Genomic DNA, 115,343 nt, shown 5'->3' on the forward strand with positions numbered 1-115,343 from the left:
TTCGCGGTACGCCCTTTTATTGAACGATACCCGATCGAAACGATGAAACGCATGATGGAATGGACGGGCAGTCCGAATGAACATATACGCAGGCTTGCCAGTGAAGGCAGCCGTCCACGTCTTCCATGGGGTTCCAAACTTCGGGGGTTCATCACCGATCCAACACCCGTACTTCCCATTCTGCATGAATTGAAGCAGGACGAATCCCTGTATGTCCGAAAAAGTGTAGCCAACCACCTGAACGACATCTCGAAAGACCACCCTGAACTGGTCCTGGATTTGGCCTCCAGCTGGTACGGACAACATGAGCATACGGACTGGATCGTTCGCCATGCAAGCCGCTCTTTGCTGAAAAAGGGACATCCGAAGGCGCTGAGCCTCTTTGGTTATGTCGAGCAGGATGCGACACATATCGAGCATCTTCAGCTTGCAAGAGATACCGTAGCCATCGGGGAAGATCTTCATTTCTCTTTTGATGTGGTAAATAAAAGTGGTCAGTCACAGATGCTGCGAATCGAATATGAAATCGGATATATGAAAGCCAATGGCAAGCAGGCACCCAAGCGGTTCAAATGCTCTGACAAAACCTTCCCTACAGGGAGAACCAAGGTTGCAACGAAGCAATCGTTCAAAGTCATTACGACGAGAAAGCATTACGCTGGTTTGCATACGCTAACGATTGTCGTTAATGGACAACCTGCCGCTACGGCCACATTTGTATTGGAGCAAGCAGAGTAAACTACCCTATGCTGTAGCCATCCAACTTATCATGAAAACGTGGCACGGTTCATTTTATGATATGCATCCCATGTTCAAATTCAGCTCATAGAATCCATTCATCGAGAAATTCCCCAAGGCGTCTTCACTACTGAAGATGCCTTTTACTATTTTCACTCTGTTCGTAGCAGCCAAATATCCTTCAAAATAAAGTTATGCACATGTTGCTTCTTCATTTATCTTATCCACATGTGGACATCTATTCCGAAAACCAATCTATATGTACTCCTATTTGCCCTCTTATACACATCGTACACAGGCTAAAGAAGCGATCTGTGCAGATCGCTAACTCTTCGCTTGCTATCCAATTGCTAGTCTTTCTTATTTAAACCAGCCCCGCTTCACAAACCAGGCCACCATGCTTCCGCCCAGAACAAACATCAGCAGCAGCACAGCTCCATACCCAAACTTCCATTGCAGCTCAGGCATATAAGCAAAGTTCATGCCATAGATCCCCGCGATCAGCGTCAGTGGCATAAAGACTGTTGTAATTACGGTGAGGGTCTTCATAATCTGGTTCATTCGATTGGAATTCAAGGAGATGTAACTGTCACGCAGGTCAGCCGTCATTTCCCGATCAGCTTCAATCATGTCTGTCAGCTTCAACAAATGATCATAGATATCGGTAAAATAAACGGTATGCTCCCCAGTTCGCTGCACATGCTGAGAATTGACTACCCGATAGAGCAGATCCCGCATGGGCACTACCGTCCGTCTAAGCTTCAGCAATCGACTGCGCAAGTCGAACACCTGATTCATCAGGTCTTCCACCGACTCCTTGCCGCCCCGGTTCTCCAGTTCAGCCAGCTCATCCTCAATGGCAAATAGAGACGGGAAATAATGATCGACCAACTTGTCCATCACCGTATACGCCGCTGCCACCGGGCCTCGGGCCCAAATGGTTCGTTCATGCGCATGATGCAGCAATCGCTCCCAAGCTTCATCGACTTCCTCCAGGGCCCCGTGATGATAGGATACCAGGAAGTTTGCACCCAGAAACAGGTCCACCTCTTCCGCTTCCAATGTGGTCGGATTCAATGCATGCAGCACGAGGAACTGCAAATTGTCATAATAATCGAGCTTGGGTCGCTGCAACACATGCATACAATCCTCAATAGCTAATGGATGAAAATGAAAATATGTATCCAGTAACTTGCTTTCCTCTTCGGAAGGCTGATTGAAATCTGCCCATACCCAGGCGTAATCCTGCAGATCCAGCTGTGTCAGCGGTACATTTACAGATACCTGATGATCCCGTGAGATGGCGAGTGTACGAATCATAAATTAGACCACGTCCTTGTCTTGTATCCTTTACGCTATTGCACAACTTTAACCATTGAACCGTCCCCTGCAACAGCCCATTATACACACGTTATCCTGCAAACGCGACAACAAAAAAAGCCAACCCTGTTGGCTTCTCTCATTTCCCTATCCACAGTCTCCTGTATCCACAGGAATATCTTCTTTTGGTTTATCATTCCACGGATGGCTATCCACATATCCAGCCTGTCCACACGTTCATGCACAGGCGTCTCTTCTTTTTGGTTGTTTAATTGTCCACATATCCCGATATTCACAACGTTATGAACAGTTTGTCTGAAATCCAGAATTTGTTCTGGAACACTTTTTCGAATTAGAAAATGATCCAGTACAACAATCCTGCCAGCGCCCCGGTAATCGGAATTGTAATGAACCACGTAATAATGATACGTCCAGCTAGTCCCCATTTCACGGCTGAGAAACGTTTCGCGGAACCAACACCCAGAATGGCAGATGTGATTGCGTGAGTTGTACTCACCGGCAGGTGGAGCAAGGTTGCTGTGAAAATAACAGATGCGGCTGACAGATCTGCTGCAAATCCGTTAATCGGTTCAATTTTAAAAATTTTGGTTCCCATCGTTTTGATGATTTTCCAACCACCGATGGAAGTACCAAGAGCCATCGCTGTTGCCGCAGAGATTTTAACCCACAACGGAACTTCCAGATGATCCTGTACGCCTGCTGCAACGAGTGCAAAGGTAATGATCCCCATTGCCTTCTGTGCATCATTGGTACCATGCGTAAACGCCTGGAGTGCTGCTGTGAAAATCTGTACCGTACGGAAACCTTTGTTCACGTTATGCGGACTGCGTTTGGCAAAAATATATTTGAGAATGGTCATGACCACATACCCGATGGCAAATGCGATCAGAGGTGATAATAACAACCCTCCGACGATGTCAATAAATCCACTCCATTTGACTTTATCAGCCCCTGCGCCAACAAGTACAGCACCAGCAAGAGCACCAATCAATGCATGCGAGGATGAAGAAGGAATTCCGAACCACCATGTAACGAGATTCCAGATAATCGCGGCGATTAAGGTGACTATGACGACCTCAATCCCGTTATCCAGCTTGGTGGGGTCTGTTACACTCCCCCCGATCGTCTTCGCTACTCCAGTAAACATCATGGCACCGACAAAGTTCATCACGGCAGCCATAAGGATTGCCCGGCGAGGAGTCAGTGCTCGTGTCGAGACCGAAGTTGCAATGGCATTCGCCGTATCGTGGAATCCGTTGATGAAGTCAAACGCCAGTGCAAGGAAGACGACTATACCCAATACCCAAATCGTTGTTTCCATTATTCTCTGGCTCCTTAAGAATTACGCATGATGATGGATTCGAGCACATTCGCTACGTGTTCACAAGCATCCGTTGTTGTCTCAAGACGTTCGTAAATTTCTTTGCGTTTGATCAGTTCAATCGGATCAGGCACAGTAGCGAAAAGGTTCTTGATACAGTTGCGCAGCACTTCGTCGCCCTGGTTTTCCAGATCGTTCAGACGAATCGTGTACTCGCGGATCGCCAGCAATTTTTTCTGAGACAGCAAATGAATGGCCTTCTGAATTTCGTAAGCCGATTGGCGCAAAATTTCAGCGAATTGAACGATATATTCGTCCGGGTCAGTCAGTTGGTACATATAGAAACGGGAAGCCGTTGCTTCGAGTCCGTCCAATACGTCATCAAGTGTCGTTGTCAGTTCCATAATATCATCGCGTTCGATCGGCGTGATAAATGTCTTGTTGAGCTCTGTAATGATGGTATGAACATAATCATCACACTGGGACTCGTACTTCTTCATTTCATTGGCAAAAAGAGTCACATCCTGAAGGTTGGAAACATGTTGGGAGAAATAATCAGCCGCTTGCACGACCGTATCTGCCATGTTCTCTAGTGTCTCAAAAAATATATCCTTCTTCTTCTTAAGCTTCATAGCTCTATCCCCTTTACGAGAAATTGCCGATAACCGATGAAACATGAAATGACAACCTTTGATATCTTATCATAAATGTTTCACGGTTTGTACATAAGGCATGATCCTTTTTTATATTCTTATCACATAAATCTGAAATGAATCTTAATTATTTGGAATGGCTGGAAAAATGATGATGAAATTTTACACTGCGTTTACATTTCTCTTCAAATTGGATTAATTTTCAATTTCGACATGTGATGCAAAGTCGGGCTGATTCGGAACGATACTGATAAAAGTCTTGCCAGGAACAAGAGCAACTTCGGTCCCATTTTGTACAAATCGAATAATATCACCCGGTTTTTTGACCCACTGTCCTCGAATCATTTTGCCTTTCTGAAACAGCATGGCTTCACCGCCCTGCTCCAGATTAACGGACAATCTGCCCACATTATCGAGCACCTTGTGATCCGCACCCGCTACAATAATGTTGGACCCTCCGATCGGATTGCCGTTATCCAGATCCTGGTCTGCCTTTCCGTTCACCAATCTCATATATCGTCCGCTAACTTCATCATAATCATACGTGACCCGGTAGCTCTCCAATAAATAATGAATATCGAACTGCTTGGCCAACTCTCCGCCAGACGTGGCGCCCTCCTCGTTATACGTATATACAGGGGATTTGAAGTCGTAACTATACCCTTTGGTGTCCGCGCCTTCTCTCAGCTTGTCCGCCGACGTGTACAGATTGTGCGGTGCTTTACGATCCGAGGAACGCCAGAAATAAGGGCCGCTATTCGATATCTCATCCATATGCTGTTTCTGCTGCTTTTGCAAAATGGAATAGGCATCCGGGCTGCCACCCGCATGAACTAATACCCCATCATAACTCTCACCAAGCTCGATCAGATACGGACGGATACTGCGCACGGGCCCAACCGTCTCTGCCCCGCCTTCGCTTTGGAAGATGGCAATAAAACGGGTGATGCCTCCCTCAGCGAGCACTTCGATCATAATATCTGCCGCACTCAGACCGGATTGGGGCCGTGCTGCAGGAGCATTGTTAATCATAACCGCCAATGGGCGGCGCGTAATGGCTTCATCAACAGGCAGACCCGTCAGAGGCGCAGTATAGAGCGACGTAGCAGGTTCTTCCGTCTCTTGTTCTTCCTGTACGGGTGTAGGAACGGACTCCGGCTTCGGAATTTGAACCATCTCCTTACTCTGGCAAGCAACCAGACTTGAGGCCAGAATAAGCAGCGATGCCGCAGAAATCATTTTGTTCCATTTCAATTGCTTCAATATATGTACCTCCTGAACGATATGGCTGAAATCTAGGCTGTAGTTGCTCTTATGTAGGTGACCATTTCACGTATTTCTTTCCATTTAATCACACACAGCACCATTTGTCTTCGATAAGGAGAGCATTTTCTACCCTGCATTTTACATTTGAAACCTGAGCCAGGATGAAAAATATGTCCTAAATGTGAACTTCTCAAACCTTACTTAAAATTTGAACTAGATTGTGATAATAATCACAAACAAGATGACTTTTGAACTATACAATAAAGACATCAAAGGTGATCACTTAGAAAAACAAAAACAACACACACTAGATTCCATGAAGGAGTGGTTTATATGTTCAGCTTCAACCAATGGCTTAGAGAAAACAAAGTGGCAATGTGGATTTTGACAGTACTTCGGGTGTATATCGGTTACGACTGGATGACACACGGCTGGGGCAAATTAACAGGTGGATTCGAAGCTGGCGGATTCCTTGCAGGCGCTGTAGAAAAAGCAACTGGTGATCACCCGGCGGTGCAAGCTTGGTGGGCAACCTTCCTTGAGAAATTCGCGGTACCAAATGCAGGACTGTTCGACTTCATCATCCCGCTGGGTGAATTCCTTGTAGGTCTGGGTCTCATTCTTGGATGCTTTACAACACTGGCAGCACTGATGGCGATGGTCATGAACTTCGCGTTCCTCTTCTCGGGAACAGTAAGCACGAATGCTCAATTAGTTCTGATGGAAATCTTCCTTGTAGTTGCAGGTGCGAACGCTGGTAAAATTGGTTTGGATCGTTGGGTAATGCCTTACCTTCGCGGATTGTTCACTCGCAATAAAGGAAGCCAGCCTAAAGAAACACCAACGATAAATCCTACGCACAAAACAGCCTAAATCGTAAGTAGACATGATCCGGTCCTGCTCCCCTCCCCCTGGAGAGCAGGACTTTTTTGTATTTTTATATATGCTTGTAGGTCATCCGACTTGCCCATCGACAGAAACACGTATTATGATGAACATATCGATCGATTATAATCAAAGGAGTACATGACATGCCAACCCAGCGCCGTCTTGAGACCGATGCCGACTTCCAGGAAGCCATGGAAATGAAGCATAAAGTCCGTGTTTTTAAAGATAATCACCAGATTGATTCCGGTGGCGTCATTATCCGTTTTGACAGCAATACCGTTGTGGTTCAGTCCAGTGTAAGTGAACTGGCATATCACTCGCGTACAGCATGTGAGCTTTTTGAGATTCGCAAGTGAATATACTCATTTGCAGAATGGTCAAGTTATAGAAAAAGGTTCCTGAGGCCCATTACGCTGGCCGCAGAAACCTTTTTGGATCAGCTCATTCATAACCTAACTCTATCTGGTCAAAGAACTACGTGTTTTTGCAAAATACAATCCGCGGACCTGTTTACATCCTCTTGTCTGTTCCAAGTTATACGCCGTCACCAAACTGCCAGCAGTTCAAACTGAGCGTACCGTAAGGATACGACTGGAATAGACGTTTTGCAGATCGTGACATATCAGCCGTACCCATGGCATAGAACAAAGGCGCAATGTGCTCCGTTCCATAGGATGGAACTGCTGTGCGGGCATGGGGCGCTTTTTTGTCATATTGAAACAGCTCTCTCGTATTCCACTGCTCCAGCCGCTCGCCAATCCAGTTATCGAATTCCACTGCCCAGTCTTGCGGCTCATCATTACTGCCAAGCATACGCAAGTTATGAACGGTTCCACCGCTGCCAATAATCAGCACATTATCATGACGCAGCTGCTCCAGCATCCGACCAATATCATACTGTTCCTGCGGGGAACGCAGCGAATCGACAGATACCGCAATTACAGGAATATTGGCTTCTGGATACATGTGTAGCAGCGGTACCCATACCCCATGATCCAATCCCCGGCCTCGAACCGGTTGATGTGGGAGATTACTACGGGTGAACAGAGCGCAGATCTCATTCGCAAGGTCTGGCTGACCAGGCGCAGGGTAATTCATTGTATACATATTAGAGGGAAATCCGTAAAAATCATGCAAGGTCTGATGTGTATCATCCATTGTCACGGACGGTTCGGGACGATCCCAATGCGCCGTAAATACAACAATGGCTTTCGGAGCCGGCAGCCTGTCTCCAAGCTGGTTCAAAAAGTGAGTGTAATCATTGCTCTCCACCGCCAGAGCGGGAGAACCATGCGCAATGAATAGTGCGGGTAATGTCATTGCTGCCAACCTCCAGACACGGATAGTATGCTTACCCTTCTATTTTACCCCGAAGAAGGCGCTTTTCCAAGCTAACATCCCAATCAGATGCAATCTGGACGCGCATGTGGCCTTATGGACCAATCCATGTTGGATATAGAATGTTCTAGCTTAAAGATAAAGATTGCTATATAACCACTCTTAGATCATCCAGTGCTGCCAATCCTGTTCGATCTTCTGACGTTCTCCCAGCCATTCTCTCGTACGCGTAATCAGCTGTTCACGCTCTTTACCGGAAGAGAAGGTATGATCGCCCTGGAAAATAATCTCCTTGTCGCAGCGGCCTTCCTGGCGCATCCAGAATACCTTTTGATACAGGAATGCGTAATCGACAGGAATGGTCTCATCCGATGTACCGTGCACCACCAGCACATCCCCGTTAAATTTAACGGCTTCCTGGAAAGGCTGATGTTCAGCCAGTGATTCAAAGAATGCTGGTGTAAACTTGTAGCCGAGATAATCAGCAGACCCCAGTTTCACCCCTTCATCGTATACATCACGTCCCGTAATTTTCACAATATCATTGAACGGGTATCCCACGGATGACCACATCACAAGATTCTTGACCCGTTTGTCACGGACAGCAGTGAGCAGCGCAACAGCTCCACCCAGACTATGTCCGATCAGCGTTACACGGCTTGGATCTACATCACTGCAGTTTACCGCATAGTCCAGCACAGAACGTGTTTGGGTAATCATGGATTCCAGTCCTTCAGCTCCGTACTCACCACTGCTCTCCCCGCAGCCGATATAATCGAAGCGCAGCACCAAATACCCATCTTCGGCCAGCTCACGGGCGGTCTTCACAAACAGACGATCTACACCGATCCGACTTCCTACGAATCCATGGCAGATGATAGCAAGAGGCACGCGCTGTTGGTGATTTCCCTCCTTGATGTCTTTGACGACAGGATAATGAATCGTGGCTGTTAATTCTTCTTGCCCATGACGAATACTGATCTGACGCTCCATGCCCATTTCCCCTTTCCATTCTTCCCTGCTCATGTTCAATTTGTTAATTATATATAAATCCGATAAGTTTAATGTGTATTAAGATGATATTAGTATATTATCATCCTGTGAACCTCAAGTCAACGCGAGGAAATGTCCATTTCCAGACGTACCTTGTCTACATTTTATCGGTAATTTCGCAAAAAAAATGAGCCAAGCTGACCACAGCTGACTCGAATTATTTCTAATACTTAAAGTCACTACTCATAACTGCGACGGAACATCTCATGAGTCTCCACTCGACCCTGCCATTCATGTTCATGAACCGAATTCGAGCTCCCCCAGAAGCTCCCTGACTGAAAGGTTCCATCTGTATACTCTTCCGCATATTCAACATCCTCCAACGTCTCCTCCATTGGCACAACCTCATCCGTTACTCCACGGGAGTTGCTATTCAGCAGCAGCTTCCTTGTTAGTTTATCCGTTTGTTGATCCATACCTGCCACACTCCAATCCCTGGTTTCTGTTGGAAATGCTACTATTGTGGTGGAATCGGCTGTACTTTATTCATTCTTCACACAATCGTTAGAACTTGACGAGCACTTACGCATATTAATGGCGAACCACGGAGAACCTAAGCAAAATATTATAGCCAACATTTGCCTCTGATTCCTTCTGGCGAAAGGGTTGAATTCATGGAACACATCTTGGAATGGATTCGTAGTCACGGAAAACTGGTGCTGTTATGCACCTGTGTCATTCTGGCCTGTGCAGGGCTATGGTCGAATCGTAAACAGTTGTTTTATAAGGAATGACTTTGCGAAACGAGAGCCCTTCCCGTATACTAAAATACCGTCAGGGTCTCCAGATCACCGGGGATCAGAACGTGTGTAGACAGGGGGAGCAATCATTGGGGATTTCCTATAAAAAGTTGAAAGAAATACAGAATCGGCAAATGACCGAAATGAGTAAGATGACACCGGAGCATGTAAAACTGTTTGATCAGATCAGCACCATTGCGCGCCAAGCACCTGCCGATGAGAGAACGCAGGAAGAATGGATTCTCTCGGCTGGAAGAGCCATCGTACAAGCTCAGCGTGACGGTAAGCCTGCTCGCGAGTTATATGGACCTAATCTGGAACAACATATCTATTCACAACTAGGAGTAGCAGATGATAATAATCCGGCTGCAACTGCTGGCGAAATTCATATGGACTCATCCAGAGCTTCAAGTAAGGCTGTACAGAGCTCCGGAAGCAAATCCAATAAAACAACCAGTACCTCAGCCAAAAAGACCGCAGCGGTTGAAGCGGAACCCGCGGAGACTCCGGATCAAGTGAAACGGACGCCTAAATGGTACTTCATGATCTCTTGGGCAGCTTTGTCTTTTGTCATGCTGATTCAAGGTGCAGTTGGATTATTTATTGGCTGGACGGGTGGAGATACGGAACCATTTAGCCATATCAGCCTGTTCTCCCTTATCGTTGCGGCGGTTGGAGGTATTGCACTGGTTGAAATGCTTCGTCGCCTTGCTGAGCGTCCAGATGATCAGGGAGCAGACAAGACGGCCAGACCACAGATCAACCTTCGTGGGATCGCCATCTATATCGTTATCGTTGTGCTTGTCTTATTTGTAGGATATCCGTTGCGTGACAGCCTTCCCGTATTTACGCTGGCTCCGTGGATAAGTCTTGTGATCGGTATTGTGGGCTTGGCTACGTTGAGACCACTATTTGGACAAAAGAAAGCATAAGGATGCTGATGCCCTTGGTGGGGCAGTAGCATTGGGTATATCGTACAGTAATGTGGTGTGCGAAGATTAAAGTACGAATGAAGTACGACATTCGGTGATGAGATAGATCAGATTATCGAGTGTCCAAAAAGGGGCCATAATGGCCCCTAGCCAGCTGTTGAGAAGTTCTCGACAGCTATTTTTATTTTTAGACCGTTCAGAAAAAGCTCATAATGCTCTTTATCTATCAGAGGTAAAGGTGATCATGTGCCACACCTTATGAGTAACCTTACATACAGTCAGTAGCTCGTATGAAGCTGATCCCGCCTCCCGAAAGGAAGGGCTTATCATACTTCATATAGATGATCCACAGAACCCGTAGAGTCTCTCTCCATTTTGAGCTGAATGCGATGTTTGATTTCCTTGCCCGGGGTCTCTCCGAATTCTCGCTTATACATGCGGATAAAGTAGTTCACTTCCATACCAACCGTCTCCGCAGCCTCTCTTACACTTGCTCGTGGGTGCTTGTCCAGCCATTCCGATGCCTTGTGCAAACGTAATCGCTGCATGTACTGATGTCCCGTCACCCCATGTCTCTGGTGAAATAATCGGTTCAGGTGCTGCACTGAATAACCAACAGCTTCAGCTACATGCTTCAGCAGCAGATCATCCTGGTAGTGTGTATGCATCAGCGACACTGCTCGAGTGAATGCTTCATTTGCCGATTCCGACTCGCGCTCAGAACGTGTTAACGACCTACGCCTTGCTTCTCGCTCTTCTGTCTCATCATGCAGCGGGAGGATGTAACGAGACATGTCCAGAATAAGCTGGTAGATGATCGTTGAGCTGTTCCACATTTCAGTCATCCCATCGTCCAGCGAGTGCCAGATCCCCGTCACTCTTGACCAGAACTGTTCAAATTCGGACAAACGCCGTGGCCCCATTGGCAGCAGTCCCGCCGACCGAAGCACCGCCCCCGCCGCCTCTCCACCAATGCCAATATATCCAAGCTCCCCGTGTGTTTTGGAATACGGAATATACTCATGTGCCACCCCCGGTTCGATCACGAACAGTTCAGCTGCCGATACTGTCCATGCTCCTTCACCTGGAACCTTAAATTCTCCCTTGCCGCTGCGTAACAAAAAAAGCTGATACACCGGAAATCCATCCGGTCTGAACTGGACCTTCTCTTCTTGTGTTCCCACACAATACAGATACAGAGGCAACCGGGAATCCGGCAGGCCGGTCAAGCGAAATGCAAGCATTCCATCATTCCTTTCGGATCATGCTCTTCTTTCTCCTATTATCCATCGGTTGACTCGTTGCAGCAACGGTCAAAGGAACCTTTTTGGTGACAGGATTTTTAAAATGGATTACATACGATTCACAAAATCTACTGCGATGACACAACAACTTTTAAGATGATAAATAAAAAAACTCCCCTTCTCATTTGGAAAGGGAGGCTGAGTGTTAACATAACTGAAAGATAAGATTGTTGGTTCTTGGAGTGGCCGTTCCGGTTACGGATCGTTCTTTCGATCGCTGTTGTCTCCAAATTTTTTTTGATTCAACCTCTATAAGGTTTAAATTCGGAGACAAAGGCGAGCGCTACCGCTTCTTCAGAATCGATTCCGTCCCCTCCACTACTTCTGGAGCTCAAAACGAACTACTTACCTTGTTTAACGTTAATCTTACTTTATTATTATGAAGATGGTGTATCTCCAGCTGGTGCTGGTGTATTGTTGCTCCCTTGGTCTGTACCCGTAGGAGCTACCGAAATTGGAAATGTAGCTACTTCTGAATTGTTTTTATACTTAGTATTATCACTAGCCACAGAAACTACCAGAACTTTGTATTCTCCCGCTTCAAAAACTGAACCGTCAGAATCATTGGAGGAAACTCCAATATTCACAGTTGCTGTTCTTGGGTTACTACCAATATTCACTCTTTCTAAAGCTTTTCCAGTATCACCTGAACCACTCTTAGCTTTAACAACGTACACATCATAACGAGAAATTCCTGTTTCATTGCCAGGCTTGGTGAAACTTACACTAATCGAAGTATCCGTTGCCGTCGCCTTCACATCTGCTACCTTCTCTACAAATGTTGGTGACTGTTTTTTAGCATTAATTATGAAAGTAGCTGAATCTATGTTTGATTCACGTTTGCTGTCGGAGGATTCTGATAAAATGTAAGCCGTGTACAACTTGCCCGATACAATAGGTTGCCCATTGATATCATTCAGTGCATTCGGAAGTATAGCATAGCCCCCTGTCGTTTCCAATGATCTGATCACGTTAGGATTGTTTTCTTTTGCAATAGCTTTCGCCAAATTAAGATTAAATGCACTTCCAGTCGGGGCAATCATTACAACATAACGACTGATTCCTACTTTAGAAGCTGGTTCCGTATATCTCAAGGTCACATCCGTTGCATCGCCAGCAGCTTGCTCTTCATTTTTAACTTCTACATCAGTGATTTTAACTGCTCCAACAGCACTTGTTACAGACAATTTAATATCAGCATACGCAGTGGACAGCACATTGGAAGAGTTGCTGGTATTGCTTACTGCAAGCACAAATATACGATAGTTCTCATCATTGCGAATATCTGTACCATCTGTTGCTTTTACATCCTTTAAAGTCAAAGTATAATTTCCGCTTCCGCTAGCTTTATTTACAACCTTATAGTTTGAGTTCCGATTTGCTTCGGCCAAATCGAACCCACCCAAATTCGCCGTTTTGACTGCGAAAACACGATAATGATAAACATTCGTCTCATTAGACGATCTATTAAATGTCACCTGCAAATCACTACCGTCTCCATTATCTCCGATGTCCGCTGCATTCACGTAGGTCGGAGCGGCCACAGTCGAGTTCTGTACTAGCGTAATTTGTGAAGAATAAGATGACAATGCATTCTGGCTGGAATTGCCGCTATTGCTTACCGACAGGACGAACACACGATAAGAAACACCATTAGAGATTCGAGATCCATTAGTATCTACCGCGCTGCTCGGAAGAGTAAATGACTGATTTCCACCCGTTTTGCTCACCTGATAATAATTGTTCGATGCATTAGCCGCGCTCAGTGTGAAGCTGCCTGCATTTCCCGAACGGACCACATATACACGATACGCAGAAACATTGGATTCATCCGAAGCTCTATTAAACGAAACCCGGAGATCGCGCCCATCGCCATAGTCACTCACATCAGCAACCCCGATATTGCTTGCAACGCCAGCATTACTATTCGTTGTCAGTCTCAACAGCGTTGACGACGAAGACAGCGCATTAGTATATCCATTCTGCTGGTTGCCTACAGCCATAACGTAGATTCGATAATCTTGCAGATTCGTTACGTTATAACCACTTGTGTCCTTCATGGAGGATGGCAGTGTTGTTGTAATGTTGTTGCCTGTTTTGTTCACGTTATAGTACAAGCTGGAAGACAGATTGCTCGCCGTAGTCAGATTAAAGCTGCTGGATACCGAGTTCCGCACTACAAAAATTCGATAATTAGCAACTCTGGACTCATCGGATGAACGGTTGAAGCTCACCTGAATGTCACGACCGTCTCCATAATCCGAATTGTCTTTTACTTGCGTGATGACTGGCGCTGTTGCTGTGTTTACGCCCAGCGTAAGTGAAGATGATACTGTGGACAGTTTATTGTCTGCTGTTGCCGCATTGGAGCTCACGGATACAATGTAAACGACATAAGATGTGCCGTTTTTGATCAATTCCCCGGATGTATCACGCGTCGAGGAACTGAGCTGGGTTTTGACCGCTGCGCTGTTACCTTTGTAAATAATGGTTGAATTCGAACTGGACACATTATTGGCCGTAGTTAGATTGAATGAAGAAGCGTCTTTCGCCTTAACTACAAAAGCACGGTAATACGTAATATTCGATGTGGTGCTCGGCTGTGTGAAGTTAATTTCCAGATCACGTCCATCTCCGTAGTCGCTGATATCTGCGATCCGCAGGCCTGTGACAGGCTGCACCGTCGTTTTCACATTGTTTAGTTTTATGGACTGGGTAGACCAGGCCAGCTGATTTTTGTAGCTGTTGTTGCTGTTCCCCACCGTAAGTACATACAATCGATAGGTTTCATTTGAATTCAACAGATCCCCGTTCACGTCACGTGTCTGAGCATTCAATGTCAATCTTGGATCGGTGCCATTTGGAGAAATGGAAGTGTAATTACTAGATGGTACTGCCGATGCCGCAGACTCAGTAAAGCTGTTCACATCACGTGTTTTTACCAGCATAATCCGATATGCCGACACAGCCTTCTCGGACGTCGGACGTGTGAAACTTACGGTCAGATCTCGACCATCCCCATTGCTTCCTGACACAGCACCGTAAATGTTCCATGCTGCATATTGCGTCTCATCCACAGGAGGAGTGGACGTTGTTTTGATATCTACTCGCTGATTGCGGGAATTCCAGAATACTTTCTCTCCAAAAGCTTCACTGACAAAACGAATTGGAACCATTGTGTTTCCCTTGATGGTATTTGCAGGTACATCTAGCGCTACCGCTTCTCCGTTGATGTAAGCCGTTTTGGAACCCAGTTTCAGCGATACTTCCTGATCTCCCCGGTTCGCCGTGATCGTTTTGGTTTTATTGGTGTACTTTACAGTGGCATCCAAGCCTTCGAAAATGGAGCGTAATGGAACCAGTACACGTCCACCTTTCATGACAGGGGCCTGTGCAGAGGATAACTCCGCGTCGTTAATATAAATGCTGATTCTTGCAGCTGCATCCATAACCGACGTTGGTAGTGCAGACATCAACATAGCCGATACGGCCAGTGCTGACATCACCTTTTTCACTTGACGTCCTCCAGCTTTTCTCATATCCAATATCCCCATTCTCTTCATTATTTAAGTTGAAATGTCATCGTTGGTGAATTTCATTTTATTCCTGTAATTTCCTGTGCACATCTAAGACGTATGAACATAAGTAAAAGTTTCCAATCCCACAAAAAATATTTTCGCAGAAATGTCCTTCCGCCATCTACCCTCCAAAGGTTAAAAATAACAGAAGAATTTGTCATTATTCCGCAACAACATCTTTCCCAATTTCGTTTAATGTATAGTGAATAACAACCTATTATCTTTATAATTACGGGAGGTTCACACAGATGACATCATCGTATTTATCTGGTCAACGCAAAAGGATGCGATTCTTCATCACAGTCGTTACCATTGCTGCAATCTTTACAGGAACCCCAGCTACATCCGGAGCTGCTACTGCCGCTCCTTCAAGCCTGGATACCAAAGTAACCACCAGCAGTTCAACCGCCATATATAAAACATTTCAGTCCATGCTCAAAAAAAAGAACGGCTTACCCGCCGCTGACACCTATCTGGAATCCAATATCAAAAAAGTAACAAAGCATCACGCCACCCTGATGGTCCTTCAATTGGAGAATGCACGTCTGAAGGCCCTAACCTCCATGACGGACCGCTTGCTCGTTCCTAACGTTCAGGACAAGATGCTCAAGGCATACCAAACGAACGACAGCTTCACCAAACTCATGGAGCGTACCCAGGATTCCGATCTGCGTGTACTTTTAAAAGAAGCCCGTGACAGCGGCTATCGCCTCGTCATGCTCGAAGGCTCCCTCTATCCCATTATGAATTATGCGGCATTCGTGAAATATACCTCTGAAATTACAGAGGATATCTCAAGCTACATCAATATCATGACGAAGGAAACGAAAAACCTGCCTGCGGATGACGGAGCTCTGGTCATTGGATATCAGGAAATTCTCCTTCGGGCACTTAGCCAGGAAAGATTCCTGGAGCTGCATCCGAAATCGAATCGGGCCAAGCAGGTACAGGATCTGTTGAACAGTTATACCCTGTATACCTTTTATGGGCTGAACAATACACCGCTGTTTGATTATGAAACGAACAAAATGGTTGCTAACGCCCAAAGAGGATACAACGGCGTCTTGCAGCGTCTTGCATCAGTCGATAGTGTGTTTCTCTCCAAGCTGGATGCCTTTATGGATGTGGTTAAGGAAGCGAAGTATGAGAAAACAGCTGCGGTGGAGAAATGGCTGGAACAGAATGTTCCGACCGGGGCGGATGCCGGCTATTAAATAATCATGATATTAATCACCTAAAGGACACATAAAGCACACAAAGAAAACCGACATAGGATTCGCTCCCATGTCGGTTTTCTTTGTGGATTCTATCGATGAATTGAATTTGAATTGAATCTCCTACACCAGGCTAATTCGTTCGGATGCATGAACTACAGAATTGGCTTGACCATATGGTTATACTCATGTCCACCAATGACAATGACTTCATCCTTGATATAGCCCTGCCGTTCGTACAGCATCAAGGCCCGGCCATTGTCCCGTTCAACAATGAGGGACACCTGGGAGTGTCCGAGTTCCCTTCCCTGCTGCTCAAAAGCAGCCATCAACGCCTTGCCGATGCCCTGCCCCTGATACGCTTCGCTTACGGATAGAGTATCCAGATAATACTCCCCGGGACGGGTTTCTTTGACCAACGTATATTTCTCATCTGTACTCCGACCAGGCCGATCCAATATTGGCTGATCCAGAAGATCTGCTTCACCGCCATCATACGCTACCAGTATTCCAGCGACCTGTTCGTTGTGCTCCATTACCGTTATGTTGCGATAACTGATCCTATTGTCTTCCTGCACGTAAAATTGCTGCAATATCTGCATCGCTTTCTCATGCTCACCTTCACCCGCCAGAGCATAGGCAATATCACCAATCGCCTGATAAAGCAAAGGAATGACTTGTGCCGCATCTTCTTTGTGAGCAGGTCTCAACAGAGGCTGCGCCTCACTACGGTCCGACTTCACATTGGAATGATTCATCAGATTAACATGTTGAACAGATTGAGATTTTTGTTCAGCTCGGTATACGCGAGGCCTTTACGATTCATACGTTCAATCAGCGGCTGGTAATCTTCCTTGTACATCAGCTCGATGCCCACCAAGGCCGGTCCATTTTCCTTATCATGCTTCTTCGTATATTCAAAACGGGCAATGTCGTCATTGGGTCCCAGTACTTCCACAAGGAATTCACGCAAAGCTCCCGCACGCTGTGGGAAATTGACCATGAAATAATATTTCAGACCTTCATAAATCAACGAACGTTCCTTGATTTCCTGCATCCGATCGATATCATTGTTGCCGCCGCTGATCACACAGACAACCGTCTTGCCCGCAATCTGTTCGCGATACTGCTCGAGTGCAGCAACCGCCAAAGAACCAGCAGGCTCCACAACAATCGCATTTTCATTATATAGCTCCAAAATGGTTGTACAGGCTTTGCCTTCAGGCACCTTCACAATATCATCCAACGTGCTGCTACAGATGTCGAAGGTTAGGTCACCAACGCGTTTCACCGCAGCACCATCCACGAATTTATCAATATTATCCAACGTGACAACCTGCTTGCGGAACATGGCCTCACTCATGGAAGCCGCGCCAAGTGGTTCTACGCCAATGATGCGGGTTTCCGGGCTAACCGTCTTCATGTAGGTTCCAACACCAGCAGCCAGACCGCCACCACCGATTGTGACGAATACATAATCCGCTTTTTCATCCAGACTCTCCATGATTTCCATCGCTACCGTACCATTACCCGCAATGATCTTCGGCTGATCGAACGGATGGATGAACGTCATGCCCTGTTCATTACACGCACGCATAGCTTCTTCATAAGCATCGTCATACGTATCACCTGTCAGCACCACTTCAACATTATCTCCACCAAATCGACGTACCTGTTTCACCTTCTGGTTAGGAGTTGTGCTCGGCATAAAAATTTTGCCGTGGATGCTAAGCGCGTTACAGGAAAAAGCAACTCCCTGCGCATGGTTACCCGCGCTCGCGCAGACAATGCCTTTCTCCAGTTCAGCAGGAGTCAGACTACGAATCATGTTGTATGCTCCACGAATTTTAAACGAACGTACCACCTGCAGGTCTTCCCGTTTAAGATACACATTACAGTTATATTTGGCCGACAATACAGCATCCCGCTGCAATGGCGTTCTTACAATGACTTCACGCAGCACATGATGTGCGCGCACGATATCTTCCATGCCAACACCGGTACGGCCGGGATTGGCAGTTCCCGTTGGTTCTTGTTCCACTGGTTTCATCTCTTATCCACACTCCGCTTATCTTTGTTGGCAATGCAAGCATTGCTTTTTCTTTTTATTGTATCACTTTTGCACTGTTCTTGCGCCTGAGCTCGCATCATTTACCATTCGCAAACAAACCGCATCTAATTGAAAATCATTATCAATTACTTGATTATAGATTATTCCATACTTTAGGACAAGGCATAGTGTCGCTCTGATTCATTAAAAAGTGGATCATTGAAATTGCACGAGTAGCATGCTGCTCGGTTCCTTAAACCGTATAAACGGCAAAAAAGGGGTATCCCCGTCATTTTCATGACCTATGGGACATCCCTTTTAAAAGAAGTATTTAAAGCAACTAGTCAAATTTTTAAGCCTGAGTCTTAAACCACGCCTCAGCAGCTTCCGCCTCGGTACGAGTCAACTGATGTCCCTGACGCTCCCAGTGCATGTGCACGGCTGCACCTGCTCCACTAAGCAGTGAAGCGAGTTCATCCGTTTCTCGTTTCGGCACAATTGGATCGTTCTCTCCTGCTCCGATGAATACAGGCAGCCCCTTCAGTTCTGGCAATTGCAGACCGCGAAGCGGTACCATTGGATGGTGCAGAATCGCTCCTTTAAAAACATCAGCCTGATGGAAAATCAGACTTGCTGCGATGTTTGCTCCGTTGGAATAGCCCAGTGCGAAGACATTGGCACGATCAAAGCCATACTCCACAGCGGCTGCATCCACAAAAGAACCCAGTTCCGCTGTCCGTGCAATGAGATCCTCTTCATCGAACACCCCTTCCGCCAAACGGCGGAAGAAACGAGGCATTCCATTTTCGGATACGTTACCACGCACCCCCAGAATACCTGCTCCTGGGGCAATCATCTCGGCCAGACCTACCAGATCGTTCTCCGTTCCACCTGTCCCGTGCAGTAACAAAAGGGTGGGAGCAGTTGGCTGAGAACCTGCTTTATAGATATGTTTCATTGTATTAGTAGTACTCATGATTTGGACTCTCCTTTCCATTCACGTACTTGAATAGGTGGCAGCAGCTGTTCAATCTGCTCACGCTGTGGTTCGTACCATTCAGGCAGCATCAGTTTTTCACCCATGCTCTCCTGTGGTTCATCCCGTGCAAATCCTGGAGGATCAGTAGCCAGTTCAAACAGTATACCTCCCGGTTCCCGGAAATACACGGCGTTAAAGTACTGGCGGTCAATGACCGGAGTTGGATGATATCCGGCTTTTTGAAGCTCCTGCTGCATTTGTTCGTGCTCGACATAATCTTTTGCGCGCCATGCAATATGGTGAACCGTGCCTGCTCCGCCAATTCCCCGTTGGATTCCAGTCGATTGAATGTCGATCAGTTGACCGATGTCACCACTCGCCTGCAGACGAATGATTCCATCCTCTTCTCCTACCTGCTCGAGACCGAGCATCGTTGTCAGTACATCCGTTGTTTTGTCAGGTACATGGCTGAATAAAACAGCTCCACCAAAACCTTTGATGGCATGTTCAGAGGGTACGCCGTTGAATGACCACTGACTTGGCTGACCTCCTTCACGCTCGACCAACTCGAGCAACAGACCGCCTTTATCGAAGAAACGAATGTATTGCTCGCCAAATCTTGTTTTATTTTCAAATGGAATATCGAAGGATGCCAGACGTTCTTTCCAGAATGGTAGACTGCCCACCGGAATCGCATATACGGTTACTCCAGTCTGTCCTGCGCCGATGACACCTCTTCTAGCATTCTGCTGCGGGAAGAAGGTGATAATAGTGCCAGGAGCGCCATCCTCATTGCCATAATACAGATGGTACACATCCGGTGCATCAAAGTTAATTGTTTTTTTCACCATTCTCAGTGCCAATACACCTGCGTAAAAATCAACGTTTTTCTGTGCATCATCTACAAAAGCCGTTACGTGATGGATTCCTGAAGTTCTGAACATAATCTCCACTCCCTTGGTTTTATTTGTATCATTGTTATATTTAGCAGTTCGTTATACATTGCTTTGCTTTTTGTTTTTTTATCTTTAAATTAAGATTCTTTAAATTTATATTAATCCATTAAGCCACGATTTGCAAGCTTTTGTTTTAAAGTTAAGATATTGCTGGACTTTAACCTGCTGAATGCCGCTTGAGTATACTCGGATGGGCAAAAAAACAGGCCCCGATCACTCGGAAACCTGTCTTCCTTGAAACTTATTCAATTGCCGCCGCACAACATCGATCCTTATAATCTCGCATTACTTTTAGGTTAATTTTAATCGCTTAGTCGGTTGAACCAGATCTTTGCCATCATACTCGTCCTTGATATCCCCGACAATTTCTTCAAGAATATCCTCCATCGTAACCAGACCAACTGTTTCCCCTTCTGCATTATGAACTGTAGCGATATGGGAACGACTTTGCTGCATCTGGACCAAGACATCCTTAATCGGCGATAACTCCGAAAATTTTAACATGTCGTGTACAAACGTATCCATATTGAATTCCCGGCCTGCTGCAACACTCGTAAGCATTTCCTTTGTATGGATAAATCCAATGAATTGATCCTGATTTCCTTTTTCGATCACCGGGAAACGTGTATATTCATGCTGCTTTAGAACCTCGATCATACGATCCAGCGGCATTTCTTTGTCCAACGTAACGATTTTTTCTTTGCGGATCATAATCTCCTGAAGCAAACGCTCATCAAAAGCAAAAATGTTTTTGAGGTAGTCCAGCTCTGTCTGATTAATTTCTCCACTCTCATAACTCTGTGCCATAATCAGCTTCAGTTCCTCCTCGGAGTGAACTGTATCGTGACCGGCAGGTTTTATACCGAAAATTCCAAGCAATAGACGAGCAGCCCCATTCAGGGCATAGATGAACGGATTCATGATCTTACCGAACCAGTACAGCGGTGGTGCAAGCAATAGTGTCATCTTCTCTGCAAACTGGATCGCCAGTGTTTTCGGTGCCAATTCACCGATAACCACATGCAGAAACGTAATGATTGCCAAGGCAATCCCGTACGAAAGTACCGTAGACAACGCCGCTGGGACTTCCAGTCGCTCAAACAACGGATGCAGCATTTTCTCAACAGTGGGTTCACCCAATGCGCCCAATACCAGCGCTGTGATCGTGATACCCAATTGACACGCAGATAGATAATAATCCAGATTGTGAGCCACTTTTTTGGCCAATACCGCTTTTTTGTTCCCTTCCAAGATCAACTGATCTATTCGGGACATCCGTACTTTCAGAATTGCAAATTCCGCTCCAACGAAAAAGGCGGTCAGACCTATAAATACGGCTACTAAAAATAAGTTTAAGGCTATTATTCCGTCCAATGATTTCCCTCAAAATGAGGGATTCACCTCCAAGTTTTATTTAAGTGATGCACGAGAGACGCTCCGGTTACGGATCATTCTTCCGATCGCCATTGTCTCCAAATTTCTCTGATTATAGTTTTCAATGGTTTAAAATTTGTTTACAAACGCGAGCGCTTCGCTTCTTCAGAATTGATTCCGCCCCCCTTCACTGTTACGCTGCCATATCGTTAAAATATAATGAGGGCAGTAGCAGTGAAGAAAGCAATTTTAGACTAATCAGATCAGGCCAGGTCACTGGAAGATTCATCGATCTGAGCACCGTTTACACGTTCAAGCAGGACTTGTTTAATGTGAAAATTTTCTGCGTCCACAACGGTCCAGACGTAATCACCGTGTTCTACCGTATCGCCTTGTTCCACACCGACACCCTTCTGGAACTGAATCCATCCGGCCACGGTATCCATCTCTTCATTGCCTTCAAAGACAAGCCCAAACTGTCGCTCCAACTCATCCAGCAGCACCCGGCCGTTAATGAGATATTGGTTCTCTCCGGTTACCTGAATGTCAGCAACTTCATCGGCATCAAACTCATCCCGAATCTCGCCGACAAGCTCCTCCAGAATATCCTCCATTGTAATGATTCCCGAAGTACCTCCGTATTCATCCACGACCACAGCCATGTGCACGCGTTCCTGCTGCATCTTGATCATGGCATCCTGGATACTTGTAACTTCAGATACGAAAGGAATCTCCCGAACAAAATCGATAAGTTGGTGCTCCCTAAGGGCAACCATGTCGGGCAAAATCTTTTTCACATTCACTACACCGACAATTCGGTCCTTGTCCCCATCCTCGATGACGGGATAACGTGAATAATTATGCTCATCCAATATCGGAATGATATCGTCGTAAGTCATATTCTGATTCAGTGTCACAAGCTCTGTCCTCGGAACCATGATGTCTTTGGCATCACGCTCATCGAACACGAATACGTTTTCCAGATACGAAAGCTTGGTCTTGTTGTTCTCGTCTCCTTCATAACTCTGGTTCATGATGATTTTGATCTCATCTTCCGAGTAGGCCTGTTCATGTCCGGCAGGCTTTACGCCAAATGCCCGAAGAATTACCCGAGACGCACCGTTCAGCGCCCAAATGAAGGGATACATAATTTTTCCGAACCAATATAGCGGCGGCGAGAGCAACAGCGTCAATTTTTCCGAAAATTGAATCGCCATCGTTTTGGGAGCCATCTCCCCAACCACAACGTGCAGGAACGTGACAAGGATAAAGGCAATCGCATAGGAAGCAACCGCCGATATGGAAGCTGATACGTCCAGATAATTAAATACGGGGTATAACAACCTTTCAACGGTTGGCTTACCGAGCGCTCCCAATCCAAGGGCAGTTACGGTAATACCAAGCTGACAGGCTGACAAATAATAATCGAGGTCCGAGACTACTTTCTTGGCCAATATGGCTTTTTTATTCCCCTCGGCAACCAGTTGATCCACTCTTGATGTACGAATCTTAACCACAGCGAACTCAGATGCAACGAAAAATGCGGTTAATGCAATCAAGATAATGAGTAATACAATATTTAATATGGTGATTATGTCCAATGATTTCCCCGCTTCTCAGGGATTCACCTCCAGAGATAGTTACAGCGTCATCGGTTAACTTGGTTAACCATTCAACAGCTGATTGACGTTCAATATGGCGTATGCCTTATATGAAATCGAAAAGATAAAGTGTGTATAGGTTATACTTTGACCTTGTAAAATTGCAAAACAGGAATTCAGGATGAAGTCAATCACTTATAGAAACTACTTCACTAAAAACAGGGTTCCCCCTCATGCTGTCATTGTTTCTCGATTTACTCCACCAAAATTCTCCATTTGGACAGTTTACAATATCGCCTTCCCAATAGATATCCACCTCCCCTCTTGTTCATTCCTGTTTCAGAAAAGTATAACATGTTCTACGCCAAACCATCCAGTTGCACGTTATGGTTTGGAATAAAGAATAGATATGAGTTCACAAAAAAATCTTTTATATACGTGGTTTTTCTCCCATTTACAGTTCATTTTATGTGATATGGTTCACATAATTAGTATAGACCAATTTATAGAAATGCTACCCTTTTACTTTGGTCGATTAAACCTGCTGGGGGCCTTTATTTATAGCCATTCTTCTTTGCCGTATCCGGACTATGACACGTCCAGCAATGACACCATAATCATGTATACGTTGAAAAGGGCCCGCAGGATGCAAACACCTTTTTTCGGTGTACATCTTTACGGGCCCTTAGGCTTCACTTTATCAAGTTACAATGAATTAGAATTAGTTATACCAACGCTTTAGCAGCAATATCAGACCTTTGATGTTTACCGTCAAAATGGATGCGTTCTGCTTGAGCGTAGGCTTTGTTTCTGGCCTCGGCAATATCAGAACCAAGACCCACAACGCCTAGAATTCGTCCACCATTGGTGACCCATTCTCCAGATTCAGTGCGTGCCGTTCCAGCGTGGAATACTACTGCTTCATCGACTTGATCCAGTCCTTCAATAACTACACCTTTTGAATACGGACCAGGATATCCTCCAGAAGCAAGCACCACACATACAGCGGATTCGTCACTCCATTCAATCTCGATATCCGCCAATTTCCCGTGCACCGTAGCCCAGAAAATGTCGAGCAGATCACTCTTCAGACGTGGCAATACAACCTGCGTCTCAGGATCACCGAAGCGAGCGTTGAACTCAATCGTTTTGGGTTTACCATCTGGTGAAATCATCAGCCCGGCAAACAATACACCTTGGAACGGACGCCCTTCGGATACCATCGCTTTGGCTGTTGGTTTAATTATCGTCTCTACCGCTTCTTCAATGATCGAGGCCTGAATATGTGGCAATGGTGAGTATGTACCCATACCTCCCGTGTTTGGCCCCTGATCATTGTCGAATACCGGTTTGTGATCTTGTGCTGCGGCCATCGGACGAACGGTCTCCCCATCGACAAACGCCAAAATCGACATTTCCTGACCTGCGAGGAATTCTTCAATGATGACTTTGGCTCCTGCTTCACCAAATACTTTGTCCACCATAATGCTGCGGAGTGCTTGATCAGCCTCATCACGTGAATAGGCTACGGTAACTCCTTTTCCAGCTGCCAGCCCATCGGCCTTGATTACTACAGGGATGGCCTGCTCATTCAGATAAGCCTGCGCTTGCTCGTAATTGTCGAATTTCTCATAGGCTGCAGTCGGAATATTGTATTTATGCAGCAAGTCTTTCATGAACGTTTTGCTGCCTTCAATCTCTGCTGCATTGCGGCGTGGTCCAAATACCGGAATGCCTGTTTTATCAAAAGCGTCTACAATGCCGTCTGCGAGCGGATCGTCTGGCCCAATAACAACCAATCCCACGTTAAGCTCCACGGCAAGTGCCGTCAGTTTATCGAATTCATTAACCGCGATCGGATGACACTCCGCAAGCTGTGCAATGCCTGCATTTCCCGGAGCACAATGAATCTTGCCTGCCTTCGGGCTTTTCGCCAGTGCCCATATGATTGCGTGTTCCCGGCCACCGCCGCCCACTACCAGAATATCCATTAGCGCTGTTCCCCCTCCATAAATTTCAGGATTTTTTTCTATTCTCTTGGCAAAAAAGCTGAAAAAGAGGATGAACAAGCCTATTCGCTTGTTCATCGTTTGGAAGCATTATAGTTGTCGTTTAGTGTTTGAAGTGACGAACGCCTGTGAACACCATGGCAATACCGTATTCATTCGCAACTTTGATGGACTCTTCGTCCTTGATCGAACCACCTGGTTGAATAACGGCTGTAACTCCAGCTTTCGCTGCAAGTTCCAGTGTATCGCCCATTGGGAAGAAAGCATCGGATGCCAGAATGGCTCCTTTGGCTAGTTCTCCAGCTTGTTCAATAGCAATCTTGGCTGCGCCCACACGGTTCATTTGCCCTGCGCCTACACCTACAGTCATGTCGTTTGCTGCAAGCACGATCGCATTGGATTTCACGTGCTTAACCACTTTCCAGCCAAACAACAGCTGTTTCAGTTCTTCTTCGGATGGTGCACGATCAGTAACTACCTTGAGCTCGCTCGCTTCAATGGAATGCACATCGCTTTGCTGCACGATCATGCCGCCGTCGATTGAAGTTACTACGAACTTACTCTCCCGATTGCGGGCAGCGTTCAGTTCACCCGTTTTGAGCAAACGAATATTTTTCTTTTTGGTCAGGATGTCGAGTGCCTCTTGTGTAAAATCAGGAGCCAGTACGATTTCCAGGAAAATCTCACTCAGTTTAGCCGCTGTATCGCTATCGATTATGCGATTGGCTGCCACGATTCCACCAAAGATAGAAGTTGGATCAGCCGCATAAGCTTTGCCATAAGCTTCGTAGATGCTTTCGCCAATACCCACGCCGCAAGGATTCATATGTTTAACCGCCACAACTGCCGGTTCTTCGAATTCTTTCACAATCTGCAATGCTGCGTTCGCATCGTTGATATTATTGTAGGACAACTCTTTGCCATGCAATTGCTCAGCTGTTGTCAACGTATCTTGGGCTGCCAGCGGTTTGCGGTAGAATGCCGCCTGCTGATGTGGATTTTCGCCATAGCGCAAATCCTGGAGTTTTTCGTAAGTAACCGTCAGACGCTCTGGCAGTGGATCACCGTTCAGGTTGGAGAGATAATCGGAAATAACTGCATCGTATGCCGCTGTATGGCGGAACACTTTTGCCGCAAGCCGTTTGCGTGTCTCGAGTGTGGTGTCCCCATTGCTGCGGACTTCTTCAAGCACCTTGCCGTAATCTGCTGTGTCTACAACAACACTAACATAAGCATGGTTTTTGGCAGCAGAACGAAGCATGGTTGGACCACCAATATCGATGTTCTCGATTGCGTCCTCATACGTTACATCCGGTTTGGCGATGGTGTCTTGGAACGGATACAGGTTTACAACAACGAGGTCGATATAGTCCAGTCCATTCTCTTCCATCTGGCGCTTGTGCTCTTCGCTGTCACGAACAGCTAATAAACCACCATGAACTCCCGGATGCAATGTTTTCACACGTCCATCCATAATCTCCGGGAATCCGGTCACATCCGAAATTCCGATGACAGGTACGCCTTCCTTCGACAACAGACTGCTTGTACCTCCTGTCGAAATAATCTCCACACCCATTTGCGACAGCTCGCGGCAAAAATCCACGATGCCTGTTTTATCCCATACGCTGACCAGCGCTCTTTTGATACTCACAATATGCTCCTCCTTTAATGTCCCATGGCTTCGCGCTTCATGGCGAAACACAACCGATTTATTTCCCGAGAAATATCACAAAATGCGTACCAATTTTCGACGATCATACTTGTTTCAAACGACAGTTCCTGCCCGAATCGGCTTCAATCCGCTTTCTTTACAGTAACTTGGCGGCCTTCGAGCTGGACCCATCCCTGAGCAAACCAGGATACAACCTGAGGGTACAGCTGCTGTTCGGCAGCATGGATGGACCGACTGACGGACTCAGCCGTGTCCTCTGGCAAAATCGGAACAGGATGCTGGGCAATAATCGGCCCTGTATCCATGCCCCCATCCACAAAGTGGACGGTAACCCCGGTAATTTTAACGCCGTATTCCAGTGCCTGTCCTATGGCATCTTTGCCTGCAAACGCTGGCAACAAGGACGGATGAATATTGATCAGCCGTCCTGCATAGCGATCCACAACAACCGAAGTCAACAATCTCATATATCCGGCAAGAACAACCAGGTCAATGTCTTTGGATTCAAGCACTTCTACGATCTCAGCCTCGTAGGCTTCGCGGGAATCATAATTTTTAGGAGTAAACAGATGGCATTCCACGCCTGCATCCTGCGCCCGCTGCACCACACGTGCAGACGGTTTGTCACATACCAGCAGATCTATGGATGCACCTACTTCTCCGCTCCGCACTGCATCCACCAATGCCTGAAAGTTCGACCCTTCACCAGAGGCAAATACAGCAATACGGTAGTTAACCATTAAACATCCGCTCCCGTGAAGGTTACTCGCGCATCTCCTTCGGTCACACGTCCAATGATGTACGCTTCTTCACCGGATGCTTTCAGTTGTTCCAATGCTTCACCTGCATCTGCTTCATTCACAACCAGCACAAGTCCGATCCCCATATTAAATGTGGTGAACATGTCGCGGTTCGAAACGGAGCCCTTTTCTTGCAACAGATTAAAGATTGGCAGAATCGGCCAAGAGCCGTAATCAATATCCACATTCACGTTGTTTGGCAACATACGTGGGATATTCTCGATGAAGCCGCCACCTGTAATGTGCGCCATGCCTTTTACTTTTACCTTTTCAAGCAGGGACAGAAGTGGTTTCACATAGATTTTCGTTGGTTCCAGAAGTGCGTCACCCAGCTTACCACCCAGTTCAGCGACTTCATCCTGCAAGCCCAATCCGGCTTGTTCCAACAAAAGTTTGCGTACCAAGGAGAATCCGTTACTATGCACTCCGCTGGATGCAAGTCCGATCACCGTGTCGCCAGAAGCGATCGTTGTACCGTTAATGATTTTCGCTTTGTCCACGATACCTACGGTAAATCCGGCAATATCGTATTCACCCTCACTGTACATGCCCGGCATTTCAGCCGTTTCGCCACCGATCAGCGCACAGCCCGACTGATGACATCCTTCTGCGATTCCCGCAACGATGGCTTCGATTTTCTCCGGGATGACTTTGTCACATGCCAGATAGTCGAGGAAGAACAGCGGCTCTGCGCCTTGTACCACAATGTCGTTCACACACATGGCTACTGCGTCGATTCCGATGGTATCATGACGGTCCATGGCAAATGCGATTTTCAGCTTGGTTCCTACACCGTCTGTACCGGATACAAGCACCGGCTCATCATATTTATCTTTGTTCAAACCGAACAGGGCGCCAAAGCCTCCCAGATCTGTCATCACTTCCGGACGGAAGGTACGCTTCACGTGTTTTTTCATCCGTTCAACCGCTTCGTTGCCTGCCGCGATATCGACGCCGGCGTTTTTGTATGCTTCGGACAAGTGGAATCAGCTCCTTATTTTTCGCCCCTCCTAAATCCTCCCGCCCGGGAGGACCCCATAGGACCTTGGCAGGCCCTCTGGACACCCGCCAAACAAGCGGTGCAGGGGTGGCTGGTATGATCTTGCTATGGTTGGTTCGTTCGTGTGCTCGCGTGGTTGTTCGCCGATCCGTTGGCCCAAGGCCACCGATCAGCGAACCCCGCTCGGCTGCGCTGCGGGGCAAGCCCGCTGGGGCAGCTGCTTTGCACTGCTGCCCGTGCCCCTGTTGCTCCGCAAGGCGGGGCTAAGGGCTCGGGCTGCGCCCGGAGGGCAGCTGCTTTGCACTGCTGCCCGTGCCCCTGTTGCTCCGCAAGGCGGGGCTAAGGGCTCGGGCTGCGCCCGGAGGGCAGCTGCTTCGCCTGGCTGCCCGTGCCCCTGTTGCTCCGCAAGGCGGGGCTAAGGGCTCGGGCTGTGCCCGGAGGGCAGCTGCTTTGCACTGCTGCCCGTGCCCCTGTTGCTCCGCAAGGCGGGGCTTAAGGGCTCGGCGCGGCGAGTTACGTTTTGTCCCGCCAGATAACAGCTAGCAGCTGCAGCCGAATTTCTCTTCGCCGCCGAAGTCGAGGCGGGTTGGGTAATCATTATCAAAGCATGCGAGGCAAAGCCCGCCTTTGTAGTCATCCTGATTATCTCCCTGAATCGATGCAATCAGTCCGTCCGGACTGAGGAACGACAGGGAGTCCGCGTTGATTTCACGGCAAATTTCTTCCACCGACAGTTGAGAGGCAATCAATTCCCGACTGTCAGGCGTATCGATGCCGTAGAAGCACGGGTTTTTGAACGGTGGTGAGGTAATACGTACATGTACTTCGGTTGCTCCTGCATCACGCAGCATGTTCACGATCCGGCGGGAAGTGGTTCCCCGTACAATGGAGTCGTCAATCATGACCACGCGTTTGCCTTCCACCACACGGCGCACGGCGCTCAGTTTCATCTTCACGCCCTGTTCCCGCAGTTCCTGGCTTGGCTGGATAAACGTACGTCCGGTGTATTTGTTTTTGATCATACCCATCTCATACGGAATCCCTGTCTGCTCGGCGTAGCCGATTGCCGCGGAAATACTGGAGTCCGGTACACCTGTCACCAGATCGGCATCGACAAATGACTCAATCGCCATCCGGCTGCCCATCCGTTTACGCGCAGCGTGCTGGTTTGCTCCATTCATATCACTATCCGGACGGGCAAAGTAGATATATTCCATTGCGCACAGTGCCTTGCGGTGTTTGTGATGATCGAAGCGGTCCTCGTGAAGACCATCCGCATCCAGCACCAACAGTTCACCGGGTTCAATGTCACGAATCAACTCTGCACCAATCGTCTCCAATGCACATGTCTCGGATGCAAACAGATACGCATCTCCCAATTTACCCATTGTGAGCGGACGCAGACCATGGGGATCAGAAGCAACCAGCAATTTGTCGTTAGTCATGATCAGAAATGCATAACCACCCACAATCCGTTGGAACGCATCCTTCGCAGCTTCTACCAATCCTTTGGAAGATCTCGCGATTAGATGGGCAATAACTTCGGTATCACTGGTCGTTTGAAAAATGGACCCACTCTGCTCCAGCTCACGCCGGATCGTTGGTGCATTTACAATATTTCCGTTGGTTGCTACTGCCAAATCGCCATCACGGTATTTAAATACCAATGGCTGTGCGTTCGTCAGTTTACTGTCACCACTTGTTGAATAACGGACATGTCCAATGGAAATATCCCCGGTCAACGTTTGCATCAGATCTTTGGTGAAGACTTCCTTCACCAGACCCATACCACGGTGGTAGTGAAACTCGTTGCCGTCACTTACACACATTCCTGCACTTTCTTCCCCCCGGTGTTGAAGGGCATGCAGGCCATAATAGGATAGTGATGCGGCGTCAGGGTGTTTGAACACCCCGAATACTCCGCATTCTTCCTTTAATTTGTCGAGTCCTTCCTTGCCGGACCCTTCGTTATAATAATCACCTGTCCACAATGGTCCTGTCATCAGTTCATGAGACATGGAATCGCATCCTCCCAGACCTGAGCTAAACCTCCTACAGGTTCATTCACGGCTGATGTTCCGTTCAATTCAATTGTCAGGTTACTTCCTTCCACACGTCCAATAACAGCTACAGGCACACCGCGTTCACGTACAAAAGCTTCCAGCTTACCTGCTTGCTCCGGCGAAGCCGACAACAGAATACGAGATTGGCTCTCACTGAACAGCGCATGGTCTGCACGCAATGCCGTTTCAACATTGACCTGCGCACCAACATTGCCGCTGATGCAAGACTCAGCCAATGCTACAGCCAGACCGCCTTCAGACAAGTCATGCGCGGAGCGAACGAGACCGGATTGGATTGCTTCCAGTACCGTATTAAGCAACGCTTTTTCCGTGTTGAGGTCCAGCTGTGGTGGACGGCCTTCCGTTTTGCCATGAACTGCATATTGCAGCTCACTGCCCCCCAGTTCAGCTTTCGTTTCACCGAGCAGGATAATGACGTCACCTTCGGCTTTGAAGCCCTGTGTTGTGATGTGATCTGTATCATGAACGAGACCAACCATACCAACCACTGGTGTTGGATAGATGGAGCCTTTGGCGTTTTCGTTGTACAGACTCACGTTACCACCGATAACTGGTGTATCCAGCACGCGGCAAGCTTCCGCCATACCGTCTACCGCTTTTTCCATTTGCCAGAAAATATCCGGCTTCTCCGGGTTACCAAAGTTCAGGTTGTCCGTAATCGCGAGTGGCTCTGCACCAGAACATACAATGTTACGGGCAGCTTCACTGACTGCGATCCGTCCGCCTACTTCTGGATCCAGATATACATAACGTCCGTTGCAGTCTGTTGTCATCGCTAGACCCTTACGTGTCCCGCGAATCGTTACAACCGCTGCATCCGAACCTGGACGAACCGCAGTGCTTGTACGCACCATGTAATCATATTGATCATAGACCCACTTCTTGCTCGCTACTGTTGGGGAAGCCAACACTTGTTTCAATGCACCGCCGAGATCCGACACTTCGTCGTAACGAAGCGTGTCGATGGAAGCACTTTGCTCGTAGTAAGCAGGTACAGAAGATGGTTTGTCATACACTGGACATTCGTCAACCAAAGCCGTTACCGGCATGTCTCCAACCACTTCGCCATGGTGGATCAATTTCAGACGTCCATCGTCCGTTACTTTTCCGACTTTTGCACAGATAACGCCCCAACGTTCAAAGATCTCCATCGCTTGTGCCTCATCCTTCGGCTCAACGACAAACAGCATCCGTTCCTGGGACTCGGACAGCATCATCTCATAAGGCGTCATACCTTCTTCACGCTGTGGCACCTGATCCAGATACAGTTCCAGACCATTGCCCGCCTTACTTGCCATCTCCGCACTGGAGCATGTCAGACCTGCTGCGCCCATATCCTGAATACCAAGAACAATACCGGTATCGATCAATTCGAGGCAAGACTCCATTACGAGTTTTTCCATGAACGGGTCGCCCACTTGAACAGCAGTCCGTTTGGATTCGGATTCTTCCGTCAGCTCCACCGAAGCAAAGGTTGCACCGTGAATTCCGTCACGACCTGTTGGCGGTCCAACATAATACACCGGGTTACCTACACCTTTAGCGACACCGCGCTGGATTTTGTCATGATCGATCAGACCTACACACATCGCGTTTACGAGCGGGTTACCATCGTAGCTTTCGTCAAACATGACTTCACCAGCCACGGTTGGAATTCCGATACAGTTACCATAGCCAGCGATACCCGATACGACATGTTCGAACAGATATTTCACTCGGTCACTTTCCAGCTTGCCAAAACGCAAGGAATTCAGCAATGCTACCGGTCTTGCACCCATGGAGAAAATATCACGGATAATGCCGCCTACACCTGTTGCTGCACCTTGGTAAGGCTCAACCGCGGAAGGATGGTTATGGCTTTCAATTTTGAATACAACGGCCTGATTGTCACCGATATCCACGATTCCGGCGCCTTCACCTGGACCCATCAGGACACGCGGTCCACTTGTAGGGAATCGACGCAGTAACGGCTTGGAGTTTTTGTATGCGCAGTGCTCCGACCACATAACACTGAAAACACCAATCTCCGTGTAGTTCGGCTTACGCCCCATGAACTCACAGATCAGCTCATACTCGCTGTCAGACACGCCCATTTGTGCGTAAAGTTTATGTTCTGCGACCTGTTCTGCCGTCGGTTCCTTAGCGGATAGCTGCTGCGTCATGCCGATCCCTCCATGCTTTCAAAATAGATGTAAACATACGTTTGCCGTCTTCCGAACCTAACAGTGAGTCCACCGCGCGCTCTGGATGCGGCATCATGCCAACCACGTTTCCACCCTCATTACAGATTCCCGCGATATCACCCAGGGAACCATTCGGGTTGCTGCCATACGTAAAGACGATCTGGTTGTTTGCCTGCAAACTCGCGAGCGTTTCCTCGTCACAGTAATAGTTTCCTTCACCGTGAGCAATCGGAATAATAATCTCTTCACCCGCTGCATAATCACGTGTAAACGGTGTATCTGCATTCACTACTTTCAGCACCGTATCGTGACAACGGAATTTAAGAGATGTATTACGAATCAATGCACCAGGTAGCAATCCTGCCTCAGTGAGGATCTGGAATCCGTTGCAAATGCCGAGAATATATTTACCTTGTTCAGCAGCCTTAGCTACCTCATTCATTACGGGTGCAAAACGGGAGATCGCTCCGCAGCGCAGATAGTCACCATAAGAGAAACCACCTGGAACAAGGATGCAATCATACGCCGAAAGATCTGTAGCCGTGTGCCATACATAATCAACCTCTTGTCCAATCGCATCTTCTACTGCTTTGTAACAGTCGATGTCGCAGTTGGAGCCAGGAAACACAAGAACTGCAAATTTCATGGGATTAACCCTCCAATTCGTAGCGGTAATCTTCAACAACGGTGTTAGCCAGCAGCTTCTCACACATTACTGTCAATCGTTTCTCCGCTTCCACACGATCTGTTGTATCCAGGTTCAATTCCATGACTTTACCGATCCGTACACTTTCCACTTCGTTGAATCCCATGGAATGCAGGGCTCCTTGAACAGCTACGCCTTGCGGGTCGAGTACGCTTTGCTTAATAGTGACATATACGGTTGCTTTGATCATGATCCTTATGTTCCTCCTCAGTAATGAACGGGATAAATGCTTTATGCTGTTAAAAAGGTGGCTTTGGAGCTTGCTCCGGGGCGGATTGTTCTTTCCGGTCGCTTGTTGTCCCCAGGTTTTTTGGATTGTTTTGGCCCGCTGTGCGGTCAAAACCCGGGGACAAAGGCGAACGCTATCGCTCCTTTAAGAACAATTCCGCCCCTCCGCTAGTCCATGCGACGTTTTTTTAAAGGCCTAAACCTTTTACGTTGCACGGTGGGTAATGGTCTAGCCTGACCATTACGTTAAAACAATAAATGGTATTCGAGTTTAATGAGTAACCTTACTGTTCTTTTATATTGATAAACTTCCAGTTTAATAGAAGTCTTGGTTTAATTGCCTCATCCCAGTTTGACACTGGCGGAGGGAAAGATTTGAGCTGGAGAAGCGGAGCGTTCGCCTTTGCAACCGGAATGTTTCCTTTTGAAAAAAGGATTCCAATCCAAACATTCCGGGGGCAACAGCGATCGAAAGCCAAACTTTCCCGTAGCCCGCTCAAACTTTAGCCTCCTCAAAACTTTCCCATAGCCTACACTCAAACGTCCCATACTCAAACTTACTTATCAGTTAAACGGTGATAAATATCGACGTATCTTGCGGTTGTGGCCTCCACTACCTCTTGTGGCAGCGGGTCAGGTTTGCTGTTCTTGTCCCAATCGCTGCCTGCCAGATAGGTGCGCACTGGTTCTTTATCCATGCTGTCGATCTCGATGTCGAGTGCGTAATTCTCTTTGGCCCAGAAGCGAGAAGCGTCTGGCGTGAAGATTTCATCGATTAGAATGACTTTGCCATCGACCATACCGAACTCGAATTTGCAGTCTGCGAGAATGATACCTCGCTGATCACAATAGTCGCGAGCGAATTCGTAGAGACGCAGGCTCTTTTCCTGAAGTTCAATCGCGAGAGCATCTCCGACAATTTCTTTCATTCGATCCATCGGGATGTCTTCGTCGTGACCCACATCGTTTTTGGCTGCCGGGGTGAAGATGGGAACGTCGAGCTTGGCGTTTTTGCGAAGTCCATCCGGCAGCTTGATGCCGTTGACCTCTCCGCTGTTCTCATATTGTCTCCATCCGCCTCCAGTAATGTATCCACGCACCACACATTCAATATCAATGCGCTCGGCTTTGCGGGTCACCATGATGCGGTCTTTAAGCAGTTCAGGATCAGTTATGATATCGCCCAATTGGTTTATATCCGTATGCACCACGTGGTTATCCATCATGTCGCTCGTCAGTTCAAACCAGAAGCTGCTCAGTTTATTAAGCACATTGCCTTTCTCGGGGACGGCTGGGTCCAGCACATAGTCAAATGCCGAAATCCGGTCCGTAACCACGATAAGAAAATGTTCACCCAGATCGTACAACTCACGTACTTTTCCCTTATATAACAAAGGAGCTTTAACGAGATCTGCCGCAGTGGACAGCGCCATGGAGGCTCACCTTCTTTCAGGAGATGTAAGGCTATAAACAGAACCGTGATGGTGCACACTCCACTCCGATGACAGAACAATCTTCCGATCGCTGTTATCCCCAGGTTTCTTTCATTATTCCGAACCGTTTCACGGTCGAAACCCGGGGATAAAGGCGAACGCATTCGCTTCTTCAGCTTATTTCTGTCCTCTGCGTTCCCTGCTGACCCATCATTCTGTTCTCTAGCCTTATGAGAGTATTATATTAGTCGTTCAAACCAAGCTTTTTGAAGATGGTGTCTACGTGCTTCAGGTGCCATGATGGGTTGAATGCATCTGCGATTTCCTCTTCGCTCAGCACTTCCGTGATTTCCGGTGTAGATTTCACGATATCCTGGAACTGGCGTTGTTCTTCCCATGCTTGCATCGCACGTGGTTGAACGGTATCGTATGCCTGCTCGCGGCTGAAACCTTTGTCGATCAGCTTCGTCATGACGCGACCGGAGAATGGAACGCCGAAGGTGCGCTCCATATTGCGTTTCATATTTTCAGGGAATACCGTCAAGTTCTTCACGATGTTACCAAAACGGTTCAGCATGTAATTCAGCAGCATCGTTGCATCCGGCAAAATGATACGTTCTACAGAAGAGTGCGAGATGTCGCGTTCATGCCAGAGCGTTACATTCTCGTATGCCGATACCATATGTCCGCGAATGACGCGGGACAGACCGGAGATATTTTCACTGCCGATGGGGTTACGTTTGTGCGGCATTGCCGAAGATCCTTTTTGACCTTTCGCGAATGCTTCTTCCACTTCACGGAACTCACTCTTTTGCAGCGCACGTACTTCTGTAGCGAACTTGTCCAGAGATGTTGCGATCAATGCCAATGTAGCCATGTATTCTGCATGACGGTCACGTTGCAGCGTTTGGGTCGAGATTGGTGCAGGCTTCGTGCCCAGCTTCTCGCAGACAAACTCTTCAACAAATGGATCGATGTTTGCGTATGTGCCAACTGCTCCAGAGATTTTACCGTATTGTACGTTGTCTGCCGCGTGGCGGAAACGCTCCAGATTCCGTTTCATTTCTTCATGCCATAGCGCCATTTTCAGTCCAAATGTTGTTGGCTCTGCATGTACCCCGTGCGTACGTCCCATCATTGGTGTGTGCTGATACGTCAGTGCTTTTTCCCGAAGAATTTCAATGAAATTCACGATATCCTTTTCCAGAATCTCATTCGCTTGACGCAGTACATATCCCAGAGCCGTATCAACGACATCCGTGGAAGTCAGTCCGTAGTGCACCCATTTCCGCTCAGCACCCAGACTTTCAGATACCGTACGTGTGAAAGCAATAACGTCATGACGTGTTTCCTGTTCAATCTCGTAAATGCGGTCGATGTCAAAAGAAGCGTTCTGACGAAGCAATGCTGCTTCTTCCTTAGGAATGACGCCAAGCTCTGCCCAAGCTTCACATGCACAAATTTCAACTTCCAGCCATGACTTGAATTTGTTCTCTTCCGTCCAGATTGCTCTCATTTCGGGTCTGCTATAACGTTCGATCATAAATTTGTATTCCTCCAAAGATTAGTTTGTTCAATCCATTGTAATCCTTCTTCGACATCCTGACAGAGCAGATTGATATGCCCCATTTTCCGTCCTGTCTTCGCTTCGGTTTTACCATATATATGAAGCTTAGGAATCACACCGAGTTCCAACGCTTCTGCGTCAGGCTGACCCGTTCTGGCAATAATACCTTCCAGATGTTCTCCAAGCACATTGACCATAACAACCGGGCTCAATAATGAAGTATCTCCAAGCGGCAATCCGCAAATCGCACGAATATGCTGTTCAAATTGTGATGTAGCACAGGCCTCCATCGTATAGTGGCCGGAATTATGCGGCCTAGGGGCCAGCTCATTCACATACAGTCTTCCATCTGCCGCAACAAACAACTCCACTGCGAGCAATCCAACAGCTTGTATGGACTGAGCCACTGCCGCCGCCAACTTTTGTGCCTCAATCTGTATTTCAGTCGCCACTCTTGCGGGTACAATCGAAGCATGCAATATGTTGTTCACATGAATGTTCTCCGCAGGTGGGAACGTCTTAATTTCTCCATTCGTGCTGCGTGCAACAACGACTGAAATCTCGCAGTCAAACTTGATAAATTGCTCCAACACTAGTTCCGCACCGGTAGCTGCGAGTTCTTCATAAGCAGCTACCGCCTGATTGGTTTCGCGAATAACCCGTTGACCCTTGCCGTCGTATCCGCCGGTCACCGTCTTCAGTACACACGGAACACCCAGTTCACTCACTGCTGCCTTCATTGTGTCCGAGCTTGTAATTTCCCGGTAAGGGGCAACACGTACACCGGCCGCCTCAATGGCTCGTTTTTCACGCAAACGATGCTGGGTTGTGTATAATAACGCACTTCCTTGCGGTACATAGGATTCCCGTTCTAGGAGAGAAGCAACATCTGCATCTACATTCTCGAACTCATAGGTGATTACATCACACTGCCGAGCCAGTTCGAGTGCAGCTTTTTCATCGTCATATCCCGCTTCAATCTGATCGGCAATTTGTCCACAAGGAGCATCTGCTGTTGGATCAAGTGTAACGAACCGATAACCCATCGCTGTTCCGGCAAGTGTCAGCATCCGTCCAAGCTGCCCGCCTCCGAGAACACCGATGGTTGTTTTTCCTGGGAGCAAGACACGTTCTGCTTGGCCTGCTGATCCGGGTTGAATTTTGGTATTCGTCATATTTCGTCACTGCTTTCGAGCACTTCTTGTTTGATTCGCTCTCTGCGGGCTTCGCTGCGACGTTGGACATCCTGGTCAAAAGCACCGATGATCTGAGCCGCAAGCAATCCCGCATTCGTTGCACCAGCCTTGCCAATCGCTACCGTTGCGACGGGAATGCCACCAGGCATCTGGACAATGGACAGTAAAGAATCGAGACCATTTAGCGCCTTGGATTGCACGGGAACTCCAATGACCGGAAGCATCGTTTTGGAAGCGACCATACCGGGAAGATGTGCTGCCCCGCCCGCACCTGCAATGATAACCTTGAATCCACGGCCAATCGCTTGCTCCGCATATTCAAACATCAAATCTGGTGTGCGATGCGCAGATACGACCTTTTTTTCATAACCAATCTCCAGCTCGTCCAGCACCTCACAAGCATACTTCATCGTTTCCCAATCCGACTTACTGCCCATAATTACAGCTACCTGTACTGACATGAATACATCCAACTCCCGTCTGAGCGTTTTGGTTTAACGCTGTTGTTCTGTTGTTTCTCGTTTAATTGTGAAATGAAAAAATCCGCTACCCGCGAAAACATCACATTTTCTCCGGACACCGGACTCCAAGAAATACGTATCCCGCATTTGGGCATGCCAAAGGCAGGCTTGCTGTCCGCATCTGATTTCATGCGTCTCTCAGCCGTATCTCCTCGTAGTCCGGAAATTTACGGTTCCCGGGTAGATACTTCCGGGCCCTATTCCCGGCGTTATACGAGCAAATATCTATTTCAACAAATTATTTCAATAATATTGAAGATTCCACATCTTTCGAACCTACTCGACCTTAATTATAACTGATCGACACATCTAACATTCTAACAATCCCCTACAGCTAATGTCAACTTAAAGACGAACATTTAACATATTGACAAATGTAATGTTCGGAAATAACCGATCATTCGGAGATGCTGCATCCCTTTTATTCCAAAAAAGAAAGCCGACCCCTCTTCAACCTATCGAAGACAGCCGGCTTTTCTCTTTCATGTGTACACACACATTCTATAATTATTTCACGATAAGTACCGGAACCTGAGCATGCTGCACTACATTGTGACTGACGCTGCCCAAAACAAATTCCCGGATTCCACCAAGGCCACGGCTACCAATAATAATAATATCCGATCCGTTCTCTTTGGCGTAATCGAGAAGGACCTCGGCAGCAGCACCTTGAATCAGATCCACGTTCGCTGTAACGCCAGCAGCCTGAATCCGCTCTTTCGCTTCATCCGTCGTTTGCACAGCCAGATTATAGTAGTCATTATTCAATGAAGGTGGCAAAGGTGCCAATCCTTCCCCGATGAATACACGCGGAAAGTCAAAGGCATGGATAACATCCAAAACAGCACCCGGAGAAACTTTGGCTAACTCAATTGCACGATCAAGTGCTTTATTTGAAGCTTTCGAACCATCATATGCTACTAATATTTTGGAGAATAACATGTAAATCCCGTCCCTTCCTTTATATGTAGAACATTCGAAGCCAGCTTCGGTCTGACATAAAATACAAGAACCATGTAACTCCTTAAACGTCCCCAGGTCAAAATGAACCATTTATAAGAAACATTTTACATAATCATTCTAGCCACTCACCTGGAGTACAGCAGATCCCAACCATTCAATCCTTACCTTATTGCAGGAAATACCCATAGATTACCGCATTTAGGAATAACAACAACGGAATGCCAATCGTAAAACTGGGATGTTTGGTCTTGTGACGTTTACGATACATTGCAATCCATACTCCCAATGCACCACCAATAAAGGCCAGCAGAAACAGCGTTCGTTCGGGTGTACGGTCTCGACGGCGCTGCGCACGTTTCTTGTCATCCGACATGACCAGGTAACCTACAACATTGATAAACAAGAACCACAGTATTAATCCGGTTTGCATATACTTTTAGCGGTCCCCCTATCCCGGGACATCTCCCTGTACCTCCATTATAGTCCTCTAGAGGAACATGATCAACGCGAGAAGGGAACCGCAAAGATATTTAGAAGCTATGAATCCCGAATACCGAACCTATGACTCCTGTTTAGGAATACCATTCAGGTTTGGTGCTCTTTTTGCTGCTTTGTCGGGACGTACAGAGATACTCTCTTCCTGAATGCTGTCTTTGTTCTGCTGATTATGAATCTTTTCTGGTTTGTTATGTGGCATCTGCGTATCACCTCCTAGGCTTACGTTGCCTGAAAAAGGAGAATCTTATACGACAGTCTTACTCTCCCTTTTTCTCCATGGCTGCCTTCAACAGTTCTCCCAGATTGGAGCCGATCGACTCCTGTTTCGCATATTGTTTGACCAACTTTTGCTGATCACGTTTGTTCACATGCTGTTTGTCTTTATCCAATGTTTCCGTTATGCCGCAAGGCAGACATTGCACGTACAAACCTGCCTTACCCTCTTTAATTTCCATCTTTTTGTGACACTGTGCACAGCGACGGTTGGATAATCGTTTTTCAGCCGAACGACGATATCCGCAATCCTCTGTTGGACATACGAGGAACTTGCCACGTTTACCCTTCTTCTCAAGCAAGCGTGCATTACAATCCGGGCAGTGACTATTCGATACATTATGCGGCTTATACTCCGCTTTGCTTCCTTTTACGGTAGATACAAGCTCTTTCGCCATTGAACGAATGCTCTCCAGGAAAGGCTCTGGCTTCCCTTGTCCACGAGCAATACGCTCCAGTTCAGCTTCCCAGCGGGCTGTTAAATCCGGTGTACGCAGCTGAGGAGCAGCCAGTTCAATTAACTGCTTTCCTTTTCCCGTTGGATGCATGCTGTTCCCTTGACGATCGATGGTGTCGGAACTTACCAGCTTCTCGATAATATCTGCGCGTGTAGCCGGAGTACCCAATCCATACTTCTCCATCTGGGAAAGCAAAGCTGCCTCGGTATACCGTTTGGGCGGCATCGTCCGTCCGCTTTTGATATGACAACGTTGAACCGTCACGGACTGACCTTGCTGCACGTCTGGCAAAAGTGCACGCTCATGTTCCGAAGAATCGTCAGCACGATCATCATCCTCATTGCTATAATCTCCGCCGTACACTTCACGCCAGCCGCTTTCTTTCACCGTTGTGCCTTTCACATAAAAGGAATCGTGGCCCACCTGAACAGTGATCGCAACAGAGTCGTACTTCGCAGCCGGATAGAACAAGCTGATAAAACGGCGTACGATCAGATCGTATAACTTACGTTCCTCTGGATTCAGCTGATTGAGGAGAACCGTCTGTTCTGTTGGAATGATCGCGTGGTGATCGGTTACCTTGCTGTCATCCACGATACGTTTGGTGATATTCAGATTTTTACGCAACAACGGACGAGCCAAAGACGCATAGGGGCCAATCGCAACACTATCCAGTCGTTCTTTCAGCGTTCCCGTCATATCCGATGTCAGGTAACGGCTGTCTGTACGTGGGTAGGTTACCAGCTTGTGCTGTTCATAAAGGCGCTGAAGCACATTCGATGTTTGCTTGGCAGAAAAACCGTATTTCCGGTTGGCATCCCGTTGTAATTCCGTCAGGTCATAAGCCAGCGGATGCGGCTCAACCTTTTCGCTTTTTTTCACTTGGGCAATTGTACCCTTACGACCCTCTATACGTTTCTTCAGTTCTTGTGTCTCTTGCGAATCGAAGATGCGTGAATCCCCACCTGCAGCTCGCCATACCGCCTGAAAACCTCCCAGATCGGCCGTTAACGTCTCATACTCCTGCGAACGGAAACCGTTGATCTCATTTTCCCTGTCCATAATCATGCCAAGTGTGGGGGTCTGTACCCGTCCAGCTGACAATTGTGCATTAAATCGAACCGTCAATGCACGCGTCACGTTAAGACCGATCATCCAATCTGCTTCTGCCCGGCAACGTGCCGATTCATAAAGACGATCAAACTGGCTGCCTGGCTTCAGTGATGCAAATCCATCCTTGATTGCCTTGTCCGTCTGGGATGATATCCACAGCCGCTTGAACGGCTTTTTCCACTGGGCCATTTGCATAATCCAACGAGCCAGTAATTCTCCCTCACGCGCTGCATCCGTTGCAATGACTAGTTCACCAACATCCTGACGTTTCATCAGCTGCTGTACCGCTTTGTATTGATGGTTTGTCTCTTTGAGTACCTTCAGCTTGGTCCGATCGGGCAGAATCGGCAGATCCTCCAGATTCCAGGTTGCATACTTTTTGTCATAGTCCTCTGGCTCAGCCAACCCAACAAGATGCCCAAGCGCCCAGGTCACGATATATTTCGGGCCTTCCATATAACTTTTATGTTTATCACGCGCCCCCATCACTCTGGCTATTTCGCGTGCCACAGATGGTTTTTCTGCGAGTACTAATGTTTTCACTCCATATCTTCCTTTCTTTGATGAAACCTATGACCCTCACTGCTTCTATTGTTTGATTAAAAGAATTCTTCTGCTTCTATCTTTCCATTATATCATTTCATGGTATCGGTTTGCTTTGGCTTCATAAAGAACGATTTTCCTCATGGTGCCTATCCCACGACTTTCATGTCAGTTTAATTAACACAATATTCTTCGACAATTTTCTTCTGTGAATGGAATTAAGAGAAAATGGTAGGTCCAATAGCGATAATATAGTATGTATACGTTTTTTTGAATATATATGAGTATTGTAAGAATACCTTACATCTATTTAGAATGTGACAAAAGCAACTATATCAGATTCGCTAACACACATCATTGATACACAGGAAGGGAGCGTGGATGCATGACTTATCATGGATCTGTATTGAAAAAAAGTGGGGCCTTGTTACTGGCCGGAGCAGTTGTTGCCACAACATGGGGAGGAACGGTTCCCTCAGCCTCAGCTGCAACAGCAGCGCCTTCGAGCAAAACTACGGTTGCAGCCGTAACTGCTGGTAAGGCTCCTGTCACTGCAGCAGCATTTGTTCAAGCTATGGAAGAAGCGGCTACACTTGCAGGTGTTCCTTTTTCCATGGACAAGCTTTCCGGCACAACAGTACAGCGTAAAGATGCTGCTTTAGCTTTGCAATCCTGGCTGAAGCTGGAGTCCACTCCAGAATCGTTCAAGGATGTCCCGGATCAGGCAAGCTTTGCCGGTGCCGTTGGTGCGCTGAACACCGCAGGGTTGATGAAAGGATATACCGACGCCCTCTTCCTTCCCAATGCAGTACTTACCCAAAATGATGTTGCTATATTGAAAGACCGCATTTATAACTACATAAAACCATTTGTTCTGGAGGAAGCCACCATTACGGATCTCCAGGCTGCCATGACGCAAGGAAAGCTGACATCCAAAGAACTTGTGCAGAAGTACCTGGATCGCATTGAAAAATACGATGATCAGGGTGTGAGCATTAATGCAGTTCTGACCTTGAACCCGGATGCTCTCAAAATCGCTGAAACGTTGGACCAGGAACGTGCAGCTCAGGGGCCTCGCGGACCTTTACATGGTATTCCGGTTTTAGTTAAAGACAACTTCGATACCAACGATATGCCTACAACCGCAGGCTGTATCTGTTTGAAAGATTCTGTACCTGCTCACGATGCTGAACAAGTGAAGAAGCTCAAAGCAGCAGGGGCCATTATTTTGGGCAAAACCAATCTGCATGAATTCGCATTCGGTATTACCACGTCCAGCTCGCTGGGTGGACAAACACTGAATCCTTATGCGCTGGACCACTATCCAGGCGGATCGAGTGGTGGTACAGGTGCCGCCATTGCCTCAAACTTCGCAGCCGCAGGCATGGGGACTGACACCGGCGGATCAATCCGTATCCCTTCCAGCTTCAACAGCCTTGTCGGTATTCGTCCAACGATTGGATTGTCCAGCCGTGAAGGGATCATCCCTCTTGCATTGACACAGGATGTCGGCGGCCCTATGGCTCGTACCGTGAGTGATGCCGCAATCATGCTGGATGCTACAGCCGGCTATGACAAAAACGATGTCGCTACAGCTTATGCTGTAGGCAAAATCCCTTCCAGCTATACAGACTTCCTGGATGTAAACGGTCTGAAAGGTGCACGGATCGGTGTGGCCACCGAACTCATTCCAAGCACCAAAACTGAGGAAAAAGCCGTCGCTGATGTAATTAACAACGCTGTAGAAGAACTCAAAACGCTCGGAGCTACAGCAGTCCCGATCAGCATTCCAAACCTGGCGGAGATCAATAAATATCCAAGCTTGAGTGGATACGAGTTCAAATTCCAACTTAATGACTATCTGGAGTCTCTTGGTGACAAAGCCCCTTACCACAGCTTGGCCGAGATTATTGCTTCCGGACAGTTTGACAAGTCACAAGAACAGTCGATGAAGACTCGTGATGCACGGGAAACGTTGGAGACTGCCGAATATAAGGACATCGTCCTGAAACGTACCCAAATCACACGTGAGTCCTTGCTGAAAGTTATGGCGGACAATAACCTGGATGCCATTATCTATCCTACGTCCACACAAGCCGCTGGTGTTATTGGCGAAGGACAAAACTCCGGTGGTAACAACCGATTGAGTCCATTCTCCGGATTCCCGGCAATTACCGTACCTGCTGGATTTACAACTGAAGGTCTGCCAGTAGGGATGGAATTCCTGGGCCGCGCCTTTGATGAAGGAACCCTGATCAAGCTGGCTTACAGCTATGAGCAAGGGACTCATCACCGCAAAGCACCTAAGCTAACGCCATAAATCGTTAATAAGGTTAATTAAATTACCATTAAAATAGCGCAAACATTTATGTTAATTGTCTGCTTCATAGGGATTGAGACGTATCAGAAACAAAGCTAATGCTATTGAGTTATACAACTTATCTTAATTATTCTGCTTCTCAAAAAAAGTACACTCTTTTCATGACTTCATGAAAAAGGGTGTACTTTTTTTGTGTGCTATCTCAATTCAATTATGACAAGAGTTATATCCATGATTTTAATTGGTATCCGGTACGCTCCATCTAAGCACAAGACCTGCGTAGGTCAGGCCGCCTCCAAAACCAAACAGGGCTATTTGATGCCCATTCTTTAATTTCCCTGCGTCTACTGCAAGCTGTAGAGCCAGAGGGATGGAAGCCGCGGAGGTATTTCCTCGGTACTCCACACTTGTTAAAGTACGTTCCAGCGGAATAGGGCCGCGTTCACACACCGCTTCAATCATTCTTAGATTCGCACTATGGGGTACAAACCAATCGATCTGCTCCGGTTTCATCTCTGCTTTGGCTATAAGTCCACCCAATTGTTCTGGAATCGTGCGCACTGCCCACTTATAGATTTCCCTGCCATTCTGGACAAGACATCCCTCACCCTGCAAAGGTACGCCATTCATCTCCGAAGATAGACCCGTCTTATAGAGATGAATACCGCCTTCTCCACTCGTACCTGAGATGGCTGCCATAAAGTCACCTTTTCCAGCAGCTCTTTCTACCAAAAAGGCTCCTGCCCCGTCCCCGAACAATACACATGTCGTACGGTCTGTATAATCGGTAATCTTGGACAATGTCTCAGCTCCAATAACCAACACTTTATGATACATGCCACTGGTTACCAGACTGTCCGCCAGCTGCAATCCATACGTAAATCCCGCACATGCCGCATTCAAATCAAGCACTCCTGTATGTGGAATCTTGAGATTCGCCTGTACTCGGGATGCTGTGCTGGGAAACGAATATTCAGGTGTGCTGGTAGCAACCAAAATCATATCCACATCTTCTACGCTAACATTATAACGACGCATCATATCTTCTACAGCCCTGGTGGCCAGGTCAGATACAAATTGATCCTCAGCTGCGATGCGCCGTTCTCTCATCCCTGTACGCTGTACAATCCATTCATCACTCGTGTCGACCAGCTTCTCCAAATCAGCATTGCTTAATATTCGATCCGGTACATACGTACCCATTGCGGTAATGGTTGACATTGATTGATTCATACCGGTAGTCACCTCGTTTGTTTTTTATATCATTATAGCACTAAGTATTAGTACTTGGTACTAATTTTAAAAAATATTTATTATAATTCATTCCTCAGTTGTTTGTTTTAAGTGATTTCTTCACCCTATTACTCAGAGTTATGAAAGCTATCGCATGCATTTTTGATGAAGAATTGTGGATGTCATCTGAGTAACATGAAGAATACCTTAATTAAATGCGTTTTCTATAGACAGTCCATTCCGTCAGGAGGAAAATAAAAATACTGTCCTACATTACTAAAGAATAGAGATGATGTATACCCATGAAAAAAGAATTAAATATCCTTGCGATTTCCGGAAGTCTGCGCAATCAGTCCTCCAATACGTTACTAATGCACGCCATGATTAAGCTGGCTCCTCCTAACCTTAAGTTTGAAGTATATACTGGGTTAAATGATCTACCGCATTTTAACCCTGACCTCGATGTCGAGGAGGGTCTAGTATCCGTGCAGAATTTGAGAGCCCAACTGAAGCATTCGGATGGAGTTCTGATCTGCACGCCGGAGTATGGAAATGGAGTTCCTGGGGTCTTAAAAAACGCATTAGATTGGATTGTATCTTCTGGAGAATGGCTTAATAAACCTACCGTTGCCATCGCTGCTTCTCCAAGTCCCATGGGCGGTGACAAAGCCCATGCCTCACTATTAATGACGTTAAACATGATTAATGCCCAAGTCTTACATGAGGCCTCTCTAACCATTCCTCATATTACATTGAAGATGAATAAACAAGGAGTCATCATTGATTCAGAAACCCAGCATGCATTGGAGAACTCGCTTCTAAACCTAGGGGATGCATGCAACCACTTGAATAAATAGACAGACAGAACCTGCTTAAATTAAACTGACTATAAAGAAATCAATAACCTAAAAAGATTTAGTACATCACATAAATTGAAATAAAAAACAGCCCAGGAATTCCTCCGGGCTGTTAAGGTTTATATTAGATACTTCATATTAAACAAATAAAAACCACCACCGAATAACATCGGCAGTGGTTCTTTGTTTGGCGGCGTCCTACTCTCCCAGGACCCTGCGGTCCAAGTACCATCGGCGCTAGAGGGCTTAACGGTCGTGTTCGGGATGGGTACGTGTGGAACCCCTCCGCCATCGCCACCAAACGCATAGCTTAGCTTACATTTCAGAGATCATTCTCTGAAAACTAGATCCGAAACGAAATTTGCAACTTACAACCTGCATATCTTGGATAAGCCCTCGACCGATTAGTACTGGTCAGCTCCATGCATTGCTGCACTTCCACCCCCAGCCTATCTACCTCGTCGTCTTCAAGGGGTCTTACATACTGGGAAATCTCATCTTGAGGGGGGCTTCACGCTTAGATGCTTTCAGCGCTTATCCCTTCCGTACATAGCTACCCAGCGGTGCTCCTGGCGGAACAACTGGTACACCAGCGGTACGTCCATCCCGGTCCTCTCGTACTAAGGACAGCTCCTCTCAAATTTCCTACGCCCACGACAGATAGGGACCGAACTGTCTCACGACGTTCTGAACCCAGCTCGCGTACCGCTTTAATGGGCGAACAGCCCAACCCTTGGGACCTACTTCAGCCCCAGGATGCGATGAGCCGACATCGAGGTGCCAAACCTCCCCGTCGATGTGGACTCTTGGGGGAGATAAGCCTGTTATCCCCAGGGTAGCTTTTATCCGTTGAGCGATGGCCCTTCCATGCGGTACCACCGGATCACTAAGCCCGACTTTCGTCCCTGCTCGACTTGTAGGTCTCGCAGTCAAGCTCCCTTATGCCTTTGCACTCTTCGAATGATTTCCAACCATTCTGAGGGAACCTTTGGGCGCCTCCGTTACTCTTTAGGAGGCGACCGCCCCAGTCAAACTGCCCACCTGACACTGTCCCCGCACCGGATTACGGTACCAGGTTAGAACCTAGATACGATCAGGGTGGTATCCCAACGGTGCCTCCACGCAAGCTGGCGCTCACGCTTCAAAGGCTCCCACCTATCCTGTACAGATCGTACCCAAATTCAATATCAAGCTGCAGTAAAGCTCCATGGGGTCTTTCCGTCTTGTCGCGGGTAACCTGCATCTTCACAGGTATTAAAATTTCACCGGATCTCTCGTTGAGACAGCGCCCAAGTCGTTACGCCATTCGTGCGGGTCAGAATTTACCTGACAAGGAATTTCGCTACCTTAGGACCGTTATAGTTACGGCCGCCGTTTACTGGGGCTTCGGTTCACAGCTTCGGATTGCTCCTAACCGCTCCCCTTAACCTTCCAGCACCGGGCAGGCGTCAGCCCGTATACTTCGCCTTACGGCTTCGCACAGACCTGTGTTTTTGCTAAACAGTCGCTTGGGCCTTTTCACTGCGGCCCCCTCGTGCTATTCACACTACCGGGGCACCCCTTCTCCCGAAGTTACGGGGTCATTTTGCCGAGTTCCTTAACGAGAGTTCTTCCGCGCGCCTTAGAATTCTCTTCTCGCCTACCTGTGTCGGTTTGCGGTACGGGCACCATCACCTGGCTAGAGGCTTTTCTTGGCAGTGTGAGATCATGACCTTCGCTACTATAATTTTCGCTCCCCATCACAGTCCAGCCTTACGATGTGCGGATTTGCCTACACATCAGCCTCACTGCTTAGACGGACATCCATCAGTCCGCGTCACTACCCTGCTGCGTCCCCCCATTGCTCATAACGGCTTACGGTGGTACAGGAATTTCGACCTGTTGTCCTTCGACTACGCCTTTCGGCCTCGCCTTAGGTCCCGACTTACCCTGAGCGGACGAGCCTTCCTCAGGAACCCTTAGGCTTTCGGCGGATCAGATTCTCACTGATCTTTTCGTTACTCATACCGGCATTCTCACTTGTATAATGTCCAGCGCTCCTTACGGTACACCTTCAACCCTTATACAACGCTCCCCTACCCCTGATGCAAGCATCAAGCCATAGCTTCGGTGGTGTGTTTAGCCCCGTTACATTTTCGGCGCAGAGTCACTCGACCAGTGAGCTATTACGCACTCTTTCAATGGTGGCTGCTTCTAAGCCAACATCCTGGTTGTCTGTGCAACTCCACATCCTTTCCCACTTAACACACACTTGGGGACCTTAGCTGATGGTCTGGGCTGTTTCCCTTTTGACAATGGATCTTAGCACTCACTGTCTGACTCCCGGAAGTAAGTCTATGGCATTCGGAGTTTGACTGAGCTTGGTAACCCTTGCGGGCCCCGCACCCAATCAGTGCTCTACCTCCACGACTCTGTTTTCCGAGGCTAGCCCTAAAGCTATTTCGGGGAGAACCAGCTATCTCCGAGTTCGATTGGAATTTCTCCGCTACCCCCACCTCATCCCCGCACTTTTCAACGTGCGTGGGTTCGGGCCTCCAGTGCGTGTTACCGCACCTTCACCCTGGACAGGGGTAGATCACCCGGTTTCGGGTCTACGTCCACGTACTACATCGCCCTATTCAGACTCGCTTTCGCTGCGGCTCCGGCTCTTCACCTTAACCTTGCACGGGAACGTAACTCGCCGGTTCATTCTACAAAAGGCACGCCATCACCCCTAAAACGGGCTCTGACTTTTTGTAAGCACACGGTTTCAGGTTCTATTTCACTCCCCTTCCGGGGTGCTTTTCACCTTTCCCTCACGGTACTGCTTCACTATCGGTCGCTAGGAAGTATTTAGCCTTGGCAGATGGTCCTGCCGGATTCATACGGGGTTTCACGTGCCCCGCACTACTCGGGATACATCTCGGAGAGAGCAGACTTTCAACTACAGGGCTTTTACCTTCTTTGGCGGGCCTTTCCAGACCTCTTCGTTTAACCGGCTCCTTTGTAACTCCATGTGAGATGTCCCACAACCCCAAAGAGCAAGCTCTCTGGTTTGGGCTTCTCCGCGTTCGCTCGCCGCTACTGACGGAATCACTATTGTTTTCTCTTCCTCAGGGTACTTAGATGTTTCAGTTCCCCTGGTATGCCTCTACACAACCTATGTATTCAGTTGTGAGTAACTGGAAATTACCCCAGCTGGGTTTCCCCATTCGGACACCCCCGGATCAAAGCTTGCTTACAGCTCCCCGAGGCAGTTTCGTTGTTCGCCACGTCCTTCATCGGCTCCTAGCGCCTAGGCATCCTCCGTGTGCTCTTAGTAGCTTAACCAGTTGCTCCGGTTTCGATGGCGCGCTCCGCTTGTTTTGGACTACGTCCAAAGCCAAAAGTCGCTTCCCATTCGATACCATCGCAATAGCAGTCTACCTTATAAACACTTCACTTGTTTACACAAGATCAGCTTAAAGGAATGTTCTAAATCGCAAAATTTCGTTTCGATATCTAGTTTTCAAAGAACAAGCTCCATGCAAAAGCAAGCTGTTTGAGAGTTTGAGCTCTCAAAACTGAGCAACGAGTGAGTAATTTTTGCAGCTAAGCTGCGTATTTGAATGTTTCCGTTACAGGAAACGATTCTCCATAGAAAGGAGGTGATCCAGCCGCACCTTCCGATACGGCTACCTTGTTACGACTTCACCCCAATCATCTATCCCACCTTCGGCGGCTGGCTCCTTGCGGTTACCCCACCGACTTCGGGTGTTATAAACTCTCGTGGTGTGACGGGCGGTGTGTACAAGACCCGGGAACGTATTCACCGCGGCATGCTGATCCGCGATTACTAGCAATTCCGACTTCATGCAGGCGAGTTGCAGCCTGCAATCCGAACTGAGACCGGCTTTTTAGGATTCGTTCCACCTCGCGGCTTCACAGCCCGTTGTACCGGCCATTGTAGTACGTGTGTAGCCCAGGTCATAAGGGGCATGATGATTTGACGTCATCCCCACCTTCCTCCGGTTTGTCACCGGCAGTCACCTTAGAGTGCCCATCCGAAATGCTGGCAACTAAGATCAAGGGTTGCGCTCGTTGCGGGACTTAACCCAACATCTCACGACACGAGCTGACGACAACCATGCACCACCTGTCTCCTCTGTCCCGAAGGAAAGATACATCTCTGTATCGGTCAGAGGGATGTCAAGACCTGGTAAGGTTCTTCGCGTTGCTTCGAATTAAACCACATACTCCACTGCTTGTGCGGGTCCCCGTCAATTCCTTTGAGTTTCAGTCTTGCGACCGTACTCCCCAGGCGGAGTGCTTAATGTGTTAACTTCGGCACCAAGGGTATCGAAACCCCTAACACCTAGCACTCATCGTTTACGGCGTGGACTACCAGGGTATCTAATCCTGTTTGCTCCCCACGCTTTCGCGCCTCAGCGTCAGTTACAGCCCAGAGAGTCGCCTTCGCCACTGGTGTTCCTCCACATATCTACGCATTTCACCGCTACACGTGGAATTCCACTCTCCTCTTCTGCACTCAAGTCACCCAGTTTCCAGTGCGATCCGGGGTTGAGCCCCGGGATTAAACACCAGACTTAAATGACCGCCTGCGCGCGCTTTACGCCCAATAATTCCGGACAACGCTTGCCCCCTACGTATTACCGCGGCTGCTGGCACGTAGTTAGCCGGGGCTTTCTTCTCAGGTACCGTCACCTTGAGAGCAGTTACTCTCCCAAGCGTTCTTCCCTGGCAACAGAGCTTTACGATCCGAAAACCTTCATCACTCACGCGGCATTGCTCCGTCAGGCTTTCGCCCATTGCGGAAGATTCCCTACTGCTGCCTCCCGTAGGAGTCTGGGCCGTGTCTCAGTCCCAGTGTGGCCGATCACCCTCTCAGGTCGGCTACGCATCGTCGCCTTGGTGAGCCGTTACCCCACCAACTAGCTAATGCGCCGCAGGCCCATCCCCAAGTGACAGATTGCTCCGTCTTTCCAGTTCTCTTCAGGAGAAGAAAACAACTATTCGGTATTAGCTACCGTTTCCGGTAGTTGTCCCAAGCTTGAGGGCAGGTTGCCTACGTGTTACTCACCCGTCCGCCGCTAACTATCTGAGAAGCAAGCTTCTCATCAAGTCCGCTCGACTTGCATGTATTAGGCATGCCGCCAGCGTTCGTCCTGAGCCAGGATCAAACTCTCCAATAAAGTATTGAAAAGAGCGATAAGCTCATTTTGAAACTGACGAGATTAAAAATCTCATTTATTTTGCTTTGAAAGCATACAGCCCGAAGGCTTGTACCGATTTCTCAGCGTCGATCTTGCAAGCAAGATCGTTACTCACTCGTTGTTCAGTTTTCAAAGATCAAACTTGTTTCATTGCCGTGTGTTGTTCACCTCAGCAACTTTTATATCTTATCACATCCGAACCAACTTTGCAAGCTCTTTTTTAAGTTTCTTTCGAAGCTTGGTGTTTCGCTTGCCGCACCGTGTTTCTCGTGTTTTCTTGGCCGGAATTAGAATATACCATGTACAGATTTCGAATGCAAGCTTTATTTTCAACTTTTCCGTGAGCGGTTCTCTTCCTCCCCCCTACTCCTATTATACTCTACACGATACTTCATCCGGCAGCACCAACTATCTTTCTAATCTCTGAGAATAGCAACTCTCTCACATTACACTAGTTTCTATTATATAGTAGAATGTCTTTCAATCGGGTTATATTCAGCTACTATGTAAACCTCATAGTGCTGTTTCCCAAGTTTGCTATTTAAGTATACACATCAGGGTCTGATGATCTCACCATCCGAGCCGCTTACATCAAAGAAACCAACGTTATGCTTCCTTGCCAACTCACGCATCATTATATAGGCGTCCTCCGCAACAGACCACGCGAATGCAGCATAAATCACTTCTTTTCCTAGCGAGTATTCTGTTAATCGATTATCTGTTCCGGCTTCTTCCATCGCTTCAAACACATCGTCGTCTACATTCATGGAAGGAAATATAAGAATGAGTTCTTCGTAAAAACGTTGAAGCTGCTCTGAGCTCACCTTAATGTCTGAATAGGAATGGTCCTCTGACCATTTTGTCTGCTCACCATACCATCTCATAAACGACGTTTTATCAACTGGAGCTTTGGCTGGATCAAAAACCATCAAATCATAACTCATGTATGTTCCCCCTTTATATATAGAAGAAAGTCAATTTCGATCTCCCATAGATCAAGAATATCCCCTACGTAGAACATTTCAAAGAGTCTCCTGTCCCTTCTTTTAGAGCTAACGCTACATATATAAGAAACAAAAAAAAGCGAAAGCCCCGTTAAAGTACAAGGCTTCCGCTTCTTTCATTTGTATAAATAAGAAATACATTATAAGTCTCTGACCCAATTCATTCAGTCAAACTTTTATTCTCCACCGATAAATACATACCGGCATATAACAATGATAGCCAATATCCACATAAGCCAGTGGATCTTCACTTTGCGCTCCGTAACCAGGTTGCTGAATACGGCCAGGATTACATAGGATACAATCCCTGCGGAAATCCCGTTTGCAATTCCTCCAGTGAAAGGCATCAATACGATTGTAAGGAATGCCGGGAAAGCTTGCAGGAAGTCATCCCACTCAATGCTGCGAACCTGATTCATCATCAAGACACCCACGATGATCAATGCCGGAGCTGTTGCAGCGGACGGAACAACCAATGCCAGTGGAGCAATAAACAAAGCCAGGATGAACAGGATACCTGTGGTTACAGAGGTCAGACCTGTACGTCCACCAGCTTCGACGCCAGAGGCACTTTCAACGAATGCGGTAATTGTACTTGTACCCAGTGCAGCCCCTGCACTTACACCCACTGCATCGACGAGCATTGCTTTACCAATTGTTTTCTCGCCTTTTTTCTTATCCTTCATAATCCCCATTCGTGTTGCTGTACCCACCATTGTTCCGAATGTGTCAAACAGCTCCACAAAGGTGAAGATGAAGATGATTTCAAACAATCCAAGGCTAATTGCACCCTTCAAATCCAATTGTCCAACTGCCAGATCACTGAAGTTAGGCAACCAGCTTGCACCGGACAAACCGCTGAGATTCGTAACGCCCATAGGGATACCAATCAACGTTGTAGCAATGATACCAATTAGCAATGCACCTTTGACGCGCATAACCATCAGTACAGCAATAATGAGCAGTCCAATCAGTGCGAGCAATGCATCATGATGTGTGATGAAGTTGCCCAAAGACAGATTAAAACTGCTGCCCGGAATCGGTTGGCTCAGATCCGCATCAGGTGCAACATTGACTGTTACAGCGACCAGATTAGCCAGTTTGAAACCTACAATGGTTATAAAGAGACCAATACCAACTGTGATTGCCATTTTTAATGAGTCTGGAACTGCAACGAGCAGCATTTGACGAATTTTGGTCACTGTCAAAATAATAAACACGATACCAGAGATAAATACCGCTCCGAGAGCTGCCTGCCAGGAAATCGCACCGTTGGAACTCAGAACCACGGTCATGAAGTAAGCATTCAAACCCATACCTGGTGCAAGGGCGATCGGAATGTTAACGAACAATCCCATAATGATGGTCATCAAACCAGCACCTACGGCTGTTGCAAAAAATACTGCATTGTCCGACATACCAGCTCCGGCCGATCCCAAGAACAACGTGTTTACGAAAAGAATGTACGCCATTGTCATAAAGGTAGTAAGACCCGCAACAATCTCCGTTCTAACGTTCGTTCCGTTTTCTTTTAATTTAAAGAAACGATCCATAATTCACCAATTCCCCCTTAGAGATGTTGAAGCCTTTTGAAAAACGACAAATACCCCTGAAGATGAATACATCACCCAGGGTTATAGCTGATGAGGAGTGGCACGGTGCCAATTACGGAGAACAAAAAAAATTCTAATGTGCGTGATGTCCTGCCCGACGCAATCATGTAGAATTCATGTGCTCAGCCTTCTCCTCTTCGTAGCCAGATCATTAGGGTGATCTCGTAGAAACTCCCAGGCCAATCCCCGGGATTATACGAAGTAATATGCGCTATTTGTGTGTTTCCAATCACTATTTTAGGAGGGTTACCTCTAGTTTGTCAATGAGAAAAACGAATGTTATTATCACTCATCATATAAATCGTTCGTATTATTTAGCAAAATGAACCAGTTCAGCGGTTTACAACCCAAATTAAACTGAGGTTTCCGGTGAGCTTTTCGAGTATATGTCGATCCTGGCAAAGGGTGTTTCCCTCTTCTGCAAAAAATAAAAAAAGCTACCGCAATCAAAGGTGGATCGCACACTTTGATTGCGGTAGCTTCATGGGTTACCGAGAAGATGTTTATGTGATGAGGCCATGTATTTGGATATTCAAAAAGATTAGGTATAGAGAGCAGGCTACCACGGTTAATAGATCATTTTTTACATGATAGGTCCTATGCGGTATATTCTAAATCTCTGTCTGAAGCACGTCCTGTGCCTGCTGTTGTTCCTGACGTGTATTACTAGTCGATCCCTCAGACAATTCCTGATTCTGGGCTTGATCGGAAGACGAATCTGCTGCCTCCAAATTTACAAATGAAGATTCCCCCGCACCAAGAGCCAAGTCCTGCATACCGGAGCCGCATCCTGCCAGCATCACCATCAGAAACGCACTTCCAATGCCCATCTTCCATTTGCTCATATTGTCGGTTTTACGCATACATTCAATTCTCCTTTCAGTTGCCATATAGCTGTATTCTGTACTTAGTGTACAAGCCGGACATGAAAACAATATGAAACGAACCTAAAAAAGGAATTAAATATTCAGAGATTCATCGTTATACCACCATCCGCTCTCATCCCACATGCCTGCTGCCATTATCGCCTGCTTCACCACTTTTTGCTGTTTGGCACTTTTCAAATGAACGATCATACTTTCCAAGGATGTATGATGAATCAGGGATTCGATTTCTTCGGCATTCATATGCTTCATTTGCAGAAGAGCGAGCTCTTTCAGACTTTTGGAAGTCTTTGCCCATTCAATATTCTCCACATTCACATTGTTCAGGGAAACACGCTGTAATTCAGTCAGATTCTCAAGAGACGGTAGACTAGATATATGTGGCTGGTCTTCTATCCCTAATAAGCGCAACCCCTTCAGATCAGGCAATACGGTAAGATCGGATAAACCTTTCACTCTTAGGAGCTTCAACATTTGCAAGGATTCCATTCCAGCAAGGCTATCCAGATTCTCTGCTCCACCAAAACTGAGATGAAGTTCGCGCAAATACGTTAAATCTTTTAAGTATCCCAATTCCTTTAATGGCATTCCCGAAACATAGAGGGACCGGAGTGAAGACAATGTACCGATCGTTTCGATGTTAGTTGTATGACCATTCACACTCAGCGTTTTAAGCTCAGTAAAGCGGTTAAGTACGGACAAATTGGTTTTCTTTGTTTTGGTTTTACCGATGCGGAGCTGCTGTAAAGTGGCAGGTACAAGTGTTAATGCATCAAGAGATTCCGCTTCAAATACGTCAAATGCAAACTCTTCTAACCTTAGCAATTCACCTAAGCCCTCAATCCCATGAATGCGTCTGTTACAATCAATCACAAGCTTTTCTACATGGTTCATATATTTTAGAACAGACAAGTCGCCAGATTGCGAATGAAAGCCATATATACGAAAAGTAACATCGGGTCTATTTGCAAACAGCTCCTCATTCAATATCTGCATCAAGTCCACACCCGGGATATTGTGCTCGCTGTATTGGACAATCTTTAGATCAGAATTAGACGTAAGTGCAGCAACATCTTCAAGAGTCCATCCAGGGTTGAGTTCAATTCTTTCCTTCATCCGCTATAGTTCCTCCTTACAGAGTGTTCTTCTTCGTAGTATCAATTGCAGATTTTATCCGATACATCCCAAGGGATACGTGCCCAGTCAGCTGTCATACCATCGATGGACGTTTTAAATTTTTCATAAAAAATGCATTTTAAGTTTCATAGCTCATCAACACGGTCAGTCTTGTTTAAGTTTCCATCCTTGTCAGATTAATTTTCTCCACGAAACGTGTATACTAATATTAGGATAGGAGGAGAAATATGAGAATTAACAATAATCTGCCAGCATTAAACGCCAAAAATAGAATTAATAATAATAGTAACGCCAAAAAAACTTCTTTTGAAAGACTTTCGTCCGGTCTACGCATTAGTCGCGCTGCTGATGACGCTGCCGGTCTAGCTATTAGCGAAAGTATGCGTGCTCAGATTAGGGCTTTAGAGCAAGGAGCAAGAAATATCCAAGATGGAATTTCATTAATTCAAACTGCGGAAGGTGCTCTCAATAGCATAACAAGCGGACTTCAAAGAATCAGAGAACTACTTGTTCAAAGGGAAAATGATACATACACCTATAGTGATAAAGAAACAATTAATCAAGAAATTACACACAACCTCCGAAATATAGAGGATATAACAAACAACACACAATTCAATGGAATCTACCTTTTGAACGGGTCACTTACTAATGCTGCTGTCCATACAGGTACTGACACAATTCCGCTAAGCATTAATGACATGCATCTGGACCTATATTATAGGGAGAATTTTAACGATCAAAATAGGTTTTCACAATGGCATCCTGCGCAAGGTGCCTGGACAGTCCAGAACGGATTATTGACACAGTCCACTGAAGGCGTTGGTGACAAAACGATTCTCTCGGAAGTAATTCAAGGTAACGATATGACCATCACGGTCAATGGAAAATTCATGACGACACATCCAGATGGAAATATTGGCATAATTATTAAAGGAGACGACTTTAACAACCAAGTTTTTGGTTGGTATAGCCAGTACGGTGGATTATATATTGGAGAACGCGTAAATGGATCATATCGATTAATTACCTCCATAGTAGTGGATCCTGCCCAATTGGATCAGAACTATGAACTTACCGGAACTGTTGTAGGCAATTATTATACATTTTCTGTTACGGGTGTAGGAAAGATCGAAGGCTATTCCGCCAATACATCCATGCTTGAAGGCTACACCGGATTGTTCACCGCATTTTCGGAAGCAAGTTTTGATGATTATGAAGTCATTCCTCATATCACAGTAACAGATATCAAAACGGCTTTAGATAAAGTCACAGGGGAGCGTGCAAAATTAGGCGCCTATCAAAATCGACTAGAGTACGCCTATAACAACACATCCAACTATTCTGAGAACCTTACAGCATCCGAGTCACGAATCAGGGACACTGACATATCCAAAGAAATGATAAAGATATCTACACTGAGTATTCTAACCGATGCCTCTCAAGCCATACTTGCTCAAGCAAACAGTCACCCCCAACGAATACTGGAGTTACTTCGGAACTAGGGTTGATTAATTCATATAACCAATATAAAAAGCTCATTCTTGATAACAATTTATCAAGAATGAGCTTTTTATTTAAAAATCCAAGGGTTCCAACCATATCAGGGCTTCTAAGCAATGAAGTCCACTAATATTTCACACCTATTCCCACTCAATCGTTGCTGGTGGTTTGGAAGTTACGTCATACACGATACGGTTTACGTTATCCACTTCGTTAACGATCCGCACGGAGATCTTCTCCAATACGTCCCAAGGGATACGTGCCCAGTCAGCTGTCATGCCGTCGATGGATGTTACAGCACGAATACCTACAGTGTAGGAATACGTACGCGCGTCACCCATAACCCCAACACTCTTCATGTTAGGCAGGGCTGTGAAGTATTGCCAAATCTCGCGATCAAGGCCAGCTTTAATAATCTCTTCACGCAGGATGTAGTCGGAATCACGAACGATTTTGAGCTTCTCTTCCGTTACTTCACCAAGGACACGGATCGCAAGACCTGGACCCGGGAAAGGCTGACGGTGTACAATTTCGTCCGGCAGGCCGCACTCTGTACCCACTTTGCGCACCTCATCCTTGAACAGAGTGTTCAGTGGTTCGATCAGTTTGAAGTTCATGTCCTCAGGCAGACCGCCTACGTTGTGGTGGGATTTGATCGTCTGTGCAGTCGCTGTACCACTTTCCACGATATCCGTGTACAGTGTACCTTGCGCCAGGAATGCAAAATCATCAAACTGCTTGGACTCTTCATCAAATACGTAAATAAACTCGTTACCGATGATTTTACGTTTTTGTTCCGGATCATCCACACCAGCCAGCTTGGACATGAAACGCTCCTGCGCATCAATTTTAACCACTTTCATATCGAATTTGCCGACGAACGTCTCCATTACGCTTTCCGCTTCGCCTTTGCGCAGTAGACCGTGGTCGATAAACATACAAGTCAGTTGATCACCAATTGCTTTGTGCAGCAACGCAGCAACAACGGAAGAATCCACGCCGCCACTGAGTGCGCACAGCACTTTGCCGTCGCCGACTTTTTCACGAATATCCTTGATCGTGTCATCGATGAATGTCTCCATCGTCCAGTTGCCTTCGCAGCCACAGATTTCGAACAGGAAGTTTTTGATCATTTCATTACCGCGAACAGAGTGGCGTACTTCTGGATGGAACTGAACAGCATACAATTTGCGCTCGTCGTCGCTCATCGCTGCGATTGGCGCACTTTCCGTGCCTGCATCCAGTTTGAAGCCCGGAGGAAGAGTAACCACGTGGTCACCATGACTCATCCATACGGTATGTTCGCCTTCAATGCCTTTTGCAAGTGTAGCGCCTGCTGCAAACTCAAGGTCTGCTTTTCCGTACTCACGCTTCTCAGAACGCTCCACTTTACCATCAAGCTGCTGCGCCATGAGCTGCATACCGTAACAAATTCCGAAGATTGGCAATCCCAGATCATAAACGGCCGGATCTACATGTGGTGCATTTTCTGCGTAAACGCTAGATGGTCCACCCGAGAACACGATTCCCTTCGGTGATAATTCTGCGATTTTCTCCGCCGGTGTGTTATACGGCAAAAGCTCACTGTATACGCCCAGATCCCGAATTCTTCTGGCGATTAACTGGTTGTATTGGCCCCCAAAGTCAAGGACAACCACGATTTCATTTTGCTTATTCATTACCGAGCCTCCCTCAATTAATGAAACTAATTATACGCAACGACAAAACATACCGTCAAGGAAAGGCGAAACTCCTTTTTTCGACATCTCAAAACTTGGCATATTCAACGCCTGAGATTACAGTAATTGGTCGAATATTCCTGCCTTCATTCTATACATTTGCCGATCGGAAATATAAGAAAAGGGTTGATGTTCTATTTTATCAATAAAAGATATCTTCCGCATGAAGTTCACGGTGTATGATCGCGGAAAGACGCCTCGTTCGCTTTATGGGCGAGAAAGGCGTCTATGTTAAGGGCTGCACTGTACTTCATGTTACAGCGCCTGCATACGCCGGGCCAGTTGAAGTGCCCGGCGCAGGAAGTCCAGACTGTCCGCACGCAGCGGACGGTCCGGCCCGTACAGCAGCCGTTCCCAGTCGGCTGCGAACCGCGCGATGTCCGCGCCGTCCGCGCCTGCGGCCACGACGGGTGACGCTGCATATTCACGCAGCGTCATTCCCGGCGGCCGCGGGCCGTAGCGGCGCGCGAGCGCGGCCCAGACCGGAGCGGCGGCGCTGAGCAGCCGCTCGCGGTCCGGAAAGCTGCTGCGCGGCCACGCCAGCAGCAGCCTTAGCCGCAGCGCGGGGCGAAGCCGCCGCAGGCGGATGGCCCCAGCGGCGCATAGCAGCGCCGCTGCCGCAAGGGCTGCCGCGAGCCATGGGTGCGCGGCAATGGCCCGTGCGCGGGCGAGCAGCCATGCGCCCGCGTGAGCCACCCCGCCGTCCGTCTGCGGCGGGGTTACGGCAATGGGCTGCTGCCCGCTGAGCGCAGCGGCATCTTGGCCTTCACCCTGCGTCATGGTGAAGCCTGGCGTAGCCTCGAACGGCATCCAGCCTGCGCCGGGGAAATACACTTCGACCCAGGAGTGTGCATCTCCCTGGGTCACAATGTATTGCCCGGAAACGTCCGCATCGGCTTCCCCGGGTCCGAACCCCTTAACCCAGCGTGCCGGAATGCCCTCTGCACGTAGCAGCACAATCATAGCTGTCGAGAAATGATTGCAATACCCCTGCCGTGTAACGAATAGAAAATCGTCCACAAAATCCGTTCCGCGTGGTGGCATACGGGTATCCAGTGTATATTCGGCGTGGTCCACAAGGTACGACTTTACGGCTTGCACGGCATCATAACGGGTCTCACTTCCCTGAATGATTTCCTTGGCAAGCGCCTGCACGCGTCCGGGAAGCGTAGTGGGTAGCTGCAGATACGTTCTGCGAATTGCCGCCGGATCTTTCATGTTGGACTTCTTCCCCAGAAGGCGTAGTTGTTCAGGTGTTGCCACGGGAATCATGACATCTGCCGTATAACCTTTGACCGTTTGATTGTCATAAGTAGCCGCGAGCCATAACGTTGCGGAATCTTCATTTGATAGCAGTAAACGTTTGTTTTTCTGATTATCACTATTCTTATCCTGAAACGACAGATTGAGTGGCATTCCACCTGTGAAGAGGGGATTGGGTCCTCTCCACTCTCGCTTCATCGTCACCGTTTGACGAATACGTTGCCAATAGGCCGGGTACTCCCAACCATCGGCACGCACCAATCCGGATGGACTTGCCGTCTCAAAGCTCTGCACAGGATCACTCCAGGTACTTCCGTTATAATATGAACGGGTCTCGCCCCGCCAATACGTAGCTTCCGGACTTTTCGCCGTAAAAAAGATCGTGTCTCCCTGCACCAAAGGTGCGCCCATTGGTGCATCCGCTGTACTATATCCTGTGACGGCGGTTGCAGCAGGAATGCTTCCTTGCTGTGTATAGCCTGCCCAGCGGGCCAGCCGTTCACCCATCTGCTCAAGGGATACACGTTCCGGTGGAGGAATGGAAGCAAGCTGCCCAGGGAGCGCTGAGAAAAGCACCATACCTGCCGACACCGCAAGCGTTACCGCACACCAACGACCGTAAGGACTCTGCTTAAAGATCGGTGTGGTGACCCCGCCATTAAGGCGAAGCAACTGTAACATGGCCTGCATGAGCAGAATCCACAACACAGAACGTATCACCGAAGCATATACATCGAGCCCGGCAAAAGATTCAAGCAGCAGCAAATAGACCAATGTTGCACTGCCAAACAGCATCACACTTCGTCGCAGCAGTACAAGGGACTGCACGGAAGCCATCAGCATGCTCCAACCGCACATCATGAGCAGACCTCTTGTCTCCACACTAATCGAGTGAAACCGCCATGTACTCATGAAACTGCCCATATCCGTAGAAATCGTGGCCGGATAGGTAGCCGCCCAACCGACAGGGTCATTACTTCCATACATGCAGCATAATGCGGTTAGAGCAATGAAGAGCCTCATCAGTATTCCCGTGATCCAGCCGGTACGAAGCAAACCCGCGAGCAGCAAGGCCCCCGTTAATCCTGCCATCACGGACAAGAATCGTTCACTGCCCTGCTGACCCGTTGACGTAACCGGATATATCCACTCCAGGGACAATATAAGCAAAATGACAGAAAGACCGATTCTGTAAAGGACAGGTTCGGAACTGTGGCCATGACTCTTCAAATCTACTCCAGATGTTCTGGTTTCCGCTTTATATATGGTATGCAAAGAATCTAATCCGAAACTGGCGGTGTGCCTCCTGTCAGCCACAGTGGAATTCGCTTGAGCGTTTCCATTATGCTCCCACATCCGTTACCTCCACCTTTCTCATTGGAGGTAAAGCGCTGTCCGTAAGCCAATGGATCTGTACTCCACTTTGACGAAGCTGTTCCAGAGTTTCATTGCCCATGTCACGAATGGTTTGATCTGTTAACTGAACCTCTACCTTGAATCCCAAACGGATTGCACATATTGCCCACTCCACCAATGCTTCATCCATTTTGCCAGTGAGAATCACAATTCGTGACCCCAGTGCCATTCTATCCAACATCTCTGTGCGAAGCGACGGAGATACAGCTTGAGGCGTAGCAATTCGTGCCTGCGCCAGCTTATCCAACGCATGGTTTTCAGGCGAGTGCAGGAGTTCCTGTTTCCATTTCTCCTGATGAGCAGATCCCGACCCACCGCCTTCCGTCCACAGATGATAAGGAATGTTATCCCGTTCAGCAGTATGAATCCAGCGGGCAGCTGCACGGACCGCACGTTCAAAAGCAGGCGTATCCCTCTTCTCTGACTGCGGTACTTCATAACCGGATGCACCTTCATACACCAGTATACCCAGGGAGACAGAATCGGAGGTTTCAGGCAAAAAAGTCTGAAGCTTACCCGTTTTGGCTGTGCTTTTCCAATGAACACGTCCCAGCGGGTCTCCTTGCTGATATTCCCGGAACTCAGGGCTGCGATTTCCCTGACTGCTTCTCCGCTCAGACAGTGTATCTTCACCCATTGCCGAGTATTCTCCGTGATCATTCTCGCCCCATTCCGCTGCCTGAGGAACAACAATGAGCGGGGTATGATTCACCGTTTCTGCGGAGACCGTATTCCACCCGAAAACATCACCCCAGTACAATCTGCCTGACTCCCATCTGTATACACCTCTGCGCAAACCCGATAATTCATATTGATACGTAAATTGGCGACGGGTTCCCGGAAATAGTAATTTACGATGTACGCCAGCAGGCGTATTCTCACACAAAATCATCCATAACAGTGGTATCGAACAGTCGAATTTCAGCTCCACTGCCACGAGCGTTCTTTCGCCTGCCACAACCCGATTCGCATGCATTTGCCGGCGAATGTTAATATTGCGCGGACCCAACACATGGATAATCAGCGCACTTGCGAGCATCAAGGCCGCCATAATGGACAGAAATAGCGCGGCTTTGCCGCCATGCCATACATACAACGAGGCAAAAGCCACAACCAGGACAGCACCCAACATCCGTTGACCGAGCGCAGTCATTGACGCCGTCCCCTTCCCTGTGCCGCCATCTGTACAGGTACAGGGACCGATGACAGAGCTTCTTGAATCACCTGCGCCTGTGCCCAGATTTCCGCTCTGTTCTGGGCTTTTAATTGAACGCGATGGGAAAGGACAGGTACAGCCATCTCTTTCACATCATCGGGAATGACATAACTGCGTCCTTGGAGGTAAGCAAACGATTGTGCAGCAGCCATCCAGGCCAATGTCCCACGCGGACTGATTCCGAGTCTTACCGCCGGGTGACTTCTGGAGGCAACGGCAACAGCAACCAGATACTGTTTGACGACAGGGTCCACATGTACATGTTTTACTTCACGCTGCATGGCTACCACTTCTTCAGCCAGCATGACAGGACGAAGTTCATCAAGCAGCTCTCTGCTTTGCATCCGGGTTAACAGTTCGACTTCCTGCTCCGGATCAGGGTACCCCAGTCCGATCTTCATGATAAAACGATCCAGCTGCGCTTCAGGCAGACGATAGGTGCCCTCAAACTGCAACGGATTCTGCGTCGCCAGCAAAAAGAATGGGCGCGGCAAAGCATAGGTTGTGCCATCCACCGTAATGCGTCGTTCCTCCATCGCTTCCAGAAGTGCCGACTGGGTACGGGGGGAAGCGCGATTGATTTCATCAGCCAGAACAATATTGGACATGACCGGTCCTGGCCGAAATGTGAATTCTCCCGTATGCGGATGATACATCGATGTGCCCGTCACATCTGCCGGCATCACGTCCGACGTGAACTGAATTCGTCCCATGGAGCAATCCAGCGCAGAAGCGACGGCGCGAACCAGCATCGTTTTGCCAGTACCCGGTACATCTTCCAGAAGTACATGACCTCCACTAAGCATGGCAGTTAACACATAACGAATCTCTTGTTTTTTGCCAATGATTACACTCTCAACTCGCTTCATAACTCTATTCAGCAATTCTACGGCATGTTCATGTTCCATTCGGATATAAGACATTTCTCCTGATCTCCTTCCATCCATCGGCATTCCTGAACCATACTAATCTATGATTCAGTGTTGCCCGGAAGTAGAGAGAATAGTCCTGCACGAACGACTTTATTCAGATCAATTTATCCAAATACATGCTGTTCGCTGCTGCCAGAGGAACGCTGGCCTTAACCATCCATTCCTTTTCATTCGCCTTTAGTGAATCAACAGTTACTCCCATATGCTCCATCAATTCTCGCAGCGGAACCCAGATCGTTCCTCCCTGGCTCTGCACGACTCCCTCCGTCGTCCTGTCCTTTATCTGGTCTGCACGCTTCGTTGTCAGTTCGCCGCTGATGCTGTCTGCATGGATGGTTCGTTCTTTCCATATGGCTGTAGCTGTTCGGGTCTCTGCATTCCAGCGAGCGCTGCCACCGAACTTTTTCATAAAGGTCCGCAAAGGCACCATGATCCGCTGATCTTCCACGCGAAATTCTCCTTGCTTCAACGTCGCTGCTGCCAAGCCAATTTCCACCTTCAGTTCCTTGCCAGCCAACCACAGGTTGCTGTTCTCCTGTACATTTTCGGCGATCCATTCCTTACCCGGGGCTTTGCGAGACTTGTATTTACCATTGGAATTGATACGGAATTGAACAGGCTCATCCGAGGCCTTCATCGTGTCAAAACGAAAACCCTGATCACGGTAATACTTGATAATGCCAGGTAGTGCTTTTACCGTCTCGGCATGAGCGCCTCCATCATGCATCAGTACAATGACCGAACTTGCCCCGACAGGTACCTTAGTCGCATTGCGTAGGATTTCTTTAGCCGGAACACCCTTCCGTTTGGAATCACCACTATCTACGTTCCAGTCCATGACGGTGTACCCGCCCAATTTCAGCAGATCAAAATAGCTCTTGTCAAAATGTCCGTAGGTACCGCCCGGTGCCCGGACCAAATTCGGGCGAAATCCGGTAATTCGCTCCACTACCGCCTCTGTCTGTTTGATCTGCTTCCAGAACACTTTGAAATCACTGTACAGCTGTTCATAATTATGATTAAACGTATGATTGCCCAAAGCATGTCCGTCTTCCACAACCGCACGGATCATCTCAGGATAACGTTCTGCCTGCTCACCAAGCACAAAAAATGTAGCCAAAACCTGCTCCTTGCGCAAAATATCCAATACTTCACGGGTATGCTTACCCGGTCCATCGTCAAAACTCAAATAGACTACCTTGTCTTGAGTATTCTCTTCTTTGAAGGCGGGTGCATCAGAGCCCGATACAGAGGAAGCGTAAGTTGTTGTGCCTGCAGATGCAGCGAATACACACAGCAGTACCACAATGCGAAGGATTAGCACAGACCATTTTCCAGATAATAATGTATGTATTGGCGTTACCATGTACGAATCGACCTCCAACGTCTCTAGTGAATTTGCTGATAGATTTCAGCAGATTTGTTAGAATTATATGGAGGATGCGCTGAAAAAAGACGCGATTTTGTTTTATAATTTTTCACAATTTGGGATGGCTCGTGATTGATTCTTCGCTTCGGATTAGGTAGCATAATGGACAGGTAGGATCGTGAACAAAACGCCTTGGAGAGTACGTATCTCCTCCCACCCTGTCTGCAGGAGAGTGAAGTCTATTGGAATTGCTTGAAAAGGTCCAGCATCTGTTTGGATCCTACGGATACAGCGTTTTATTTTTTGGCTTATTGCTGGAATTCATCGCCCTTCCCTTCCCGGGAGAAACAACTATGGCCTATGCAGGGTTTCTGTCCTACAAGGGACATCTGGACTTCGGAATTCTGGCCATCCTTGCTTTTCTGGGAACGACGATTGGCATGACGATCACTTATTTTATTGGGGCCAAAGCAGGTCTGCCGTTCATTACACGATATGGAAAATGGTTTCTGATGAAACAGGACAAGCTGGATAAAACGCAAAAGTGGTTTGCCAAGTACGGCAATGCCCTGATCTTCATCGGTTATTTCATTCCGGGAGTGAGACATTTCACCGGATATTTCGCGGGTATAGCCGCTGTTCCCTTTCGTAAATTCGCTCTCTATGCCTATTCAGGCGCCCTGTTCTGGGTGTTGTTGTTCCTGGGTATTGGCAAAATATTCGGACCCCAATGGAACGCGGTGTTCCATCTTGCCCATCAATATACAGCTTACATCGTGGCGGGAATCGGACTGCTGCTGATTGCAGCCGTACTGTACCGTTATCGAAAAGCGTGGGCAGCCCGATCGTTGCGCAAACCTGCCGCCATTCGGCAAAGACAAAAATAAACAATAATCAAATCAATAACATATCTATCGTGATATCAAAGTTTGAATTCAAACACATTTAGCGCAGAGGTTTTTCTGCCCTATTAGATGTGGGACCTCCGGGTTAACCTTTCTATTATTAATAAGGAGCTGCATATCGCGGCTCCTTTTTTCATGTTCCTTTGGTGGTACGTCTAATCCTAAAAGCCTCACGCGCCCTTAGCCACCCATAAGTTGTAAGCAAAACAGCAATACCCGCAAAACCCAAACCGCCTGCAAAACCAAGCTTCCGTGGCTCCACCACTTCTAATAACAAACCCGCACCAAACATGGATAACCCCAGCATGGTACTACTGCAAGCCGTTACCAAACCATAGATAAGCCCTCGGTATTTCTCAGGTGTCTCACGCATCAGAAGTGTATCCAGACAAGCATTGCCTACTCCCGACATAAGGGCCAGCAGAATATAGATCAGCACTGCGATCACTGGCAGAGTCGCCACACTAAGCAGCATAAGCAATCCCCCTTCCACGAGCAGACACAGGACTACTCCCGGAAGCAGCCAATGCTGAAAATAACGAGAGCACCAGTTGCTTAATACCAGCCCCGTCCCAAGCGCCGCATAGAACAGACCTACACCCCAATCCCCAAGGGCAAACACTTCAATTGCATATACACTGATCAATACATTATCGATCCCGTTAATGACTGGTACCCATAACTCAAACAGGATGATGATCTGTAATGCTACAGACGATCGAACCAGCCGCCATATCACCGAAGGAACATGAACTGCACCATTGGCACGAGTAATCACTGAAGGATTTCCAGAAGCTGCAGCGGATGTTTTCTCCACATGTTCAAGTGACATCCCATTTGATTCAGTACTCATTCCGGATGGAAACGAGACTTTACGGATCATAACAGCTGCCACCAGGAAACACAGCGCATTGGTTATAAATGCAGCCTGCGGTCCCAGCACGGATGAGGTGATCCCCCAAGAAAGGCACCCACGATCAGCACCGTACCGTTCATTACCTGTTCAAGTCCGTTAATTTTGAGCAAATGTTCCGGCTGAACCAGCAGTGGTATGCCTGATTTGCGGACCGGCGCATAGAGAGCCTCAGCACAAGCTAGTAAAGTACTCGCTGTATATAAAATCCACAGATCATCTGCACTGTTTACAAGTAAATAACTCAGAGCAAATGGCACCCTTATCAGATTGGTAAGCAGCATGATCTTTCGCCGTGAGAAGCGCATGGTTAACATACCTCCTGCCGGGGCAAGCAGCAGAAATGGAAGCACACGCAGGCCAAGGGCAAGTCCTACGGCAAGTCCAGATCCTGTTGTGCTAAAAATTAGCGAAAGCATGGCGACCTGACAGAAACGGTCGCCTATGCCGTTCACTAAGCCCGCAACAAAGAACTTGCGGTACTCCGATTCTTTTTGTAGCAGAACCAGAATGGAAGATCTAAACAACATGACAAATCCTCTTCTCTAATATTAGATATAAATCTAATTAGATATTATTCTAATTTATAAGGATTGACAATGTTCTTTTTTTATTTTGTGGGATTCAATAACACTTTTGTGATAATCCTGATTCATCCAGGTCATACTAATTTGCAAATATAGGGTGTATAAGGGGTGAAGGAATGAGTACAACATCGCAGAGCAGTCAGGATCAGAGAATATCTCCGAATCTTACGGAAAATATAGATTACTGCAACCAAGTGATGGGGAATAGCAAAGACTTGATGGTTCGTCCACTGCAAAGTCTGCACAAATGGCCTTCTGTCATGTTGTACATCGATGGAATGGTGGATGTACAGATCATCAATCATTCCATCCTTAAATCCTTGTTACAAACCCGAGAGATACCTGAATTTTCGGAAGATAATGAACACCTCATCTATCTGCAGAATGACGTGCTGGCGGCCAGCAATGTGTTATTAATCAATGAAATGAAAGACGTTCTTGATGCGCTTCTGGCGGGCTTTGCCGTAGTGCTCCTAGAAGGTTCCAATCAGGGCCTAAAAATTGCAGCAGCCGGATGGGAAGATCGTGCCGTTGGTGAACCGATCTCCCAGACGGTTGTTCGAGGACCCATGGAAGGCTTTAATGAAAATTTGCGTACGAATACCGGGTTAATCCGCAAACGAATTCGAGACCCTCATCTCTGGATTGAGGAAAGGGAGATTGGCCGAGTCACGAACACCAGGATAGCCGTTGTATATCTGGAGCATATCGTCGATCAAGAGGTTGTAAAAGAACTGCGGCGCAGACTTGATGAGATTGACATTGACGCTATTCTGGAAAGCGGATATATCGAGGAACTCGTGCAGGACAAAACAGGTACAATCTTCCCTACGGTCTATAACAGTGAGCGACCAGACGCCGTATGTGCTGCACTGCTAGAAGGCAGGGTCGCGATCATTGTGGACGGCACGCCTTTCGTACTGCTTGTCCCAGCCTTGTTTGTACATTTCTTTCAGTCTCCCGAGGATTACTATCAGCGAGCCGATATTAGCTCATTGATTCGAATGATTCGTTATCTGGCCTTCTTTATCGCGCTGCTCGCTCCATCCTTCTATATTGCCATCACTACCTTTCACCAGGAAATGCTGCCTACCAACCTGTTAATCAGTTTGGCAGCACAGCGTGAAGGTGTACCATTCCCGGCATTCATTGAAGCCATCTTAATGGAGCTGACCTATGAAATTTTGCGGGAGGCGGGTATCCGGATTCCGAAGACCGTCGGTCAGGCCGTTTCCATTGTAGGAACCCTTGTTATTGGTCAAGCCGCAGTAGATGCAGGCGTTGTATCGGCTGCCATGGTAATTATCGTATCCATTACAGCGATATCCAGTTATGTTATTCCGGAAAATGGCCTCTCCATTTCTGTACGGATTCTACGTTTTGTCCTGATGATTCTGGCTGCTGCCTTTGGTTTCTATGGCATTCTGATGGTTCTGCTGATTACGGTAACCCATCTATGCAGTTTAAGATCTTTTGGGGTGTCTTACATGTCCCCGTTCGCGCCTTACATCGGTAAAGATCTCAAAGATACCATTTTCCGCGTGCCTTGGACCCGGATGAAAACCCGTCCGATCTCTACCGGAACTCCGAACGAAACTAGACAAGCGAACAAAAAAACGAAGCGATAATCGGTAAGGAGAACGCGTATGAACAAATGGTTCCAATTAATACTATCTTTTGTCGTTCTGCTCCCTCTCCTTACCGGATGCTGGGATCGACAGGAACTCAATGAACTCGGCATTATGCTGGGACTGGGTGTGGACAAGGATGGCGATATGATCAAGGTGAGTGCCCAGGTTGTTGTTCCCAATGAAGTATCCTCCAAGTCCGGGGGAGGTAAAGGAACGCCTGTAACTCAGTATCAGGCTTCTGCGCCTACCTTATTTGAAGCTATTCAAAAGCTAACGGAGTCTAGCCCCCGTCGTATATTCATGGCACATATCCGCATAATGGTCATTGGCGAGGAGTATGCTCGCAAAGTAGGCATTTATGATATCACAGAAGCATTAATGCGTGAGCCTACGGTTCGTCCTGACTATTACGTCATGGTTGCACGAAATACAACGGCGTCCAAAGTGCTTGACGTATTAACGCCACTTGAGAACATCCCTGCGGAAAAGATGTTTAATTCACTGGATGTCTCGACCAAAACGTGGTCACCCACAACAACCGTAACCGGAGATCAATTAATGGAATATATTTTGGCTCCCGGAATACAGCCTGTAATTACCGGTGTAGAGGTTGTTGGTCAATCGGAGAAAAGTGGAAGTCAAGCTAACATCTCAACCATTAAGTCTCCTGCCAGCCTTAATTCTACCGGACTATCCGTGTTCAAAGGAGACAAACTGATAGGGTGGCTAACGGAGGATGAGTCCAAGGGATACAACTACATCAGAAACAACGTTGTATCCACCATCAGCCATCTGCCTTGTCGCAAAGGTGGAAATGTGACCTTCAAAACACTTCGTACAACGACCAAACGGAAAGCAAAAGTCGTGGCAGATCACCCTTTAATCAACATTAAAATCAAAAATGTAACTTCCATAGGTGCCGTGGAATGCGGAATCAAAATTGGTTCAATGAAAGTACTCAAGGAACTCGAACGGGACAGTGAGGAACGGCTTGTGGAATTGATGCAAAAGTCCATTAAATCGGTCCAGCGCAAGTTTCACGTTGATATTTTCGGATTCGGGCAAGAGGTTTACCATGCTGATCCAAAGTTCTTTAAAAAAGTGGAGAAAGATTGGGATAGTTATTTGGAAAATCTGGATGTCCATTACGATGTCAATGTACAAATCAAACGTGTAGGCACACTGGATGATTCGTTCAAAGATCAAATTAGGGAGTGAGACAGGGTGTTACTTACACTTAGTGTCATTGTGACCGCAGGGGTCATTGGATGGTTTGATGTGCCGGGTCTAATACGTCGCAAGGAATGGAAAGAAACAGCTGTTTACAGTGCCTTACTGCTCTTAGCTACCATTCTAAGTGTCTTTGCGGCAAACTTGTGGGAAATTCCCAGCCCACTTTATCTCATCATATGGATCTATGAACCTGTAAATCAATTTCTGGCACACTTGACTGGCACTTAGGGAAAAAAGGAGGGGACATTATGCTTGAGCAGGGTCGCATCGGAACAAGACAATTGTCCATCCTCATTTTTATGATGGTGGTGGGGGATATGATGCTCATCTATCCCTCGGTCATCACATCCTATGCCAAACAAGATGCCTGGATATGTGCTCTTATCGGGGTTCCACTGGGAATGGCCCTCATTCTCATGTTTTTAAAGCTGTGCAATCTGTATCCGGAGGAAAATCTGATTCAGATTTCACGAAGCATTCTGGGATTTTGGCCAGGCAGTCTTGTATCCGGATTTTATCTTTTCTTTTTTGTAATAGGTGCCTCCACGCACACCCGAGAGGTCGGAGATTTCCTCACCTCCCAAATCTTTCAGTACACCCCCATTCGCGTCATCATTCTGATGTTTGTCATTACAGTTGGCTGGGGATTGTACCATGGATTGGAAACGATGGGGAGAAGCAGTGAACTGCTGATGCCTATTCTGATCGTGTTTATTCTCGTCCTTGCATTCTGTCTGCTCCCTCAGGTTGATCCCAGCAATTTGAAGCCTGCAACAGATACCGGCGTCGTTCCCATCCTGCAGGGTATTCTCATCAGTATCATATATCCGGTAGGTGAGCTGGTCCCCATTATGATGATTGTTCCCTATACGATAAAACAAGCTCACCGAACTCGGGATGTTCTTGTTGCGGCAGGACTTGGCAACTTGTTGCTGGCAATATTGGTTACTATCTCTCTGCTTGTTCTAGGTGCTTTCCTTACCCAGCACAACATCTATGCTTCCTTTATTTTATCTCAGAAGATTAACATCGGTGGTTTCTTTGAGCGTATTGAAGCCATTATGGCTTCTTCCTGGCTCATCTCCACGTATGTTAAAGCGATGGTGTATATGTACGCATTTATTGTGGGATGTGCCGAACTATTTAAGCTCAAGCAGTATCGCGTACTTATTCTGCCAGCAACATTTCTGATATTCGGTCTTGCCAATCTGGTCTCGCCCAATTTGACCTTCATCGTCATTACGGTCGTTCCGTATTGGGTAGATTGGGATACCACATTGAGCATTATATTGCCGGGACTGTTACTGTTGGTGCACATGCTCAAAAAGCGCTGGAAAAACAAACCTTCGGGATAAGGTAATGCCTGGAGTTCTACTATGTCAGGAAGGAGGCTGGAGACCATGCCAAAAGAAAAAGTAACCATTCGGCAATTTGCCCTGCTTACCTTTCTTGTCATGGTTGGGGATATGATTCTGATCTATCCTTCGTTAGTCACAACCTTGGGCAAACAGGACGCATGGATATGCTCTTTCCTCAGCCAGCCCATCGGTCTGTTTATCATATGGATTTTGTACAAGCTGCACCAAACATTCCCTGAACTATCTTTAATCGAAATTTGCAAGAAATTGCTTGGTCCATGGATGGGATCAGTATTGTCTGCTGGTTACCTGTTCTATTTCGCAATAGGCGCTGCCATCTGTATCCGTGAAGTTGGAGACTTCATGACGACCCAGATCTATCTCCAAACCCCCATCCGTGTCATTTTAATTATGCTCATGTGTTCCCTAACCTGGGGCCTAATGAAAGGGTTAAATACCATGGGAGCAACCAGTGAACTATTAACCCCCATTGTTGTTTTTTTTATGGCCTTCCTGTTTATGGGGTTAATGCCCAAATTAGACGCCTCGCATTTGAAACCATTTCTGAGCATAAGTTGGGTGCATTTGATTGAAACCGTTATTCGAGGATCATTCACCTCCTTCGGAGAGCTGCTTGTGCTTACCATGATTCTTCCTTATGTAATGTCAGGGCCACACCTTAAACGAGACCTCTTGCTTGCCACTTTCTGTGGAGGTCTGCTTCTATGTGTACTGCTATTGTTTTCCATTATGGTTGTGGGACCTTTCCTAACCCAGCATAACATTTTCATTTCGTATACCCTGTCCCAAAAAATTAATATCGGCAACTTCTTTGAGCGTATTGAAGCCTTCATGGCTACTGCCTGGTTAATTGCGACCTATTTCAAAAGCCTGCTGTACATGTTCGCTTTTGTTATCGGACTAGCTCATCTATTTCGGTTGAAAACATACAAACCACTCATTCTCCCTTCATCTTTGCTTATGTTTGCACTGAGTATCCTGATTTCCCCCAATGTCATTTTTTATATCGAAACCATCATGCCTGCATGGGTGGATTGGGACATTACTTGCAGTTTTATTATTCCTCTGTTGCTGTTACTTGTTCATCGCATTCGCTTTGGCAAGAACAAAAAAAATCAGACTCATCCAGAACGCTTGCCCACATAAAAAGGCTGTGCTTCACGGTATAATCCGCGAACACAGCCTTTATTATGAAGTGAACATTTATTCGATGTATAGAGAGCAGACAAGTTTACCTTCCTAAAGTTGCTGTAAAGCCTCAAGTGCTGCCTCAATATGTCCTTTAACTCGCACCTTCAACCACGACTTCAGCAGAACACCCTCTTCATCAATGAGAAACGTGGAGCGTACCATGCCCATGTATTCCTTGCCATACATCTTTTTGAGCTGCCATACGCCGTATTGCTCGGCAACCTGATGTTCTTCGTCGGATAACAGAATGAAAGGCAATCCATATTTGGCAATAAATTTGTCGTGCTGCTTCATCGGATCAATACTAATGCCCAGAATAACTGTATTTAACCCCTTGAACTCCTCATGACGATCACGAAAATCACATGCCTGCTGTGTGCAGGAAGAAGTCATATCTTTCGGGTAAAAATATATGAGCACCCGCTGTCCGCGATAATTCGAGAGCTTCACCGTCTCTCCCGTACTGGACGGAAGCTCAAAGTCTGGTGCCAGTTTCCCTTCGGTTAATGTCATCTCATTACCTCCTGAATCTAGTCTATTACCTTTCACAAAGGTCTTCTCTTATGATCCTGCTCCGCGATACTTCTTCACACCATAATTCCATAGCAGAAGACCGATGGAGCCAAACACCAATCCCATCACAGGTGTCAGCATCGCCATACGATGCATTTCGGATCGTTCCAGAAACAGAGCTGCCGGATAAATACCCACGAAGGCAAATGGAATGACCCATGTTAACAGGACCTGAATTGCACGATTATAGATGGTTACCGGATAACGCCCATATCCCTGAATGTTGTACATTAATGGCAGGATACCTGTAGGCGCGTCCGAATAAAAGGACAGAGACGTCAAGGTGATATAAATTCCTGCATAGATTAACACTGAACTAAGAGTAAGAATAATGAGGGCCGGAATATGCCACCACTCCAGCACAAGCCCCATCTCCGCACCGCTGATGACCATAATGATCAGACCGATAAACGAACCAACAAGTGCAGGCGGGTCCACATTTTCGAGTAAAATCTGGAACAGGTTATGCGCAGGTCGTGTTAATATGCGATCCATCTCGCCTTTGACAATATACCGTTCACTGAACCCCCACAGATTGATAAAACAACTGAAGATGCCGTAAGGCACCATAAAATATCCATAAACAAAAAGGACTTCACTCTCACTCCAGCCGCCCAAATTATCCGTATGCCGGAATACCACAAAGATAAAGATCAGATTGGTTGCCTGGAACAGCAAATCCGAAAGGATCTCGACCCAAAAATCAGCGCGGTACGTGAGACGTGTTTTCATGTAATTTTTTAAATATTCCCAGATCAGACCCATATAGTACACTCTGTTATCCTCCTTGCACGAACAGACGCTTGCGCGCCTGACGCCAGATCAGCATCATCGGAATGAGCAATATGACAAACCAGAACACCTGAATGCCGAGTACGCTCCAGATGCCTGTGCCTTCCACTCTTCCGGTGAAAACCGAGCCAGGCAGATACGTAATGGCCTGAAAAGGCAATACTTTCATCACTGCAGACATCCAGCCCGGATAGAGGCTGATTGGAATGATCAGACCGGAGAACAGATCAACCACAACGCGTTTCATGCGCATCATACCTTCATTGTTTTCCACAAAAAATGCGGCCAGTCCCGTAATGACATTAATCTGGGAGTTAATGAGGAAACTGAAGAACAGCATGACCAGAAAGCCAATCCATGCGGACGGCGCTGTTGGCAGTTCAACCGGGAACAACAGAATGGCAATGAGCATTCCAGGAATCATGAGCAGCAGGAAACGGAAAATACCTTCGCCCAGCCCCTGCATCATTTTGACCATGACATAGTTGATCGGTCTTATGAATTGAATGGCAATGGAGCCATCCCGAATGTCTGCGGCTATTTCCCGGTCCAGGTTGTTAAAATAAAATGCACGCGCCATCCACGATACCGCCACATATGTCGTCATCTGAGCTGCCGTAAAACCGCCCAATTCACCACTACTGCCGTAAATGGCTTGCCACGTAAAGTAATACACGCCGATATTCAGCGTATATATCAAAATGCCGGAATAATAATTCACCCGGTATGCAAGCATCGTCAGGAACCGGATGCGCATAAAATCAAAAAATGCACTATTCATGTTAGGATACACCCACCGCTTCGTTCTTTGCGCCCACAATCTCGGGACGCTCGGCGGAACCGGATTGGTAAATACTGCGCACGATCTCATCCGTGTTAATCTCAATAATCTGAATATCGGTAATATCTGCCTGTCCAACGACACGTCCCAGCACATCAGACACGTTGAGTTCAAGTGGAATCCAGACCGATGCGGACAGCTCGTTCTCCACCGTCCAGCGAACAGGAAGCGCAGCTGTCCATTCCAGCATTTGTTCCATAGGGTGAGCCGTACCAAACTTGAACCGGATTTCCCGTTCTTTGCCCCACTGGGATTTTAGATGATCCAACCCGCCATCATAAATGATATTGCCCGCATCGAGCATAATAACTCTTGAACATAAAGCTTCGATGTCCTGCAGATCGTGGGTTGTTAGCAAAATGGTTGTTCCGTGTTCCTTATTCATGTCTTTCAGGAATTCGCGGATTTCCGACTTCACAACAATATCCAGACCAATAGTTGGCTCATCCAGAAATACAATATCCGGATTGTGCAGCAGCGCAGCGACCAGTTCACAGCGCATACGCTGTCCAAGACTGAGCTTACGTACCGGACGGTTCAGCAGATCCTGAAGCTGTAACCGCTCAACCAATTCATCCAGACGTTTGCGGAAATCGATCTCACCTACTCGATACACTTTGCGCAGCAGATGGAATGATTCAATGACACCGATATCCCACCATAGCTGGCTGCGTTGACCAAAAACGACACCAATATTCTGTACAAACTTCTCACGTTCCTGATACGGAACATATCCACCAACCGATATTTGCCCTGAAGTAGGCACCAAAATGCCGGTCAACATCTTAATCGTTGTTGATTTACCGGCACCGTTCTCCCCAATATATCCGCATATTTCGCCTTGCGGAATTTGAAATGAAATATCATTTACAGCCAAGACCTCCTGGTATTGACGTGCAAACAGATCCTGGAATGCGCCCTTAAGTCCTCCTCGACTTTTCTGGACGCTAAACGACTTGCGTAAATCTTTGACATCAATCGCCAGCATGATTATACCTCACTTGGATTTTGTTGAAATTGCTTGTAGCCCAAAAAGAAATTATAATAGTATCAGTCAAAATTCAGCAAGCTTTAAAAATAGTCTGAGGCCGCGTCCTCTGTTGCATCTCACAGATAGGTCGTGTACGGAAAGCCCCGGCTAGATCAAATTGGACTCATTTTCATTTATTTTGAATACAAAGGAGAGCTAGCATGACCAGAAAGACGAAGAGAACCATTTGGATTTCTCTTGCCGCCTTCGTGCTGATTGTTGGAGGCGCTGCGGCATTTTATTTCGGTTCTATTCTCAATCAGTTGAATGGCTTGCAAAAGGAAGGCGATGAATCGCCGTTTGCCGGTATCGAAAATGTTGAAAAAGTAAGTACACCGGATCCTCCGAAATGGGAAGGCACCGAGACGGTAAATATTCTCGTTATGGGTGTGGATGCCCGCGGGCTGGAGAAGGGGGAAGTCCCTCGTTCTGACAGCATGATGGTCGTTTCGCTTGACCCACTCACCAAAAAAATTAATCTATTCTCCATTCTGCGTGACACATACGTCAACATTGACGGATATGGCAAGGAACGCATCAATACTGCCATTACCCATGGTCCCAACGTGGCAATGAAAGCTGCCGGAGACCTGCTGGGTATCCCTGTCCAGTATTATGTGTATACCGATTTCCAAGGATTCATCAAATTGGTGGATGCCGTTGGCGGTGTGGATTTTGACGTAGAGAAGGACATGCACTATACAAGTAAAGCGGACAATAATGAATACGATATTGATCTAAAAAAAGGCTACCAGCATTTGGACGGTAATACAGCTCTCATGTACGTTCGCTTCCGTCATGATGCCATGTCGGATTATGCCCGCTCTGAGCGGCAGCGCGAGTTCCTGAAAGCTGTAGCAGCGAAAATGCAGTCAACAACAACGATTGCCAAACTACCTTCCATTCTGGAAGAAGTAAATCCTTATGTAGATACCAATCTGACCCTCTCCGATATGTGGAAACTGGGCGGACTTGGATATCAGAGCAGCATGAACGGCAGCGAGCAAATTCCGCCAATGAAAATGCTCAAGGAAGAACGTACACCTGGTGGAGCTGAGGTGCTGTCGGTAACCAACGAGGAAAAACTCAAGCAATATATTCAAGATATCATTCATCCTCCTGTTCAAGAAGAAGGCAGTACTACCGGAGCCGAAGACAAAACGGCAAGTGGTGACGAACAAGACTCCAAGCAACCTGCACAGTAATGAAGTGCACACGAAGAGGGCAGCCCATATGCTGCCCTCTCGCTGTGTTTTGTTGATCTAATATGAAAGGAAGTTATCTTATGAATCCATCACGTTCCCGTTCCGAGCTTTTATACGAAGAAGCACTTCAACATATTGTAGGAGGTGTCAACAGTCCTTCCCGCTCATTCAAAGCGGTGGGAGGCGGTGCACCTGTATTTATGAAAAAGGCACAAGGTGCACACTTCTGGGATGTCGATGACAACCGTTATATCGATTATCTCGCGGCCTACGGTCCGATTGTTACAGGACATGCTCATCCTCATATTACCCAGGCGATTACCGAGGCAGCAGCAAATGGTGTGCTGTACGGTACACCTACTGAGCTTGAGATCAAGCTCGCCAAAATGCTGAAAGAAGCCATTCCTTCCATGGACAAGGTTCGTTTTGTAAACTCCGGTACAGAAGCAGTCATGACTACCATCCGGGTTGCCCGTGCCTACACCAAACGTAATAAAATTGTGAAATTCGCCGGATGTTACCATGGTCACTCCGATCTGGTCCTTGTGGCAGCAGGTTCGGGGCCGTCCACGCTGGGTATTCCCGATAGTGCAGGCATTCCGACAAGCATTGCCCACGAAGTCATCACAGTACCGTTCAACGATCTGGACAGCCTGAAAGCGGCTCTGGAGCGTTGGGGCGATGATGTCGCCGCAGTTATGGTTGAACCGATTGTCGGCAACTTCGGTATGGTTATGCCAGAACCCGGCTTCCTGGAAGGACTCTGTGCCATGACACGGGACAATGGCTCGCTTGTCATTTACGATGAGGTCATTACAGCCTTCCGTTTCCACTATGGTTCCACACAGACGTACGCGGGACTGGACAATCATGCGGAGATCGAACCGGATCTGACTGCACTTGGCAAAATCATTGGCGGCGGTCTGCCAATCGGTGCTTACGGCGGTCGTAAACAGGTCATGGAGCAGGTTGCTCCACTCGGCCCTGCCTATCAAGCCGGAACGATGGCTGGTAACCCTGCGTCTATCTCTGCGGGTATCGCTTGTCTGGAGGTTCTGCAAGGCGAAGGTGTATATGCGGAGATGGAACGTCTAGCCATTGATCTGACAACAGGCCTTCAGGCTTCTGCGGATCGTCATGGCATTGCGTTAACCATTAACCGAATTCGTGGTGCCTTTTCCACTCACTTCTGTGACCATCCGATTACGAACTATGATCAAGCCCAGGACACCGATGGTGAACAGTTCGCTTCCTTCTTCCGTCATATGTTAAATCGTGGCATTAATCTGGCTCCTTCTAAATATGAAGCCTGGTTCCTGACCACTGCACATACGGACAAGGATGTTGCGGAAACACTCGAAGCCGCAGAAGCTTCCTTCAAAGCTATGGCTCAGGCGTAAACGGTTATCTAAACCATTCACATATCGCATCATAGCAGGCATCACTGAAATTTACCTGATGAAATAAGGCGTCCCCCAAGCGATTAATCCGCTTGTGTGGACGCCTTTTGCAGTTTCACTATTTCCTCACGGATAATCCGCAGCCCTTCCTTGATCCGCTGCTTTGGAACATTGGATATATTTAACCGCAGCATTTTATCCTGATGTATCTCCTGTGCACCTTCCGGATAATATCGTTCTGTTGTATCGGCAATGACTCCACGTTGATCCAACCGGGACAGCAAGACCCTGAGCGGCATATCCTTAGGCAGTGGCAGAACCGTATGCTCCCCTCCTGTGCGCGGTGCTTTCACAAATGGACTGAAGTCCGGGAAGGCATTAAGCTGTTCATACAATTTGTTCATCCGGGCAGCATAGCGGCTGCGGATGACTTTGCCATGGTGAGCAAACATCCCGTTACGGATGTAGACCTCAAGTGCTGCCTGAGACAATACCGCTGTGTCAATGTCGAGCATTTTTTTGTATTTACTAAATGATGCAGTAAGACTTGCAGGCAGAATAGCCACGCCAATCCGCAGGCCGGGAAACAGGATTTTGGAGTAACTTTTCAGATAAATGACTCGCCCTTCCGTATCATACGACCATAACGGGTCCTGCTTTGTGTTCTCTTCCAGATCAGCCAAGAAATCGTCCTCTACCAGATAGACATCGTAACGCTGCGCCAGGCGGATCAATTTTTTCTTCTCAGCTGCCGTCAGGGAAGTCCCAATCGGGTTGTGAAAACGCGGCATGACATAAAAAAATTTGATGTCTCCTTCGCGGAACTGTCGTTCGAGCGCCTCCCAATCCAGGCCATCCAGCGAGCGTCTCACACCAGCAATCGGTACATTCAGTCCTTGTAGAAGCGAAGGCATATTATGATAACCCGGCAGTTCCAGCATCACCTGCTTTTTCCCATTCGGAAAAGGCATTAGCGCCAGCACAGCAAGGGCCTGCTGTACCCCTGACGTAATAAAGAACTGTTCCTGTCGGGCAAACACCTGATAATCGGCGAATTGCTTCTCCAGCAATTCAATCAAGGAAGGCAAGCCTCTCTCCGTTCCGTACAAGAACAGGTCGGCCTGTTTCTTCGCCATTGCCTCATCCACACAATGGCGAAAATCGGAATACGGGAACACTCGCGGATCAGGAGCTGCGGAGGCAAAATCCAGCGGCCCCTGCCACTCTCCATCCTCCACCTCGGCTCCATTCTGAACCGCATAATACCCGGACTGGGGCACCGCGTAGACCAGATGCCGCTCCTCCAGCCACTCGTACGCGCGTATGGCTGTACTCACACTACATTGATATTGCTCAGCCAGAACACGTACAGCCGGCAGTTTGATGCCTTTATCCTGCCATTGTCCACTGTTTTGCTGCCGCAATTGGTCCTGAATCCATTCCTTCAGTGATTCGGCGATAATCTCGTATTTTCTCATTGGATTCTGCCTCTCCTCCGACTTCAGCATTGCCTTAAGTGTACCGGTACAGTAATCGTTTTTGTCTATTGTACCACTATTGGTCTGGCAGTATATTGAATAAGGTCAGATCGCACACATTGGAGGAAACCTTATGAACAATAGCCAAACTAGAACTTACGCATATGTAGCAGCTGTTTTATACGCAGCCATTATTGGCTTATCCTTTTTATTTGTCAAAATGACGGTGAGTGTCGCACATCCCATTGATGTACTTGCCCATCGTTTTGCTTTGTCATTGCTCGTAGTCAGCATCCCTGTCGTTTTTGGATGGATCAAGATCAAGCTAACCCTTCGAGATCTGTGGCGTATCATTCCGTTAGGACTGCTCTCTCCTGTTTTGTTCTTTGCCTTTCAGGCATTCGGGTTAGTCTCATCCAACTCATCGGAAGCAGGGATTATCCAGGCGATGGCCCCCGTATTCACACTTGTGTTGGCCTCTATCTTTCTAAAGGAACGCACATCCATACCGCAAAAACTGTTCCTGTTGTTGTCTGTGGCGGGTGTAATCTTTATTTTTATGATGAAAGGGAACGGGATGTCAGCAGGCAATTTTAAGGGTATTGCTTTACTGCTGCTCTCCACGGTGTGTTTTGCAGGTTATGGTGTATTGGCAAGACCCTTGGCGCAGAAATATAAACCGATGGAATTGACCTGGGTGACCCTGATGGTTGGATTTATCGTCTTCAACGCAGCTTCCCTGATTCGTCACGCATCGAGCGGAACCATGATGGATTATGTGAAGCCACTCGGAGATGCATCTTACCTGGGAGCACTGGCCTATCTGGCCGTCCTCTCCACCATGTTCTCCACGCTGCTGGCGAGTTATGCCCTGACTCATCTGGAAGCTTCCAAAATGAGTGTATTCAGTAATTTGTCCACACTCATCTCGATTGCTGGCGGAGCCTGGATATTGCATGAACCCGTTCATGGATACCACTTTGTTGGAGCGCTGCTGATCATCGCAGGTGTACTTGGCACCAATATGAGCGGAAGAAAACGTGGGCTGGTCAAACCAGATCAAGCGTGATACAATGTGAAAAATTGTAAACCGACGTTATCAACAATGATGAAGAGAAGTACACGTGATTAGATACCTCAGAGAGCCTGCGGATGGTGTGAGCAGGTGTATCGGTCATGTGGAAATGGGCTTCGGAGTTCCGAGTTGAACCCGTTCTGCCACCTAACTCAGGAGCGCGGATCGTCAGTAGGCAAGGCGGCATGTTCAGCCGTTATCCATGGACAGGATATCGATAAGTCATATGCGGAATTTCCGCATATATTCATCCGTATCCCTCAAGCGGGCCGCAACCAGCGGCCAATTAAGGTGGCACCGCGAAGTATAAGCTTCGTCCTTCTGTTCTGTTCCCGTCTGGGAAACAGGATGAAGGACGAGGCTTTTTTTGATTTAATTTCTTTATTAGTACAACTCAACATTTACACAAGAACGGAGAGGACAGAAATAACCTGAAGAAGCGGAGTGTTCGCCTTTATCCCCAGATTTTCACCTTTGTAAAAGTGTATCAAAAAATCAGGGGATAACAGCGATCGGAAGGTTGTTCTGTCATCGAAGTGACAAGTGTAAATAATCTTTAGTTCGACTGAGAAAGATGCAGGCTGAAAGGAGGTGATGGTCGTGGAAGACGGCTGGTGGCGTCAGCAATTAAGGATCGACAAATCACAACATCAAAGGAGAATGAACCATGAACAAGAACAAAGACATTATTTTAACCGGAGACCGGACAACCGGACAGCTTCATCTCGGCCATTACGTGGGCAGCCTGCGCAGTCGGGTGCAATTGCAGGATGAGTACAAAACGTATATTTTACTGGCTGATGTACAGGCGCTCACGACCCACTATGATCAACCGGGGCTGATTGCAGACAGCGTACATCAAGTGACACTTGATTATCTTGCCGTAGGTATCGATCCCAATAAAGCCACTCTGTTCATCCAGTCGATGATTCCGGAAATTGCCGAGCTGACTGTCATTTTCTCCATGTTTATCACGGTGAACAGTCTTCGGCATAATCCCACGATTAAAAACGAAGCGCTTGACCGTGGCTATAAAGACCTCTATTACGGATTTCTCGGTTATCCCGTCAGTCAGGCTGCGGATATTGCGTTCTGCAAAGCAACCCTTGTTCCGGCAGGTGAAGACCAGATCCCACATATCGAAACAGCGCGGAAACTGGTACGGCGGTTCAATGAATTATATGCGCCAGTTCTGCCTGAACCACGTATTCTGACCGGAGAACGGCTGGGCGGACTGGATGGCGTGGGCAAAATGAGCAAAAGCATGGGCAACGCCATTTCGTTGAATGCTCATCCTGATGATGTGTATGCCAAGCTGTCCAGAGCGAAAACCGATCCTGCCCGCATTCATCGTTCTGACCCGGGGCATCCGGATATTTGTCCGGTGTTTGCCTATCACCAGCTATTTCGAAAGGATGAAGCCGCTGAGATTCATGCGAGCTGCAGTGACGGCACCATTGGATGCAAGGACTGCAAGAAGATGGCGGGCAATGCAATTAACGAACTGCTCTCTCCTTTCCGTGAACGGCGAAATTACTATGAACAACGTGGGCATGAAGTGAAAGAAATCCTCGTGGAAGGCACACGTCAGGCCCGTCAGGCTGCACGTGAGACAATGCTTGAGGTTCGTGAAGCGATGGGAATACGTTATTTCGACTGACGGTATGAGAAGGCTTGTTCACGTTAACACTGCTGAGAACAGTATATTGGGAAAAGAGGTACCCTCAGCATGAAACCAACACAGCCTTCTTTTTTGCAAGCCATGATGTTAATGATGTTATCTGTCGGCCTGATCAGCCACGTCCTGATCATCCCTGCTCTTTTGTCTTCGGCCAAAAGAGATGCATGGATATCCGTTCTGTTGTCTGCAGGGCCCTATCTTATATTCACGCTGATGCTTGCGTATGTCTCTCGTTTTCTCCAGCACCAAACCCTGCATGAATGGCTGACTTCCCATCTTGGCAAGCCTCTTGGCATGCTGTTTCGGGTGGGAAACAGCCTCTTTTTTCTGTCCGTAATCTACTTCACTCTGCATGATACCACCACTTGGGCCAAAACCAATTACCTGACGGAGACACCCGTATTGGTTACAAGCATTGCCCTGATGACTCTTTGTGCCTATGCAGCCTATAAAGGTATACGTTCTCTGGCATTTACAGCAGGATTGATCCTGCCACTGGTTGTGCTGCTTGGCTTCTATGTCGCAATCGTTAATTCACAATACAAAGATTACAGTCGTCTGCTGCCTGTGCTTGAACATGGCTGGCACCCTGTGCTTCATGGTACAGTCTACAGCCTTTCAGGCATGTTTGAGCTGCTGTTCATCTGGTACTTGCAGCCCCACCTCTCCAAGCGGATACGTGTATGGCAATACCTGATGCTCGCGTTCATTATTCTTGGGCTGACCCTTGGCCCGCTCATTGGGGCGATCGTGGAATTCGATCCTTTTGAAGCTGCCAAAATGCGATATCCCGCCTTTGAAGAATGGCGAATTGCCTCCTTGGGCAAATATATTGCCCAGACCGATTTCTTTTCCATCTACCAGTGGCTGGCCGGTTCTTTTACCCGGATTAGTCTGGCCATGTATATTGTAGTAGAAATTTGGAATATTAAGAGCGCCTCCAGAAGGATCATATGTTGTGCCACTCTTGGCGTCTTATTTATTCTTTCCATGCTGTATCCTCTGGATGATATGACATTCGAAAAGCTGCTTGTCCAATACATATTCCCGTTCAATCTCATGTATCTGAGCGGACTAGCGGTGGTTGCAACAGCCGTTGCATACATCAGTTCACGCCATCAGAGGAGGAAACATCATGGAGCACCAAACGATTGACACCACGTCCCATGAAACACTGCTTGCCTCTTTCGAAGAGCAGTTCAATCCCTGCGCAGATGTTGTTATTCAGACCTTTCCTGCCAAAGATGAAACCGATATGTCGGTGATTATGATCTACTGCGACGGTTTGGTGGATGGCAAACAAATCAACCAGTTTATTATCCCACGTCTGGAACAGCATTCTCTGTTCATAGAAGAAGCACATCCCAAAGAATTGGGATTAACCTTGAATCCGGTGGATGATCTCAAAGATACAGAGAATTTAAATCTGTTGATTTTTAGCGGACAATTACTGCTCATTTTCGGAAATGGTGATCAGTCCTGCAGTCTGGATATCGCGAGTATACCAGGAAGAACTCCTGAGGAATCGGCGATCGAGTCCTCGATTAAAGGGCCTCGAGATGGGTTCACTGAAGAGCTGTCCGTGAATATCGGCCTCGTTCGCAAACGAATGAAAACCTCTTCCATGTGTTATGAGAAATATGTTAAAGGTGGCCGTACCCAGACCTCCATTGGTCTATTGTATGTCAAAGACATCATTAACCCGGATATTCTGAAAGAAGCACGCCAAAATCTCGACCAAATTGAAATCGATGGTCTTCTCGGTACCTCCATTATGGAACGTGCAATTATGGGGGGAATCCGCAGCATATTTCCGCTCACGGATAATACGGAGCGACCCGATTATGTTGTGGACTCCCTTTTAAATGGGCGATTTGCTGTTCTAATTGAAGGCTCACCGGTAGCCATTATCGCTCCAACCACTCTGTTTAATCAGCTAAAGTCGCCAGAAGACGAGAGCACCCCTTTTTTCATTGTTACTTTTGAGCGAATTTTGCGCATTTCCGGATTACTGATTGCCTGCTTCTTTCCTGCCTTTTATATCGGCCTGACCAGTTTCAATGTGGAACAGATCCCCCTGCCTCTGCTCGCAACCATTTCAGGTACCCGGGTGGGTCTACCTATGCCAGTAACGCTGGAAGCATTTCTAATGATATTTATGTTCGAGCTATTTAATGAAGCAGGCCGAAGGCTCCCACGTGCCTTGGGACAGACCGTCAGCGTGGTCGGTGGGCTTATTATCGGAGATGCAGCTATTCGAGCAGGAATTACTTCCCCCACGATCATTGTCACGGTGGCGATCTCGGTGATCTCCAGCTATATTTTGGTGAATACCGTGCTTAGTGGGGCTACGGCTCAAGTCCGGATAGGGATGCTGCTCATTTCTTCCATCCTTGGGTTATTCGGTTTCATCCTTGGACTGCTTGGTCTGCTGGTGCACCTCGTATCCTTGGAGTGTTATGGTGTCTCATACCTGTCACCCGTCTCTCCTTATATACCCGGCGACTTCACCCGAGCCGTATCCATGCCCCCATCCATGAAACGGACCAAGCGCCCAGCTGTACTCCATACCCAGGATTCCACTCGCCGGAGGAAACGCTCGTGACAAGATGGATGGCTAAAGTTAGCTTGTTAATAAGCTGCTTTATCCTGTTGACCGGGTGCTGGGATTCCAAAGAGGTTCAGAGCATTAACTTTATCACGGCTGTAGGGATAGATTATGTAGACAACCATTACGTTGCTTATGCTCAACTTATTGATTTCTCCAATATTGCCAAGCAGGAAGGACCCACTTCAAGGCAAGCAAGTGATATCTGGATCGGGCGGGGTAAGGGTTCTACGCTGAGTATGGCTATTGATGACCTGTATCAAACGTCTCAGCAACAAACGCTGTGGACCCATGTAAAAGCAATTGTTTTATCCAAAAATGTGTTGAATGGACGGCTGGAGGATGTCTTCAATACACTGTTGCATTCAGGCCAACTGAGATATACCCCATGGCTCTACGGTACAGAGCGTAACATTACAGATGTACTCGCTCCCTCTGCCCTGCTGAACCAATCTGCCCAGACCATCGAGCTGTTTGAACCGATGAAGCTGTATAAGCAACATTCCGGTTATGAACCCATCCGGCTTCATCAGCTCCTTGACGGATTCCGGGAGCCTGCTTCCGTTATTCTTTTGCCGTCCGTTACCAACCAGAACGAGACCTGGTATAACGGGGATAAAGCACCTCCGCTCATTAAAATGGATGGGTTTTACGTCATTACAAACGGTAAAAATCAAGGCAGGGTAACGGGCAAAGACGCTAATGGCACACGCTTCGTGAATTATGACCGCGTCTTTCAATATCCGTTGTACGTATACAGCAGCGGGAGCAAAACGCCGGAACTGACACTTAGGCTTAATAACCCAAAGACCAAGATTAAGGCGAGGAAAGAAGGAAACGGTGTAACATTCGACCTGGTTACGTCGGTTAAAAGCGCCATCATCGAGGATCATAACTCTCACCTTTCTCCTCAAGTTATGGAAAAAGAGGCGGAGAAACAGATTGAGTCCGAAATTCGCAATACGTTTGAGAAAACCAAATCACGCAAAATTGATTCCTACGGTTTTGTGGAATATCTCTATCGCCATGACCTCCCCCTGTGGAGACAAGAGGTATATAAACGGGCAAATCCACTTGAGCGGTTTAAACTCGGTAAGGTCGAGGTTCATGTGAAAATCCTCAATGCCAGTACGTATAAATACGATGAGTAAAGCAAAAAGACGATCAGCAGCCTGCAGTTCATGCAAGGTTACGGGTCGTCTTTTTATTTCATAATTCACATGTTATCCCAGTGGAAACGCCATAACACTCATGAGTGCCAGTTCAGGCTGCGTTGTATCCAGACGACTGTACTGGACGATAACAGGAACATTGCTGGAGACGGTAATAGCATAGGGTACTCCCGTAGGGATAAGTTGCTCACCCGATCTCAGCGACGCTGTCCGGATATGCTTTGTTCTCCGTGCAGGTACCTCGGCCAAGATATCTTCAAGCGGTTCTCTGTCTTCAAAGTAGATCGTTATTTGCAGCTCTGCATCCACTGTGCCTGTATTTAATACACAGATGCTCTCGTGACTCTCCAGCGAGCCCGAGCTGTCCGGTGGAATATAACCATCGGGGATCACCCAGTAGGTGTGACCTGTCACTTTGGGAGATGTTTTATGTGCTGAAGTGTTCGTCTGATCCTGTGCCATAACATAATTCCTCCTTTGCTAATGCAATAATTAGTTAAACGCACGGGAGTCTCGCGGGGCTGGCGCTCTGGCGGGCGGATCGGGCTGTGGGCCGCTGTTGGTTCGGGATTTCTTTTTCATTCCCCCTCAGCAGGGGAAATCCCGCTCCAAAGGCGGACGCTTCGCTCCCTCTGCTCCGATTCCGCCCTCCTTCGCTGCAACGCTCGCCATAGCTTTTTAAAGGCTTATTGCCTTCGCTATGCTCGCTGGGCAACTTAAAAAGCAACCTTGCTCGTTACTTCGTTAACTCGCTGAATAAAAGCAAGGCTAACTCGCGGGGCTGGCGCTCTGGCGGGCGGATCGGGCTGTGGGCCGCTGTTGGTTCGGGATTTCTTTTTCATTCCCCCTCAGCAGGGGAAATCCCGCTCCAAAGGCGGACGCTTCGCTCCCTCTGCTCCGATTCCGCCCTCCTCCGCTGCAACGCTCGCCTTGGCTTTTTAAAGGCTTATTGCCTTCGCTATGCTCGCTGGGCAACTTAAAAAGCAACCTTGCTCGTTACTTCGTTAACTCGCTGAATAAAAGCAAGGCTAACTCGCGAGGCAGACGCTTCGGCGGGAGAATCGGGCGGTGGGCCGCTGTTGGCTCGGGATTTCTTCTCATTTCCCCCTCAGCAGGGGAAATCCCGCTCCAAAGGCGGACGCTTCGCTCCCTCTGCTCCGATTCCGCCCTCCTCCGCTGCAACGCTCGCCTTGGCTTTTAAAGGCTTATTGCCTTCGCTATGCTCGCTGGGCAACTTTGGGGGATGCTCGTTACTTCATTGACTCGCTGAATAAAAAGGCGGATCGAGGAGCAGACGCTTCGATGGGCGGATCAGGCGGTGGGCCGCTGTTGGCTCGGGATTTCCTTTTCTTTCCCCCTCAGCAGGGGAAACCCCGCTCCAAAGGCGGACGCTTCGCTCCCTCTGCTCCGATTCCGCCCTCCTTCGCCCCTCACCTCAAGTACATTTGCAGCGGCTGCAGTCGCAGCTCGCGGATGGCTTCCGCCACCTGCATGGCGAGGCGACGGGCACCGCGCTCCTGAAAATGCGTGTTATCCTCCATGCCTGCAGGAAAGGTCACGTACTCACCCGGCAGCACCCACATAAAATCCTCCTTGCTGCCTTCAATACCCGCTTGCTCGAACAGAATGCGGCTTCGCTCAGCCAGATCGATCAGCGGCACCCCTTCCTCCTCCGCCAGCTCACGCACGGCGATGATATAATCGCCATGCGTGTCGGTTAATGTGCCTTCATCAGCGAAGTAGCGCCGGTGCACCGGCGTCACGAGCACCGGACAAGCCTTGGCTTCGCGGGCAGCATCGATATACTTTTTCAAATATTCCTTATATGTTGTGAAAGGCTCCGTTCCCCGGTCAGGGTCCGGCTTCTCATCGTTGTGTCCAAATTGAATAAACAGAAAATCTTCCGGTTTAATCGTCTCCAGAATGGCATCCAATCTGCCTTCATTGATAAAGCTCCGGGAGCTGCGCCCAGACTGGGCATGATTATCTACAGCAACATCATGTTTGAACTGTGCGGGTAACAGCTGGCCCCAGCCGCAGTATGGATATCCACTTTCCGGCTGATCCGTCACGGTAGAATCACCAGCGAGAAACACAGTCATCGTCTGATTGGCAAGTGTGATCTCCAATGCATTAATCCGTGGCGCAGGACCGGAGAAGGATAGTCGGAGCTTACCTCCACGAACCACAACCGAGAATCGAACCTCTGCACATTGCCCAGGAAGTGTACGAATGGTTGGCAGCATCAATCTGCCCTCTCCGGCTTTGACACGGGTGATCGTCTCCGCCAATTCATCCCCTGCAATTAACAAGACCTGATAGGTTCCATCGGGTACATCAACGATGAAAGATGCCTTAAGCGGAATGCAAAAGCCTGAACGTAATCGGGCAGACACATTGGCCTGCCCTTGTTTGCCGTTGTTTGCCCTACTGGAAACCGATCCTTCGTCTTCACTTATCCGTTGTTTCTCATACACAAGGGAGCCGGATTCAAAACCGTATTCTCCCTGTTCTTCATATGCAGTGCTGGCAGACACTTTCAAATAACCCTCAATCTCACCTGCACTGCCAGAGTCCGGTCCAAAATTGAACTTCCAATGGGTAACGGCCTCTTTATCGCCCTCTGCCGTTGCCTTAGAGACAACAGCCTGACTACCCTGGGCCTTATTCAATAGGAACAACCTCCTTATTCAACATGCTAATCCAGGTTTGAATCCAGTGGTTATCGTTTATCCTTTCAGTCCGCTGGTGCTCATGCCCTGTACAATTTGTTTCTGGAAAATAAAGAACACGGCTACAACCGGTACGAGACTCACAATGGACATCGCGAACATCGCTCCCCAGTTGGAGGCAGACTCACTGTCCAGGAACATTTTCAGCGCCATGGAGACCGTATATTTATCCGGCGAGTTCAGATACAGTACTGGTCCGAGCAAATCTTCCCATCTCCAGTAGAAGGAGAAGATCGCAGCCGTTGCGAGTGACGACTTGATGAGCGGCATAATAATCTGTACATACAGTCTGAACTTGTTACATCCATCAATGGTAGCCGCCTCATCCAGCTCTTTCGGAATTGTACGAATGAACTGAACCATCAGGAAGATAAAAAACGGCATCCCGAAGAACGTAGGTACAACAATCGGCAGAATGGTATTCAACCAGCCAAGCTTCGTGAAGATAATATATTGAGGTACGAGTACAACGTCATGCGGCAGCATCAGAGTCAACATCATCAGGGAGAACCAAAAGTTACGTCCTTTGAAATTGAGTCTGGCAAATCCAAAGGCGATCAGCGATGAGGATAACACGGCACCAATCGTAGAGATGACCACAATAACGAGCGAGTTGGTGATGTAATCCATAAACGGTCTTCCGCCTGCGCCTTTCCAGCCATCCGCGTAGTTACTCCAGATCCATTCCGTAGGGAACAAGGACTCGGCAGTTACGAAAATGGTACGACTTTCTTTGAATGAGCTGAAAAGCATCCATAGAACGGGATAAAGCATCAGGAGGGCCAAAGCTGCAACGAACAGGTGATAGATGGGCCATTTCACATTTCTCCAAACCATCGTTACTTCCCTCCTTCAGATTCATAAAACACCCAGAACCTGGATGTCAGGAACACCGCGACTGTGAGTATACCGATCATAATAAGCATGATCCAGGCCATGGCCGAAGCATAACCCATGTTGTTAAACATAAATGCCTGACGGAACAGATAAAGCGAGTAAAGCATCGTACCGTCCATTGGACCGCCCTCGCCTTTAGAGATGATATATGCAGGTACAAAGGTCATAAATGCACCGATCGTTTGCATAATCAGGTTGAACAGAATGATTGGACTGAGTAGCGGTAAGGTGATACCAAAAAATTTACGCACCGGGTTGGCTCCATCCACACCTGCTGCTTCGTACATCTCGGGAGAGATATTTTTCAGACCAGCGAGGAAAATAAGCATGGAAGATCCAAACTGCCAAACAGATAACGAGATCAGCATAACCAGAGACGCATTCGGGTCACCAAACCAGCTGATAGGCCCGATTCCGATTGCCGTTAATGCACTGTTGATGACACCCTCATTACTGAAAAGGTTACGCCACATTATCGATACGGCCACACTACCACCGATAATGGACGGCAGGTAGTACAAGGTACGATACGTTCCGACCATACGAGATCCCGTATTCAGAATCATGGCTACGAAAAGCGCGAAGACCAGCCTTAGAGGGACACCAATAAACACATACAAGAACGTTACTTTAACCGAATTCCAGTACTTCGGATCATCAAAGAACATTTTGGTGTAGTTGTCCAGCCCTATCCACCGTGGAGAGGTGAACAGGTTATAACTCGTAAACGACATGTATAAGGATACAAACATCGGAATCAGCGTAAAGCCCAGAAAACCGATGATGAAAGGACTAATAAAAGCATACCCGGTCAGGTTTCTGCGCAACGATGAATATTGCCTCAACGGAACGAACCTCCTTTATTGATCTGCTTGCTTCCCGCAGCCTTGCTGCGAGTTACTGACGGGGAAAGGCCCTCGCGTTATGCGAGTAGCCCTATTCCCGTCCATCCCGGTAATGGGATGAGCAAGCGATCATTCAACTGTTATTTATTGTTGGCAAGAACCGCCTCGGCATTTTTGCGGAATGTCGCTGCTGCTTGTTCCGGTGTCACCTTACCAAAGTTCAGTTCCTCCACAACGTCCGCCAGAGAAGCAATGACTTCCGGGGAACCTACCGGTGGTGGTGGACTCATTGGTGAAGCCTTAGGCTCCATGGACGCTACGAAATCAAATACCTGTTTCGTTGCATCACTCAACTCAGGAGCGATTGCTTCCTTGATTTTGCCGGAGATCGGCACACCGCGCTCGCCTTTGATCAGTTTGTTCGCTTCCACGTCATTCACCCAGAAATCGATGAATTTGGCCGCTTCTTCCTTCACTTTTGAGTTCGATGTTACAGCCCAGTACATACTTGGCTGCATATAAAGTCCTTTTTCCATGTCAGGACCAGGCATTGGTGCAAACGCTAACGGACGGTTGGCTACCTGCTGCAAGGCCACAAACTGGTTGGACCATTGCCATACGCCAATTCCTTTTTCCTTGACCAGATCGGATTCCTCGATAATACCTTTTGTCTGGTTCGCCACATCCGGTGAAGGCGCTGCGCCCTGCTCGATCATCCGGCGCATGAGTCCGAAGAACTCAACGAATAGTTTGTCGTCATCATAGCCAAGACCGGTTCCTTCAGCATTGTAGAGGGACAATCCTTTGGTACGCAGGAAATAGTGGAAAAAGATATCCGGCGCTACGCCCCCATCCAAAAAGAGTCCTTTGGCAGCCGTTTGTTTGCCAAGCTCTTCATACGATTCCCAAGTCATGTTTTCGGGAATAGCATCCACACCCGCTTTTTTGAGCAGAGCAGGATCATACTGGAAACCCAGTACGTTAACACCAGCAGGTACCCCATATTGTTTGCTGTTGATAACGCCTGTGCTGATTACGTTCTCGGATACATCGTCCACTTTAATCTGGTTTCCGAGGTACGGGGACAGATCTTCGAGCTGTCCATTCTGTGCATATTGGCTGATGTAGGAAATATCCATCTGAACAATGTCTGGCAGTTGATTCGCTGCAGCTTGTGGAGCGAGTTTTTTCCAGTAGTCATCGAACGAAGCATATTCCACGTCAATTTTGACGTTCGGGTTTTTCTCTTTGTACAAGTCAATGACCTTCTGTGTATATTCGTGACGTGCATCCGATCCCCACCATGCGATACGAAGTGTTACCGAACCATCCGCAGATGTTTCGCCCGATCCTCCGCTGCTGCTGCATGCCGTTGTTAATACCAGCAATGCCGCCATCATCAGGAATATTGCCTTTTTCACCATGCCAATCTCCCCTTTTATGTTGAAATGGTTGTGTGAACGAGTTACCTTTTATTTTCTGATAACGCTTTCACGAACTTTATATTGTCATTTTCTCAAATGTCGGACCATAGTTGAATACACAAAACCGTCTTGTTGGTTCAAAAAACAGAGGAGGACAACTGCACCTCTATCAGCGCTGTTTGTCCCCCTCATATATCAACTCCATGTTCGTCAGTCAATTGTTATAAGCCAGTTCTACGAAATTCGGTAGGTGTCATGCCGGTCCACTTTTTGAACACCTGACTGAAATATTGTGAATTCCCTCCGAAGCCAAACAATTCGGCAAGCTCAAAAACCTTCACATCCCCGCCTCTGCGAATATGGTCGCAAGCACGCTCAATGCGTAAACGATTCACATAATTGGAGAAGTTTTCTCCCGTCACTTTTTTGAAAATCTTCCCGAGATAATCCGGATTCATATATAACATCTGATGGGCAACCCCGTTAAGAGAGAGATCAGCCTCGCCATAGTGTCGATCCACAATATCCATCATCTTCTCCACGGCAGAAGACTGACGGCTAATATGGTTTTTGTAATAACCGGAGGTTAACCGGGCTGCACTGCTGGCAACAAAGGATTTTAAGCCAGACAAGGTATCGATGTGGGGCAGCTCTGCCATCCGCTGGGTGAATTCCGTCGCCTCCTCAGGAGGACAGACATGAATCATTGCGGAATACAACTGCACCACATACGAACGAGTAATCCCAATTTCCAGCTGCTGACCGGACAAAAGCTCGAACAAGCGATCCACTTCAGCTGCAGCTTCTTCGGTATTGCCTGACTTAATCAACTGGCAGAGCTGCTCTGCATCTTGTTCAACATGTACACCGTCGCATTCGCCGGCCAGCTCCAGATCACTTTTGGTAATCAGCTTGCCTTCACCGATAAAAAAGCGGTGGTTCAGACATTGCAGTGCCTCACGGAACAGACGTCGGGACTGGATCATTCGATCTGCTTCACTGAGGGCAGCCGTAACTTCCAGTTTATATAGTCTGGTGAAAGCAGCCCGCACTTCCTCGATGCTCTTCTTCAGACCGACCGAATCGGCAGAGTCCCCCAGCAGAATTAACAGTTTGCCTTCAATGGTAGTGCTTAACAGAACATGGGGCAGCAGATCACTGGCAATATTTTTGATCGCAAATAAATGACTATAATCATGTTCATCTGCGATTCGGAACAGCAGCAGCCGAACTTCGTTATCCTCCAGCTCCAGGTCAAACAGCTCCTGATAATATTCCAAATCGACCGGACCATAGGTTTGGTTCGTCATAAACTCCAGCAGGAACTGCTCCTTCACATGTGGCAGCACCCGCTGCAGCCGCTGTTTCATCTCTCCGGCCACATGTTCCTTCACCTGGGCATCCTGGTGTTCCTGAAGCAACTCGGACAAGGCATCGTGAATCTGGTTCTCGTTACACGGTTTGAGTAGATAATGCTTTACTCCATATTGCATGGCCCGGCGAGCGTATTCGAACTCTTTGTAGCCAGACAACATGATGAAGCGGAGTCCAGGGTAAGCTTCGGATGCTTTTTCAATGAGTCCAAGACCATCAAGGCCTGGCATCGAAATATCCGTAATAATAATATCCGGTCTGGATTGACCGATTTTATCCAGCGCTTCAATACCGTTTCTCGCCGTATCCACCAGTTCCGTCCCCGCCGCAGCCCAATCCACGACTTGCGAAATTCCCTCCAGAATGACACGTTCATCATCTACGAGCATCACTTTGTACATCGTCATCGTCCTCTCTGATCCAAGGTATTCTGATCGATACTACGGTCCCTGATCCGGGATTGCTGCTCATGATCATTTCGCCTTCGTCGCCGAAGGTCAACCTGATCCGTTCCTTGATGTTTGACAGCCCGATCCCCTGTCCCCTCGTCTGTATGCGTCCCTCCTGCAATTGCTCCAAAAATTCGGCAGTCATGCCCGGGCCGTCGTCCTCCACCTCAATTACAACATGGTCTCCATCCGCTCTCGCCCTAATCCGAATTCGGCAAGGTTCTATGCTTGGCTCCAATGCATAATGAATGGCGTTCTCTACCAATGGCTGCAAGGTTAACTTCGGAATGCGGGCAGTTCCCACTTCGGGCGCAATGTCCATGTCAAAATCAAGTCTTTCCTCGAACCGCGTGTGCTGAATCGTCACATAACTGCGGACGATGTCCAGTTCCCTTTCCAAAGTAATCCACTTCTCGGACATGTTCACTGAGCTTCGCAGCAGAAATCCGAGGGCCTCAACCATTTCGGAGATTTGGTGCTGCTTCTGTACTTTGGCAAGCCAGTTGATTGATTCCAGTGTGTTATATAGAAAATGTGGATTAATCTGCGCCTGAAGCGCTTTCAATTCAGTCTCTCGTATCACAAGTTGCTTCGCATAATTCTCGTCAATGAGCTCGCGTATACGCTGTAACATCATCTTGAACGTGCGGTGCAGCAATCCAACCTCATTTTGTGAAGATATCGGGACATTGCCCAGCGCTGCTTCCTCCAGCTTATCCAGATCGCCTTTTTCGATATTGCGCATTTTCTTGATCAACTGGGCGATGGGTTGTGTAATGCTGCGAGAAAACTTGGCTCCAAATATAAGCGCCGCCAGAAATATCATGATAAAAATGACAGTTACCAGCTGTTTAACAAACTGGATCTGCTTAAACATCTGGTCAAAGGGCGTCATATACAGATACACCCAATCGGTATAGGGAGAATTTGCACGGGCGACAAAATTCCTTCCCTGCTCAAACATGGCTATCCCATAGGGTTGAGTGCGCTTCAGTTCAGACTCAATTTCAGATTTACTGACAGTCGACTCTGTTGGGTAGATTACTTCCCGGCCATCTGTAATTAATAGCTGTGAATCCTCTGCCGGGTGCTGCATCTGGTCCTGCACAATCCGATCCAGTCGTACACGAATAACGAGAGTTCCCAGCTTCTCCAGCGTGAACGCTCCACCGGTAAAAGACTTCACCTGTCTAACTGACAGTAGTCTGGCTTGTTGGTCGCCGCCCGTGTACCAGGCATTGGAGCCCGAATATTGTTGTGCCAGTGCAACTAATTCACTCTGCTTCGACTCCGAGATCCCCTCCCGGTTTCCAGCTGCCATAATATTATTATCATTATCGATAAAGATCATGGAATAGACGTATTTCTCCGAACCTGCATATGCGACCAATCGGTTGGTAATTTTTTTGCGCAGGCCATTTTGCTCATATCCCGTTTCGGCTTTTTCCAACTGAAGAAGGTATTGCTGGAGCGGCTCGTCAGACATGACTTTAAAGGATAGATTAGAGATTTCACGCAGCTGGTTCTCGATGCCTACCGAAGACATATTCAGCACCTGTGAGGACTTCTCATAGATCTGTCGGTCATAAATGCCGAACACATATCCCAGGACAGACACATAGAACGTGAAGCTGATCAGCATCAGTAATCCGATGAGAAGAATGGTTTTGTGATGAATCGGCAATGTCGTGAAAGCGTTCTTAATTTTTCTCATCCAAAGCGCTCCTTTGGCTCGCGAAGGGTGCTGCCATTCGATACTGTTTTCGATCTGCTGTAAGTTATTTTCATATTTACACATCCATGGTCAGATGACAAGTCATATTTATGCAACATTTTAGGTTATTCCCGAAGGGTGGTAGGTTTTATTTTCATGGAAATTATAGTAATTTATATATTAATAATTCCAAAGGAGGAAATATGAATTCTACCCATATACTTATTCTCATTTTGCTACTTTTTCTTTTCCTATCACTAAATGAAATCATTAAGTTTATAGCTCGCAAAGATAAAGAATCGCCCCACACCAGTAAACGTAAGACTTTGGCTTATTCCTTTGTTATCTCTACTGATCATTGTTCCTGTTGCTTTTTTCACAGTACTATATAGTTTGTTTTTTTATACTTTTGGGGGTATGAGTAATTCGTTATATTTTGAACAGATTGGTGATGGGATTATATTTTCTGTATTTATTTTAATTGGATTTATATTATTTGAAACGCTTATTCATCCTATTATCATTGCTGCCTTGAACTATGGTGTAATAAGACATGTTTCAGTTTATACCAGAAATTCTGTCACAATATTAATCGACGGTATCATTATTTATTTTTTGGGCTCTACCTTTGAAGGGGTATATATCCAAGATTTCTGGTCAGCTCTATCCATTTCAGTTTTATATCATATTATAGAATGGATATTCACTTGGATTCACCATCTTTACAAAAAGAGGAAAACTAATATGACTTTATAATTTCATTCAGTCTCCCAAGTAAAAATGCTAAAGCCTTCCTAATTAGTAGGAAGGCTTTAGCATTTTTACTTAAATCCTTTTAAGTTCACAAACTTTATTTAATAAACTTTATTACATTTCATGGATTTACAAATACCGTTTTTAACTTGGCTACATACTGCACATCAAAGCCAAGACCCTCGGCGACCATGGCGAGAGGTACATACGTTTTGGATTCTGTGCCCACCTTGTTCAGGAATGCAGGTGTATCCACGGCTACGGATGCACCATTCACCTGAACAGCCGTTGCACCAATCTTCACGGCAACCTTCCGATCCCCATATGTAATCGTTGCAGTTGATGTTTTATTATCCCATACCGTGGTTGCGCCAACGGCGTTCACGATATCCTGGATCGCCACAAAGTTTTTGCCATTGCGGATGATTGGTTTGTACGGCGTATCCAGCGTTTTACCGCTGACAATAATATTCATCGGCTGGCCTGCAGCAGGAGCCGTCAGCTTGGTGTAATCGCCCCAGATTGTTTCTGCGAATACTTTGGCAATCGCTTCATATCCGAACTGGTTCGGGTGGAAGTCGCGATCCTTAATCATATGAGTCATCGTGCCTTCACCGCCAATGAACTCCTTGGCGACATGAGCCACTTTTACATCCATCCCTTTAGCGGCAAATTCAGTCGCAATTCCATCAATGGTCGCAGTAAACCCTTGGGAAGCTTCCATTAGTTTCGCGTAGAGTGCTTTGCCAGCTACTTCAGGCATGGGTTGGTACTGGTCAGCGATTACGATTTTGGCATTAGGATTAATCTCATGAATATCATTGATAACTGCGCTAACATTGGCTGTATAAGAAGATAGCAATTCCTTCACTTTGGCTTCCAGTTCCGCATCACTCAGCTTATCTGCTGAACCGAGCAATTCGGATACATCGTTACCTCCGATCGTGATGGCAATCAGATTGGCTTCTGCTACACTCTCCCGGATGGCCGCAATATTGGCTCCAACTTGTGCCGCTCTTGGGTCAGGCAGGCTTGGTTGGATGGCCTCGGAAGTGAGCGCTTTCCCTTCCTTGATCGCATCTACAAAGTTTTTCAATCCACTGCTCTTCAATCCGGCAATACCATAGTTGTCCACCTGAGTACGTCCGTGAAGCAGACCTTGTTCCTGCAACCGTTCTACATAACCATATGGCAATTCTTTGAGGTTCGGCTCATACCCTACGGTGATGGAGTCCCCCAATGTGACGAGGCGGAATTCCTTGGTTACCGCTACCGCATCTTTCTGTACAGGCAATGATGATGTTACGCTTCCTGCCGGTAACGCACTACTATCCGCAGCATGAGCAGACTGTGCGGATGATGCCAAAATCAGCATGCCTGCCAGCATACTTGCCGTTAATCCCGCGGCGGTACTTCTCCATATGCGTTTACGCTTCATTCTTAGAACACTCCTTTTTCTTGTATCTATAAAATAAAAAAATACTTACATTTACACTGTTCACTCCGATGACAGAAGTTCGTGTAACTCTATTCTAACATTATTAAAGGGGCGCTGTCGTCTTCACGAAAAAGTAGGCGCTCACCCTGTACGTGTGAAATAGGCTACCCCGTAAGTAAGTTCTCCCCTCTGATCGTCGTCGCTAATCCCCAAGCTAACGAACAAAAGAAGCTTCCCGCCATATTCATGACTACTGGAAGCCCCTTCGATTAACACCAATAAAAATGCTATCCTGTCAAGACCTCGGTTTCTCCGATTCTCCAGAATCTGAATCAATCGGATCGGTATCCGGTTTGTTCCCGGTAGGCCGCTCAAGGTAGCGATCGTAGCGATCATCCACCTCACGTGCCATGTCCCGGTACTTCAACGTTTCTTCGACAATCGGGTCCCGTTCTGTCTGAATGCGAACCTCGTACTTGGGAGGAATCAGCTGACGTTCACGTTTGTCAGCATCGCCGGACTCCTCCATGTCCCCTTCAGTCAGCATATCACTCAAACGTCGTTCCAGTTCTTTGGATTCATCCATTGTTGTTCGCTCCTTTAGTAAATTTTCACTCCAAACCTGTTGCGTTGGCTTCCTTCAGCACATCCGTCAGTGCATCATGAATCTTGCCATTGCTGGCAACCACATGACTTACGGACAGTTGGTAAGGCGTCCCGACGGTATCGGTAACCTTGCCACCGGATTCCTCAACCAGCAGTGCACCTGCCGCGATATCCCAAGGCTTCAGACCAACTTCGGTATAAGCGCTGAGGCGCCCCGCTGCAACATATGCCAAGTGCAGGGCGGCAGAACCACCTGCACGCAGGCTGCGTACTTGCGGTGCCAGTGCCTGAACAGCGGCCATATTGATTGGCAGCGCGTAGGTTGTATCCGCCGGGAAGCCAACCGCGATCAGGCTCTGAGCCAGTTCCTGTTCACCCGATACAAGCATCCGGTTTCCGTGCACGTAAGCGCCTTTTCCTTTTTCCGCAACAAACATCTCGTCACGGGAAGGATCGTAGATTACTCCAACAATCACCTCACCGTTATGAGCCAAAGCGATGGATACCGAATAGAACGGAAAACCGTGCACAAAGTTCGTCGTTCCGTCCACCGGGTCCACAATCCAGAGAAACTCTTCTTCCTCAGCTTCTTTCAGTGCCTTCGCTGATGCTTCCGGTCCTGGTTCCACGCCTTCTTCACCCAGAATGGCATGATGGGGAAAATGCGTCAGAATCAGGCGGCGGATCATCTGCTCTGCACCTTTATCCACTTCAGTAACGAGATCCTGCGGCGAATACTTGGTTCCAGGCTCCCCCACCGTTCCGAGACGGCTCTTGATCCACTCTCCAGCTTTGGAAGCTGCATTAATGGCGACGGCAGTATAGCTTTTGCTTGTCACGACATAAGGTGTTTTTTCCTTCTCATTCAAAGCGTTCACTCTACTTTCTATATCAATCTACGAAAAATTAAAATACTTGTTAAAAGTATACGCCCCAAGGGTCGTAAAGTTTCTCGTTGCCCAGGCCCCTTTTGGCGCTACGGATGAATGATAACCGTCGATTCGTCCACCCACTCCACACCCTCTTCGTGATAGAATGCTAGTTTCTGCATTAACTGCACCAGAGCTTCATCCTTGCGCTTGGCCTCAATCATCACATCAAGGGCGGGTGTATCGGCTGCAATATGACGTAAAAAAGCGAGCATCGGCTCCACCTCAACACCGTCAGCATGACCACGCAGGTCCTTCTCACTCTTTGGACTGGAGACGTGAATTTTGGGAGGCAACGGCTTGTCTGCCGGTGAATCCGCTTGAGCCAGCGGAGACTCCCACGTCTTCAATATATCCGGCCAAAGATCCCACGGCTGTTCGCCTTCATTGTTCACCCATTGATGGTGGATATCCAGCACCATAGGCAGCCCCACACGTTGACAGACCGCAAGTGTCTCGGGTGCATTGAACGTTTTGTCATCATTTTCAAGCGTCATCCGTTCCTGAATATCCCGATCCAGCTTCAGAAAATTTTCTTCAAAACGCAGCGCTGCACTAGGCTTGTCCCCGTATGCACCACCAATATGTATATTGTTCTTGGCAGTAGCATTCAGACCCATGGCATCCAGCATGCGTACATGATGACGAAGGTCGCGCATGGAGTTGCGCAGCACTTCCTCCCGCGGCGTGCTGAGTACCGTAAAATGATCCGGGTGGAAAGATACACGCATCTCGTTCTCCTTCACAAAATCGCCAATCGCGGCAAAATCCTGCTTGAGCGCGGGAAACGGGTCCCAATCACTGAGATCCTCATGCGTTGCCAGCGGGATTAATTTGGAGGAGAAACGATATACATGAATATGGCTTCCTTTGTTGTGTCTGAGCAAACGTAATGTATTATGCAAATTCTCGGCTGCAATCCGTTCAAGCTTGCGAATTGCCGCTTCCCTATCATCAATTTTCTTAAAGCTGGACATGGTCATCGTCCGGGAAGGAGAAGCATTCTCCACAAGCACGGACATCGCCACATAGCCAAAACGTACGAGCATGAATTTCTTCCTCTCTATTAGGGCGGGATTCCTTCCCGACATATGAAGCCGGCAGTCTTCCCTTCACTTTATATAACCAAGTTTTACCCTAAAAGAGTGACCATAATCGTGATTTGGGCAAATCCGTCCATTCGTCCCGATCCACATGTAACAAACTAGCCCTGTGCCTGTTCACCAAAGAACATCTCGTCCGCGAGAGCCGTCTGAATGCGTGATTCTTCCTCGTTCAGTTTACGGATCAATTGCATCTCCACTTCGGTCACTTCTTGACCCTGGAAGTTAATCTCCGCAATGGAGACTACGATTTTTACGATGGCTACGGCCACGTTATCCGGTGTGTAAGCAATGACTTTCTGTCCGGTAGGAAATACACGAAAGCCTTGTTTGACCATTTTGCCACGGCCGTATTCAAGCAATTCAAACAGCTCTTGTTCATTCTTGAACTTGCACACGGAATTGAATTCGGTCTGAAATCCCATTCATACCCCTCCTTATAATGTCGTCCCCAGGCTACGCCTGTACGCCGTTCTCGTAGTTCAACGCCTGCTTGCGATTGTAGCGCTCCAAAGCCAGCTCAATCATGCGATCCAGCAGTTCGGCATACGATACGCCAGTCTCACGCCACAAGAGCGGATACATGCTGTATGGTGTGAAACCAGGCATGGTGTTTACTTCATTAATAAGTAATGCCCCATCCGATTTGCGAATGAAGAAGTCTGCACGGGAAATGCCATTGCCTTCAATCGCACGGAATGCCTGCAAGGCGGCCTCACGGATGCGATCTGCTGCTTCCGGGTCGAGCGGAGCAGGGATCAGCATCTGAGACTGTCCATCGATGTATTTGGCTGCATAGTCATAATATTCACCGGAAGATACGATTTCTCCTGGTACGGAAGCCATCGGCTCGTCATTACCGAGCACACTGACTTCAACTTCACGCGCCTCTACAAACTCCTCAATGACAACCTTCGTATCGTAACGGAGAGCGAACTCCACGGCTTTCTTCAGTTCATCCCGGTTACGCGCCTTCGAGATTCCTACACTGGAACCGAGATTGGCTGGTTTAATGAAACACGGATAGCCCAGTTGATCCTCCACCTGCAAGATCATTTCATACTCAGTCTGCTTCCATTGAGTAGCGTTAAAATACGTAAAGGCACATTGATCGATTCCGGCCTGCGCAAACAGCTTCTTCATGACCACTTTGTCCATACCGCCTGCCGAAGCCAGTACACCTGCGCCAACATAAGGCATATCCGCCATCTCGAACATCCCTTGAATCGTGCCATCCTCACCGAACGTACCGTGCAGCAGCGGGAACATGACGTCCAGCGCCTCTTCTCCGCCATATAAACGGCCGAACAGCGCGTTCAGCGCTTCCTGGGTTCCGCCCGCCGCCTGCTCCAGCTTCAATTCTTCAATCTGCGCGAATGGCGCGTGCATGACAGATCCTTTTTTCCACGTACCCTGCTTGGAGATATAAAAAGGAACCAGTTCATACTTCTCATAATCAAATGCGTTCGTTACAGCAAACGCCGTTTGCAGCGACACCTCATGCTCGCCTGACTTCCCGCCGTAAACGACGCCTACTGTTAATTTATCCATACTCATGCGTAACCTCCGATTATCTGTGCAATGATGCTGCCTGCCATGTCTGCATGTTCAGCACCACTTTTTATTCTGTTATCTAGACTTATTTTACACGGAACCAGACGTCCACGTCACCGAATCCCGTAAAATCGTTGACCCTCAAAACTCATCTGCAATATGAAAAAGCCGGTACACCGTCCGCTCATTCCAAGCGTAAGAATCCCGGTAATCCCAAAAACGGTGGCGGCTGCTGACCGTATGTGCGTTCACAAGCGGCATACCTCCCGCATCAAAAGCGGTCACAACGGTGCTGTGCTGAAACCTGCCGTCCCCGTCCCAATCGTAAAGAATTACATCTCCGAGCATTAACTGCTCTGGACGATCCACTTCGGTTGCTGACAATCCCCAGCTGCTGCCGGATAAATAACGCTCCAGACTGTTGGACACAGCCCAGCTGTAACTCCACATTTCAGAGCCATTGACATAGCCTTTGTACCACCATCCTGCTTCTCTTTTACCAGTATAGTGGATGGGTGCTCCCCCTGCAAAGAGACATTGGGACACATAATTGGTGCAATCGACATCGAATTCCTCAAATGCCGGGTTTCCCGCATTCCACCACCGGTCCGCATAGGCGACAGCCAGATCCCTGCGATACAGCTGCTGCCTCGATCTCCTGCCCTGTCCCAGCACTTCTCGATTAAGCAGCGGCCGATTTATCGCCTGTACAAAATCAGCTTGTTGAAAAGGGCGGCCCTCTCCTACCGGGCGACGCTCCGGCACTTCACGTTCCACACGCGCAATGGTCCAAACTCCACCTTGCCTAAGAAAAGTCAGGCGTTCCCGCTCAATCCGGTCTTCCCGATGGGTCAAACCGTTCTTCTCATAGAACAGCCTGCTGTACAATTGCACATCCACTACTGATTCATCGGCCCCATCCATAAGTGTCCGCACAAGCTTGGCGCTGGTCTCACTGCGAAGAGGCACGGCCCGCCGCTTGCGGTACCATTGATCCAGTCTGGCCATCCGCTCTCCCCGTTCCAGCACAAATTCCGGATCGGTGACAATCCGTTCGCTTGTCTGTGGACGATAATCGATCTCACAGCGATTATACTGGTTCACGTAGGTATATAAGGCACTCTTCCATTCGCGTTCCAAGCCTGTATCCCCCTTTGGCATGAGTTCTGTCCGGAATGATCCATTGCATGAAAATCTCCTTTATATTTATATGAGAGAATTTCGGTTGTATGTGTCTGGTTCTGTTTTGAAACCTTATTATCAGGGATAATACGCACGGAAGAGATCGCGTCCATTCCCTTTACTTGAGAACGCATTCAATCTCAATAATAGCTTGGCTGGACAGGCAAAAAGCCCTTTACGTACGGAGCTGAAAACGTTATACTTAAAACTAAAGTTACGATTATGAAATTACGTTTCACCTAATGAAACTAACGAACAAGGACACGGAACGATGAAGGCCTGTTCTTCACCTAAATGAACGTTTTCTTCATCTCACCGACACATTTTAAGGAGGTACATGTATGTCAGCCAAGAATCATTTCTCCGCGGCCCGCAGTCTTGAGGTCGGAGGCAAGTCTTATCGCTACTACAGTTTAGATGCTCTTCAGGAAGGCGGCTACGGCGACCTTTCCAAGCTTCCTTTCTCCATTAAAGTGCTGCTCGAAGCAGCTATTCGTCAATTCGACGGACGTGCTATTACCGAAGAACATGTAAAACAACTGACTGGCTGGGCAGAAGGCCGTGACAATAACAAAGAAATTCCATTTATCCCTGCACGTATCGTTCTGCAGGATTTCACCGGTGTACCCGTGGTCGTTGACCTTGCAGCAATGCGCGATACCGTGAAAAAAGCAGGCGGCGATCCAAAACAGATCAACCCACTCGTACCTGTCGATCTCGTTATCGACCACTCCGTAATGGTTGATGCGTTCGGAACGAACGATGCACTTGACTACAACATCAAGGTTGAATTCGAGCGTAACGAAGAGCGTTACCGCTTCTTGCGCTGGGCGCAAACGGCATTCAACAACTTCCGTGCAGTACCACCATCCACAGGGATTGTTCACCAAGTTAACCTGGAGTACCTGGCTTCAGTGGCTGCAACCAAAACCATTGACGGCGAAACTGTTGTATTCCCGGATTCCCTCGTAGGAACGGACTCCCACACCACCATGATCAACGGACTCGGCGTTGTTGGTTGGGGTGTTGGCGGGATCGAGGCTGAAGCAGGTATGCTGGGCCAACCGCTTTATTTTGTTACACCGGACGTTATCGGTTTCAAATTGACAGGCAGCCTGAGCGAAGGCGCAACCGCAACGGATCTGGCACTGACAGTTACCCAAATGCTGCGTAAAAAAGGCGTTGTCGGTAAATTTGTCGAGTTCTACGGACCGGGTCTTGGCAACATCAGCCTGGCTGACCGTGCAACAGTAGCCAACATGGCTCCAGAGTACGGCGCAACAATTGGTTTCTTCCCTGTTGACAGCGAAACACTGAACTATATGCGTAATACCGGTCGTACCGACGAACAGGTAAATCTGGTTGAAGCTTATTACAAAGCTCAAAACATGTTCCGTACTGCGGATACAGTTGATCCTGAGTTTACAGACGTGATCGAACTGGATCTGGCATCCGTTGTTCCAAGTCTTGCCGGACCAAAACGTCCACAGGATCGCATCGAGCTGACTCAAATGAAAGAAGGCTTCAACAGCATTATCCGTACGCCGATCGACAAAGGCGGCTATGGTCTGAGCGACGAGAAAATCGCTGAGAAAGTGCCTGTGAAACACCCTGACGGTTCCACTAGCGAACTGAGTGCTGGTGCTGTCGTTATCGCGGCAATCACTAGCTGCACCAACACATCCAACCCTAGCGTTATGGTCGGAGCGGGTCTGCTTGCGAAAAAAGCTGTTGAACGTGGCCTGACTAAACCTGGCTATGTGAAAAGCAGCTTGACTCCAGGTTCCCTCGTTGTTACCGAGTATCTGGAAAAAGCAGGTCTGATCGAATATCTCGACAAACTCGGATTTAACGTTGCCGGCTATGGTTGCGCAACTTGCATCGGTAACTCTGGCCCACTGCCAGACGAAGTAAGTGAAGCAATTGCCGAGAATGATATGACCGTAGCGGCTGTATTGTCCGGTAACCGTAACTTTGAAGGTCGTGTGCACGCGCAGGTCAAAGCCAACTATCTGGCTTCTCCGCCACTCGTTGTGGCGTACGCTCTCGCGGGTACCGTTAATATTGATTTTGCAACCGATCCAATCGGTTATGATACCAACAACGAACCTGTATTCCTGAAAGACCTCTGGCCTAGCTCCGAGGAAATCAAGGATACCATCGCTAGCTCGCTGAACGCACAGATGTTCCGCAACAAATACGAGAACGTATTTACAGCTAACGAACGTTGGAATACGATCCCTGTACCGGAAGGCGAATTGTATGAGTGGGATCCAAATTCCACGTACATTCAGAATCCACCATTCTTCCAGGAGCTTGGCGACAAGTTGACGGATATTGCAGATATTCGTTCCGCACGTGTAATGGCATTGCTGGGTGACTCCGTAACAACGGACCACATCTCACCAGCAGGTAACATTGCTCCGTCCAGCCCGGCTGGATTGTATCTGAAAGAACATGGCGTAGAGCGCAAAGACTTCAACTCCTACGGTTCACGCCGTGGTAACCATGAAGTTATGATGCGTGGTACATTTGCAAACATTCGTATTCGTAACCAAGTGGCTCCAGGTACTGAGGGTGGTATTACGAAATACCTGCCAACAGACGAAGAAATGTCCATCTACGATGCTTCCATGAAGTATCAGGACGAAGGACAGAACCTGATCGTTATCGCAGGTAAAGAGTATGGCACAGGAAGCTCGCGTGACTGGGCAGCAAAAGGAACATTCCTGCTTGGTGTCAAAGCCGTTATCGCAGAAAGCTTCGAGCGCATTCACCGCAGTAACCTGGTGGGCATGGGCGTAATGCCATTGCAATTCCAGGAAGGTCATGGCTGGTCCAGCCTCGGTCTGAACGGTCGTGAAACATATGACATCACAGGTCTGAGCAATGATGTGAAACCAGGACAAGAACTGACGGTTACCGTAACTCGTGAGGACGGTACCAAGTTCGACTTCCCTGTTATCGCTCGTCTGGACAGCATGGTTGATGTGGACTACTACCATAACGGCGGTATCCTGCAAACCGTATTGCGTCAAATGATGAAAAAATCTTAATCGCATTTATATTTTATGCAATTAAGGTATACAAAAAGCTCCCCGCCACGTGCGCTCTGCACGGTGACGGGGAGCTTTTTGATTTTGCTTTTAATAATCGATATACGTTTAAAAATCAATCCTCAATGCAACTTCCGAATCATCAGGTGGTGCAGGAATGCGATATACACCTCTACAGTTTAATTTCTCCACGTTGATCCAGTCTGCAAAATCATCCCCACCGTAGCAACGTACAAAAACACCATATTCTTTCTTACCCTCATGATCAATATATTCGGTATATTGGGTGAATGGATGTTTCCCTTCTATACTCTGCAAAAAATCAGAAAACTCCCCTCTCCACTCATTTATCTGCTCTGCATATTGATCGGGGACATAATAATAGAAACCATCTGGTGTATAGTATGAAATCTTCATTATCATCTAGCAGACCTCCTAGATCCAATTTGATAGCAGTTTAGATTTTTAAAATTTCCATACCTTCTTTTAAAAATGACGAGACGAGTGTATGATATTCAATTCCATCTGCTAGTTCTTGTTTTGTTTTATGTACCAGAAAGTGAGAGTATTTCTTCATCAGTTCATGCTCATTCAACTCAATGGGGAGGTAAATAAGCTCAACGTCATCTGAGTCAAAGTAGTGTCGATATCCTCTCTCTGATTGCCCTATCTCCATCACGGTTGTTATGACCAATAACTCATCGCTTGTAAAGGTTTTTATCAAGTCTGATCTTTTCTGTGCTAAATCACGCACAAATTCTTCACCTTGCTGATTACGCTCAGCTTCAGCCATTTCACTTTCGATGTCCATGATCGCTTTCATTCTTCCTGCGAGTTGTTTAGCCAATGAATACAATATATGTCCTCCTTGTAAGGATGTGGGTATCTGGCAGATATAAAAAATCCCCACCCCGTACTCAGCCGCGATGGGGAGCTTCTCTTATTAATATACCGAAGGCTATGTAACGCCTCTACACTTCCTTTTAATGCCCAATGTAATGTGATGCTTGATCCAGGGATTGCAGTGTGGCCATAACCACAAACAGACAGGACATTATGATCAGTGAGTACCCAATCCATCTGGAGGTAATTTGATTGTTGTTGGTTCCATCCTCTGACGAAGATTGAGTAACATAACGCGGACGAACGATAAATACCATTCCTGTCCCAATCATTAAAACAACCAAGAAAATCATCAAATATTTTCCCTCCTTACACCCGACTCTGATTGGTATTATACTCTTTTTTCGCAGTGCTTGCTGTTCCTCCCACAATCATACGTTTCAGACCGATAAGCATGGTATACAGAACATAACCGATCATTCCACCAAACGTGTTTAACATCAGATCATCCACGTCGAATATGCCCATGCCGGTCAATAGCTGTGTCGCTTCAAAAGCAAAACTTAAAAGCAAGGAAAGTACGAATACCTTGGCCCCTGACAACAGCTTGTTCCCCATCAGTACTGGAATAAAAATACCCAGTGGGATAAAGGCCATGACATTGCCTAACAGATGAATCGCGGTACCTGGACGATGTAACGACAGGCTATGCCAGTCTCTCGAGATTTCCTGAAATGGCGTCAGGTTAACGGTTCGCGTATGAATCAGATCCGGCTGCTGCGCGATCGCCATAAGTTGAACCCTCACGATGTTCCAATCCACCGTATGCCCCTTGAATAATATCAGCTTGGTTAGCAGATACAGATACACGATCAATGCCGCGACCCATATCATCTTCAGGTTGAACTCCTTAGGTTTCATATATGAACCTCCATGTATTTCTTGTTGTTTATTCCTCTACCGTCACGACAACTCCCTTCATGTTGTCTCCCGATATCTCATATTGACCGTGCTCAGGGATATTAATGGTCTCATCTTTGGATGCATCGTAATAACGTATAAGATAGCTCTCGCCCCCGACTTCAGCAGAAATGCTCTTTTTCTGCCGCAGCAGCTCCAAATATTGCTCCAGCACCAGATGATTATGATACATGATGGCGCTGTGCGGCAATCCCACATACCGGAAATGCCATGGTTCGAATTGGATGCCGGTGATGTCCACTTTATCCTTCGGATAACGCAAGATAAATCCGAATTTCCATGCATTCTTTTCCAGCCAAGCTCCTTCTGGTGCTTCACTCATAGCAGCCAGCGTAGAGCCGATATCCATCGACAAGCCCAGGTTATGTTCACTATGTCCCGCGGGAAGCGCATAGTCCGATCCCTTTTCCTCATATAGCTGCTCCTGTTTCGTAAAGTCCCGATAGCCACTGCTGATAATGAAGTATCGTACGTCCTCTTTCCCAGCAGCTTCAACCATCTTCTGGAATGCTTGCGCTACGTATTTTGACAGCATAATATTCTGATCCAGCAATCCGTATCCCCGAATCAGTTCATGTTGTTCCGCCAGATTGACAATGTCGGTTCTAATCCCTTCCGCATGAACGGGATACTCCGAATTGACGAGCAATAAATTCCCTTTATGTACTTGATTCTGCATATTCACTTTAATTGTTTTCGTATAGCCTGCACGAATTCCACCCGTATCCTGAACTTCCAGATTCGCCTCTTCCTTCTGCTCAAACAGTGCGGGTGACTTGGAAAAGATATATCCCAGTACAATGATACATATCAAAAATCCCCACTTTTTCATTCCATGCTCCTCCTTTACCTCGTCATTCAAGGATAGAGAAAACTAGTTAAAAAAAAGCAGGGCAATTCTAAAGTTTTTCTTAAATTCATCCTTTTATTTCATTCTAGTGCTGGCAACCGCACTTCAAATACGGTCCGTACGATATCACTTTGAGCCGAAATGGACCCATCATGCTGCTCCACAATATTTTTGGCGATAAACAGGCCCAGACCTGTTCCCCCTTCCTGAGGTGTCCGCGCACGATCTCCGGTATAGTACATATCGAAAATATGAGGCAGATCATCCGGATGAATATGTCCCCCGTAGTTCATGATCTGAATGATCACCTGTCCTGCATCACGGTGCCCATGGATATCCACATAAAGACCATCTGTTCCGTGACGCGCTGCATTAATCAACAGGTTCTCAAACACGCGTGCAAGCACCTCACCATCGCCGGAAATGGTTAACTCGGAATCGATGTGCAGTCGGGTGACCAGGCGGTTCTTTTCAAAAACAGGGTACAGCTCTTCGTTCATCTGCCTTAGCAGTTCACTAAGATCAAGTCTCTTTTTCTCAATCGGCAACATGCCATAGTTCATTCGTGTAATCTCAAACAAATCATCGATCAGTTTCTCGAGACGCTGAGATTTGGTAAAAGCAATCGCTGTAAAGTGCCTGACCTGCTCCTCCGTCAGCTGATCATCCTTCATCAACAGATCCAGATAACCCAATACTGATGTTAAAGGGGTACGCAAATCATGCGCCAGGTTTACCACCAGTTGGTCCTTGCTGCTCTCCGCAAAATCTCCCCGTTCTACCGCTTCCCTCAGTTTCAGACTCGCCAGATTGATATCCTCTGCAATCGCGCCCAGCTCGTCCTTCGTCGAAATTTGCACACGGTGCTGGAAATCACCACTCGCGAGCTGCCGGATACCTGTGGAGATATTTTTGAAATAGGTAACATACGGCTTGGTAAACCAGAAGAAAAACAGGATCGCAAGCGGTATGAACAAGATGAGGAAAAAGTAAATATCCCCTATGCTTCTCATAAAGTGGCGATATTCTGCTAACTGATCTTCCGCACGCACACCAGTGTAATAGTATTGCATCACTTTATATACCCCAAAGGTAATCGCACCAGATGCCAGCATGCTTAAACCCAGCAACAGAATCATGGTCGTTCGAAAACTTCTGCGTTTATTCATTGAACGTGTACCCCACACCCCAGATCGTTTTGATAAACTTGTTCTTGTCCACATCTTCGCCCAGCTTTTTGCGCAGGGTCCGAATATGAACCATCACGGTATTGCCGCTCTCATAATAAGCCTCTCCCCACACTTGTTCAAAGATGCTCTCCGCACTGAACACTTGTTTGGGATGACTTGCGAGCAGATAAAGGATGTCAAACTCCTTCGGTGTTAACTCTACTGGCTTGCCGTATAAGGTGACGCTATGTTGATCTGGCGAGATAATGAGCCCGCCTTTCTCCAGAATAGAGCGCTGGACCGGTGCAGACTGGCTAAATTGAAGGGAACGGCGCAGCTGTGAATTGACCCGGGCAACCAGTTCCATCGGGTTAAATGGTTTTGTCATGTAATCGTCTGCGCCCATCACGAGCCCGGTGATTTTATCCATATCCGAGGTTTTGGCACTCAGAAAAATAATAGGCAGATGATACTGCTCCCGAATTTTGCGGGTCACCTCATATCCATCCATACCAGGCATCATAATATCCAAAATGGCCAAATCTATCGTTTGTGTCTGTACGGCTTGAACCGCCGTTTTCCCATCGAATGCCTTAATGATGTGATATCCTTCTTTTTGCAAGTGCAATGCAACCAGATCAGCGATCTCAACTTCATCATCTGCGATTAAAATCGTAATACGCTTCATTGCTTATTCCACTCCTATATGTGATGCTCAACAATATAACATATCTGAATCCAACTTATAAATGATTGAAGGGAATCCAATATATGAAACTGGACCGTTTATTAGCCATCCTTGTGCTGCTGATCAATCGTGGCCGGGTGCAGGCCAAGGATCTGGCGGATACGTTTGAAGTATCCATCCGCACCATCTACCGGGATATAGACACCCTGGGTCAGGCGGGTATTCCTGTCGTCACCTATCAGGGTGCAAGCGGTGGTATTGGCCTGGCAGAGGGCTATCGGCTTGACCGAAACGTACTGACTGACAAAGATCTGGCCTCCATCGTCACTGCGCTGCGCAGTGTCTCCACCTCCCATACAAATGTAGCACGGGATCTGTTAATGGAGAAACTCAGCAGCATCGTGCCTGAAGCCAAAAATGAGGATTTCCAGGCTAATACCAGCCGCTTCATTGTGGATTATTCGATGTGGACGCATCCCGAAGCGCTGCAAATTAAACTTCAGCTCATTGAACAGGGCATGGATCAACTGCGGCCCATTACATTTACCTATTGTAGTGCAGAAGGTACTCAAACTCATAGAACGACCGATCCGCATACCCTTGTGCTCAAAAAGCATTCCTGGTATCTCTATGCGTTCTGTCACGAACGCAACGATTTCCGCATGTTCAAGCTGGTCCGCATGCGAGACATCATCCTTGCTCAAGGAAACTTCGAGCGCAAGCCGATCAACCTCCAGGACAGGCCCTGGCAGCAAGAGTGGGCAACTCCGGATAATCAAGTGGCCCTGACCCTGAGATTCCATGCTCGTATCCGTCACATCGCAGAGGAGTGGTTTGGCATAGAGAACGTCGTTTCGGATGGTGAGGGGTATTATATCAGCCAAGTCGCATTTCCAGAGGACAACTGGTTGTATGGGTTCATTCTTGGGTTTGGCGCGGATGTCGAAGTGCTGGAGCCTCTGCATATCCGGGAAGAGATTCGTAGAATTGCCGAACAAATTGTACAAAATTATAAAGCCCACCCCTAACCTGACAGACAGGTGTCCAGTTCCTCCCGTTATACTTCTATTATATTCAAGCTGTACATACCGAGGAGGAATTGATGATGAACGTCACAGTATGCCAGAGCTGCGGAATGCCACTTACTACCCCTGCCCAATTCGGCACAGAAACGGGTGGTAATACAACCCGCGAATACTGTATCTATTGTTATAAAGAAGGGAAGTTTGAACAGCCCGATATTACGCTGGAGGGCATGATTGAAATGTGCACCGCCATTCTGAACCAGGAAGGTATGGACGAGGAATCAGCAAGGTCGATGCTGCGCAACCAGCTTCCTTTTTTGAAAAGATGGAATACATCTGGCTCAGAACGGAACGTGACATTTGGGGCAGAACTTTCGGAAGAGTCCGCTGACCTTAATCAAACAACTCGCAACAATACGCTCTCCATAGAGCCCATTCGGTATGTCACACTGCCAGGAAAGCGCCTTGCCGGTGTGTCCGCCAGAACAACCAATGCCATTGAAATGAGCGGAAAAGGCTGTATTCAGGGACTCTGGAACAGCTACTTCGCCTCAGATTATCAGCCAACCCCTGAAGCCCCCCGCTATGGCTGTTACGCTGATTATACGGATGGCATAAATGGAGAATACACCATACTGGTGGGGCATGAGGTGGGTTCGGATGAAGCGTTGCCTGAGGGAGTGAGTTCCGTTGAGCTGCCACCTGCAACATATGCAGTGTTCACCTCCAGAAAGGGCCCGATGGGCGAGGTCGTAGGCGAGGCCTGGGGTGCAGCGTGGTCCTGGAACAATCAGGGAGAACGCACATTTACCGGAGATTTCGAATTGTATGATGAGCGCAGCCTCGATCCTGAGAACGTACAAGTGGACCTGTATATTGCCGTTCGCCAAGGATAATAAGAAAATAGTGATTAAGGTCATTTCCTAATTCCAATTGCACCGTTTCGATCTATATTTAAGCAATGGAATACCGCACACCGATTTATGAAAAATGCTGTTAGGCTGTCAGGTTTTCCTGACGGCTTTTTGGCGTTTCCGCTTTGTCTTTTCGTTGAAAATTGCCCTAATATGCACCCGACAACCGACCATGGTACCAAGTTAGCTAGCTTGCGTCGTACCTATACAACCAGACAATATGTCTTAATTTCGACACAATTGGCATTCTCAAAACTGGGTCTATTCACTTAACAACCGCTTCTATCCTCCCATACGAAACTTCACATATGCGGTCCTTTCCTCCTGAATTTACTTAAAAACGTTTACATCTCCTGAATACGGGGTAAAATCACTACAATCCAATTGGAATTACACCTTAAGTTGCCTGTTTCGTCTAACAAGTCACATATACCTATTTGCGTATTAGAGACGATAATCCGTCGGAATACATAACCTATTCATAATCACATATGCATATTTGAAAATGCATTAAAGGAGGAACCAAGATGATCCGCATGCCTATTCAGCAAATGATCCCGTACCACCATCAATATCCGCGCAACACGGCGACCACTGCTCCCAAAAAGGAGAATGAGAACACTCAAGGTCTATCCTTTCATGAAATTTTGCAACAAAAAATGGCTAAAAAGAACGCTGCCCCTTCTATGCGATAAATGAAATGACGAGCGAATTGAGAATCGCTTACGTGGTTTGCACCGTTCCTCTGCGAAGTTGTAGATGAACGGTTATTCGCGTTTTCACGATAAATGTTGTTACCTCCGTATTTTAAATATGTACAGTCTATTGTCACATCCCTATAATGGGTTAAATATCTGCGGAACTTATATGAG

The 115,343-nt window shown here is 47.5% G+C and carries 92 protein-coding genes, 3 rRNA genes, 2 pseudogenes, 2 riboswitches and 1 other annotated feature (1 of these 100 only partly in view); of the genes and pseudogenes, 25 read left to right on the forward strand and 72 right to left on the reverse strand.

Annotation, left to right across the window (positions count from 1 at the left end):
• Positions 1–738, forward strand: partial view of a DNA alkylation repair protein gene (locus HW560_RS01490; protein ID WP_179261702.1) — the 3' portion only. It extends 354 nt beyond the left edge of the window; 738 of the gene's 1,092 nt are visible here — the last part of the coding sequence; its start codon lies off the left edge, out of view; its stop codon occupies positions 736–738.
• 360 nt (positions 739–1,098) lie between these two features.
• Here HW560_RS01490 and corA read toward each other — a convergent pair whose 3' ends face one another.
• The 4 genes from corA to HW560_RS01510 all read right to left on the reverse strand — a co-directional run bounded on the left by corA (position 1,099) and on the right by HW560_RS01510 (position 5,316).
• Complete coding sequence (gene corA / locus HW560_RS01495) at positions 1,099–2,058, reverse strand: magnesium/cobalt transporter CorA (RefSeq protein ID WP_090904870.1); 960 nt, start codon at positions 2,056–2,058, stop codon at positions 1,099–1,101.
• 352 nt (positions 2,059–2,410) lie between these two features.
• The gene (locus HW560_RS01500; protein WP_090904871.1) at positions 2,411–3,400 is read right to left on the reverse strand and encodes an inorganic phosphate transporter; all 990 of its coding nucleotides are present in this window, start codon (positions 3,398–3,400) and stop codon (positions 2,411–2,413) included.
• Between the two features lie 14 nt (positions 3,401–3,414).
• Positions 3,415–4,032 carry a DUF47 domain-containing protein gene (locus HW560_RS01505; RefSeq protein WP_062327047.1) on the reverse strand — a complete coding sequence of 206 codons (618 nt, stop codon included), beginning with the start codon at positions 4,030–4,032 and terminating at the stop codon, positions 3,415–3,417.
• 216 nt (positions 4,033–4,248) lie between these two features.
• A complete protein-coding gene (locus tag HW560_RS01510) occupies positions 4,249–5,316 on the reverse strand; it encodes a DUF3048 domain-containing protein (RefSeq protein ID WP_257031592.1) in 1,068 nt (355 codons plus the stop codon).
• Positions 5,317–5,652: 336 nt separating this feature from the next.
• On the opposite strand from HW560_RS01510, the gene HW560_RS01515 reads away from it, so the two are divergent.
• Both HW560_RS01515 and HW560_RS01520 read left to right on the forward strand, forming a co-directional pair.
• Positions 5,653–6,192 carry a DoxX family protein gene (locus HW560_RS01515; RefSeq protein WP_090904873.1) on the forward strand — a complete coding sequence of 180 codons (540 nt, stop codon included), beginning with the start codon at positions 5,653–5,655 and terminating at the stop codon, positions 6,190–6,192.
• A 158-nt stretch (positions 6,193–6,350) separates the two neighbouring features.
• The gene (locus HW560_RS01520) at positions 6,351–6,563 is read left to right on the forward strand and encodes a hypothetical protein (protein ID WP_076291601.1); all 213 of its coding nucleotides are present in this window, start codon (positions 6,351–6,353) and stop codon (positions 6,561–6,563) included.
• 178 nt (positions 6,564–6,741) lie between these two features.
• Here HW560_RS01520 and HW560_RS01525 read toward each other — a convergent pair whose 3' ends face one another.
• The 3 genes from HW560_RS01525 to HW560_RS01535 all read right to left on the reverse strand — a co-directional run bounded on the left by HW560_RS01525 (position 6,742) and on the right by HW560_RS01535 (position 9,014).
• On the reverse strand, positions 6,742–7,527 hold the full coding sequence (locus HW560_RS01525) for a DODA-type extradiol aromatic ring-opening family dioxygenase (RefSeq protein ID WP_079697187.1): 786 nt from the start codon (positions 7,525–7,527) through the stop codon (positions 6,742–6,744).
• A gap of 180 nt (positions 7,528–7,707) precedes the next feature.
• Entirely contained in the window at positions 7,708–8,538 is an 831-nt protein-coding gene (locus HW560_RS01530; RefSeq protein WP_179261704.1) for an alpha/beta hydrolase, read from the reverse strand.
• A 239-nt stretch (positions 8,539–8,777) separates the two neighbouring features.
• Entirely contained in the window at positions 8,778–9,014 is a 237-nt protein-coding gene (locus tag HW560_RS01535) for a hypothetical protein (RefSeq protein WP_090904876.1), read from the reverse strand.
• Positions 9,015–9,427: 413 nt separating this feature from the next.
• On the opposite strand from HW560_RS01535, the gene HW560_RS01540 reads away from it, so the two are divergent.
• Entirely contained in the window at positions 9,428–10,270 is an 843-nt protein-coding gene (locus HW560_RS01540; RefSeq protein ID WP_179261706.1) for a DUF1129 family protein, read from the forward strand.
• A gap of 326 nt (positions 10,271–10,596) precedes the next feature.
• Here the strand turns inward: HW560_RS01540 and HW560_RS01545 are convergent, their stop codons facing one another.
• Entirely contained in the window at positions 10,597–11,514 is a 918-nt protein-coding gene (locus HW560_RS01545; RefSeq protein WP_179261708.1) for an AraC family transcriptional regulator, read from the reverse strand.
• Between the two features lie 437 nt (positions 11,515–11,951).
• Complete coding sequence (locus HW560_RS01550; protein WP_179261710.1) at positions 11,952–15,113, reverse strand: copper amine oxidase N-terminal domain-containing protein; 3,162 nt, start codon at positions 15,111–15,113, stop codon at positions 11,952–11,954.
• A gap of 287 nt (positions 15,114–15,400) precedes the next feature.
• On the opposite strand from HW560_RS01550, the gene HW560_RS01555 reads away from it, so the two are divergent.
• A complete protein-coding gene (locus HW560_RS01555; RefSeq protein ID WP_179261712.1) occupies positions 15,401–16,366 on the forward strand; it encodes a hypothetical protein in 966 nt (321 codons plus the stop codon).
• A gap of 155 nt (positions 16,367–16,521) precedes the next feature.
• Here the strand turns inward: HW560_RS01555 and HW560_RS01560 are convergent, their stop codons facing one another.
• From HW560_RS01560 to HW560_RS01665, 22 genes are all read right to left on the reverse strand, one after another.
• On the reverse strand, positions 16,522–17,124 hold the full coding sequence (locus tag HW560_RS01560; protein WP_179261714.1) for a GNAT family N-acetyltransferase: 603 nt from the start codon (positions 17,122–17,124) through the stop codon (positions 16,522–16,524).
• Entirely contained in the window at positions 17,124–18,416 is a 1,293-nt protein-coding gene (ilvA, locus tag HW560_RS01565) for a threonine ammonia-lyase IlvA (protein ID WP_090904885.1), read from the reverse strand. The genes HW560_RS01560 and ilvA overlap by 1 nt, the downstream gene beginning before the upstream one ends.
• A gap of 352 nt (positions 18,417–18,768) precedes the next feature.
• A complete protein-coding gene (locus HW560_RS01570; RefSeq protein WP_090904938.1) occupies positions 18,769–19,374 on the reverse strand; it encodes an alpha/beta hydrolase in 606 nt (201 codons plus the stop codon).
• A 14-nt stretch (positions 19,375–19,388) separates the two neighbouring features.
• The gene (locus tag HW560_RS01575) at positions 19,389–20,339 is read right to left on the reverse strand and encodes a ring-cleaving dioxygenase (RefSeq protein WP_373564974.1); all 951 of its coding nucleotides are present in this window, start codon (positions 20,337–20,339) and stop codon (positions 19,389–19,391) included.
• Positions 20,340–20,642: 303 nt separating this feature from the next.
• Positions 20,643–21,725: a hemolysin family protein gene (locus HW560_RS01580; protein WP_090904886.1), complete on the reverse strand. Its 1,083-nt coding sequence runs from the start codon at positions 21,723–21,725 to the stop codon at positions 20,643–20,645.
• 263 nt (positions 21,726–21,988) lie between these two features.
• Complete coding sequence (locus HW560_RS01585) at positions 21,989–23,326, reverse strand: hemolysin family protein (RefSeq protein WP_090904888.1); 1,338 nt, start codon at positions 23,324–23,326, stop codon at positions 21,989–21,991.
• Positions 23,327–24,051: 725 nt separating this feature from the next.
• Positions 24,052–25,317 carry a phosphoribosylamine--glycine ligase gene (purD, locus tag HW560_RS01590; RefSeq protein WP_179261716.1) on the reverse strand — a complete coding sequence of 422 codons (1,266 nt, stop codon included), beginning with the start codon at positions 25,315–25,317 and terminating at the stop codon, positions 24,052–24,054.
• A 121-nt stretch (positions 25,318–25,438) separates the two neighbouring features.
• Positions 25,439–26,986: a bifunctional phosphoribosylaminoimidazolecarboxamide formyltransferase/IMP cyclohydrolase gene (purH, locus tag HW560_RS01595; RefSeq protein WP_090904892.1), complete on the reverse strand. Its 1,548-nt coding sequence runs from the start codon at positions 26,984–26,986 to the stop codon at positions 25,439–25,441.
• Positions 26,987–27,129: 143 nt separating this feature from the next.
• Entirely contained in the window at positions 27,130–27,747 is a 618-nt protein-coding gene (gene purN / locus HW560_RS01600) for a phosphoribosylglycinamide formyltransferase (protein ID WP_090904893.1), read from the reverse strand.
• Positions 27,747–28,787: a phosphoribosylformylglycinamidine cyclo-ligase gene (gene purM / locus HW560_RS01605; protein WP_090904895.1), complete on the reverse strand. Its 1,041-nt coding sequence runs from the start codon at positions 28,785–28,787 to the stop codon at positions 27,747–27,749. Before purM ends, purN begins: the two co-directional genes overlap by 1 nt.
• A gap of 559 nt (positions 28,788–29,346) precedes the next feature.
• The gene (purF, locus tag HW560_RS01610; RefSeq protein WP_090904897.1) at positions 29,347–30,825 is read right to left on the reverse strand and encodes an amidophosphoribosyltransferase; all 1,479 of its coding nucleotides are present in this window, start codon (positions 30,823–30,825) and stop codon (positions 29,347–29,349) included.
• On the reverse strand, positions 30,810–33,053 hold the full coding sequence (purL, locus tag HW560_RS01615; RefSeq protein ID WP_179261718.1) for a phosphoribosylformylglycinamidine synthase subunit PurL: 2,244 nt from the start codon (positions 33,051–33,053) through the stop codon (positions 30,810–30,812). Before purL ends, purF begins: the two co-directional genes overlap by 16 nt.
• Positions 33,031–33,720 (reverse strand): phosphoribosylformylglycinamidine synthase subunit PurQ, encoded by a 690-nt coding sequence (purQ, locus tag HW560_RS01620; RefSeq protein ID WP_090904901.1) that lies wholly within the window; start codon positions 33,718–33,720, stop codon positions 33,031–33,033. The genes purL and purQ overlap by 23 nt, the downstream gene beginning before the upstream one ends.
• 4 nt (positions 33,721–33,724) lie before the next feature.
• A complete protein-coding gene (purS, locus tag HW560_RS01625; RefSeq protein WP_179261720.1) occupies positions 33,725–33,970 on the reverse strand; it encodes a phosphoribosylformylglycinamidine synthase subunit PurS in 246 nt (81 codons plus the stop codon).
• A 595-nt stretch (positions 33,971–34,565) separates the two neighbouring features.
• On the reverse strand, positions 34,566–35,441 hold the full coding sequence (locus HW560_RS01630) for a phosphoribosylaminoimidazolesuccinocarboxamide synthase (RefSeq protein ID WP_179261722.1): 876 nt from the start codon (positions 35,439–35,441) through the stop codon (positions 34,566–34,568).
• A 244-nt stretch (positions 35,442–35,685) separates the two neighbouring features.
• Complete coding sequence (gene purB, locus HW560_RS01635; RefSeq protein ID WP_179261724.1) at positions 35,686–36,984, reverse strand: adenylosuccinate lyase; 1,299 nt, start codon at positions 36,982–36,984, stop codon at positions 35,686–35,688.
• A complete protein-coding gene (gene purK / locus HW560_RS01640) occupies positions 36,981–38,183 on the reverse strand; it encodes a 5-(carboxyamino)imidazole ribonucleotide synthase (RefSeq protein WP_179261726.1) in 1,203 nt (400 codons plus the stop codon). Before purK ends, purB begins: the two co-directional genes overlap by 4 nt.
• Complete coding sequence (gene purE, locus HW560_RS01645) at positions 38,180–38,665, reverse strand: 5-(carboxyamino)imidazole ribonucleotide mutase (protein ID WP_090904914.1); 486 nt, start codon at positions 38,663–38,665, stop codon at positions 38,180–38,182. The genes purK and purE overlap by 4 nt, the downstream gene beginning before the upstream one ends.
• Before the next feature lie 195 nt (positions 38,666–38,860).
• Positions 38,861–38,962, reverse strand: a riboswitch (purine riboswitch).
• A 270-nt stretch (positions 38,963–39,232) separates the two neighbouring features.
• Positions 39,233–39,667, reverse strand: a complete 435-nt coding sequence (locus HW560_RS01650; RefSeq protein WP_024633549.1) for a universal stress protein — start codon at positions 39,665–39,667, stop codon at positions 39,233–39,235.
• Between the two features lie 187 nt (positions 39,668–39,854).
• Positions 39,855–40,118, reverse strand: a complete 264-nt coding sequence (locus tag HW560_RS01655) for a DUF1294 domain-containing protein (RefSeq protein ID WP_063568208.1) — start codon at positions 40,116–40,118, stop codon at positions 39,855–39,857.
• A 129-nt stretch (positions 40,119–40,247) separates the two neighbouring features.
• Complete coding sequence (locus tag HW560_RS01660) at positions 40,248–40,385, reverse strand: hypothetical protein (protein ID WP_175480788.1); 138 nt, start codon at positions 40,383–40,385, stop codon at positions 40,248–40,250.
• A gap of 58 nt (positions 40,386–40,443) precedes the next feature.
• Positions 40,444–42,573, reverse strand: a complete 2,130-nt coding sequence (locus HW560_RS01665) for a DNA topoisomerase III (protein WP_111621070.1) — start codon at positions 42,571–42,573, stop codon at positions 40,444–40,446.
• A gap of 385 nt (positions 42,574–42,958) precedes the next feature.
• Here HW560_RS01665 and HW560_RS01670 point away from each other — a divergent pair, with 385 nt between their 5' ends.
• Complete coding sequence (locus tag HW560_RS01670; protein WP_179261729.1) at positions 42,959–44,893, forward strand: amidase family protein; 1,935 nt, start codon at positions 42,959–42,961, stop codon at positions 44,891–44,893.
• Positions 44,894–45,130: 237 nt separating this feature from the next.
• On the opposite strand, the gene HW560_RS01675 is transcribed toward HW560_RS01670, so the two are convergent.
• Complete coding sequence (locus HW560_RS01675; RefSeq protein WP_090904920.1) at positions 45,131–46,126, reverse strand: ketoacyl-ACP synthase III; 996 nt, start codon at positions 46,124–46,126, stop codon at positions 45,131–45,133.
• Between the two features lie 302 nt (positions 46,127–46,428).
• Here HW560_RS01675 and HW560_RS01680 point away from each other — a divergent pair, with 302 nt between their 5' ends.
• Positions 46,429–46,983, forward strand: a complete 555-nt coding sequence (locus tag HW560_RS01680; protein ID WP_179261731.1) for an NADPH-dependent FMN reductase — start codon at positions 46,429–46,431, stop codon at positions 46,981–46,983.
• A gap of 185 nt (positions 46,984–47,168) precedes the next feature.
• Here HW560_RS01680 and rrf read toward each other — a convergent pair.
• The 7 genes from rrf to HW560_RS01715 all read right to left on the reverse strand — a co-directional run bounded on the left by rrf (position 47,169) and on the right by HW560_RS01715 (position 56,792).
• A 5S ribosomal RNA gene (gene rrf, locus HW560_RS01685) occupies positions 47,169–47,285 on the reverse strand.
• An 82-nt stretch (positions 47,286–47,367) separates the two neighbouring features.
• Positions 47,368–50,292: ribosomal RNA gene (locus HW560_RS01690) — 23S ribosomal RNA — on the reverse strand.
• Positions 50,293–50,602: 310 nt separating this feature from the next.
• Positions 50,603–52,154, reverse strand: a 16S ribosomal RNA gene (locus HW560_RS01695).
• Together the 16S, 23S and 5S rRNA genes form the textbook arrangement of a ribosomal RNA operon.
• A 575-nt stretch (positions 52,155–52,729) precedes the next feature.
• Positions 52,730–53,119, reverse strand: a complete 390-nt coding sequence (locus HW560_RS01700) for a hypothetical protein (RefSeq protein ID WP_090904339.1) — start codon at positions 53,117–53,119, stop codon at positions 52,730–52,732.
• A 236-nt stretch (positions 53,120–53,355) separates the two neighbouring features.
• Positions 53,356–54,732: an NCS2 family permease gene (locus tag HW560_RS01705; RefSeq protein WP_090904338.1), complete on the reverse strand. Its 1,377-nt coding sequence runs from the start codon at positions 54,730–54,732 to the stop codon at positions 53,356–53,358.
• A gap of 180 nt (positions 54,733–54,912) precedes the next feature.
• Positions 54,913–55,012, reverse strand: a riboswitch (purine riboswitch).
• Between the two features lie 391 nt (positions 55,013–55,403).
• Positions 55,404–55,655 carry a hypothetical protein gene (locus HW560_RS01710; RefSeq protein ID WP_090904337.1) on the reverse strand — a complete coding sequence of 84 codons (252 nt, stop codon included), beginning with the start codon at positions 55,653–55,655 and terminating at the stop codon, positions 55,404–55,406.
• 96 nt (positions 55,656–55,751) lie between these two features.
• The gene (locus HW560_RS01715; RefSeq protein ID WP_179261733.1) at positions 55,752–56,792 is read right to left on the reverse strand and encodes a leucine-rich repeat domain-containing protein; all 1,041 of its coding nucleotides are present in this window, start codon (positions 56,790–56,792) and stop codon (positions 55,752–55,754) included.
• 248 nt (positions 56,793–57,040) lie between these two features.
• On the opposite strand from HW560_RS01715, the gene HW560_RS34180 reads away from it, so the two are divergent.
• Complete coding sequence (locus HW560_RS34180; RefSeq protein ID WP_090904335.1) at positions 57,041–58,318, forward strand: flagellin N-terminal helical domain-containing protein; 1,278 nt, start codon at positions 57,041–57,043, stop codon at positions 58,316–58,318.
• Between the two features lie 138 nt (positions 58,319–58,456).
• Here the strand turns inward: HW560_RS34180 and guaA are convergent, their stop codons facing one another.
• The 5 genes from guaA to HW560_RS01750 all read right to left on the reverse strand — a co-directional run bounded on the left by guaA (position 58,457) and on the right by HW560_RS01750 (position 66,248).
• Entirely contained in the window at positions 58,457–59,995 is a 1,539-nt protein-coding gene (guaA, locus tag HW560_RS01730; protein ID WP_179261736.1) for a glutamine-hydrolyzing GMP synthase, read from the reverse strand.
• A 315-nt stretch (positions 59,996–60,310) separates the two neighbouring features.
• On the reverse strand, positions 60,311–62,674 hold the full coding sequence (locus HW560_RS01735; protein WP_179261738.1) for a DUF4129 domain-containing transglutaminase family protein: 2,364 nt from the start codon (positions 62,672–62,674) through the stop codon (positions 60,311–60,313).
• Positions 62,661–63,887 carry a DUF58 domain-containing protein gene (locus tag HW560_RS01740; protein ID WP_179261740.1) on the reverse strand — a complete coding sequence of 409 codons (1,227 nt, stop codon included), beginning with the start codon at positions 63,885–63,887 and terminating at the stop codon, positions 62,661–62,663. The genes HW560_RS01735 and HW560_RS01740 overlap by 14 nt, the downstream gene beginning before the upstream one ends.
• A complete protein-coding gene (locus tag HW560_RS01745; RefSeq protein WP_090904331.1) occupies positions 63,884–64,873 on the reverse strand; it encodes an AAA family ATPase in 990 nt (329 codons plus the stop codon). Before HW560_RS01745 ends, HW560_RS01740 begins: the two co-directional genes overlap by 4 nt.
• Positions 64,874–64,976: 103 nt before the next feature.
• A complete protein-coding gene (locus tag HW560_RS01750; RefSeq protein WP_179261742.1) occupies positions 64,977–66,248 on the reverse strand; it encodes a polysaccharide deacetylase family protein in 1,272 nt (423 codons plus the stop codon).
• A 245-nt stretch (positions 66,249–66,493) separates the two neighbouring features.
• Here HW560_RS01750 and HW560_RS01755 point away from each other — a divergent pair, with 245 nt between their 5' ends.
• The gene (locus HW560_RS01755; protein WP_090904329.1) at positions 66,494–67,138 is read left to right on the forward strand and encodes a DedA family protein; all 645 of its coding nucleotides are present in this window, start codon (positions 66,494–66,496) and stop codon (positions 67,136–67,138) included.
• A 151-nt stretch (positions 67,139–67,289) separates the two neighbouring features.
• Here HW560_RS01755 and HW560_RS34360 read toward each other — a convergent pair.
• A pseudogene (locus HW560_RS34360) lies at positions 67,290–68,599 on the reverse strand (MFS transporter).
• A gap of 173 nt (positions 68,600–68,772) precedes the next feature.
• Between HW560_RS34360 and HW560_RS01770 the strand changes: the two are divergent.
• Genes HW560_RS01770 through HW560_RS01790 form a run of 5 tightly spaced genes read left to right on the forward strand, consistent with a single transcriptional unit; the run spans position 68,773 to position 74,045 of the window.
• Entirely contained in the window at positions 68,773–70,284 is a 1,512-nt protein-coding gene (locus HW560_RS01770) for a spore germination protein (protein ID WP_179261748.1), read from the forward strand.
• Between the two features lie 18 nt (positions 70,285–70,302).
• Positions 70,303–71,505: a Ger(x)C family spore germination protein gene (locus HW560_RS01775; RefSeq protein ID WP_179261750.1), complete on the forward strand. Its 1,203-nt coding sequence runs from the start codon at positions 70,303–70,305 to the stop codon at positions 71,503–71,505.
• A gap of 6 nt (positions 71,506–71,511) precedes the next feature.
• Positions 71,512–71,748 carry a hypothetical protein gene (locus HW560_RS01780; protein WP_090904325.1) on the forward strand — a complete coding sequence of 79 codons (237 nt, stop codon included), beginning with the start codon at positions 71,512–71,514 and terminating at the stop codon, positions 71,746–71,748.
• A 20-nt stretch (positions 71,749–71,768) separates the two neighbouring features.
• The gene (locus HW560_RS01785; protein WP_090904324.1) at positions 71,769–72,875 is read left to right on the forward strand and encodes a GerAB/ArcD/ProY family transporter; all 1,107 of its coding nucleotides are present in this window, start codon (positions 71,769–71,771) and stop codon (positions 72,873–72,875) included.
• A 45-nt stretch (positions 72,876–72,920) separates the two neighbouring features.
• Positions 72,921–74,045: a GerAB/ArcD/ProY family transporter gene (locus tag HW560_RS01790; protein ID WP_090904323.1), complete on the forward strand. Its 1,125-nt coding sequence runs from the start codon at positions 72,921–72,923 to the stop codon at positions 74,043–74,045.
• A gap of 93 nt (positions 74,046–74,138) precedes the next feature.
• Here the strand turns inward: HW560_RS01790 and bcp are convergent, their stop codons facing one another.
• From bcp to HW560_RS01810, 4 genes are read right to left on the reverse strand one after another with little or no spacing between them, the layout of a single operon-like run.
• A complete protein-coding gene (gene bcp, locus HW560_RS01795; protein WP_179261752.1) occupies positions 74,139–74,603 on the reverse strand; it encodes a thioredoxin-dependent thiol peroxidase in 465 nt (154 codons plus the stop codon).
• A gap of 48 nt (positions 74,604–74,651) precedes the next feature.
• Positions 74,652–75,428: an ABC transporter permease gene (locus tag HW560_RS01800; RefSeq protein WP_175382219.1), complete on the reverse strand. Its 777-nt coding sequence runs from the start codon at positions 75,426–75,428 to the stop codon at positions 74,652–74,654.
• A 13-nt stretch (positions 75,429–75,441) separates the two neighbouring features.
• Positions 75,442–76,236 (reverse strand): ABC transporter permease, encoded by a 795-nt coding sequence (locus tag HW560_RS01805; protein WP_053779604.1) that lies wholly within the window; start codon positions 76,234–76,236, stop codon positions 75,442–75,444.
• Position 76,237: 1 nt separating this feature from the next.
• On the reverse strand, positions 76,238–77,284 hold the full coding sequence (locus tag HW560_RS01810) for an ABC transporter ATP-binding protein (RefSeq protein WP_179261754.1): 1,047 nt from the start codon (positions 77,282–77,284) through the stop codon (positions 76,238–76,240).
• 203 nt (positions 77,285–77,487) lie between these two features.
• On the opposite strand from HW560_RS01810, the gene HW560_RS01815 reads away from it, so the two are divergent.
• Positions 77,488–78,531, forward strand: coding sequence for an LCP family protein (locus tag HW560_RS01815; RefSeq protein ID WP_179261756.1), 1,044 nt, complete (start codon positions 77,488–77,490; stop codon positions 78,529–78,531).
• A gap of 80 nt (positions 78,532–78,611) precedes the next feature.
• A complete protein-coding gene (locus HW560_RS01820) occupies positions 78,612–79,931 on the forward strand; it encodes a glutamate-1-semialdehyde 2,1-aminomutase (RefSeq protein WP_090904320.1) in 1,320 nt (439 codons plus the stop codon).
• 83 nt (positions 79,932–80,014) lie between these two features.
• On the opposite strand, the gene HW560_RS01825 is transcribed toward HW560_RS01820, so the two are convergent.
• A complete protein-coding gene (locus tag HW560_RS01825) occupies positions 80,015–81,409 on the reverse strand; it encodes an aminotransferase-like domain-containing protein (RefSeq protein WP_179261758.1) in 1,395 nt (464 codons plus the stop codon).
• 133 nt (positions 81,410–81,542) lie between these two features.
• Here HW560_RS01825 and HW560_RS01830 point away from each other — a divergent pair, with 133 nt between their 5' ends.
• The 5 genes from HW560_RS01830 (at position 81,543) to HW560_RS01850 (ending at position 87,924) form a co-directional block, all read left to right on the forward strand.
• Positions 81,543–82,478: a DMT family transporter gene (locus HW560_RS01830; RefSeq protein WP_179261760.1), complete on the forward strand. Its 936-nt coding sequence runs from the start codon at positions 81,543–81,545 to the stop codon at positions 82,476–82,478.
• A gap of 27 nt (positions 82,479–82,505) precedes the next feature.
• Positions 82,506–82,808: a binding site (T-box leader), on the forward strand.
• 343 nt (positions 82,809–83,151) lie between these two features.
• Complete coding sequence (gene trpS / locus HW560_RS01835) at positions 83,152–84,144, forward strand: tryptophan--tRNA ligase (RefSeq protein ID WP_090904317.1); 993 nt, start codon at positions 83,152–83,154, stop codon at positions 84,142–84,144.
• Between the two features lie 69 nt (positions 84,145–84,213).
• Positions 84,214–85,320 carry a GerAB/ArcD/ProY family transporter gene (locus tag HW560_RS01840; protein WP_179261762.1) on the forward strand — a complete coding sequence of 369 codons (1,107 nt, stop codon included), beginning with the start codon at positions 84,214–84,216 and terminating at the stop codon, positions 85,318–85,320.
• Positions 85,301–86,770: a spore germination protein gene (locus HW560_RS01845; RefSeq protein ID WP_179261764.1), complete on the forward strand. Its 1,470-nt coding sequence runs from the start codon at positions 85,301–85,303 to the stop codon at positions 86,768–86,770. The genes HW560_RS01840 and HW560_RS01845 overlap by 20 nt, the downstream gene beginning before the upstream one ends.
• A complete protein-coding gene (locus tag HW560_RS01850; protein WP_179261766.1) occupies positions 86,767–87,924 on the forward strand; it encodes a Ger(x)C family spore germination protein in 1,158 nt (385 codons plus the stop codon). The genes HW560_RS01845 and HW560_RS01850 overlap by 4 nt, the downstream gene beginning before the upstream one ends.
• Positions 87,925–87,996: 72 nt before the next feature.
• On the opposite strand, the gene HW560_RS01855 is transcribed toward HW560_RS01850, so the two are convergent.
• From HW560_RS01855 to HW560_RS01920, 15 genes are all read right to left on the reverse strand, one after another.
• The gene (locus HW560_RS01855; protein ID WP_090904313.1) at positions 87,997–88,407 is read right to left on the reverse strand and encodes a sensory rhodopsin transducer; all 411 of its coding nucleotides are present in this window, start codon (positions 88,405–88,407) and stop codon (positions 87,997–87,999) included.
• 254 nt (positions 88,408–88,661) lie between these two features.
• A complete protein-coding gene (locus HW560_RS33635) occupies positions 88,662–88,787 on the reverse strand; it encodes a hypothetical protein (RefSeq protein WP_257031605.1) in 126 nt (41 codons plus the stop codon).
• Positions 88,788–89,375: 588 nt separating this feature from the next.
• Positions 89,376–90,500, reverse strand: a complete 1,125-nt coding sequence (locus HW560_RS01860) for a rhamnogalacturonan acetylesterase (protein ID WP_373564990.1) — start codon at positions 90,498–90,500, stop codon at positions 89,376–89,378.
• A 174-nt stretch (positions 90,501–90,674) separates the two neighbouring features.
• On the reverse strand, positions 90,675–91,514 hold the full coding sequence (locus HW560_RS01865) for a carbohydrate ABC transporter permease (RefSeq protein WP_024633028.1): 840 nt from the start codon (positions 91,512–91,514) through the stop codon (positions 90,675–90,677).
• Between the two features lie 2 nt (positions 91,515–91,516).
• The gene (locus HW560_RS01870; protein WP_179261768.1) at positions 91,517–92,419 is read right to left on the reverse strand and encodes a carbohydrate ABC transporter permease; all 903 of its coding nucleotides are present in this window, start codon (positions 92,417–92,419) and stop codon (positions 91,517–91,519) included.
• Between the two features lie 140 nt (positions 92,420–92,559).
• Positions 92,560–93,843 carry an ABC transporter substrate-binding protein gene (locus HW560_RS01875; protein ID WP_090904312.1) on the reverse strand — a complete coding sequence of 428 codons (1,284 nt, stop codon included), beginning with the start codon at positions 93,841–93,843 and terminating at the stop codon, positions 92,560–92,562.
• A gap of 221 nt (positions 93,844–94,064) precedes the next feature.
• Positions 94,065–95,618 (reverse strand): response regulator transcription factor, encoded by a 1,554-nt coding sequence (locus HW560_RS01880; RefSeq protein WP_090904311.1) that lies wholly within the window; start codon positions 95,616–95,618, stop codon positions 94,065–94,067.
• Positions 95,593–97,380 (reverse strand): sensor histidine kinase, encoded by a 1,788-nt coding sequence (locus tag HW560_RS01885; RefSeq protein WP_090904310.1) that lies wholly within the window; start codon positions 97,378–97,380, stop codon positions 95,593–95,595. Before HW560_RS01885 ends, HW560_RS01880 begins: the two co-directional genes overlap by 26 nt.
• Before the next feature lie 874 nt (positions 97,381–98,254).
• Positions 98,255–99,571: an SGNH/GDSL hydrolase family protein gene (locus HW560_RS01890; RefSeq protein WP_257031607.1), complete on the reverse strand. Its 1,317-nt coding sequence runs from the start codon at positions 99,569–99,571 to the stop codon at positions 98,255–98,257.
• 295 nt (positions 99,572–99,866) lie between these two features.
• Positions 99,867–100,157: a hypothetical protein gene (locus HW560_RS01895; RefSeq protein WP_179261770.1), complete on the reverse strand. Its 291-nt coding sequence runs from the start codon at positions 100,155–100,157 to the stop codon at positions 99,867–99,869.
• A 25-nt stretch (positions 100,158–100,182) separates the two neighbouring features.
• Positions 100,183–101,046 carry an inositol monophosphatase family protein gene (locus HW560_RS01900; RefSeq protein WP_217504726.1) on the reverse strand — a complete coding sequence of 288 codons (864 nt, stop codon included), beginning with the start codon at positions 101,044–101,046 and terminating at the stop codon, positions 100,183–100,185.
• Positions 101,047–101,153: 107 nt separating this feature from the next.
• A complete protein-coding gene (gene uvsE / locus HW560_RS01905; RefSeq protein ID WP_090904305.1) occupies positions 101,154–102,155 on the reverse strand; it encodes a UV DNA damage repair endonuclease UvsE in 1,002 nt (333 codons plus the stop codon).
• Positions 102,156–102,310: 155 nt separating this feature from the next.
• The gene (locus HW560_RS01910) at positions 102,311–102,634 is read right to left on the reverse strand and encodes a hypothetical protein (protein WP_053779624.1); all 324 of its coding nucleotides are present in this window, start codon (positions 102,632–102,634) and stop codon (positions 102,311–102,313) included.
• A 31-nt stretch (positions 102,635–102,665) separates the two neighbouring features.
• Positions 102,666–103,766 carry a D-alanine--D-alanine ligase gene (locus tag HW560_RS01915; protein ID WP_179261772.1) on the reverse strand — a complete coding sequence of 367 codons (1,101 nt, stop codon included), beginning with the start codon at positions 103,764–103,766 and terminating at the stop codon, positions 102,666–102,668.
• A 138-nt stretch (positions 103,767–103,904) separates the two neighbouring features.
• Complete coding sequence (locus HW560_RS01920) at positions 103,905–104,903, reverse strand: amidase domain-containing protein (protein WP_373564975.1); 999 nt, start codon at positions 104,901–104,903, stop codon at positions 103,905–103,907.
• 383 nt (positions 104,904–105,286) lie between these two features.
• On the opposite strand from HW560_RS01920, the gene acnA reads away from it, so the two are divergent.
• Entirely contained in the window at positions 105,287–108,001 is a 2,715-nt protein-coding gene (gene acnA, locus HW560_RS01925) for an aconitate hydratase AcnA (RefSeq protein ID WP_090904302.1), read from the forward strand.
• A 108-nt stretch (positions 108,002–108,109) separates the two neighbouring features.
• On the opposite strand, the gene HW560_RS01930 is transcribed toward acnA, so the two are convergent.
• From HW560_RS01930 to HW560_RS01960, 7 genes and pseudogenes are all read right to left on the reverse strand, one after another.
• On the reverse strand, positions 108,110–108,424 hold the full coding sequence (locus HW560_RS01930) for a hypothetical protein (protein WP_090904301.1): 315 nt from the start codon (positions 108,422–108,424) through the stop codon (positions 108,110–108,112).
• A 34-nt stretch (positions 108,425–108,458) separates the two neighbouring features.
• Positions 108,459–108,857: a hypothetical protein gene (locus HW560_RS01935; RefSeq protein WP_179261775.1), complete on the reverse strand. Its 399-nt coding sequence runs from the start codon at positions 108,855–108,857 to the stop codon at positions 108,459–108,461.
• A 127-nt stretch (positions 108,858–108,984) separates the two neighbouring features.
• Positions 108,985–109,200, reverse strand: coding sequence for a hypothetical protein (locus tag HW560_RS01940; RefSeq protein WP_143067087.1), 216 nt, complete (start codon positions 109,198–109,200; stop codon positions 108,985–108,987).
• 13 nt (positions 109,201–109,213) lie between these two features.
• On the reverse strand, positions 109,214–109,765 hold the full coding sequence (locus HW560_RS01945) for a VanZ family protein (protein WP_179261777.1): 552 nt from the start codon (positions 109,763–109,765) through the stop codon (positions 109,214–109,216).
• A gap of 231 nt (positions 109,766–109,996) precedes the next feature.
• Positions 109,997–110,657, reverse strand: a pseudogene (locus HW560_RS01950) (M15 family metallopeptidase); the annotation flags it as partial.
• A gap of 98 nt (positions 110,658–110,755) precedes the next feature.
• Positions 110,756–111,844, reverse strand: a complete 1,089-nt coding sequence (locus HW560_RS01955) for a HAMP domain-containing sensor histidine kinase (RefSeq protein ID WP_090904296.1) — start codon at positions 111,842–111,844, stop codon at positions 110,756–110,758.
• Positions 111,837–112,532 carry a response regulator transcription factor gene (locus tag HW560_RS01960; RefSeq protein ID WP_090904295.1) on the reverse strand — a complete coding sequence of 232 codons (696 nt, stop codon included), beginning with the start codon at positions 112,530–112,532 and terminating at the stop codon, positions 111,837–111,839. The genes HW560_RS01955 and HW560_RS01960 overlap by 8 nt, the downstream gene beginning before the upstream one ends.
• A gap of 83 nt (positions 112,533–112,615) precedes the next feature.
• On the opposite strand from HW560_RS01960, the gene HW560_RS01965 reads away from it, so the two are divergent.
• The 3 genes from HW560_RS01965 to HW560_RS01975 all read left to right on the forward strand — a co-directional run bounded on the left by HW560_RS01965 (position 112,616) and on the right by HW560_RS01975 (position 115,166).
• Positions 112,616–113,560 (forward strand): helix-turn-helix transcriptional regulator, encoded by a 945-nt coding sequence (locus tag HW560_RS01965; RefSeq protein WP_179261781.1) that lies wholly within the window; start codon positions 112,616–112,618, stop codon positions 113,558–113,560.
• A 74-nt stretch (positions 113,561–113,634) separates the two neighbouring features.
• Complete coding sequence (locus HW560_RS01970; RefSeq protein ID WP_179261783.1) at positions 113,635–114,453, forward strand: zinc ribbon domain-containing protein; 819 nt, start codon at positions 113,635–113,637, stop codon at positions 114,451–114,453.
• Positions 114,454–114,998: 545 nt separating this feature from the next.
• Entirely contained in the window at positions 114,999–115,166 is a 168-nt protein-coding gene (locus HW560_RS01975; protein ID WP_161490662.1) for a hypothetical protein, read from the forward strand.
• Positions 115,167–115,343 lie beyond the last annotated feature (177 nt).

It is taken from the genome of Paenibacillus sp. E222, assembly GCF_013401555.1.
In the GTDB taxonomy this organism is placed as follows: Bacteria; Bacillota; Bacilli; order Paenibacillales; family Paenibacillaceae; genus Paenibacillus.

Coding starts and splice junctions, on each gene's coding strand:
- trpS (WP_090904317.1), top strand. CDS start 83,152: ATGAACAAGAACAAAGACATTATTTTAACCGGAGACCGGACAACCGGA.
- HW560_RS01700 (WP_090904339.1), bottom strand. CDS start 53,119: ATGAGTTATGATTTGATGGTTTTTGATCCAGCCAAAGCTCCAGTTGAT.
- purQ (WP_090904901.1), bottom strand. CDS start 33,720: ATGAAATTTGCAGTTCTTGTGTTTCCTGGCTCCAACTGCGACATCGAC.
- HW560_RS01770 (WP_179261748.1), top strand. CDS start 68,773: ATGAGTACAACATCGCAGAGCAGTCAGGATCAGAGAATATCTCCGAAT.
- HW560_RS01655 (WP_063568208.1), bottom strand. CDS start 40,118: ATGCAAACCGGATTAATACTGTGGTTCTTGTTTATCAATGTTGTAGGT.
- HW560_RS01965 (WP_179261781.1), top strand. CDS start 112,616: ATGAAACTGGACCGTTTATTAGCCATCCTTGTGCTGCTGATCAATCGT.
- HW560_RS01830 (WP_179261760.1), top strand. CDS start 81,543: ATGAACAATAGCCAAACTAGAACTTACGCATATGTAGCAGCTGTTTTA.
- purL (WP_179261718.1), bottom strand. CDS start 33,053: ATGACGCAGCAGCTATCCGCTAAGGAACCGACGGCAGAACAGGTCGCA.
- purD (WP_179261716.1), bottom strand. CDS start 25,317: ATGGATATTCTGGTAGTGGGCGGCGGTGGCCGGGAACACGCAATCATA.
- HW560_RS01735 (WP_179261738.1), bottom strand. CDS start 62,674: ATGTGGGAGCATAATGGAAACGCTCAAGCGAATTCCACTGTGGCTGAC.
- purF (WP_090904897.1), bottom strand. CDS start 30,825: ATGTCTCATGAACTGATGACAGGACCATTGTGGACAGGTGATTATTAT.
- HW560_RS33635 (WP_257031605.1), bottom strand. CDS start 88,787: ATGAAAAAGAAATCCCGAACCAACAGCGGCCCACAGCCCGATCCGCCC.
- HW560_RS01515 (WP_090904873.1), top strand. CDS start 5,653: ATGTTCAGCTTCAACCAATGGCTTAGAGAAAACAAAGTGGCAATGTGG.
- HW560_RS01820 (WP_090904320.1), top strand. CDS start 78,612: ATGAATCCATCACGTTCCCGTTCCGAGCTTTTATACGAAGAAGCACTT.
- HW560_RS01800 (WP_175382219.1), bottom strand. CDS start 75,428: ATGGGTCTGATCTGGGAATATTTAAAAAATTACATGAAAACACGTCTC.
- HW560_RS01545 (WP_179261708.1), bottom strand. CDS start 11,514: ATGCTTGCATTTCGCTTGACCGGCCTGCCGGATTCCCGGTTGCCTCTG.
- HW560_RS01970 (WP_179261783.1), top strand. CDS start 113,635: ATGATGAACGTCACAGTATGCCAGAGCTGCGGAATGCCACTTACTACC.
- HW560_RS01750 (WP_179261742.1), bottom strand. CDS start 66,248: ATGGTAACGCCAATACATACATTATTATCTGGAAAATGGTCTGTGCTA.
- HW560_RS01500 (WP_090904871.1), bottom strand. CDS start 3,400: ATGGAAACAACGATTTGGGTATTGGGTATAGTCGTCTTCCTTGCACTG.
- HW560_RS01570 (WP_090904938.1), bottom strand. CDS start 19,374: ATGAAACATATCTATAAAGCAGGTTCTCAGCCAACTGCTCCCACCCTT.
- ilvA (WP_090904885.1), bottom strand. CDS start 18,416: ATGAAACCAGTGGAACAAGAACCAACGGGAACTGCCAATCCCGGCCGT.
- HW560_RS01815 (WP_179261756.1), top strand. CDS start 77,488: ATGACCAGAAAGACGAAGAGAACCATTTGGATTTCTCTTGCCGCCTTC.
- guaA (WP_179261736.1), bottom strand. CDS start 59,995: ATGAATAAGCAAAATGAAATCGTGGTTGTCCTTGACTTTGGGGGCCAA.
- HW560_RS01865 (WP_024633028.1), bottom strand. CDS start 91,514: ATGGTTTGGAGAAATGTGAAATGGCCCATCTATCACCTGTTCGTTGCA.
- purB (WP_179261724.1), bottom strand. CDS start 36,984: ATGATCGAACGTTATAGCAGACCCGAAATGAGAGCAATCTGGACGGAA.
- HW560_RS01805 (WP_053779604.1), bottom strand. CDS start 76,236: ATGAATAGTGCATTTTTTGATTTTATGCGCATCCGGTTCCTGACGATG.
- HW560_RS01670 (WP_179261729.1), top strand. CDS start 42,959: ATGACTTATCATGGATCTGTATTGAAAAAAAGTGGGGCCTTGTTACTG.
- HW560_RS01680 (WP_179261731.1), top strand. CDS start 46,429: ATGAAAAAAGAATTAAATATCCTTGCGATTTCCGGAAGTCTGCGCAAT.
- HW560_RS01505 (WP_062327047.1), bottom strand. CDS start 4,032: ATGAAGCTTAAGAAGAAGAAGGATATATTTTTTGAGACACTAGAGAAC.
- HW560_RS01715 (WP_179261733.1), bottom strand. CDS start 56,792: ATGAAGGAAAGAATTGAACTCAACCCTGGATGGACTCTTGAAGATGTT.
- HW560_RS01810 (WP_179261754.1), bottom strand. CDS start 77,284: ATGCTGGCGATTGATGTCAAAGATTTACGCAAGTCGTTTAGCGTCCAG.
- HW560_RS34180 (WP_090904335.1), top strand. CDS start 57,041: ATGAGAATTAACAATAATCTGCCAGCATTAAACGCCAAAAATAGAATT.
- HW560_RS01790 (WP_090904323.1), top strand. CDS start 72,921: ATGCCAAAAGAAAAAGTAACCATTCGGCAATTTGCCCTGCTTACCTTT.
- HW560_RS01915 (WP_179261772.1), bottom strand. CDS start 103,766: ATGAGTATGGATAAATTAACAGTAGGCGTCGTTTACGGCGGGAAGTCA.
- HW560_RS01650 (WP_024633549.1), bottom strand. CDS start 39,667: ATGTTATTCTCCAAAATATTAGTAGCATATGATGGTTCGAAAGCTTCA.
- HW560_RS01775 (WP_179261750.1), top strand. CDS start 70,303: ATGAACAAATGGTTCCAATTAATACTATCTTTTGTCGTTCTGCTCCCT.
- purK (WP_179261726.1), bottom strand. CDS start 38,183: ATGACGAATACCAAAATTCAACCCGGATCAGCAGGCCAAGCAGAACGT.
- purS (WP_179261720.1), bottom strand. CDS start 33,970: ATGATCAAAGCAACCGTATATGTCACTATTAAGCAAAGCGTACTCGAC.
- HW560_RS01855 (WP_090904313.1), bottom strand. CDS start 88,407: ATGGCACAGGATCAGACGAACACTTCAGCACATAAAACATCTCCCAAA.
- HW560_RS01875 (WP_090904312.1), bottom strand. CDS start 93,843: ATGGTGAAAAAGGCAATATTCCTGATGATGGCGGCATTGCTGGTATTA.
- HW560_RS01550 (WP_179261710.1), bottom strand. CDS start 15,113: ATGAGAAAAGCTGGAGGACGTCAAGTGAAAAAGGTGATGTCAGCACTG.
- HW560_RS01880 (WP_090904311.1), bottom strand. CDS start 95,618: ATGTACAAAGTGATGCTCGTAGATGATGAACGTGTCATTCTGGAGGGA.
- HW560_RS01520 (WP_076291601.1), top strand. CDS start 6,351: ATGCCAACCCAGCGCCGTCTTGAGACCGATGCCGACTTCCAGGAAGCC.
- HW560_RS01975 (WP_161490662.1), top strand. CDS start 114,999: ATGATCCGCATGCCTATTCAGCAAATGATCCCGTACCACCATCAATAT.
- HW560_RS01895 (WP_179261770.1), bottom strand. CDS start 100,157: ATGGATGAATCCAAAGAACTGGAACGACGTTTGAGTGATATGCTGACT.
- HW560_RS01660 (WP_175480788.1), bottom strand. CDS start 40,385: ATGCCACATAACAAACCAGAAAAGATTCATAATCAGCAGAACAAAGAC.
- HW560_RS01845 (WP_179261764.1), top strand. CDS start 85,301: ATGGAGCACCAAACGATTGACACCACGTCCCATGAAACACTGCTTGCC.
- HW560_RS01745 (WP_090904331.1), bottom strand. CDS start 64,873: ATGTCTTATATCCGAATGGAACATGAACATGCCGTAGAATTGCTGAAT.
- HW560_RS01945 (WP_179261777.1), bottom strand. CDS start 109,765: ATGAAACCTAAGGAGTTCAACCTGAAGATGATATGGGTCGCGGCATTG.
- bcp (WP_179261752.1), bottom strand. CDS start 74,603: ATGACATTAACCGAAGGGAAACTGGCACCAGACTTTGAGCTTCCGTCC.
- HW560_RS01560 (WP_179261714.1), bottom strand. CDS start 17,124: ATGAATCATTCCAATGTGAAGTCGGACCGTAGTGAGGCGCAGCCTCTG.
- HW560_RS01525 (WP_079697187.1), bottom strand. CDS start 7,527: ATGACATTACCCGCACTATTCATTGCGCATGGTTCTCCCGCTCTGGCG.
- HW560_RS01675 (WP_090904920.1), bottom strand. CDS start 46,126: ATGAATCAATCAATGTCAACCATTACCGCAATGGGTACGTATGTACCG.
- uvsE (WP_090904305.1), bottom strand. CDS start 102,155: ATGCTCGTACGTTTTGGCTATGTGGCGATGTCCGTGCTTGTGGAGAAT.
- HW560_RS01555 (WP_179261712.1), top strand. CDS start 15,401: ATGACATCATCGTATTTATCTGGTCAACGCAAAAGGATGCGATTCTTC.
- acnA (WP_090904302.1), top strand. CDS start 105,287: ATGTCAGCCAAGAATCATTTCTCCGCGGCCCGCAGTCTTGAGGTCGGA.
- HW560_RS01575 (WP_373564974.1), bottom strand. CDS start 20,339: ATGTTCAGAACTTCAGGAATCCATCACGTAACGGCTTTTGTAGATGAT.
- HW560_RS01705 (WP_090904338.1), bottom strand. CDS start 54,732: ATGGATCGTTTCTTTAAATTAAAAGAAAACGGAACGAACGTTAGAACG.
- HW560_RS01710 (WP_090904337.1), bottom strand. CDS start 55,655: ATGCGTAAAACCGACAATATGAGCAAATGGAAGATGGGCATTGGAAGT.
- purN (WP_090904893.1), bottom strand. CDS start 27,747: ATGGTTAACTACCGTATTGCTGTATTTGCCTCTGGTGAAGGGTCGAAC.
- HW560_RS01930 (WP_090904301.1), bottom strand. CDS start 108,424: ATGATAATGAAGATTTCATACTATACACCAGATGGTTTCTATTATTAT.
- purE (WP_090904914.1), bottom strand. CDS start 38,665: ATGTCAGTACAGGTAGCTGTAATTATGGGCAGTAAGTCGGATTGGGAA.
- HW560_RS01840 (WP_179261762.1), top strand. CDS start 84,214: ATGAAACCAACACAGCCTTCTTTTTTGCAAGCCATGATGTTAATGATG.
- HW560_RS01535 (WP_090904876.1), bottom strand. CDS start 9,014: ATGGATCAACAAACGGATAAACTAACAAGGAAGCTGCTGCTGAATAGC.
- HW560_RS01955 (WP_090904296.1), bottom strand. CDS start 111,844: ATGAATAAACGCAGAAGTTTTCGAACGACCATGATTCTGTTGCTGGGT.
- HW560_RS01785 (WP_090904324.1), top strand. CDS start 71,769: ATGCTTGAGCAGGGTCGCATCGGAACAAGACAATTGTCCATCCTCATT.
- HW560_RS01740 (WP_179261740.1), bottom strand. CDS start 63,887: ATGACTGCGCTCGGTCAACGGATGTTGGGTGCTGTCCTGGTTGTGGCT.
- HW560_RS01885 (WP_090904310.1), bottom strand. CDS start 97,380: ATGAGAAAAATTAAGAACGCTTTCACGACATTGCCGATTCATCACAAA.
- corA (WP_090904870.1), bottom strand. CDS start 2,058: ATGATTCGTACACTCGCCATCTCACGGGATCATCAGGTATCTGTAAAT.
- HW560_RS01825 (WP_179261758.1), bottom strand. CDS start 81,409: ATGAGAAAATACGAGATTATCGCCGAATCACTGAAGGAATGGATTCAG.
- HW560_RS01960 (WP_090904295.1), bottom strand. CDS start 112,532: ATGAAGCGTATTACGATTTTAATCGCAGATGATGAAGTTGAGATCGCT.
- HW560_RS01890 (WP_257031607.1), bottom strand. CDS start 99,571: ATGAAGCGTAAACGCATATGGAGAAGTACCGCCGCGGGATTAACGGCA.
- HW560_RS01530 (WP_179261704.1), bottom strand. CDS start 8,538: ATGGAGCGTCAGATCAGTATTCGTCATGGGCAAGAAGAATTAACAGCC.
- HW560_RS01910 (WP_053779624.1), bottom strand. CDS start 102,634: ATGGGATTTCAGACCGAATTCAATTCCGTGTGCAAGTTCAAGAATGAA.
- HW560_RS01630 (WP_179261722.1), bottom strand. CDS start 35,441: ATGGCGCTGTCCACTGCGGCAGATCTCGTTAAAGCTCCTTTGTTATAT.